This window comes from Exilispira thermophila, assembly GCF_055389015.1.
The window spans coordinates 2,191,514-2,306,856 of record NZ_AP042476.1 but is presented as its reverse complement, the minus strand read 5'-3'; the positions used below and the strand labels follow the sequence as shown (position 1 = coordinate 2,306,856).

The 115,343-nt window shown below is 23.8% G+C and carries 104 protein-coding genes, 1 tRNA gene and 1 pseudogene (2 of these 106 running past the window's edge); 71 read left to right on the top strand and 35 right to left on the bottom strand.

What is annotated here, in order from left to right:
* Window positions 1-273: the 5' portion of a carbohydrate kinase family protein gene (locus tag ACZ5EC_RS09795; RefSeq protein WP_464302300.1), read on the bottom strand. Its footprint begins 723 nt before the window's first position; 273 of the gene's 996 nt are visible here — the first part of the coding sequence; it begins with the start codon at window positions 271-273; its stop codon lies off the left edge, out of view.
* Window positions 270-1,568, bottom strand: coding sequence for a type III PLP-dependent enzyme (locus ACZ5EC_RS09790; RefSeq protein ID WP_464302299.1), 1,299 nt, complete (start codon window positions 1,566-1,568; stop codon window positions 270-272). The genes ACZ5EC_RS09795 and ACZ5EC_RS09790 overlap by 4 nt, the downstream gene beginning before the upstream one ends.
* Window positions 1,569-1,890: 322 nt before the next feature.
* Between ACZ5EC_RS09790 and ACZ5EC_RS09785 the strand changes: the two genes are divergently transcribed.
* Entirely contained in the window at window positions 1,891-2,700 is an 810-nt protein-coding gene (locus ACZ5EC_RS09785; protein ID WP_464302298.1) for a substrate-binding periplasmic protein, read from the top strand.
* A 94-nt stretch (window positions 2,701-2,794) separates the two neighbouring features.
* Window positions 2,795-5,455, top strand: a complete 2,661-nt coding sequence (locus tag ACZ5EC_RS09780; protein ID WP_464302297.1) for a PAS domain S-box protein — start codon at window positions 2,795-2,797, stop codon at window positions 5,453-5,455.
* Between the two features lie 41 nt (window positions 5,456-5,496).
* On the opposite strand, the gene ACZ5EC_RS09775 is transcribed toward ACZ5EC_RS09780, so the two are convergent.
* Entirely contained in the window at window positions 5,497-6,033 is a 537-nt protein-coding gene (locus ACZ5EC_RS09775) for a thymidine kinase (protein ID WP_464302296.1), read from the bottom strand.
* Between the two features lie 416 nt (window positions 6,034-6,449).
* Here ACZ5EC_RS09775 and ACZ5EC_RS09770 point away from each other — a divergent pair, with 416 nt between their 5' ends.
* The 8 genes from ACZ5EC_RS09770 (at window position 6,450) to ACZ5EC_RS09735 (ending at window position 15,618) form a co-directional block, all read left to right on the top strand.
* Window positions 6,450-7,166 (top strand): lipoate--protein ligase family protein, encoded by a 717-nt coding sequence (locus tag ACZ5EC_RS09770; protein ID WP_464302295.1) that lies wholly within the window; start codon window positions 6,450-6,452, stop codon window positions 7,164-7,166.
* A 23-nt stretch (window positions 7,167-7,189) separates the two neighbouring features.
* Window positions 7,190-9,040 (top strand): sigma-54 interaction domain-containing protein, encoded by a 1,851-nt coding sequence (locus ACZ5EC_RS09765; protein ID WP_464302294.1) that lies wholly within the window; start codon window positions 7,190-7,192, stop codon window positions 9,038-9,040.
* Window positions 9,041-9,328: 288 nt separating this feature from the next.
* Window positions 9,329-10,309: a thiamine pyrophosphate-dependent dehydrogenase E1 component subunit alpha gene (locus tag ACZ5EC_RS09760; RefSeq protein ID WP_464302293.1), complete on the top strand. Its 981-nt coding sequence runs from the start codon at window positions 9,329-9,331 to the stop codon at window positions 10,307-10,309.
* A 15-nt stretch (window positions 10,310-10,324) separates the two neighbouring features.
* Entirely contained in the window at window positions 10,325-11,296 is a 972-nt protein-coding gene (locus tag ACZ5EC_RS09755; RefSeq protein WP_464302292.1) for an alpha-ketoacid dehydrogenase subunit beta, read from the top strand.
* A gap of 44 nt (window positions 11,297-11,340) precedes the next feature.
* The gene (locus ACZ5EC_RS09750) at window positions 11,341-12,537 is read left to right on the top strand and encodes a dihydrolipoamide acetyltransferase family protein (RefSeq protein ID WP_464302291.1); all 1,197 of its coding nucleotides are present in this window, start codon (window positions 11,341-11,343) and stop codon (window positions 12,535-12,537) included.
* A 41-nt stretch (window positions 12,538-12,578) separates the two neighbouring features.
* Complete coding sequence (locus ACZ5EC_RS09745; protein ID WP_464302290.1) at window positions 12,579-13,667, top strand: DctP family TRAP transporter solute-binding subunit; 1,089 nt, start codon at window positions 12,579-12,581, stop codon at window positions 13,665-13,667.
* A 94-nt stretch (window positions 13,668-13,761) separates the two neighbouring features.
* Entirely contained in the window at window positions 13,762-14,250 is a 489-nt protein-coding gene (locus ACZ5EC_RS09740) for a TRAP transporter small permease (protein ID WP_464302289.1), read from the top strand.
* A gap of 72 nt (window positions 14,251-14,322) precedes the next feature.
* A complete protein-coding gene (locus tag ACZ5EC_RS09735; protein WP_464302288.1) occupies window positions 14,323-15,618 on the top strand; it encodes a TRAP transporter large permease in 1,296 nt (431 codons plus the stop codon).
* A 114-nt stretch (window positions 15,619-15,732) separates the two neighbouring features.
* On the opposite strand, the gene ACZ5EC_RS09730 is transcribed toward ACZ5EC_RS09735, so the two are convergent.
* The gene (locus ACZ5EC_RS09730; RefSeq protein ID WP_464302287.1) at window positions 15,733-17,400 is read right to left on the bottom strand and encodes an NFACT RNA binding domain-containing protein; all 1,668 of its coding nucleotides are present in this window, start codon (window positions 17,398-17,400) and stop codon (window positions 15,733-15,735) included.
* 329 nt (window positions 17,401-17,729) lie between these two features.
* Here ACZ5EC_RS09730 and fliS point away from each other — a divergent pair, with 329 nt between their 5' ends.
* On the top strand, window positions 17,730-18,173 hold the full coding sequence (gene fliS, locus ACZ5EC_RS09725; RefSeq protein ID WP_464302286.1) for a flagellar export chaperone FliS: 444 nt from the start codon (window positions 17,730-17,732) through the stop codon (window positions 18,171-18,173).
* 6 nt (window positions 18,174-18,179) lie between these two features.
* Here fliS and pyrE read toward each other — a convergent pair whose 3' ends face one another.
* Window positions 18,180-18,782 carry an orotate phosphoribosyltransferase gene (pyrE, locus tag ACZ5EC_RS09720; protein WP_464302285.1) on the bottom strand — a complete coding sequence of 201 codons (603 nt, stop codon included), beginning with the start codon at window positions 18,780-18,782 and terminating at the stop codon, window positions 18,180-18,182.
* A 16-nt stretch (window positions 18,783-18,798) separates the two neighbouring features.
* Complete coding sequence (locus ACZ5EC_RS09715) at window positions 18,799-20,073, bottom strand: hypothetical protein (protein ID WP_464302284.1); 1,275 nt, start codon at window positions 20,071-20,073, stop codon at window positions 18,799-18,801.
* A 382-nt stretch (window positions 20,074-20,455) separates the two neighbouring features.
* Here ACZ5EC_RS09715 and yajC point away from each other — a divergent pair, with 382 nt between their 5' ends.
* From yajC to ACZ5EC_RS09670, 9 genes are all read left to right on the top strand, one after another.
* Window positions 20,456-20,788 (top strand): preprotein translocase subunit YajC, encoded by a 333-nt coding sequence (gene yajC / locus ACZ5EC_RS09710; protein ID WP_464302283.1) that lies wholly within the window; start codon window positions 20,456-20,458, stop codon window positions 20,786-20,788.
* 114 nt (window positions 20,789-20,902) lie between these two features.
* A complete protein-coding gene (locus ACZ5EC_RS09705; protein WP_464302282.1) occupies window positions 20,903-21,277 on the top strand; it encodes a hypothetical protein in 375 nt (124 codons plus the stop codon).
* A gap of 20 nt (window positions 21,278-21,297) precedes the next feature.
* The gene (gene secD, locus ACZ5EC_RS09700) at window positions 21,298-22,779 is read left to right on the top strand and encodes a protein translocase subunit SecD (protein WP_464302281.1); all 1,482 of its coding nucleotides are present in this window, start codon (window positions 21,298-21,300) and stop codon (window positions 22,777-22,779) included.
* 11 nt (window positions 22,780-22,790) lie between these two features.
* Window positions 22,791-23,696: a protein translocase subunit SecF gene (secF, locus tag ACZ5EC_RS09695; RefSeq protein WP_464302280.1), complete on the top strand. Its 906-nt coding sequence runs from the start codon at window positions 22,791-22,793 to the stop codon at window positions 23,694-23,696.
* A gap of 173 nt (window positions 23,697-23,869) precedes the next feature.
* Window positions 23,870-24,241, top strand: coding sequence for a hypothetical protein (locus ACZ5EC_RS09690; RefSeq protein WP_464302279.1), 372 nt, complete (start codon window positions 23,870-23,872; stop codon window positions 24,239-24,241).
* 152 nt (window positions 24,242-24,393) lie between these two features.
* A tRNA-Asn gene (locus tag ACZ5EC_RS09685) sits at window positions 24,394-24,466 on the top strand.
* Window positions 24,467-24,806: 340 nt separating this feature from the next.
* Window positions 24,807-26,180, top strand: a complete 1,374-nt coding sequence (locus tag ACZ5EC_RS09680; RefSeq protein ID WP_464302278.1) for a hypothetical protein — start codon at window positions 24,807-24,809, stop codon at window positions 26,178-26,180.
* Between the two features lie 111 nt (window positions 26,181-26,291).
* Window positions 26,292-26,927: a class I SAM-dependent methyltransferase gene (locus tag ACZ5EC_RS09675; RefSeq protein ID WP_464302277.1), complete on the top strand. Its 636-nt coding sequence runs from the start codon at window positions 26,292-26,294 to the stop codon at window positions 26,925-26,927.
* Window positions 26,928-26,966: 39 nt separating this feature from the next.
* Window positions 26,967-27,824, top strand: a complete 858-nt coding sequence (locus tag ACZ5EC_RS09670) for a DMT family transporter (protein WP_464302276.1) — start codon at window positions 26,967-26,969, stop codon at window positions 27,822-27,824.
* Window positions 27,825-27,904: 80 nt separating this feature from the next.
* Here ACZ5EC_RS09670 and ACZ5EC_RS09665 read toward each other — a convergent pair whose 3' ends face one another.
* Window positions 27,905-29,974: a glutamine synthetase III domain-containing protein gene (locus ACZ5EC_RS09665; RefSeq protein WP_464302275.1), complete on the bottom strand. Its 2,070-nt coding sequence runs from the start codon at window positions 29,972-29,974 to the stop codon at window positions 27,905-27,907.
* Window positions 29,975-30,284: 310 nt separating this feature from the next.
* Here ACZ5EC_RS09665 and ACZ5EC_RS09660 point away from each other — a divergent pair, with 310 nt between their 5' ends.
* Window positions 30,285-30,752, top strand: a complete 468-nt coding sequence (locus tag ACZ5EC_RS09660) for a GNAT family N-acetyltransferase (RefSeq protein ID WP_464302274.1) — start codon at window positions 30,285-30,287, stop codon at window positions 30,750-30,752.
* Window positions 30,753-30,775: 23 nt separating this feature from the next.
* On the opposite strand, the gene ACZ5EC_RS09655 is transcribed toward ACZ5EC_RS09660, so the two are convergent.
* On the bottom strand, window positions 30,776-31,258 hold the full coding sequence (locus ACZ5EC_RS09655) for a hypothetical protein (RefSeq protein WP_464302273.1): 483 nt from the start codon (window positions 31,256-31,258) through the stop codon (window positions 30,776-30,778).
* Between the two features lie 309 nt (window positions 31,259-31,567).
* On the bottom strand, window positions 31,568-31,855 hold the full coding sequence (locus ACZ5EC_RS09650; RefSeq protein WP_464302272.1) for a hypothetical protein: 288 nt from the start codon (window positions 31,853-31,855) through the stop codon (window positions 31,568-31,570).
* Window positions 31,856-32,338: 483 nt separating this feature from the next.
* Here ACZ5EC_RS09650 and ACZ5EC_RS09645 point away from each other — a divergent pair, with 483 nt between their 5' ends.
* Both ACZ5EC_RS09645 and ACZ5EC_RS09640 read left to right on the top strand, forming a co-directional pair.
* A complete protein-coding gene (locus ACZ5EC_RS09645) occupies window positions 32,339-33,709 on the top strand; it encodes a phosphomannomutase/phosphoglucomutase (protein WP_464302271.1) in 1,371 nt (456 codons plus the stop codon).
* A 130-nt stretch (window positions 33,710-33,839) separates the two neighbouring features.
* The gene (locus tag ACZ5EC_RS09640; RefSeq protein WP_464302270.1) at window positions 33,840-34,577 is read left to right on the top strand and encodes a DUF434 domain-containing protein; all 738 of its coding nucleotides are present in this window, start codon (window positions 33,840-33,842) and stop codon (window positions 34,575-34,577) included.
* 50 nt (window positions 34,578-34,627) lie between these two features.
* Here ACZ5EC_RS09640 and ACZ5EC_RS09635 read toward each other — a convergent pair whose 3' ends face one another.
* Genes ACZ5EC_RS09635 through ACZ5EC_RS09625 form a run of 3 tightly spaced genes read right to left on the bottom strand, consistent with a single transcriptional unit; the run spans window position 34,628 to window position 37,072 of the window.
* Complete coding sequence (locus ACZ5EC_RS09635; RefSeq protein WP_464302269.1) at window positions 34,628-35,827, bottom strand: M20 metallopeptidase family protein; 1,200 nt, start codon at window positions 35,825-35,827, stop codon at window positions 34,628-34,630.
* A 1-nt stretch (window position 35,828) separates the two neighbouring features.
* Window positions 35,829-36,155, bottom strand: a complete 327-nt coding sequence (locus ACZ5EC_RS09630) for a hypothetical protein (RefSeq protein ID WP_464302268.1) — start codon at window positions 36,153-36,155, stop codon at window positions 35,829-35,831.
* Entirely contained in the window at window positions 36,140-37,072 is a 933-nt protein-coding gene (locus ACZ5EC_RS09625) for a hypothetical protein (RefSeq protein ID WP_464302267.1), read from the bottom strand. Before ACZ5EC_RS09625 ends, ACZ5EC_RS09630 begins: the two co-directional genes overlap by 16 nt.
* A gap of 129 nt (window positions 37,073-37,201) precedes the next feature.
* Here ACZ5EC_RS09625 and ACZ5EC_RS09620 point away from each other — a divergent pair, with 129 nt between their 5' ends.
* The 5 genes from ACZ5EC_RS09620 to ACZ5EC_RS09600 all read left to right on the top strand — a co-directional run bounded on the left by ACZ5EC_RS09620 (window position 37,202) and on the right by ACZ5EC_RS09600 (window position 41,979).
* Complete coding sequence (locus tag ACZ5EC_RS09620; RefSeq protein WP_464302266.1) at window positions 37,202-37,447, top strand: AraC family transcriptional regulator; 246 nt, start codon at window positions 37,202-37,204, stop codon at window positions 37,445-37,447.
* Window positions 37,448-37,744: 297 nt separating this feature from the next.
* Complete coding sequence (locus ACZ5EC_RS09615; RefSeq protein ID WP_464302265.1) at window positions 37,745-38,227, top strand: MarR family winged helix-turn-helix transcriptional regulator; 483 nt, start codon at window positions 37,745-37,747, stop codon at window positions 38,225-38,227.
* Between the two features lie 79 nt (window positions 38,228-38,306).
* Entirely contained in the window at window positions 38,307-39,686 is a 1,380-nt protein-coding gene (locus tag ACZ5EC_RS09610) for an MATE family efflux transporter (RefSeq protein WP_464302264.1), read from the top strand.
* 75 nt (window positions 39,687-39,761) lie between these two features.
* Entirely contained in the window at window positions 39,762-40,220 is a 459-nt protein-coding gene (locus ACZ5EC_RS09605; RefSeq protein WP_464302263.1) for a methyltransferase family protein, read from the top strand.
* A gap of 733 nt (window positions 40,221-40,953) precedes the next feature.
* Window positions 40,954-41,979 carry a hypothetical protein gene (locus tag ACZ5EC_RS09600; protein WP_464302262.1) on the top strand — a complete coding sequence of 342 codons (1,026 nt, stop codon included), beginning with the start codon at window positions 40,954-40,956 and terminating at the stop codon, window positions 41,977-41,979.
* A 10-nt stretch (window positions 41,980-41,989) separates the two neighbouring features.
* Here the strand turns inward: ACZ5EC_RS09600 and ACZ5EC_RS09595 are convergent, their stop codons facing one another.
* Complete coding sequence (locus tag ACZ5EC_RS09595) at window positions 41,990-42,091, bottom strand: YgaP family membrane protein (RefSeq protein ID WP_464302261.1); 102 nt, start codon at window positions 42,089-42,091, stop codon at window positions 41,990-41,992.
* Window positions 42,092-42,563: 472 nt separating this feature from the next.
* On the opposite strand from ACZ5EC_RS09595, the gene ACZ5EC_RS09590 reads away from it, so the two are divergent.
* From ACZ5EC_RS09590 to ACZ5EC_RS09500, 19 genes are all read left to right on the top strand, one after another.
* On the top strand, window positions 42,564-42,809 hold the full coding sequence (locus ACZ5EC_RS09590) for a sulfurtransferase TusA family protein (RefSeq protein ID WP_464302260.1): 246 nt from the start codon (window positions 42,564-42,566) through the stop codon (window positions 42,807-42,809).
* A 72-nt stretch (window positions 42,810-42,881) separates the two neighbouring features.
* The gene (tsuA, locus tag ACZ5EC_RS09585) at window positions 42,882-43,892 is read left to right on the top strand and encodes a thiosulfate transporter TsuA (RefSeq protein ID WP_464302259.1); all 1,011 of its coding nucleotides are present in this window, start codon (window positions 42,882-42,884) and stop codon (window positions 43,890-43,892) included.
* Entirely contained in the window at window positions 43,889-44,242 is a 354-nt protein-coding gene (locus tag ACZ5EC_RS09580) for a DsrE/DsrF/TusD sulfur relay family protein (protein WP_464302258.1), read from the top strand. The genes tsuA and ACZ5EC_RS09580 overlap by 4 nt, the downstream gene beginning before the upstream one ends.
* A gap of 29 nt (window positions 44,243-44,271) precedes the next feature.
* Window positions 44,272-44,628 (top strand): hypothetical protein, encoded by a 357-nt coding sequence (locus ACZ5EC_RS09575; RefSeq protein ID WP_464302257.1) that lies wholly within the window; start codon window positions 44,272-44,274, stop codon window positions 44,626-44,628.
* Window positions 44,629-44,658: 30 nt separating this feature from the next.
* Window positions 44,659-44,928, top strand: coding sequence for a DsrH/TusB family sulfur relay protein (locus ACZ5EC_RS09570; RefSeq protein ID WP_464302256.1), 270 nt, complete (start codon window positions 44,659-44,661; stop codon window positions 44,926-44,928).
* A gap of 26 nt (window positions 44,929-44,954) precedes the next feature.
* On the top strand, window positions 44,955-45,296 hold the full coding sequence (gene gcvH / locus ACZ5EC_RS09565; RefSeq protein WP_464302255.1) for a glycine cleavage system protein GcvH: 342 nt from the start codon (window positions 44,955-44,957) through the stop codon (window positions 45,294-45,296).
* A gap of 214 nt (window positions 45,297-45,510) precedes the next feature.
* On the top strand, window positions 45,511-46,332 hold the full coding sequence (locus ACZ5EC_RS09560) for a lipoate--protein ligase family protein (RefSeq protein WP_464302254.1): 822 nt from the start codon (window positions 45,511-45,513) through the stop codon (window positions 46,330-46,332).
* A 257-nt stretch (window positions 46,333-46,589) separates the two neighbouring features.
* On the top strand, window positions 46,590-48,080 hold the full coding sequence (lpdA, locus tag ACZ5EC_RS09555; protein WP_464302253.1) for a dihydrolipoyl dehydrogenase: 1,491 nt from the start codon (window positions 46,590-46,592) through the stop codon (window positions 48,078-48,080).
* A 432-nt stretch (window positions 48,081-48,512) separates the two neighbouring features.
* A complete protein-coding gene (locus tag ACZ5EC_RS09550; protein ID WP_464302252.1) occupies window positions 48,513-49,763 on the top strand; it encodes a hypothetical protein in 1,251 nt (416 codons plus the stop codon).
* A gap of 11 nt (window positions 49,764-49,774) precedes the next feature.
* Window positions 49,775-50,002, top strand: a complete 228-nt coding sequence (locus ACZ5EC_RS09545) for a hypothetical protein (RefSeq protein WP_464302251.1) — start codon at window positions 49,775-49,777, stop codon at window positions 50,000-50,002.
* Between the two features lie 191 nt (window positions 50,003-50,193).
* Window positions 50,194-50,421 (top strand): hypothetical protein, encoded by a 228-nt coding sequence (locus ACZ5EC_RS09540; RefSeq protein ID WP_464302250.1) that lies wholly within the window; start codon window positions 50,194-50,196, stop codon window positions 50,419-50,421.
* A 257-nt stretch (window positions 50,422-50,678) separates the two neighbouring features.
* The gene (locus ACZ5EC_RS09535) at window positions 50,679-51,221 is read left to right on the top strand and encodes a hypothetical protein (RefSeq protein ID WP_464302249.1); all 543 of its coding nucleotides are present in this window, start codon (window positions 50,679-50,681) and stop codon (window positions 51,219-51,221) included.
* Window positions 51,222-51,338: 117 nt separating this feature from the next.
* A complete protein-coding gene (locus ACZ5EC_RS09530; RefSeq protein ID WP_464302248.1) occupies window positions 51,339-52,262 on the top strand; it encodes a hypothetical protein in 924 nt (307 codons plus the stop codon).
* Between the two features lie 649 nt (window positions 52,263-52,911).
* Window positions 52,912-53,718, top strand: coding sequence for an ABC-three component system protein (locus ACZ5EC_RS09525; RefSeq protein WP_464302247.1), 807 nt, complete (start codon window positions 52,912-52,914; stop codon window positions 53,716-53,718).
* 2 nt (window positions 53,719-53,720) lie between these two features.
* Window positions 53,721-53,954, top strand: coding sequence for an ABC-three component system middle component 6 (locus ACZ5EC_RS09520; protein WP_464302246.1), 234 nt, complete (start codon window positions 53,721-53,723; stop codon window positions 53,952-53,954).
* Entirely contained in the window at window positions 53,945-55,645 is a 1,701-nt protein-coding gene (locus tag ACZ5EC_RS09515; protein WP_464302245.1) for a DUF2326 domain-containing protein, read from the top strand. The genes ACZ5EC_RS09520 and ACZ5EC_RS09515 overlap by 10 nt, the downstream gene beginning before the upstream one ends.
* A 779-nt stretch (window positions 55,646-56,424) precedes the next feature.
* Window positions 56,425-57,006, top strand: coding sequence for a tetratricopeptide repeat protein (locus ACZ5EC_RS09510; protein ID WP_464302244.1), 582 nt, complete (start codon window positions 56,425-56,427; stop codon window positions 57,004-57,006).
* A gap of 822 nt (window positions 57,007-57,828) precedes the next feature.
* Window positions 57,829-58,632, top strand: a complete 804-nt coding sequence (locus ACZ5EC_RS09505; protein WP_464302243.1) for a hypothetical protein — start codon at window positions 57,829-57,831, stop codon at window positions 58,630-58,632.
* A gap of 382 nt (window positions 58,633-59,014) precedes the next feature.
* A complete protein-coding gene (locus ACZ5EC_RS09500) occupies window positions 59,015-60,133 on the top strand; it encodes a methyltransferase domain-containing protein (protein ID WP_464302242.1) in 1,119 nt (372 codons plus the stop codon).
* Between the two features lie 367 nt (window positions 60,134-60,500).
* Here ACZ5EC_RS09500 and ACZ5EC_RS09495 read toward each other — a convergent pair whose 3' ends face one another.
* The gene (locus tag ACZ5EC_RS09495) at window positions 60,501-61,424 is read right to left on the bottom strand and encodes a hypothetical protein (protein WP_464302241.1); all 924 of its coding nucleotides are present in this window, start codon (window positions 61,422-61,424) and stop codon (window positions 60,501-60,503) included.
* A 186-nt stretch (window positions 61,425-61,610) separates the two neighbouring features.
* Between ACZ5EC_RS09495 and ACZ5EC_RS09490 the strand changes: the two genes are divergently transcribed.
* The 9 genes from ACZ5EC_RS09490 to ACZ5EC_RS09450 all read left to right on the top strand — a co-directional run bounded on the left by ACZ5EC_RS09490 (window position 61,611) and on the right by ACZ5EC_RS09450 (window position 72,882).
* A complete protein-coding gene (locus tag ACZ5EC_RS09490) occupies window positions 61,611-62,201 on the top strand; it encodes a hypothetical protein (RefSeq protein WP_464302240.1) in 591 nt (196 codons plus the stop codon).
* A gap of 26 nt (window positions 62,202-62,227) precedes the next feature.
* Window positions 62,228-62,824: a GNAT family N-acetyltransferase gene (locus tag ACZ5EC_RS09485; RefSeq protein ID WP_464302239.1), complete on the top strand. Its 597-nt coding sequence runs from the start codon at window positions 62,228-62,230 to the stop codon at window positions 62,822-62,824.
* A gap of 344 nt (window positions 62,825-63,168) precedes the next feature.
* Window positions 63,169-65,697, top strand: a complete 2,529-nt coding sequence (locus tag ACZ5EC_RS09480) for a DEAD/DEAH box helicase family protein (protein ID WP_464302238.1) — start codon at window positions 63,169-63,171, stop codon at window positions 65,695-65,697.
* Window positions 65,698-65,714: 17 nt separating this feature from the next.
* A complete protein-coding gene (locus ACZ5EC_RS09475; RefSeq protein ID WP_464302237.1) occupies window positions 65,715-66,791 on the top strand; it encodes a Fic family protein in 1,077 nt (358 codons plus the stop codon).
* Between the two features lie 202 nt (window positions 66,792-66,993).
* Window positions 66,994-69,528, top strand: coding sequence for an N-6 DNA methylase (locus ACZ5EC_RS09470; protein WP_464302236.1), 2,535 nt, complete (start codon window positions 66,994-66,996; stop codon window positions 69,526-69,528).
* Window positions 69,529-69,568: 40 nt separating this feature from the next.
* Window positions 69,569-71,119 carry a PIN domain-containing protein gene (locus ACZ5EC_RS09465; RefSeq protein ID WP_464302235.1) on the top strand — a complete coding sequence of 517 codons (1,551 nt, stop codon included), beginning with the start codon at window positions 69,569-69,571 and terminating at the stop codon, window positions 71,117-71,119.
* On the top strand, window positions 71,097-71,459 hold the full coding sequence (locus ACZ5EC_RS09460) for an ASCH domain-containing protein (protein WP_464302234.1): 363 nt from the start codon (window positions 71,097-71,099) through the stop codon (window positions 71,457-71,459). The genes ACZ5EC_RS09465 and ACZ5EC_RS09460 overlap by 23 nt, the downstream gene beginning before the upstream one ends.
* Window positions 71,460-71,602: 143 nt before the next feature.
* Window positions 71,603-71,839: a DUF2188 domain-containing protein gene (locus ACZ5EC_RS09455; protein WP_464302233.1), complete on the top strand. Its 237-nt coding sequence runs from the start codon at window positions 71,603-71,605 to the stop codon at window positions 71,837-71,839.
* Entirely contained in the window at window positions 71,836-72,882 is a 1,047-nt protein-coding gene (locus ACZ5EC_RS09450; protein WP_464302232.1) for a hypothetical protein, read from the top strand. Before ACZ5EC_RS09455 ends, ACZ5EC_RS09450 begins: the two co-directional genes overlap by 4 nt.
* Window positions 72,883-72,930: 48 nt before the next feature.
* On the opposite strand, the gene ACZ5EC_RS09445 is transcribed toward ACZ5EC_RS09450, so the two are convergent.
* From ACZ5EC_RS09445 to ACZ5EC_RS09410, 8 genes are all read right to left on the bottom strand, one after another.
* Complete coding sequence (locus ACZ5EC_RS09445) at window positions 72,931-73,818, bottom strand: MBL fold metallo-hydrolase (RefSeq protein WP_464302231.1); 888 nt, start codon at window positions 73,816-73,818, stop codon at window positions 72,931-72,933.
* Window positions 73,791-74,807, bottom strand: a complete 1,017-nt coding sequence (mazG, locus tag ACZ5EC_RS09440; protein ID WP_464302230.1) for a nucleoside triphosphate pyrophosphohydrolase — start codon at window positions 74,805-74,807, stop codon at window positions 73,791-73,793. Before mazG ends, ACZ5EC_RS09445 begins: the two co-directional genes overlap by 28 nt.
* Window positions 74,808-74,878: 71 nt before the next feature.
* Window positions 74,879-75,370, bottom strand: coding sequence for a hypothetical protein (locus tag ACZ5EC_RS09435; protein WP_464302229.1), 492 nt, complete (start codon window positions 75,368-75,370; stop codon window positions 74,879-74,881).
* 96 nt (window positions 75,371-75,466) lie between these two features.
* Window positions 75,467-76,030, bottom strand: coding sequence for a LemA family protein (locus ACZ5EC_RS09430; protein WP_464302228.1), 564 nt, complete (start codon window positions 76,028-76,030; stop codon window positions 75,467-75,469).
* A 118-nt stretch (window positions 76,031-76,148) separates the two neighbouring features.
* A complete protein-coding gene (locus tag ACZ5EC_RS09425; RefSeq protein WP_464302227.1) occupies window positions 76,149-76,868 on the bottom strand; it encodes a hypothetical protein in 720 nt (239 codons plus the stop codon).
* A gap of 264 nt (window positions 76,869-77,132) precedes the next feature.
* Entirely contained in the window at window positions 77,133-77,963 is an 831-nt protein-coding gene (locus tag ACZ5EC_RS09420) for a TPM domain-containing protein (RefSeq protein ID WP_464302226.1), read from the bottom strand.
* An 85-nt stretch (window positions 77,964-78,048) separates the two neighbouring features.
* A complete protein-coding gene (locus ACZ5EC_RS09415) occupies window positions 78,049-78,690 on the bottom strand; it encodes a lactate utilization protein (RefSeq protein ID WP_464302225.1) in 642 nt (213 codons plus the stop codon).
* Window positions 78,691-78,818: 128 nt separating this feature from the next.
* Window positions 78,819-82,160, bottom strand: a complete 3,342-nt coding sequence (locus ACZ5EC_RS09410) for a hybrid sensor histidine kinase/response regulator (RefSeq protein WP_464302224.1) — start codon at window positions 82,158-82,160, stop codon at window positions 78,819-78,821.
* A 380-nt stretch (window positions 82,161-82,540) separates the two neighbouring features.
* On the opposite strand from ACZ5EC_RS09410, the gene lnt reads away from it, so the two are divergent.
* Together lnt and ACZ5EC_RS09400 are read left to right on the top strand one after the other, a co-directional pair.
* A complete protein-coding gene (lnt, locus tag ACZ5EC_RS09405; RefSeq protein WP_464302223.1) occupies window positions 82,541-84,172 on the top strand; it encodes an apolipoprotein N-acyltransferase in 1,632 nt (543 codons plus the stop codon).
* A 521-nt stretch (window positions 84,173-84,693) separates the two neighbouring features.
* Window positions 84,694-86,433, top strand: coding sequence for a PEGA domain-containing protein (locus ACZ5EC_RS09400; protein ID WP_464302222.1), 1,740 nt, complete (start codon window positions 84,694-84,696; stop codon window positions 86,431-86,433).
* 429 nt (window positions 86,434-86,862) lie between these two features.
* Here the strand turns inward: ACZ5EC_RS09400 and ACZ5EC_RS09395 are convergent, their stop codons facing one another.
* The gene (locus tag ACZ5EC_RS09395) at window positions 86,863-87,789 is read right to left on the bottom strand and encodes a 3-phosphoglycerate dehydrogenase (RefSeq protein ID WP_464302221.1); all 927 of its coding nucleotides are present in this window, start codon (window positions 87,787-87,789) and stop codon (window positions 86,863-86,865) included.
* Window positions 87,790-87,940: 151 nt separating this feature from the next.
* Here ACZ5EC_RS09395 and ACZ5EC_RS09390 point away from each other — a divergent pair, with 151 nt between their 5' ends.
* The 5 genes from ACZ5EC_RS09390 to feoB all read left to right on the top strand — a co-directional run bounded on the left by ACZ5EC_RS09390 (window position 87,941) and on the right by feoB (window position 92,820).
* Window positions 87,941-89,089 (top strand): CD0519/CD1768 family membrane protein, encoded by a 1,149-nt coding sequence (locus tag ACZ5EC_RS09390; RefSeq protein WP_464302220.1) that lies wholly within the window; start codon window positions 87,941-87,943, stop codon window positions 89,087-89,089.
* 246 nt (window positions 89,090-89,335) lie between these two features.
* On the top strand, window positions 89,336-90,037 hold the full coding sequence (locus tag ACZ5EC_RS09385; RefSeq protein ID WP_464302219.1) for a metal-dependent transcriptional regulator: 702 nt from the start codon (window positions 89,336-89,338) through the stop codon (window positions 90,035-90,037).
* Window positions 90,018-90,239 carry a FeoA family protein gene (locus ACZ5EC_RS09380; RefSeq protein WP_464302218.1) on the top strand — a complete coding sequence of 74 codons (222 nt, stop codon included), beginning with the start codon at window positions 90,018-90,020 and terminating at the stop codon, window positions 90,237-90,239. The genes ACZ5EC_RS09385 and ACZ5EC_RS09380 overlap by 20 nt, the downstream gene beginning before the upstream one ends.
* Before the next feature lie 191 nt (window positions 90,240-90,430).
* On the top strand, window positions 90,431-90,673 hold the full coding sequence (locus ACZ5EC_RS09375) for a FeoA family protein (RefSeq protein WP_464302217.1): 243 nt from the start codon (window positions 90,431-90,433) through the stop codon (window positions 90,671-90,673).
* Window positions 90,670-92,820: a ferrous iron transport protein B gene (gene feoB, locus ACZ5EC_RS09370; RefSeq protein WP_464302216.1), complete on the top strand. Its 2,151-nt coding sequence runs from the start codon at window positions 90,670-90,672 to the stop codon at window positions 92,818-92,820. Before ACZ5EC_RS09375 ends, feoB begins: the two co-directional genes overlap by 4 nt.
* Window positions 92,821-93,136: 316 nt before the next feature.
* On the opposite strand, the gene ACZ5EC_RS09365 is transcribed toward feoB, so the two are convergent.
* Window positions 93,137-94,519, bottom strand: coding sequence for a nicotinamide-nucleotide amidohydrolase family protein (locus ACZ5EC_RS09365; RefSeq protein WP_464302215.1), 1,383 nt, complete (start codon window positions 94,517-94,519; stop codon window positions 93,137-93,139).
* Window positions 94,520-94,735: 216 nt separating this feature from the next.
* On the opposite strand from ACZ5EC_RS09365, the gene ACZ5EC_RS09360 reads away from it, so the two are divergent.
* Window positions 94,736-95,482, top strand: a complete 747-nt coding sequence (locus tag ACZ5EC_RS09360) for a Bax inhibitor-1/YccA family protein (RefSeq protein WP_464302214.1) — start codon at window positions 94,736-94,738, stop codon at window positions 95,480-95,482.
* A gap of 50 nt (window positions 95,483-95,532) precedes the next feature.
* Here the strand turns inward: ACZ5EC_RS09360 and ACZ5EC_RS09355 are convergent, their stop codons facing one another.
* The 4 genes from ACZ5EC_RS09355 to ACZ5EC_RS09340 all read right to left on the bottom strand — a co-directional run bounded on the left by ACZ5EC_RS09355 (window position 95,533) and on the right by ACZ5EC_RS09340 (window position 101,028).
* Window positions 95,533-96,564: a DHH family phosphoesterase gene (locus tag ACZ5EC_RS09355; protein ID WP_464302213.1), complete on the bottom strand. Its 1,032-nt coding sequence runs from the start codon at window positions 96,562-96,564 to the stop codon at window positions 95,533-95,535.
* Window positions 96,565-96,723: 159 nt separating this feature from the next.
* On the bottom strand, window positions 96,724-98,952 hold the full coding sequence (locus tag ACZ5EC_RS09350; RefSeq protein ID WP_464302212.1) for an efflux RND transporter permease subunit: 2,229 nt from the start codon (window positions 98,950-98,952) through the stop codon (window positions 96,724-96,726).
* Between the two features lie 15 nt (window positions 98,953-98,967).
* Entirely contained in the window at window positions 98,968-100,302 is a 1,335-nt protein-coding gene (locus ACZ5EC_RS09345) for an aminotransferase class V-fold PLP-dependent enzyme (RefSeq protein ID WP_464302211.1), read from the bottom strand.
* Window positions 100,303-100,392: 90 nt separating this feature from the next.
* Complete coding sequence (locus ACZ5EC_RS09340; RefSeq protein ID WP_464302210.1) at window positions 100,393-101,028, bottom strand: class I SAM-dependent methyltransferase; 636 nt, start codon at window positions 101,026-101,028, stop codon at window positions 100,393-100,395.
* Between the two features lie 766 nt (window positions 101,029-101,794).
* On the opposite strand from ACZ5EC_RS09340, the gene ACZ5EC_RS09335 reads away from it, so the two are divergent.
* On the top strand, window positions 101,795-102,784 hold the full coding sequence (locus tag ACZ5EC_RS09335; RefSeq protein WP_464302209.1) for an Rpn family recombination-promoting nuclease/putative transposase: 990 nt from the start codon (window positions 101,795-101,797) through the stop codon (window positions 102,782-102,784).
* 564 nt (window positions 102,785-103,348) lie between these two features.
* On the opposite strand, the gene ACZ5EC_RS09330 is transcribed toward ACZ5EC_RS09335, so the two are convergent.
* Both ACZ5EC_RS09330 and ACZ5EC_RS09325 read right to left on the bottom strand, forming a co-directional pair.
* Complete coding sequence (locus ACZ5EC_RS09330) at window positions 103,349-104,866, bottom strand: ATP-binding cassette domain-containing protein (RefSeq protein ID WP_464302208.1); 1,518 nt, start codon at window positions 104,864-104,866, stop codon at window positions 103,349-103,351.
* A gap of 230 nt (window positions 104,867-105,096) precedes the next feature.
* On the bottom strand, window positions 105,097-105,279 hold the full coding sequence (locus tag ACZ5EC_RS09325) for a hypothetical protein (protein ID WP_464302207.1): 183 nt from the start codon (window positions 105,277-105,279) through the stop codon (window positions 105,097-105,099).
* A 10-nt stretch (window positions 105,280-105,289) separates the two neighbouring features.
* Between ACZ5EC_RS09325 and ACZ5EC_RS09320 the strand changes: the two genes are divergently transcribed.
* Window positions 105,290-105,436, top strand: coding sequence for a hypothetical protein (locus ACZ5EC_RS09320; RefSeq protein ID WP_464302206.1), 147 nt, complete (start codon window positions 105,290-105,292; stop codon window positions 105,434-105,436).
* Here ACZ5EC_RS09320 and ACZ5EC_RS09315 read toward each other — a convergent pair.
* Window positions 105,391-105,627, bottom strand: a pseudogene (locus ACZ5EC_RS09315) (hypothetical protein); the annotation flags it as partial. The gene ACZ5EC_RS09320 and the pseudogene ACZ5EC_RS09315 overlap by 46 nt on opposite strands.
* Before the next feature lie 53 nt (window positions 105,628-105,680).
* Window positions 105,681-106,793 (bottom strand): ABC transporter ATP-binding protein, encoded by a 1,113-nt coding sequence (locus ACZ5EC_RS09310; protein ID WP_464302205.1) that lies wholly within the window; start codon window positions 106,791-106,793, stop codon window positions 105,681-105,683.
* A 207-nt stretch (window positions 106,794-107,000) separates the two neighbouring features.
* Here ACZ5EC_RS09310 and ACZ5EC_RS09305 point away from each other — a divergent pair, with 207 nt between their 5' ends.
* From ACZ5EC_RS09305 to ACZ5EC_RS09285, 5 genes are all read left to right on the top strand, one after another.
* Window positions 107,001-108,020 carry an ABC transporter ATP-binding protein gene (locus ACZ5EC_RS09305; protein ID WP_464302204.1) on the top strand — a complete coding sequence of 340 codons (1,020 nt, stop codon included), beginning with the start codon at window positions 107,001-107,003 and terminating at the stop codon, window positions 108,018-108,020.
* On the top strand, window positions 108,010-108,810 hold the full coding sequence (locus tag ACZ5EC_RS09300) for an ABC transporter permease (RefSeq protein WP_464302203.1): 801 nt from the start codon (window positions 108,010-108,012) through the stop codon (window positions 108,808-108,810). Before ACZ5EC_RS09305 ends, ACZ5EC_RS09300 begins: the two co-directional genes overlap by 11 nt.
* 3 nt (window positions 108,811-108,813) lie before the next feature.
* Complete coding sequence (locus ACZ5EC_RS09295; protein WP_464302202.1) at window positions 108,814-109,629, top strand: ABC transporter permease; 816 nt, start codon at window positions 108,814-108,816, stop codon at window positions 109,627-109,629.
* A gap of 217 nt (window positions 109,630-109,846) precedes the next feature.
* Window positions 109,847-110,422: a DUF134 domain-containing protein gene (locus ACZ5EC_RS09290; RefSeq protein WP_464302201.1), complete on the top strand. Its 576-nt coding sequence runs from the start codon at window positions 109,847-109,849 to the stop codon at window positions 110,420-110,422.
* Between the two features lie 112 nt (window positions 110,423-110,534).
* Entirely contained in the window at window positions 110,535-110,921 is a 387-nt protein-coding gene (locus tag ACZ5EC_RS09285; protein WP_464302200.1) for a DUF5320 domain-containing protein, read from the top strand.
* 144 nt (window positions 110,922-111,065) lie between these two features.
* On the opposite strand, the gene ACZ5EC_RS09280 is transcribed toward ACZ5EC_RS09285, so the two are convergent.
* The 3 genes from ACZ5EC_RS09280 to ACZ5EC_RS09270 form a co-directional block, all read right to left on the bottom strand.
* Window positions 111,066-112,736 carry a CheR family methyltransferase gene (locus tag ACZ5EC_RS09280; protein ID WP_464302199.1) on the bottom strand — a complete coding sequence of 557 codons (1,671 nt, stop codon included), beginning with the start codon at window positions 112,734-112,736 and terminating at the stop codon, window positions 111,066-111,068.
* Between the two features lie 39 nt (window positions 112,737-112,775).
* A complete protein-coding gene (locus ACZ5EC_RS09275) occupies window positions 112,776-113,282 on the bottom strand; it encodes a chemotaxis protein CheW (protein WP_464302198.1) in 507 nt (168 codons plus the stop codon).
* 169 nt (window positions 113,283-113,451) lie between these two features.
* Window positions 113,452-115,343, bottom strand: partial view of a methyl-accepting chemotaxis protein gene (locus tag ACZ5EC_RS09270; protein ID WP_464302197.1) — the 3' portion only. The gene runs 202 nt beyond the window's last position; the window shows 1,892 of its 2,094 coding nt (coding positions 203-2,094); the start codon falls outside the window, past its right edge — the gene reads right to left on this strand; the stop codon is at window positions 113,452-113,454.

Here is a 115,343-nt window from a genome sequence, read left to right as displayed (position 1 = left end):
TATATTATTGTTAAAGTTATTAAAACTATTTTGTTCAAATAAAAAAATATCATATTCATTATCTTTTTTTAAATCTTTTAATATCATTTTTCCAGGTATATCATTTCCAATGGTAGAAATAAAACACTTGTTTTTGGTATCTATATTTTTAAAGATATTAAATCCAACACCACCAGTAGAAATATTAAGATTTGCAATGTTAGATGTATGTTTAATGAATTTGTTTTTAGATACAATAATATCTATAGCTATACCACCAATAACATAAATCATTGAACTTCCTGCTCAGGTGAAATTTCATTTATATCAAAATCTATACCCATATGGATATTTTCAAGTTCATCATCTTTATTTAGATAAAGAACTTTAGCCAGTCTAAAACCATTAAATTTTGTAGCTGACATTATTGAATATGCTCCAATATCAGAGCTTAAAATATTATCTCCAATCTTGATATCTTCAGGAAGGTAAACTTCTCTTTGCATTATATCAACGGAATCACATGTTGGTCCTGCAATCACATAAGGAATAAGTTTATTTTTATAATCTTGAGTATGGTATCTTGGATTTAAAGGGATATAATTAAACAAAGCATGATCATACATAATTCCTGAATAGGAACCATATACCCCATCATCTAAAAATAACCACATTTTTCCTTCTCTTTTTGATTTTCCTATTACAGTTGTTACTAAGGTTCCAGATGGTCCACTTATTATTCTTCCAGGTTCAGCAAGAATGGTAAATTTAGAAAGATTGTATTTCTTGTAAATTTTTGAAAATTCAATAAAAAACTCTTCCAGATAGGTGGTTCCTGACCCATATATTGAATCTATTGGAAATCCTCCTCCTATATCTAAAACTTTAAGGTCCAGTCCTAAATCTTTTTTACATTTATTAATTACTTCAAGGGAAGATATTATCCCTTTTTCATAATTTTTAATATCGAAACTCTGTGTGCCAACATGAAAAGCTATACCAACAGGATTTAAGGAATGTTCTTTACAATATTTCAATAAAGGATATGCCTCTTCAATATCTGCTCCAAATTTTTCTGAAAGGTTTGTTTGGACATTTTCAGAATATGTTTTTATTCTTAAAATACTGGCAGGTATGAATTTGGTTTTTCTTTTTTTTAAATATGAAGAAATTTTTTCAATTTCATAAATATTATCAAAAGTATAAGCTTTAATTCTTTTTTGTATAGCTGTTTTAAGGCTTTCAAAATTTTTAACAGGATTAGCTAATATCATCCTATCACCATTAATTTTTAATTTTGAAAGTAACTTTATTTCTCCAGATGAAGCAACATCAAAAGAAATATTCAAATTGTTTAATAACTCTAAAATGTAGGTATCAGCATTTGCTTTTATAGCATAATGAATATCTATTTCTGGAAGATACTTTTTAAAAAGAGTTATACTATTTAAAATCTCTTTTTCCTGAATAATTAAAAATGGTGTTTTATGTTTTTTTATTAAATTATTTGCAATAAAAATTTTCTGCTTAATTCTATGGGTTTTATCTTTTTCAAAAACATTAAAATAATTAAAAATGTTTTTATTCATTAAGTTCTCCAGTATTTTTCTTTAAAAAAGTATAAATTAAAAATAACAAATTAAAATAAAAAAGTTTGGTATACTTGATAATTTTAAATTTAAATTTAAAATTAATATATAATATAAAAATAAAATTTTTTGTGAAACAAAAATTAATGGAATAAACATTTTCCAAAAATGGATAATATAAAGGTTGAAATAAAATTTATAGTTTTTTGTATTCTCTTTTTTATTTTCATATTAAAAATTAAATAATGATTATTTAATAATAAGTTGATAACAAAAATACAAAATAAATAACTATAAGCAGATAAATATAATAGGACTAAGAATGAAAATTAAAAAATTCAGCTTTATACTTTTATTATTAATTTTGATTTTTATAATTTCAAAAAGAGAAATAGCTAAAGGGATAGATAATAGGATTTTTACTATATATTATTTTGAAAGATTACCATATTATCATAAAAGTGATCAAAATAATGGTAACGAGCCTTCTAAACCAGAAGGATTTTTAATGGAGATTACAGAGAAAATATTTAATTTAGCTAACATTAAACATAAATATGTTTTAGAAACACCAAAAAGGATTTTACAGATAGTAAAGAAATATGAGACTGCTGTCTCAGTTGGTTGGTTTAAAACTAAAGAAAGAGAAAACAATTATAAATTTAGTATTCCGCTTTATCAGGACAAACCTTATGTAATTGTAGTAAATAGATATAAGAAAGAAAAATTACCATCAAATCCCACATTGGATAATATTTTAAAAAGTGATTTAATTTTAGGGGTAATTGATGGATTTTCTTATGGGGAATTAATTGATAAAAAGATTTTAGAATATAATCCAGAAAAGATAACTTTTCCCTATATTTATAAAAATATTTTAGAACTAATTTCAAGTTTTAGATGCGATTATACTTTTATGAATTATGAAGAAGCATACTGGATAATTAAAAATGATGATAATTTATCTTTAAAAATTGCAATTGTAAAAATTAATAATCTTCCTTTTTCAAATAAAAGATATTTAATATTTAATAAAAATGTTGACTTAAAAATTCTGGAAGATATCAATAATTCAATATTAAATTTCAAAAAAAGAAAAGAATATAAAACTATAATAGAAAAATATTTTTAGAAATATTTTATAGAAACTTATGTAAAAGTAAAATTTAACGAATTTTATTTTTATAAATATAAATTAAAGAAAAATAAAATTAGAGATAATAATTATGAATTTTAAAAATGTTATAAACTTAAAGCATAAAAATTATTCAGAAAAAGGTAAAACTTTTCAATCAATATTACAGAGAAAAATATTTAAAAATTTTTTAATTATAGTATTAATATTCATAATTTTATTGTATTTCCTTATATATGATTATGTTCAAAAACGAATTTATAATAGATTTGAAATAAGTATCAATATATTGGCTAAAAGCATAGTAAATCCACTTTATAATCTTGATTTTAAAACATTGAAAAATATTCTGGAAGCAGGTTTATTGAACCAGGAAATATACGAAATTATTGTAATTGATGAATTTAACAACAAAATTGATATTAAAAAAAATAAAAATAATAAAATAAAATTCAAAGAATATGAAATAGATATTTTAAAAGATAATTTTAAAATTGGAAAAATAATTGTTTATTATGATATTAAAACAATTATTAATAAATTGTTTTATACGAGCTTTTTACTTTTATTATTAATTACAATAAGTGCTATATTGTTTTACCATAATTTTAATAAATTTATTTTATTTTATTTAATTACCCCTTTTAATAAACTATTAAACACAATAGACTCTATTATAAAAAAGAATTATAATTCCAGGATTGATTATCAAAATTTTTCTCTTATTGAAACAAAAAAAATTGCTCAAAAATTTAATTTAATGGCTGATGAAATTGAAAAAACTATTTCTAAATTAAATGAAAAGCAAATTCAGTTGAATTATAGTTTAAAAAATTTTAAACTATTGGTAAATAGCATACCTGATGCAATATTTATTTATAACACTGACTATAAAATGATATATGCAAATGAAAGAGCTTGTGAATTGTATGGATATACAAAAGAAGAAATTGTTAATAAATCTATTCTTGAAAGAAGTTCATCAGATTTTAATTTAAATGACATAATTGAAAAGTTTAATTTTGTAAAAGAAAATAAAAAGGAACTTCAATTTGAATGGGTTGCAAAAAAAAAGACAGGAGAAACTTTTCCAATTATAGTAAGAATTAATTATATAAAGTATAATGGAGAGGATGCCTTACTATCAGTTGTAACTGATAAAACTGAACTATATAAAATTAAACAAACTTTAACAGAAATAGAATCAAGATATAGAAATTTATTTAATAATTTACCTGTAGGAGTATTTTATTTTGACAAATCTGGAAAAATTATTTTATATAATCCAGGTTTAGAAAATATTTTTTCTTTTTTAACAGATAAAACTAATGTTATGGAAATTCTTTATAAAGATAGAATAAAGAAAAAAATTGAAATGATTATAAATGGCAAAAATGACATTGTTGATGTTGAATTAAAATATAATGAAAATATGGTAGATAGATATTTGGGATTTAAAATTTCTTCATTAAAAGATAAAGATGGAAATGTGATTGGAGGTATAGGAATAGTTAATGATATTACAAGTGAAAAGAAACTAGAAAAAGAATATTTAAAAGCTTCCAAACTGGAATCTCTTGGTATTTTGGCAGGTGGAATTGCTCATGATTTTAATAATATATTTGCTGGAATTATTGGCAATATAACATTGGCGAAATATTTGATCCCAGAAGATCCTGAATTAAAAGAGGTTTTACAGGATATAGAAGATATTTCATTAAAAGCAAAAACATTAACAAATCAAATACTTACTTTTTCAAAAGGAAGTACACCTGTAAAAAAAGTATTTGATGTTAGTGAATTATTAAAAAAAATGATTTCTTTGCTATTTGCTGGAGAAAAGATAAAAATTATTAAGCATTTTCAAAAGGTTCTACTTAGTATCTATGCAGATCCTGATCAGACCTATAATGCATTATATAATATTCTTTGTAATGCAAAAGAGGCTGTAAATCCACAAAATGGTGAAATTAAAATTGAGGTAACAAATTTTATAAAAAATAATTCCAATAATGAAAAAATAGATTTGAATAAAAGAGAAAAATATAAATATAAAGATTATGAAAAAGATTTAGATAAAGGTAAATACATTAAGATTATAATTGAGGATAATGGTGAGGGTATAGAAAAAGAGTACATTCATAAGATATTTGACCCTTATTTTACAACTAAAAAATCAGGTAAAGGGATTGGATTAGCTGTATCTTACTCTATTATAAGAAAGCATAAGGGTTATATTTTTTGTGAATCTGAGATAAATAAAGGAACAAAATTTATAATTTATTTACCTGCATTTGATATATTTTCAGAAGAATTATATTCAGATCAGTCAAATCAATATAAAAAAGAAAACATAATTGAGAAAGAGTATAAGTTAAAAGGTAATGTTTTGGTTATGGATGATGAGATAGTTATAAGAAAAACTTTAGAAAAGATGTTTGATATATTTGGAGTTAAAACTTATACTGTTGAAGAAGGTAAAAAAGCTGTAAATCTATATAAAAAATTAAAGAAAGAGAAAAAGAAAATAGATCTTGTTATCCTTGATTTAACAGTTCCTGGTGGATTTGGGGGGAAAGAGGTTATAAAAGAATTAAAAGAGTTTGACCCGGAAGTTAAAGCTATAATATCAAGTGGATATTCGAATGATGATATAATGGGGAATTATAAAAACTATGGTTTTATTGATGTTATCCGAAAACCTTATACATTAGATGAATTATATAATGTTTGTAAAAGGTATTTAAAATAAAAATATTAGTTAAAAATTAAAAATATTTCTTAATATTTTAGTTAATTACTTTGGTTTTTGAATTTATTTAAACATTCTCTACAAATTGCATTATACAGGTCAGAGCCACCAACTATTACCTTTTCTTTTTTTGTTCCAGATTTAAAATGTGTAAAAGATCCATATTCTGAACCACAAAATGAACAAATTGCCGAAAGTTTGACAACCTCTTCTGAAAATGGGATACAATTAATAATTTCTTCAAAAGGTTCAAGTTCAGATGTTGCGTCAAGTCCTGCAATAATAACGTTTTTCCCTTTATTAGCTAAATCATTTGCACTTTTAGAAAGGTTTTTAAAAAATTGGCCTTCATCTATTCCTATAACATCAAAATCTAAAAAATCATCTGGGTTAATTTCAGTTAAAAATATTTCTTTTATCCCATTTGTTGTTAAATTGTCATGTGTTAATTTTCCTCTTGTATCTATTTTGGGTCTTAAAAGAATAACTTTTTTCCCTGCAATTTTGCTCCTGTTTAATCTTCTTAATAATTCTGTAGTTTTACCAGAAAACATAGGGCCAATAATTAAACTTATCATAAATTTCCCCTTAATTATATTTTATTAAAGTTAAAATATATAATAATGTTAATATATAAATTGTATAAATAATAACATATTTTTAAAAATCTTTCATATAAAGATTTATAGTTTAAAATACTTGCAAACAAATTAATTTATATTGGTAAAAAAACATGTGTTTATGCAACATGTTTTCAATAAAAGATTATAACAAAATTGTTTTAAATTAAAAGCAATTTTTAATTTAAAAAAAATATTATAATTAAAAAATTATTGATTATTATTAAATTTTGTAAAGTATAAAAAACATATTGATTTTTTTTCTTTTTAATTCATTATACTATAAAGAAGAATATTTACTGAATGAAAATATATTTTTTATTTTATTCAATTATTAATGTTCAGGTAAAATTTTGAAATGAGTTTAGATTGATATGGATTTGATTTTAATTGATATTAAAGAATTTAATCCTATTATGAATCAAAAAATTGAAAATCTTTTATTTAATTTAAAACCAGTTTTTAAAGATAGTATTGTTATTAGATTTTGGATAAATTCAAGTTCTTTATTTATAGGAAAATTTCAAATACCTGAATTAGAAATAAATTTAAATTTTGTAAAAAATAACAAAATACCATATATTAGAAGAGATAGTGGAGGTGGTACTGTTTATCATGATAAAGGTGTTTTAAATGTTTCAATATTAAAAAATAAAAATTATTTTTTTAAATCTCATATGATTTTAGAAGAAACTAAGTTTTTAACAAGTTTTATTGCAAAATCTATATTTGAAGACAATAAAATTAACTATAATATAGATGGTAGAAATGGAATTTTTATTAATTCAGAGAAAGTTGGTGGTTCCGCTGTTGCAATTAAGAATGGGTTATTTTTATATCATACATCATTATTAATAAAATGTAATCTGGAATTTTTAAAAAACTCTATTAAGTGGGATACTGATTATGAAAATTTCAGAAAAACAATTAGAAGTAAAAGAAGTAAGGTAACCAATCTTTCAAAAATTAATAAGAATTTTACTATTTCATTTATTAAAAATAAAATTGTAAATGAATTTAAAAAAAAATTTATTTTTAAAAATATTTATATAGTTAAAGATGAAACTAATTTAAAAAAGTATTTTCTATAATAATTAAAAATATAGGATTTGTTATGGATAAAACTTATAACATTTTTAAAATTGCAGAATTTATTAAAGATCATTTTAGTATAAATCAATTAATAAAAAAGGAATTTAATAATATTTTTAAATATATTAAAAATAAAGGATTAATAATTGTATTGGATAAAAATAACAAAATAATATTTTATGAAGGTGACAATGAAATAAAGAATGAATTATTCAATAAAAAGATTGATATTCGTAATTTAAATTATTTTATTGATGGAAAACTTAATGGTTCTTTATTTTATAGTGAAGATCAGTTAATTGGTATTAAAAGAATAAGAGAAATTATTTCAAAATTAAATATTTCTATAAAACATAAATCAATTTCAATTGATTTAAATAATAAGATAAATTTTTTTCTATTGTTTCCTTATAAAAATAATGATGTTACTATAATTTTTGATTTATTTGTTAAATCAATTGAAAGGGAGATTGATTATTGTTTATTAAATAAAAGATTAGGGTTTGCTCAAGATATTTTAGAAACTATTACAAGTTCAATTGATGATGGTTTTATATGGTTTAATAAAGATGCCAAAATTTTGTTTATGAATAAAATCGCAGGTGAAATGTTAAATATTGATTCTAAAAAATGTATTGGTAAAAATGTTAAAGAAATTGTAGATTTTGAACCAGTTATTTTATCTGTTTTTAAAAATCATATTGGATATATTGATAAAGAATTTAGAATACAAAGTCCTACACTTGGTGATATTCATTTTATTAAAAGTGCTATAGTATTAAAAGATGAAGATGATAGTTTTAATGGGGTTTTGGATTTTTTTAGAAAAATTGATAGGGTAAAAAAGTTTGTGACAAATTATATTGGTGCAAAAGCTAAATTTAAATTTAAAGATATTATTGGTGAATCTTCAAAGATTAAAGAAGCATTAAGAATAGCGAATATAGCTTCAAAATCAAAATCAAATATTTTAATATATGGTGAAACAGGAACTGGTAAAGAAATGTTCGCTCAAGCTATTCATTATGAAGGGAATAGAAGAAAATATCCTTTTATTGGAATTAACTGTGGAGCAATTCCAAGAGATTTAGCAGAATCAGAGTTTTTTGGTTATGAACCAGGAGCTTTTACTGGTGCATCAAAAAATGGCAGACCTGGGAAATTCGAACTTGCTGATCATGGTACAATTTTTTTAGATGAAATTGGAGAACTTCCAATTCTGGTACAGACTAAACTATTAAGAGTTATACAAACCATGAATGTATATAGAATTGGATCGCTAAAACCAATAAATATTGATGTAAGAATAATTTCAGCAACAAATAAAGATTTATACAAAGAGATTAACAATAATTCGTTTAGAAAAGATCTGTTTTATAGATTAAATGTTATAATGATCAAACTTCCTCCATTAAGAGAAAGATTAGAAGATCTTCCTATTTTGATAAATCATTTTATAGAAAAAATTTCTATTATTTTGAAGAGAAATGTTTTAAAATATGATAAAAGTTTTATAGAACCACTTTATAAATACGATTTCCCAGGTAATATTAGAGAGCTTGAGAATATAATTGAAAGAGCTATAAACATATCTAATAATAATGTTTTAACAGCAAAAGATTTACCTGAAGTTGTTTTGAATTATGGTTCAAAAAGTTCTTATAAGCAAGATAATTTAATAAATATTAATTATGGAACTTATAATAGAAATAAAGTTAAATATAACGATTTTGTAGATTTAAAAGAACTAAAAACGAATATTTTAAAAGATTATTTTTATAAAACTAATGGTAATATAAGTAAAATTGCTAGATTAATGAATATTTCAAGGCCAACAGTTTATAAAATGTTAAAAGAGCTAAATCTTAAATAGTTTATGTAAAATAAATTTACATGTTTTTAATCTATTCTAATTTACACTAACATTTTAATTTCTATTTTCAATAAACTTTTATGCTATCCAATATTCAACTTTTCATTCAAAAATAAAGCTATTGTAAAATTATTTTACAATAATTTACAATTAATTTTATGATGCTAATATAATAAATAAAAAATACTTAATTTTATAACATAATTATACTTAATTTGGATAAAATATTGATATATTAGATGGCATATTTGTTGCTAGTTAATAATGAATAATTTTCAGGAGGTTTTTATGAATTATTCCAGGGATTTTTTGCTATCCTTGTATAGGACTATGATAAAAATTAGAAAATTTGAACTTAAAGCCGAACAACTATTTCTTGAGGGTAAGTTACCTGGATTTATACATTTATATATTGGCGAAGAGTCAATAGCTACAGGAGCAATGAAAAATTTAAATAAAGATGATTATATTACAAGTACCCATAGAGGTCATGGCCATCTTATAGCAAAAGGTGGTGATATAAATAAAATGATGGCTGAGTTATATGGTAAAAGGACTGGATACTGTAAAGGAAAAGGTGGCTCAATGCATATTGCTGATTTTAGTATTGGTGTTTTAGGAGCAAATGGAGTTGTTGGAGGAGGGTTGCCTATTGCTGTTGGTGCTGGTTTAAGTATTAAATTTAGAAAAACTAAACAGGTTGTAATTGCTTTTTTTGGTGATGGAGCATCAAATACAGGTGCTTTTCATGAAAGTTTAAATTTTGCTTCTGTATATAAATTACCTGTAATATTTTTAAATGAAAATAATAAATTTGCTTCAACAGCAAGAACCAGTGAAACAACATCAATTGAAAATATTGCTGAAAGAGCTATAGGTTATGGAATTCCAGGTATTACTATAGATGGTAATGATGTTTTAAAGGTATATGAGGAAGTTAAAAAGGCTGTTGATAGAGCTAAAGCAGGAGAAGGTCCAACTTTAATAGAAGCAAAAACTTATAGAATAAAAGGCCATTTTGTAGGTGACCCAGAACAATATAGAGATAAAAAAGAAGTACAGGAATTCTTTAAAGTTGAACCAATAAAAAGATTTGAAGAATATTTGTTAAACAAAAAATTAATTAATCAAGAGTTTATTACAAAGACTGGTGAAGAAACAGAAAAAATTATTTTAGATGCTGTAAAATTTGCAGAAAATTCACCTTATCCTGAAGGTGTTGAAGCATTACAAGATTTATTTGTTGATGATACAAAGTATGATTATTGATAGGAGGTATTTTTTATGAGAGAAATTACTTTTTCTGAAGCGCTAGGTGAAGCAATGTATGAAGAAATGTCTAAAAATCCAAATATAATAACTTATGGTGAAGATATAGCAAAACAGGGTGGAATTTTTGGAGCTTATAAATCATTATTAGGAAAATTTAAAGATAGAGTATTTGATACTCCAATTTCTGAAGAAGTTATTTATGGTTCAGGTTTAGGAGCTGCATTAACTGGATTAAGGCCAGTAGTTGAGTTCCATTTTGCTGATTTTTTGTTTACTGGAATACAATCTATAACATTGCAAATAGCAAAAATAAGGTATATGGTTGGTGGGCAGGGTAAGATCCCTTTAATTCTGAGAGGACCTGATGGTATTAGTAAATCTGCAGCTGCGCAACATTCTGAATCTATTGAAACTATTTTTATGCATGTTCCAGGAATAAAAGTTGCTATACCATCTACCCCTTATGACATGAAAGGTTTAATGAAAACAGCTCTTAATCAAGATGATCCTGTAATATTTTTTGAACATAAAATGCTTTATGCTAAAAAAGGGGAAGTACCTGAGGAAGAATATTTTATCCCATTTGGGAAAGCAGATATTAAAAGAAAAGGAAAAGATTTGACAATAGTTTCAACTTCAAGAATGGTACATGAATCATTGAAAGCTGCTGATGTATTAATAAAAAATGGAATAGATGTAGAAGTAATTGATTTGAGAACACTTGTGCCATGGGATAAAGAAACAGTTATTAATTCTTTAAAAAAGACAAATCGTTTATTAATTGTTCATGAAACATGGAAAAGAGCTGGATGGGGTGCGGAAGTTGCAGTGACTATTCAGGAAGAAGCTTTTGATTATCTTGATGCTCCAATAATGAGAATTGGTGGTAAAAATATTCCTATGCCATTTAGTCCTCCGTTGCAAGACTTTGCTGTACCAGATTATAATGATATTGTTAAAACAGTGAATGAAATTTTTAATTAAAAATATGTTTTTATAAACTTTATATTTGAAAGATGGAGAAAATTATGTATGAAATAAAAATGCCAAAATTTGGTTTAAATATGGAAGAAGGAATTATTGAGCAATGGTTTAAACAGGAGGGAGATAATGTTAAAAAAGGGGAACCATTAATGGAAATTTCTTCTGACAAAATAATAAATCAGATTGAATCTCCTGTAAGTGGAAAAATTATTGAATTGATAGGTGAAGAAGGTGAAACCTATAAAGTAGGAGAAGTTATTGGAATTATAGAAGAAGAAAATGATTCATACGAAACTACTCAAAAAAAGAATTTAAATAAAAAACAGGATAAAACGAAAATTTCAAAAAGTTCTCCAAATAAAGAAAATGAAGGAAAAAAATCCATAAATATTGAAGAAAATGCTTTAAATAAGAAAACCCATATAACCCATATAAAAAGTAATAGGATAAAAATTTCTCCTATAGCTAGAAAAACAGCTCTTAAATACGGTATTGATATAACAAAAATTTCTGGTACTGGTCCTGGAGGAAGAATTATACTTAAAGATATTGAAAATTTTCTAAAAATTAGGAGTACAGAGGGTAATGAATTTGAAGAAATTAAATTAAGTGGAATTAGAAAAACAATAGCGAAAAAATTATCAGATGGGTTTCATTCTGCTGTTACAGTTACAAATGTAACTAAAATTGATTTTACTAATTTTTTGAAATGGGTTAAACATAATAATATTACTGTTACTTCCGGGATAATTTACTTTCTTAAAAAACCATTAACAACTTATAAAAAGTTTAATTCACATTTTGATGGAGAAAAGCTAAAAGTTTTCAAAAATATAAATATAGGAATAGCAGTAGATACGACAAATGGCTTAATTGTACCAGTAATTAAAAATGTAGAGCAAATGGATTTTAATTCAGTAAATTCTTATTTAAAAGAGATTTCTTTAAAAGCAAGAAATAATGAAATTACTCAAAACGATTTAATTGGTTCGACATTTTCAATTACAAATTTAGGAATGATGGATACTATTCTTTTTACTCCTGTAATTAATCCACCTGAGGTTGCTATTATGGGTATTGGTACCATTAATAAAGAGTTTAAAATATTTAATAATAATTCATTTTCAATTAGAGACATTGCATATATTTCTTTGTCTTATGATCATAGAATTATTGATGGTGCTGATGCAGCAAGATTTTTGATAGAATTTAAAAAAGAAATAGAAAATGTAAAAATATAACCATATAAAAGGTTATTTAATAAAAAAAACAAGGAGTTTTTATGAAAAAGTTATTTAAAGTTACCTTGGTAATTTTAATTACTCTAATTATGGTTTTTTCAATATTTGCGTGTTCAAAGAGTAAAACAGCATCTAAAAATTTTACTCCAAAACCTGAATACAAATTATCAGTAGTAGTAGGACCAACTTTTGGTTGGGGTATTGCTGCTCAAAGATTTGCTGATGAAGTAAAAGAAAAAACTAATGGAAAGATTAATATTAAAGTTTATTATGGTGGTCAATTATTTGCTGGTAAGCAAACAAATGAATTTCAGATATTAGCTACAGGTGCTGCTGATTTTGCTTTTGGTTCAACTATTAACTGGTCTCCAGTTGTTCCAGAACTTAATATTTTTTCATTACCATTTTTTATTAACAATTATACTAACCTTGATAAAATTGAAAACGGTAAAACTGGTAAAATGTTATTTGAAAGGTTATCAAAAAAGGGAGTTATTGGGTTAGCCTGGGCAGAAAATGGTTTTAGAGAAATTACTAATAGTAAAAGACCAATAAAAGAACCATCAGATTTAAAAGGATTAAAAATAAGAGTTGTTGGATCTCCTATCTTTTTAGATATTTATAAACAATTAGGAGCTGATCCAATTAATATGAACTGGGGGGATGCGGTAACAGCTTTCCAGCAAGGAGCAGTTGATGGCCAAGAAAATCCTGCTGATATACTTAAAGTTGTTAAAATATGGCAATATCATAAATATGCAACTTTCTGGAATTATCTGGTTGACCCTGTTATAGTAGGTGTTAATAAAAAATTATTTGAAAGTTTTCCAAAAGATATACAAAAGATCATAAAAGATGCAGCTGCTAATGCTGCAGAATTTGAAAAAGCATATGTAAGAGTTGGGCTGGATGATGGTTCTTCTTTGAAATTATTACAAACTAAATTTAATTATACACCTGATGTAAGTAATTTTGATAAATTTTTTAAAGAAAATGGACTTGAAGTTACATATTTAACAAGTGATCAATTAGCAATGTTTAAAGAAGCTACAGCATCAATATATGATAAATGGATTGAAAAAATTGGTAAAGATATTTATGAATCTGCAAAAGCAGATATGAATAAATAAGAATAAATTTGTTTTATTATTGTTGATTTAATTTTAAAGCAGGGGGATAAAAATCCCCTTGTTTTAAATAAATATAAATGGAGGCTTTATTAATATGGCTAAAGTAGAAAATAAAAAATCTAAATTTACTTTAGATGAATGGATAGGTGCTATCATTTTATCTATTATGGCTACTATTGCATTTATAAATGTATTAAGTAGATATTTGTTTCATTTTTCTTTATCATTTACTGAAGAGATAGAAATAAATCTATTTGTCTGGTTAACTGTTTTGGGAATAGGGATGGCATTTAAAAAAGGATCACATTTAGGTATGGTAACAGTATTTAATGCTTTACCAAAATGGCTAAAAGTAGTTGTTATAATTTTTACAGCAATAACATCATTTACTTTAATATTGATAGTTAATATATATGCATTAAAAGAAATTTATCAAGATTTAACATTATTTCATGCCACTTCTGAATCATTAGGAATACCAGTTTCGATTTATACATCTGGAATTCCGATTTTTTCTTTATTTGTATTTTATCAAATAATTAAAAAAACAATTATTGATGTAAAGCAATTATTAAAAAAATAATTAAGTATTTTAGTTAAAACAAAATTATTAAATTTAAATAAATAAAATATTTTTTCTTTCTAGGAGAATATAATGGGTGCATTAGTTATTTTTGGGTTATTTTTTATATTATTAGTTTTTGGAATTCCAATAGGTTCATCTATTGGTACTTCAGCAATTTTTGCTATATGGAAGTATAATTTAGGTTTAGATCTTATTTCAAGAAATTTTGCAGCTGGAATTGCTAAATTTCCTTTAATTGCAATACCTTTTTTTGTTTTAGCAGGAATTTTGATGGAAAAAGCAAAAATAGCAAAAAAAATTGCTGATTTAGCTACAATTATTGTAGGGAAATCTATTGGTGGATTGGCTGTTGCTGGAATTGTTACTGCAATGTTCTGGGGAGCTGTTTCAGGTTCTGGACCAGCTACTACAGCTGCAATAGGATTAATACTTATTATTCCAATGATTAATCAAGGATATGATAAATATTTTTCCGCTACTACTATAGCTGCAGCAAGTGGGTTGGCTATAATTATACCTCCAAGTATAGCTTATATAGTTTATGGAAATGTTACAGGTGTATCTGTTGGTGCTTTGTTTTTAGGAGGAATTATTCCTGGATTAATTATAGGATTAGCATTAATTTTTGCTGCTATTTATGTTTCTAAAAAAAGAAATTATAGAGGAGTTGAAAAAAGAGGTTCATTTAAAGAAATTGCAAAAGCAACAAAGGATGCTTTTTGGGCATTGTTAGCACCAATAATAATTTTAGGTGGAATTTATATGGGGATTGCAACTCCAACTGAAGCTGCTGTTATTGCTGTTTTTTATAGTTTATTTGTGGGTTTGTTTGTATACAAAACTTTAAGTTTTGATGATATTATGAAGGCTTTAATAGGAACAACAGTAACATCGTCAGTTGTAATGTTTGTAGTTACTTTTGCTGGTATTTTTTCACTTGCAGCAACTTCACTTGGTGTAATTGATCAAGTTACAAATTTTGTAGTTTCAATTTCTCATTCAAAATTAGTAATTTTATTTCTTGTAGAAATTATTGTTCTTATAGGGGGGATGTTTCTTGATGCAATTTCTTTAACTTATGTGTTAATGCCAATTTTAATGCCTGTTTTAGCTATATATCATGTTGATTTATTATATTTTGGAATCTTGTTTACTGTTGCATTAGCTATTGGGCAAATTACTCCTCCAGTTGCGGTTAATTTATATGTTGCAGCAAATTTAATAAATAGTAGTCTTGATAAATTATCAAAAGAGGTTTGGAAGTTTGTTTTTGCAGCTGTTTTAGGTCTTGTAATTTTAACTTTATTACCTAAATTATCTACTTTTTTACCTGTTTTATCAGGATTACATAAAGTTTTACCATAAAAAGTAATAATTTATAACATAAATAAAATTACTTAATTTTATTAGATAGTTATTGTTTGATTTTAAGTTGAAAACTCATATACTATGTTTTATTAATGTTATTATTTTAATTTATTAATTTTTCCCTTTTATAGAATTAATTAAATCTTGATCCAGTTCAACATAAAAATTTTTGTTTTTAGTATATATAACTTTGCCTTTACCGTTTTTAACAGGTTTAAGATATTTACATTTTGTATAAACAATATCAGCTTTTTTGTTATTTCGAGCTTTAGAAAAATAGATTGCAAGGTTTGAAGCTTCTTTTATATCAGTCTGGTTTAACTCTTTTGATTTAATTATTACATATGAACCTGGAAAATCCCTTGTATGAAACCAATAGTCTTCACCTCTTGCATGCTTTTTTAAAATCTCAAGATTATGTTTAGCTGATTTTCCAACAAGTGCTATTTTTCCTGAACTTAATGTAAAAATATAATATTTATCGGATTTTATATATTGGTTTTTATTTTTATTATAGGTTTTGTTATTTAAATCCTTTTTATTAGTTGATTTGTTTCCTGAAGATAGAAAATAAGTTTTATTAGAAAAAAGGATATTGTTTTTATTTATAATATTTAATGTATCATCGTTAAATATTAGTTTTATAACATCTTTGAAATAGGTAGAAATTTCATCAATAGATTTAAGATTATAAAATTTATTGGTTAAATTGCATAAAAAGGTTTCATTAATTTTATTAAATTTGTTTATTTTATTCTCAATTGAGCTAATCTGTTTAACAATTGTGTTTTTTCTTTTTTCAATTTCTTTAATTTTTCTCTTAAACTTTTTACTTAAAGTAAAATAATTATTTGCAAGTTGAATTGGGTTTGTTGTTTTATCTATTAAAAGGTTAATCTCTTTATTTGCTGTATAATCAAAAATTTTTATATTTTTAGAAGAAGTATTTTCCTTTTCTTTAATATTTATTTCATAATTTTTATTATTATCATTTTTATTTTTATTCTTCGATTTTTTACTTTGCTGATCTTTTAATTTTAATTTATTAACTTCTTCTAAAATATAGTTCTGATTTGTTAAAATTGCTTTACCTATGTTATTATAAGATTCATAATTTAAACTTTCAGTATATTCCTTTTCAAGACTATAAAGAAGTTTTTTTAACTTTTTTACTTTTTTTTCAAATTCTTTTATAAGTTGACTTAAAAAATTATTAATCTTTTTACAATTATAAAAACAATAAACAGAAATAAGTGGATTTAGATGATAACTGAATAATTCATCTCTTATTTCAAATTTGGTATTAATTTTTCTTATAGGTAACTCTTTATAAGTTTTACCTGGTAATTCTTCTCGTAATTTACTATTTCTTTTTTTTAAGCTGGAAATTATTCTGTTACTATCTTTTTCTATTAAAAAGATATTTCCATTTCTATCAATCATCTCAAAAATTAGTAATAAATTTTGAAATTCAATTGAAAATATTCTTTCATTGTTTTTAAAATTTATCTCAATGACCCTTTTCCCTTTTAAATATTTTCTTAAACTTGAAGTAAAATTATATGGATTTTTTGGTGCTTCTTCAATTGGTTTGCCATATGCAAAAAAAGAGTAACTTTGTTCAATATTAAAAATTGTATGAAAATTATCTTTTCTGGAATGAAAAACTATATACAATTGGTTATTGTTAATTTGTGTAATTTTTGATATGGAACTTCCGATAATATCATTCTTAAAAATATTTAATAATTTTGAGATCTCTTTATAATTTAAAGACATAATTAATTCCTGTTCCAATGTTAATTTTGAAAAAAATAAATTTAATATTATTTATATATAATAATAATTTATATGTGTAATCAATTCAAATTCTAGAATTATAACTAATTTACACATTTTTATTGACATAACCATTACAACTATTTTCATTGTTAACATAACACTTTTTTTAGCTTATAATTAGTTAAAATTTATATAAGAAATAATTTTAATCAATTAAATTGTCTATAATAATAATTAAAAAAAAGTGGTCAAAATAAAATTGTTTCTCCGATAATAGATATATACAATTTAAAATATAATGATTCTTTATAATTAAGGAGGGATTTTTGACTGATAAAAAGAGAGTAAACAATTATTTAGAAATGAAAATAAAAACAGCTTCTCCTATTCAATTAATTATAATGCTTTATGAAAAAGCAATTCAATCTTTAAATTATTCAATTGAACTTTTAGAAAGTGATAATATAAAATATGATGAAGTTAACAATAATATTTTACGTGCACAGGAAATAATTTCTGAATTAATGTTGTCACTCGACTTTGAAAAAGGTAAAGAAATTGCTCAAAATTTATATAAAATATATGATTATTTAATCAGGGAATGTATAGATGCAAATATAAAGAAAGATAAAGATAAATTAAAAAATATCGTTTCAATACTTGATGATTTAAAAGATGCCTGGGTTCAAATTTCCAATGATGAGAAAGTTAAGAAGATGAATACAAAAAATATAAATCAAAATGGTTCATCTTTTAATGTTTCTTTGTAGTAAAATTTAAACAGGCTTATCAGATGAACCAGGTTTTGTAATGGGGATCCCTTTTTTACATAAAGGGCAATTTTCAGGTTCCCATGTTTCAATTTCAATTTTTAAAAGTGAATTAAGTTCAAGGTTATCAATTTTAAATCCATTAGATCTATCCACAATTGCAAAAATCCCTTTTATATCAAATCCTTTTGCTTTTAGAAGGGTATAAACCTCATTTATAGAACCCCCTGTAGTTACTATATCTTCTATTATAATAGTTTTTGCCCCTTTTTTATACTGGAATCCATTCCTAATACTCATTTCACCATCTTTTCTCTGGGTAAAAATAAATTCTTTTTTAAGTTTTAATGCAGTTAAAAATCCAAAAGTAATAGCTCCAAATGCAGGAGATACAATGAAATCAAAATCAAGTTTTTTTTGCAAAATAAGTTTTACAAGTTCATTTGATATTTTATCAAGATTTTCAGGGTTTTGTACCAATCTTATTTTTTCGATATATTTGTTTGAATGTCTCCCTGAAGTAAGTTTAAAATGTCCGGTTAATATGCAATTTGCCTTTTCCAGAAGCTCAAGAATTTTCTTGTTGTTGAACGTTTTACTATTTTCCATTCAATAGCTCCTTTTTTTATTTTTTGATTTGATCTCTGATTAATCTATCTATACTAACAGGTTTATAATATTTTCCTTTTTCAAAATTATAAATAAAATTTTTTATTTTACTATTAAAATTATATAAGAGGTTACTTTTGTTTGCAATTTTGATTAAAGGTTCACTTATAAATTTATATTCTGTTTCATTTATATTTTTTAAGGATTGTAAGGTGGAATTTGGTGTGTCAGGTAATTTGTCAATAAATGTATAAAAATTATTTTTTTTAAAAAATGGGGTTAGAATTAATTTTTTTATAAAATAAAATCTATTTAGTTTAAATATAAATTTGTATAAGGTATATTTTATAATTGTAATTTTATTTTTTAATATATTTTTGTCTTTTATAATTTCAAAATTATTCTTAAATATAAATTTGTTTTTTAAAAAATTTAAAATTTGTTCTCCTATATTAATTAAATCTATTGGATCGAGTGCTGGTAATTTTAGAGTCTTTGTATTTGAAATTTTAAATAAGTTTTGTGTTTCTTTCAGGAATTTTATAAAATATTTAAGGTGAGTTTCATAATAAAATACCTGTTTTAAAGAAAAATTAATAACAGACAAGAATCCATTTGTAGTATTTAACCATAATTTTCTATAAACATAAGGAGTTATATCATCAACTTCAACAAAAATACTGGAAACATCATTGTTAATATAATTATTTTTTACATTGAAATATTCAGGGTATTTAAATAAAAAATTTTCAGGTATAATTATTTTCCCTTTAGTATTCCAGAAAATTGTATTTTTGAAAATATCTTTTGAAGCATTGAAAAGTATTATAAATCTATAATATTCAATTTTTTGCAATAATTTAGAGTAAGATGGTTTATCAGAATAATCTTGATTTTTTTTATCTAATTGTGATAAAAAGTATTGTGGTTCAAAACCAATCCCATTTTGTATAAAAAGTACTGGAGATTTTATTAAGTTGTTTTTTATAATAAAGTTATAAAATTTATTTATACCATTTAATTTAATACCACATAATATTAGATCTATTTTTTCTTTATTCCATAAATTTATGGGTATATTAAATTTTGAATCTTTATACCATTTTATTACAAGATTATAATTTATTTTAATATTTTTGAGATGTTCATTTTTAGATAAATATTTTGTTTTATTAAATAGATTATTTTCAAATTTGAAGCTATTTGTAACAAATAATTTATTATTTTTTTGAAATAAAGATGCAACTACTCCTGAAACAGACCCCAATCCATATATTAAAATGTTTTTCATATAATTTTTCCCATAGAATTTCAAAAAATAAGTTTCTTTATATTAGAATCTTTATATTGAAAAAATTTTCAATTAAAAAATTAATAAAATAACTTTTTTTGAAATTGATTTATATTAACTAAAATTTTTTTTATATATATATTCAATTTTATTTGTTTGAATATATAATTTAAATTCTTATTAAATATATAGAATAAATTTTAAAAAATTAAAACAAAATTATAGTAAATTTAAATCTTATTATTATTCAAATCAAACTGTTTTTTAAATTGTGCATTTTGTATAAATAAAGAGGAAAGGAATAAAGAAAAAAATAATAACAAATAATTGACTTTTAACTCCCTTTATGATAAAGAAATATAAAACTTAAATGGAGAGTAATATGGCTAACATATTTTATTTATTATCAACTGCAGGAGCAGCTTCTGGACAAGCGTCAGGTTCAAGTAGTTTTATGACAATGTTTTTACCTTTAATTATTATTTTTGTTCTTTTTTATTTTTTATTAATAATTCCACAAAAAAGACAACAGAAAAAGCATCAACAGATGTTAAATTCTATTGAAAAAGGCGATGAAATTGTAACAACTGGTGGTATTCATGGTAAAGTTGTATCAACCAAAGAAACTACAATTGTTGTAAAAGTTGATGATAATGCATCTATTGAATTTTCAAAAGGTGCTATTGCTAAAGTTATTAAAAAAAATGAAAAATAATTATTTATAAAATTTTATAAATTAATTTTTAAAAATTTAATTATAAATTTAAAATATATTTATAAATTAAGGTATCAATAAACTTAAATTATTTACAAAAAGTTTGTTCTAAAAATGAATATAAAGAAAAAAAAAATAATTTTAATTTTTCTTCTTTTTTTTTATTTAATTAGTGGTTTAATTGTGTTTGGACAAACTGGTGATAAAAAAAATGATGATTCTAATTCAATAATTATTGAAGAAGTAGAAACAAATACAAACAATGATAATAGTGAAGTTAAAAAAGACAGCAATAATATTAAAAAGCAAGATAAAAAAAATGAAAAAGGTGGTGTTAAGTTTTCAAATTCAACTGATTTGAAAATTGATGAATTAGGATTTTTAAAACCACAGATTAGTGTTTACTATTTTTTATATTTGATTTTAGGATTTTTATTTATATTTTTTATTTATATTTTTAAAAGAAAAGAAAAAATTAAATTTTATTAAAATGGAAGTTTGGAGGAATAATGAGTAATAGAACTAGATTCTGGATTACAGTTTTTCTAATTATTTTTTCAGCTTATTTACTTTATCCAACCTACCTCTGGTATTTTAAAGTTAGTAATGAAGATAAATATCTTCTCTCTTTAACTCCCGATGTTTGGGCGGATATGAAATTAAGTGATGAAAAGATTAAGAGTTTAGAAGATTTAAAAAAATTAAGAAGAAAAATAATTAATTTAGGTTTGGATCTTAAAGGTGGTGTATATATTGTTTTAAAAACTGATTTTGATAAAATGGGTTCAAATCTAACACAAGAAGACAAAGAAGATGCTATAAACAGAGTTTTAACTATTTTAAGAAACAGAATTGACCAGTTTGGGGTTAGTGAACCTCAAATTAAAAGAATGGGGAAAAATTATATAGCAATTGAATTACCGGGAGCAAAAGACCCTGAAAGAGTTCAAAATATAGTTATGGGTCAGGGTAAGCTAACATTTCAATTTGTTGATGATAAAACATTTGAAATACTTAAAAAAACTCCAGGTGCTTTTAATGAAAATGGGGATCTTATTAGAAAAGATCTTGTTCCTGCTGATGATGAAGTTGTTTACAAATATTATAAAGATAAATATGGAAATTATGTAAGAGGAAATCCTACAGTTTTAAAGAAAAAGGTCGAACTTGATGGGTCATATTTAACTAAAGTTAGTGTTGTACAGGGTCAATTTGGTCCAGAAGTTACATTTATTTTGAATTCTGAAGGTGCTACAAGGTTTGCAAAACTAACTTCAGAAAATGTAGGTAAATATCTTGCAATTGTTCTTGATGGTAAGGTTCAGGAAATTGCAAGAATAAAAGAAGCAATTCCTGGAGGAAGAGTTTCAATTTCTGGACAATTTACAGTTGAAGAAGCAAATGACCTTGCTTTGATTTTAAGAGCTGGTTCTTTACCTGTTCCTTTAGCAATAGTAGAAAAGTCTGAAATTGGTGCAACTTTGGGTAAAGATTCTATTGACCAGGGTATTAGAGCTGGAATTATCTCAGCTATAATTGTTTTACTATTTATGCTTTTTTACTATAAAATTTCTGGGTTTCTGGCTACTTTATTAATTGGATTAAACTTATTCTTTTTAGTAGCTTTTTTAGCTTCTTTTAGTTATACTTTAACTTTACCTGGAATTGCAGGTATTATTCTTAATATAGGTATGGGTGTAGATGCTTTTGTAATTATTTTTGAGCGTATAAAAGAGGAGCACAGAACAGGGAAATCAACAAGAATTGCTGTTGAGTCAGGTTTTAAAAAAGCTTTTCTTACAATTTTTGATGCAAACTTAACAACATTAATTGCAGCATTAGCATTAGCTCAATTAGGTGCTGGTCCTATAAGAGGTTTTGCTGTTACTCTTTCAATTGGTATTATTATGAATATGCTTGTTGCACTTGTTACAGGTAGATGGTTATTTTCAGCAGTATTTAATAAAGATGAGCAAAAGCTTTACATATAAGGGGGATTTTAGTGAGAAAAGATTTAAACTTTGTAAAATATAGATTTATTGCTATTGGAATATCAATTATTTTGATTCTGATTGGTTTTATTTCAATTTTTATGCATAAAGGGTTAAATTTAAGTATAGACTTTGCAGGTGGTGTTGTATTTCAAACAAAAATAGATACAAATACAAACCTTTCTGAAATTAGAGATATATTAAATAAAAATGGTTTTGGTAAAGATGTTCAACAGATTGGGAAACCGGATGATCACATATTTTTAATTAGAATAAAATCAGCTAAAGATGATGCAAAGAATAATGAGAATATTGAAATTGTAAAAAAAATTTATGAACAAAATTTTGGAAAAGATAAAGTTCACTGGAGATCTGTTAATTTGGTTGGACCTTCCATGTCCAAGCAGCTGGTTGGATCTTCGTGGGTTTTAATAACTGTAGTTTTTGGATTAATTTTAATTTATGTTTTAATCCGATTTAAGCAGTTTCAATTCTCCCTTGCAGCAATTATTGCTCTTATACATGATTCATTAATAACGATTGGAATATTTTCAATATTAAATAAAGAAATTTCAACTCAAATAGTTGCAGCCATATTAACACTAATTGGTTATTCACTTAACGATACGATAGTTGTATTTTCCAGAATTAGAGAAAATAGAAATCTTTATCCAAATATGTATTTCCCTGATCTAATAAATAAATCAATTAATGATACTCTATCCAGAACAATTGTTACTTCTTTAACTACATTTGTTGTTGTTTTATCAATTTATATATTTGGTAGTACTGTAACAAGAGATTTTGCTCTTGCATTAGCTATTGGTATATTTGTTGGTACTTATTCATCAATTTTTATAGCAGCTCCTATATTAATAGGAATGTCAAAAGAGAAAAATAAAAAAGCAGCCAGATAGGCTGCTTTTTTTTTATTAATATTTGGGTTAGTATAAATTGAAAAATTTAGATTTTATACTATAATATTAATATTAAAAAAATAAAAGATATGATAATTTTAACAATAATACTTTTAAATTAAAAAAGAAAGGAGTTTTATTTTAAAAATATACTTATTTTTTGAGGGGGAATTATGCAAGATCAAAAGTCTTTTGTTTATCTTGAACACGAATTTGAAAAAAAATTTAGGGATTATATGAATCAGGCTGAGGATTGGATTGATATTGAAAATTTTTTTAAAGATATAGTTATCCAATTTATTAATTCAATTTTAGAGGATTCAAAAATAACAATGGAAGATATTATTATTGATTATGAAAATAAAAAAATAAAATTTTCTAAAAATTTAAGAAATTATACTGAATTTATGGAGATTGTTGAAAATTCTGATCTCATTGACATTATAGATAGATTTGCAAAAGACCTTTTTAATAGAGTTAGACACAAAAGAGGAATGGATAAAAAAGTAGCTAATAATATTAATATTTCTTCAAAAAAAATGTAGAATAAATATATTATCTTATGATTAGAATATTATGTTTTTATTATTTGTTTTATTATTTCTAAATAATAAAATATAAAAAAATAAAAGTTAAAGTTGAGATATTTGCTTGACAAATTTATAAAATTTGTTATTTATTTCATCGCAAAGGTCATTCCAGCTTAGCTCAGTCGGTAGAGCAGCTGACTGTTAATCAGCGGGTCGCAGGTTCAAGTCCTGCAGCTGGAGATTTAAGGCTGTCCTGAAACTTAAGGGACAGCTTTTTTTTTATGTTTCTAAGCCATATTTTTAAATAAAAAGAAAGATATAACATAAGTTTTAAGATAGTTCTATATTTTATATATCATTGCTTTTACTAAACTTTTCTTTATAGCATAACCAATAGTTATATTTTTATTTAAACTTCACTATTATTTATAAAAAAAAATTTTTTATATAGTTTTGAATACATTTTCTTAATTATTTTTACAATTATTAATTTTATACCTGTTAATTTTATATTCATTAATTATTTATTCACTGATTTCATTTTCATCTGTTAAAATAGATAAAATAGATTAAAATATAAATGAAGGTGAAATTTATAGTTAATAAAACAATAGAAGAATTAATAAATTTTGTAAACAAAGATGAAAATATAAGAGTATTTTTGCTAAATGGTTCAAGGGTTAATAAATATAATATTAAAAAAGGAAATCAAATGTCTTTAAAAGTTATAAAAAATAAAAATCTTTATTATTGTAAAAACAGCTATTTAAATAAGTTTTTTAAAAAATCAAACATTTTCTTAATTTTAATAACTTTTTTAATTTTTTTTGCTATTTCAATTTTTGGTGAAGATGATAAATTAATAGATATATTTCTTTTTGATTATGATAAATCTACTTCATTTTACTCTACTGATATGAATGGACCTGATACTCCATTTAATTATAGCAAATATCCATCAATAAACCTTTTTGATGGTAATTTTAAAACCTGCTGGGTTGTTAATGGAAATGGGAAAAATGCTGAACTGTTTTTGAAATTACCTGATTTTAATATTGAAACAGATAAAAATTCAAATGAGGATAATGTTTCAACAACTAAGAGTGAAGATTACAATTATTCATTTATTTTAAATATTTTTTCTGGTTATAGTAAAAGTGAAGACCTATTTTTTAAAAATAGCAGGCCAAAAGTAATAGAATTAAGCTTTTACTATGGAGAAGGGTTTTACTCTGAAACAGGAATGGGTTTATATGCTTTAAAATTGAAACAAAAAGTTATTATAGATATAAAAGATATTTTTGATATTCAAAGTTTTAAAATTAATCTTGCCAATATTAATTTTAAACAATTGAAGGAAACTATGGATAAAGTTTATAAAAACAGTGAACCTGATATTGAAAATAGGGATATTCACACATTACTGGTGAAATTAAAAGTAATAGATGTCTATAAAGGTAGTAAATATGATGATATTTGTATTTCTGAAATTTTTTTAAATAATGTTTTTGAATACTTTGATAAAAGTGTAGAAAGTGTAAATAATAATCAAAATTCCAAACAAAATAATTTTAAAATAAATAAAAAAGAATTGAATAATATTAAAAATGTTTTTGTTGGTAAAAATAATCATGACCTGATAGTTGAATTTAATGATAAATATATTATAAGATATAAGTCTGAAAGTTCAATAATTCAACTTGTTGATATTTCTAAAGATAAAAGATGGATAATAATTATTGAGATACCAGAGGAAAATGTATCAGGACATGTTGAAACAAAATATAGTTTAATAGATTTGTTAACAGGTAAAAAGGTTAATTCTATTTTTAAAAAATATACCGGGATTGATATAACGATTGGACCTATCTATTTTGAAGATGAAGAAAGATTTAAAAATAAAGTTATCATTTATCTTAATTGTTGGGATTCATATAGATTAATTTTGAAATAAAGAAATTTTTGTTGAAATCCTTTTTTTAATAATTTTATTGGTTATAATTTATAATTAAAAATATTAAATAAAATTATAGTTTTTAAAAAAAGATTAATATAGGTTAGAATTTTGATTTATTTAATAATTGGTATTTTATTGTTTGCTGCAACTTTTGTTTTTTTTATATCTGATGGTAAATATTTTGGAAAGAAATTATTTTTTTATATTTATAATATATTTGGGATACATATTTTTTCTATAGATACAGAGAAAGATATCTGGCAAAGACTCTATTATGAACTGGATTTAAAGGGAAATGAAAAGATTCTTGATATAGGTACAGCAACAGGAAATTTACCGATTGCTATGGGTTTAATCAATTCATTTAAAGGGGAAATAACAGGTATTGATTGGTCTCCAAAGATGATAGATTATGCAAAAAAAAGAGCAAAAGCTATGAAATTAGATAGTAAAATAAATTTATTTGTAATGGATATAACTAAAGAAAAGTTTTCAAAAAATAATTTCTTTGATGTGATTTTTTGCTTTGGTTTAGTTGAAACTTATAAAAAGCCTGAATTACTTCTTAATAAAATAGTTTCTTTACTTTCAAAGAACGGTATAATTGTATTAAGTTTATACCGTTCAGGTGTAAAATTAACTGAAAAATATTACAAAGATTACTTTATTAAAAATGGATTTAATAATTTTAGAATAATATCAATTAGAAGAAGTATGGATTTTATAATTATTAAACACATGTAAAAAAATAATTTAAATAATAAGGTTAGGAATATAGATAGGATGGGGTTTGCATATTTTGCATTATTGGGAAGAATATTCTTACTTGGTTATGAAAAAATAATAGTTAAAAAATTAGGAGATAATTCTAATTCAGTTGCAGCTACTTTTTTATTTTTTTTAACTGCAACCTTATTTCTTTTGCCATTTATTTTTATAATAAAAAAACCTGAAAATTATAACTTTTTAATTTATATATTATTTAGTAGCTTTGTTTATTCTATAGCATTTGTATTATATGTAAAATCTTTATCTGAAGCTGATGCTTCTTTAGTTGGACCATTATATAACTTCAATGTATTTTTCCTTTTATTATTAACTGCTATATTTTTAAATGAAAAAATTACAATATATAAAATAATTGGTCTTATTTTACTTATATATGGGGCATCTTTTTTAAATAAACAGCAAAATTTTTATTATTCCTTAAAAATATTATTTAAAGAGAGAGCAACTTATTTAATGATAATAAGTTCATTTTTAATAGCAGCAGGTAGAACTATTGATGGGTTTGTTGTACAAAAAATTGCACCACTAAATTATGCATTTTACCTTTATCTTTTTATAACAATGTTTTTATTGATGTTTTTAATTGTTAAAAGAAATCTTTATTATGCAATTACATTATTTAAAGAAAAACCCAAAATTGCTTTTGTTTCAGGCTCAGTTAATGCTTTTTCATATTTTATGTTGTTAATAGCTTTTACAAAAATTGATGTAAGTGTAGCTGAACCCATGTCAATGTTAAGTATGATAGTTACAGTTATACTTGCACACTTTATATTTAAAGAAAATATAAAAAATAGAATAATAGGTGTATTTATAATGATAATAGGAGCATGGTTATTGTACTTAAGTTGATATAGAAAAAATACAATGTACAAAATAAAATAAGAGTTATGTCAATAATAATGTGTAAATAAAAAATTGTATAAATTCAATTAAATTTTAAAAAGCATATCTTTATATCTTGGGAATGGCCATAAGTTTTCAGAGGTATTTAGCTCAAGAAAGTTGCATATTTTTCTTATTTCAGACATCTTATCTTTTATAACAAATATTAGTTCTCCTTTTTTTGTATCATCTTGATTTGAAAATTGAAGAACTAGATTTTCTAAATCGTTTATACTAGATTCAAGTTTTACAATATTGTTAATATATTTTTTTACATTATCTGAACTTATCCCAATTATGCTTTCCATCTCTTTATATTCCTTTAACTGTTTAATTACAGAAGGTATAATTCCGGTTTTTACCATATCTGTTAAAGTCCTTGTTTCTATTAAGAGATTTTTAAAATAAATGTCTTTTTCAATTTCAAAATATGCATCAATATATCTTTTTGACAAAAGTTTAGTTTTTATAAAAAGTTGTTCAAAATCATTTTCATCGATTTCATTGAATAATTCAAAATATTTTGATGTGATGGATAGTCCTCTTTTTTTAGCTTCTTCTTTCCATTTATCACTATAACAATCACCATTATAAATAATATTTTTTGAATCAATAAACCCTTTTTTTATAGATTTCAAAACAGCTATATCAAAATCATCTTCTTTATCCATTTCATTTTTTAAATTGGTGTACATTTCTTTTAAGCCATGATAAATTATAGTATTTAAGGCAGTTAAAATTGTTGAGATTGCAAAAGAGCTACCAGGCATTCTATATTCAAATTTGTTTCCTGTAAATGCAAATGGAGAGGTTCTATTTCTATCTGTATAATCAATTTTAATGCTTGGTATTTTGGAAAGGCCAATTGATAGAAATTTCTGAGGCAATTCTGAAAGATCTTCAGTTTCAGCTATTTTGTTTAATAAGTTATATAAGGAATCCCCAATAAAAACTGAGATTATTGATGGGGGTGCTTCATTTCCTCCTAACCTTAATTCATTGGAGTATGAGAAAGTAAATAATTTCAAAATTTTTTCATATTTCTTTATACCCAGAATTATACCTGTTAAAAAAAATAGGAATTGTAATCTTTGTTTTTCAGATCTTCTACTTTTTAGTAAATTTTTACCATCAGAATCCATTAAACTCCAGTTAATATGTTTTCCTGAACCATTTATTCCTTCAAAAGGTTTTTCATGAAAAAGGATTGCAAGGTCCAATTTATTTGCTATTTTTCTCATTAATTCCATAGCTAAAATATTATGATCTGATGCAATGTTTGCATTTTCAAAAATTGGAGCAAATTCAAATTGATTTGGTGCAACTTCATTATGACGGGTTTTTACAGGAATACCTAATTTTAAAAATTCTTCTTCAAAAGTTTTCATGAATTCTAAAACTCTTTCTTTTATAGAACCAAAATAATGATCTTCTAATTGTTGATCTTTGGGGGAAGGAGCACCAATTAAAGTTCTTCCAGTAAACATAAGGTCAGGCCTTTTATCAAAATATTTTTTGTCTACTAAAAAATATTCTTGTTCGGCTCCAATTGTGCATTTAACATATTTGGCACTTCTATTTCCAAACAATTTAAGAATTTTATATGCCTGGTTTTCAACGAGGTCTAAAGATTTTAATAAAGGTGTTTTTTTATCAAGAATTTCACCATTATATGAGATAAAAATTGAAGGTATACATAATGTATCATCAATAATAAATGCAGGTGAAGTTGGATCCCATGCTGTATATCCTCTTGCTTCAAAAGTAGATCTAATTCCACCTGAAGGAAAAGATGATGCATCAGGTTCACCCTGTGTCAACTCTTTACCAGAAAACCTTTCAATAATATCAAATGAATTCATCTTTGATATAAAAGTATTATGCTTTTCAGCAGTTGTACCTCTTAATGGATGAAACCAATGTGTATAGTGGTTAGCTCCATTGGAAAGAGCCCACTCTTTTAATCCATGTGCCACAATTTGAGCAATCTCTTTATCTAAAGGTTCTCCTTCTTCAATAGTTTTTAAAAGTTTTTCACAAACATCTTTGGGAAGATGTTTTAACATTGCTTTCTGGTTGAAAGTTCTAATTCCAAAAATTTCAGAAATTTTTTCCATTTTTATCCCCTATTTTAAGCCTTTATAATTTAAAATCGGTAAATTGCATATTTTATTAATATATAAAAAACTAAATAATATGTGTAAAAAATAATATAAAAAATAATTTATGCAAGTATTATGATTAGAAAAATAAAAATAATATTAAATAAATATGCAAACAAGTATTAAAACTAATCAAAATGCAATAATACTATAAAATTAATAAAAATGATATTGAATATTAAAAATGGTTTGATTAAAAAATGAAATAAGTTATTTTGATTGTGTTATTTGTTAAAAATTAAAATGAAAAATAGGAGGAATAAAAATGAAAATGGATTCTATTACTTTAAATGATATTTATTATAAAAATGCTACTGATAAAGAGAGTGAAAAAATATTGGATTTCTGGAAAAATAATGATATAACAATCTCTACTTCTGATAATCCAGAAGAGATGGATATAGCAAAACATATATTTCCACAACTTTTTATTATTGCTTTAGAAAAGAAATCATCAAAGGGAAAAGAGGAGAAAATAGCAGGGACTGTATGGGGAAATTTTGATGGTAGAAGAGGTTTTGTTGTTCATCTGGCAACAAGGAAAGATATAAGAGGTATTGGATTGGGTAAAAAATTAATGGAACTTGTTGAATATGAATTTCATAAATTAAATTGTTATAAAGTGCATTTATTTGTTGAAACTCATAATATTAAAGTTATAGATTTTTATAAAAAACTGGGATATGTTGTAAGGGAAGATGTTATAACAATGTCTAAAACTTTAAGAAAATGAAATTTTGATCTTATTTTAAATACCTATTTTATTAATTTATTTATACCTTTGCCAATAATTTTGCCAATCCCTCTTCTAATTTTCTTTTTTACCTGATAATTGATTTCGTTTTTTACAACTTTTTTACCAAATTTTTTGAAAGCACCTAGAGGGTTTTTTAGAAAATCTTCTTCATTATTGTTCTGATTGTTTTGCTCTGGTTCTTGATTATTTTGTTCAAAAATTTCCCATGGATATTTTTCAGTAAAAGAGTAATCATTGTTAAAAAATTGAATAAAAAGTTCTTTTACTGAATTAAGATTGTTGATATAACATTCTTTCATCTCATCATTTAGATTAAATTGTACCAGATAGTTAGAGTCATTTTCAATAGCTACCTGGATAAAATTGTTATCCCCTAAAGTGGCAAATTCGCATGAAGATACATTTAAACTATCAAGTGCAGAATTAATTTCCTGTTCAGAGGATACATTTAAAATTTTTCCATTTGCAAGTTCTAAACGCATTTTTATCTCCTAAATAAAAGTTATTTGATAATAAATGTTTTTATAATGAATTTATAATATCTAGATTTTTTGATTAATTGTAATAAGAATCAGAAAAAATTTATGAAAAATTAAAATTTAGACTAATTCTTATAGAGATATATTAAATTAATCAAATTACAATATTTGATATATAAATATATTATGTTTAAATAATATATGTTAATTAATTTAATGCAATATTTTATTTTAAAATTGTATACAAATTTTGTTTAAATTAAAATAATATCTTGAAATAAAATATCTTAATTAAATCAGAAATAATAACATTTAATTTTTATTTAAAAAGTCTAAATCTGCTTTAAAACTATAATCATTATGGAAGAACTTTTTAAAAATTGATTTTATTTTTTCTTTTGAATCAATATTAAATTCTTTGAGTTCATTATCAATTTTGTATTGAATAATAAAGCCATTATTTGAAATAGCAACCTGAATAAAATTATCAGTACCTAAAAATACAAATTCATTACCATTTCCCAGTGAATCAATTGCTTTTTCAATAGATTTTTCATCTTTAACATTGTGAACTTCTCCATTTGCTTGAATAAGTCTCAAGATAACTTCTCCTATTTAATTAATTATATTTTATATAATTATAATGGAAAATTTGATTAATAAATATTATTTATAACTTATATTTGTTTTTTAAATTGTTATAAAGTAATTACTATTTTTTATTTATTATTTCTTTAACTTTCCATTGCATATTAGGAAACAAATCATCAGGCATATTTTTCATTCTATCATTGAAAAATGGACAGGTTTCTAAACAATCACAATCTGGCATAGTTTCGTTCCTTTAACTTTTTAGTTTTATAAAGTTAAATTATTGACAAAATAATACATAATAAAATATTAAAATCAATTATTTTATAAGCTTTTTTATAAATAATTAATTGAAAAATATAAAAGTAAAGTTATTATCTTTTTACATAAAACTAAAATTTATTAAAATTATATCATAAATATATATGCTAACAATTGTATATTTTTATAGTCAATTGTATTTTAATAAATTCTTAATAAATAGGAGGTAATATGGGAGTTTTTAAAGCATATGATATTAGAGGGATTTATAATAAAGATTGGGATAAAGAACTTGTATATAAAATAGGGTTTTTCTTACCTGAACTTTTAAAAACAGATAAATTTATTGTTGGTAGAGATGCAAGAGTTTCATCTGATGAGATATTTGAATATTTATCGAAGGGTTTAACAGATAATGGTGCTGATGTTTATGATATGGGATTATCAACAACACCAATGGTATATTTTGCTACATCTTTTTATGGATTTAAAGGTTCTGTTCAAATTACTGCTTCGCATAATCCAAAAGAGTATAATGGGTTAAAAGTTTCTAAAGAAAATTCTTTACCAGTAGGTTATGATGCAGGTTTAAATATTTTAGAAAAATGGGTTATGGACAATGATGTAGAAAATAGAATAAAATCAAAATTAGAAAAAAATAAAAAAGATGGAATTAAAGGGAAAATTTATAAAAAAGAGGTAAAAAAAGATTATATCAATTTTTTAAGCAAATATGTTTCTGATATTTCAAACTTAAAAATAGCAGTTGATTTTTCTAATGGGATGGCATCATTAATAGTTAAAGATCTATTAAAAGATTTTTCGAACAATATTACATATATTTATGATGAAATTGATGGTACTTTTCCTAATCATGAACCTAATCCTTTAATTGAAGCAAATGTGGAAGATTTAAAAAAATTAGTAAAAAAAGAGAATGCTGATATTGGTGTTATATATGATGGAGATGCTGATAGAGTTATGTTTGTTGATGATAAAGCAAGGTTTGTTTCTCCAGATTTTATGATAGGGATAATGGGGCATTATTTTTTAAAAAAAGAAAAAGGAAATGTACTTTTCGACATAAGAACTTCAAAAAGTGTTAGAAAATATATTGAAGATCTAGGTGGCATAACCCATATGTGGAAAGTAGGTCATGCTTATGCTAAAGTTAAATTAAGAGAGATAAATGGAATATATGGTGGAGAATTAGCTGGCCATTACTATTTTAGAGATTTCTTTTATTGTGATAGTGGAATACTGGCTTCTTTGATTGTTTTAAATGTAATTTCTGAATTTAAAAAGCAGGGGAAAAAGATATCTGATATTCTTGATTCTATGAAGCTTTATGCTAATTCCGGTGAAATAAATTTTAAAATAGAAAATAAACTTGAAACAATGGAAAAAGTTAGAAAGCATTTTGAAGAGAAAGAAAAGCCTACTGCTTTTTATGATTTTGATGGATATAGAATAGAATTTAAAGATTGGTGGTTTAATATTAGACCATCCAATACAGAACCATATTTAAGACTTATTATAGAAGCAAAAGATAAAAATCTATTGGAAAAAAAGATAGAAGAGATTAAAGGTTTAATTGGGTAAATAGGTTTATTTTTTTATGATTTTAAAATAGTGATTGAATTATAATTTTTAAATATACTTAGCAATAATTGTTTAATATATAAAAAGTAAAATTTAGTCTAATTTAAAAAATATAAATTTTCCAATTAAAATGAAAAATATTGATAAGAATAAATTATTTAAAGCTAAAAAGGATTATATTTTTTTATTGAATAAAAATTATCCTGAAAAGTCTACTTTAGAATTAGTTGGAAATAGGTATAAGTTAAATTCTTATGAGAGAGATATCCTAAAAAGAGGAGTGAAATCAAATTTAGAAAATAGAAAAAGGAAATTTAAAATTATAAAAACTAATTTCTATTTTAAATTTTTATGTATCAAAATATTTTTATTATCAATATTATCTATTTTTATAAAAAAGTTGAAGGAAAATAGTTTAGTAAAATACGCAATTTCAGTTGATGGGTGGAATGTAGTTATAACTTTGGATAATTATTACAAAGGGAAACCTGTTTTTATTTCTACAGATGGGGTTATCAGAGATATTTCAGAAACTGGTAGTTCTTATAAAATAACAAAATTGACTTATGAAATTGTTGAAAAAATTTTGAATTTGAAATTTTGCAAGAATAAATTGAGTATTATTATAAAATTTTATTTTGAAGATAATGTTTCAAAAAGTTTAGATTTTGTAAAAGAGATAGAAAACCGATTTAATTTTAAAAATATTATGTTAACAAAAAACAACGATCCAATTTTAGTACAACAAAAAGTTGTAGCTACTTCTGATTCACAAATAATTGATAATGTTAAATATTGTATTGATTTTGTTTCACTATATTTAAAAAAGTATCACAAAAACTATTTAAAAAAGATAATTAAACTATAGATAATTAAACCATAGAATAATTAAAATATTCTAAAATAGAAAAATACCTTTTATGATAAAAGATCAAGAATAAGTCTTACATGCATCTCAACACCTGTAGGAAGTGAATCTTCATCAATATTAAAATATGGATTATGATGAGGTTTATCGATCCCTTTTTCTTTATTCATTGCACCAACCCAATAGAATGCACCAGGTACTTTTTCCAGAAAATAGGACATATCTTCTCCACCCATGGAAACTGGGCATTCAAAAACATGGTCAGCACCTACAACTTTTTTAGCAATATTTATAACCCTTTCAGTTTCTTTTTCATTGTTAACTAATGGTGGATAACCAAAAGTATAGTTTAAGTTTGCACTCCCTCTATATGCTTTTGATATATTTTTTGCAATTCTTTCAATTCTTTCAGGCATAGTTTTTGCAATCTCTTTTTTTAAAGTTCTAACTGTTCCTATAATTTCAGCATATTCAGGAATTACATTAAAAACATCACCTGACAGTAGTTTACCAACTGTAATTACAGCAGAATCTAATGGATCTAATTCCCTTGAAACTATAGATTGTAACCCAATAACTACATGGGAAGCAATTACAACAGGATCAATAGCTGTATGTGGATAGGCTCCATGTCCCCCTTTTCCTTTAACAGTAATTGTAAATTCATCTGCTTCTGCTGTCATAATCCCTTTTTTAATCCCAATTGTGTTAATTGGAAAGATACTTGCTAAATGGATTCCAAATGCTTTGTTAACTTCTGGATTTTTTAAAACCCCTTCCTCTATCATTTTAATGGCACCACCAGGTGATTTTTCTTCAGAAGGTTGGAATAAAAATTTAACATTTCCATTTAATTGATTTTTATATTTTGAAAGCACTTTTGCAGCCACAAGCAACATTGCTGTATGCCCATCATGTCCACATGCATGCATAACACCATCTATTTTTGATTTATATGGTACATTGTTTAGTTCCTGTATTGGTAAAGCGTCCATATCAGCTCTTAAAAGAACTGTTTCACATTTATTGTTTTCATTGAATTTGTTTTCACCATTTCCCTTTAAAAGACCAACGACTCCAGTTTTAGCTATATTTGTTTTTACTTCCAGCCCTAGGTCTTTAAGATAATTTTCAACAATTTTTGCAGTTCTAACTTCCTGAAAATAAATTTCAGGATGTTGATGAAAATCTCTTCTCAACCTAATAACTTCATCTTTTAAGTTTAAAACTTCTTTTTTAATATCATCCATTTTAATCTCCATTATTTTTATCTTTTTTATAATTTTCATTAAAAAAACATATAGAAAAATAGTTTTCATTTTCAATAAGTTTATAAGTATATCTTGTTGGACGTACAAAAATAAAAGAAACAGGTTTATTCCATAAAATCCCAAAAATTATCCAGCTTGCAGTCATTAAATTAACATTAGATTTATTATGGTCAGTTGATAGAGAATTATTTGAATTATTGTTTATTTTATTTTTTAAATTGTTTTTTACAACAATTAATCCCCAATCATTATCTATAAGTTTAAGGATGTTATCCTTTAAAGATTTAATATCTATTTCTTTATGCATAAAATCTCCTTTTTAATAATTATATAGCTAAAAAAAACAATAAACAAAAAACTGGTTATAATTCCAGGATAAAATTTTTTGTTTATCATGTCTAATAGGCTGAATAAAGAAAAAACAAAATAACTTCCTATTCCCAAAACTACAATTCCAGGATAATAAAAATTGTTTTTAATTTTCAAATAAAGAAATATTAAAAATATTACATAAACAACAAAGTATAATACAATGCTATGGGCATTGGGTAAAAAAAACAAAAAGATAATAAAAATTCCAATCCCAAGCCCTGAAAAAAAAGATGAAATTTTAAATTGTAAATATGGCAAAAAATATGTTTTTTTAGTAAACAATTTTGATAAAAATATAAATATGATAATTAGAATATAAAATAGCAGGAAATAGATAAAATTTTTACTATGATTGAAAAATATATTAAAGAAGATAGAAAATATAATAGTAGCTATAGCCAGAATAATAAATGCTTTTTTTGAAATTAAACTTTTGTTAAAAGTATCTTTATAAAGATAATTAGTTATCATTAAAGGAAAAATAAAACTATGTAAAGAATGCCATGCACAAATAATGAAAAGCCATGGGAAGTTAATTCCTGAAAAATAACCAAAATTATCAAAAGTATTAACAGGAACACCAGTATTTCTAAGAATTGTTTGTGCAAGTATTGCTTCATTAAATAACCCATATGCAAATCCAATTAAAAACAATCCAATGATCCCTACTTCCAATTTGATAGCTATTTCTCTTAATAATAAAACAGGAATACTATAAACAAAAATCAATATTAGAAAATTTATTGGATTTATTAATTTTGTAATAGGTGTAGCATTAGTTAAAAGTTCAGTTAAAAGGATTGTAGCAATTATAATAAATATTATTGCTTTAGAATTTTCTTTTAATTTCATACTTTTAAATAGATACTTTATATATAAGCAAATGTCAAAAATCCTTAAAACGCAAAAAAAATAATTTTATATTGTCAAATAAAAATCTTTGAATTTTAAATAAAAAAACTTTGACAAAGGAAGAAAATGATGGTTTCAAAAAAAGAAAATAATATTTTGGCAATTAAATTATTTCACAAAATTTTTATCGCCAGGCAGATTATGAATAATAAGCAGGCAATTCAAAAGGCTCTTATTTTTATTAAAGAAAGTTATAACCATAAGCTTACTTTAAAGGAGGTTTCTGAAAAGGTTGGTCTTAGTCCCTATTATTTTAGCCATCTTTTCAAGGAAGAAGTTGGAGTGTCATTTATAACTTATTTAAATAAGCTGTGAATCGAGAAGGCCAAGGAGTTATTAAAAAGGAGCAATTTAAATATTGCTGAAATTTGTTATTAAGTTGGTTATAATGATCCCAATTATTTTATTCATTTTTTTTAGGGATATGAGAAGATGACTCCTGGTAAATTTAGAAAACATAAGTATGAATATATATATATATATATAACTTAATCGGGAATGATTTAGTTAAATAAAATTGTTAAGTAACTTGACAATAAAAATAATTTTATTATACTCTATATAAGCAAGTATAAATTTTTATTGAATTTTTATAATTTAGGAGAGAATACTATGGCTAATGAAAAGAAAACCAAAAATATTAAGAAATATCAAAAGCTTATAGAATCTTTTTTGCGGATAATAAATCATTATACAATTATAGAAAAAGAACCCAAAAAATACGGAACAGATGAATTTTTTCATAAATTAGAGATTCATACAATTCATGCCATAGGAGAAAACCTGGGTATAAATGTAACTAAACTGGCAAAATGGCATGGAATTACTAAAAGTGCTGTTTCTCAGGTGGTAAAGACACTTGAAGAAAGGGATTTAATTTATCGTTATCAAGCTCCTGATAATGCCAAAGAGGTACTTTTTAAATTAACTGAAAAAGGTAAAAAGGCTTATGAAGGACACAAACACTATCATGAGAAGCTAGATGCTTTCTTAATTGAGGAAATAGAGAAAATATCGGAAGATAAGTATCAGTTTCTTTTAGATTTTTTTAAGATGCTGGAAAAAAATCTGAAAAACCATTCTGAGAATAAATAAATTTTTATAGTTAAACTATTATAAAAAATTTTTTTAAAATAATAGTTAAGAAACTTAACAAAAAAAGGAGGACTCATTAATGGAAGTTAGTGAAAAAAGAGCAAGAATGATTGGAGAAGAAAGAATTCCAAAGGTAGTATTGAAATTTGCAATCCCAACTATAATAGCAATGCTTGTAAATGCAATTTATAATGCTGCAGATGCATTTTTTGTGGCAAAGCTGGGAGTAAGTGAAGTTGGAGCAATTTCAGTAGTATTTCCATTATTTATGTTAATATTGGGAATAGGATTAACTTTTGGCACGGGTGCTGCATCTTATGTTTCTAGACTTTTAGGAAAAGGTGATAAGGAACAGGCAAATAAAACAACTTCTACAGCTTTTTTTAGCACATTAATTTTTTCGGGGATATTTACTACTATGACACTAATATTTATTGAACCATTTTTAAGATTATTGGGAGCAACAGATACTATAATACCATATGCTGTAAAGTATTCTAAAATAATTCTTTTAGGTTGTATATTTCCTATTATAACCAGAACAATGAATAATATAGTAAGGGCTGAAGGAAATGTAATATACAGTACAATAGTGATGATTTTAGGAGCAGTGATAAACATCATAATAGACCCAATTTTCATATTTACATTTAATATGGGAGTAAAGGGTGCAGCTTTGGCGACAGTCTTATCACAAGCTATAACAACACTTTTATTTCTCATCTATTTCTTTACAGGCAAGAGTTATTGTAAAGTGTCATTTAAATACTTTAAACCTTCATCTGAAATATATTCACAGATAATAAAAATAGGTTTACCTGTATTTATGCTCCAGGTTTTATCTAGTTTAGCATTAGGAATGTTGAATAAAGGAGCAAGTCCTTATGGAGATGCAGCAGTAGCAGCATTAGGTATTTTAAATAGAGTTTTTGCAATAAGCATGTATGTAGTGTTTGCGTTTTCAAAAGGATTTCAACCAATTGCTGGATATAATTATGGTGCTGAAAAATTTGCTAGATTAAAAGAAGCTATTAATTATTCAGTAAGATGGACAACAACATTTTGTATTATTGTAACGATATTATCGGTAGTTTTTGCAAAACCTATTATAGGAATATTTAATGATAACCCTGCAGTTGTTGATATAGGAAGCAGAGGATTAATTGCAATAAATTTAATGTTTCCGTTTTTTGGATTTCAAATGATTTATGTGGCATTATTTTTAGCATTAGGAAAAGGTAAAGAAGGTGGTATATTATCTTTAGCTAGACAAGGTATATTTTTTATTCCAGCAATATTAATTCTTCCAAGAATATTTGGTCTTAATGGAGTGCTTTATACTCAAATAGTAGCAGACTTTTTTACAGTAATATTAACAACTATTTTTGCAAGAAAAGTAAGAAAAGAAATTGATGCTAAGTTATTGAATATTAAAATAAATACTTTAGAAAATTGTTAGGAAGGGTTTTAAGGCCTTGAATATATTGGATTTTTTTAGCCGAGAAGGCTCATATAAATAGGAGAGGAGGAAAAAATGAGTAGAACTAAAGAACATCATGGAGGAGTCTGGATTTTGGAGCTCTTAATTTTGATTGGTTTGCCAATACTGTTTCACTACTTATTTCCGTTAATGAATGTGGTTCCTAAACCGTATTCATATCTGGGGATTCTGATAATGTTTATTGGATTGGTTTTAATGACCTGGGCTGCAAGGGAATTTAATAAAGCAAATACAGGTTATCAGTTAAGAAATTCTTCTAAACTGGTAACTTCAGGACCTTTTCGATTTAGTCGTAATCCGATTTATCTAGGTATGGTGTTCTGGCTTATTGGTCTAGCTATTTTACTTGGTTCATTGATTACTTTTCTGTTTCCATTTTTTTTCTTTTTGATAGTAAATTTTACTATAATTCCCTCAGAAGAAACAAGTTTAGAAAAGTTATTTGGAACAAATTTCACCAAGTATAAACAGGATGTTCGACGTTGGCTATAAATTTTTTACTTATTTATCTGTTTTTTCTAATTTCATAATAAATATTTTTGAAAATCTTTTTCAAATGGGTACATGTATATTTGTTTTTTGTGACTTTAGAAATTCCAGTAAATAGGCAAAATATAATTAGCAGGAAATTAGATTACTTCTGTAAAAATTTTATAATTTATCAACTAAATATTTTAAAAAAAAAGTAATGCTCAAATAAATAATATTTTTAAACTTATTAAAGATTGTTTTTTCTATGCTCATTTAAATTCAAAACTAAAAGACGATATTTCAATATGTCTTAATTTTTTCAACAAGTTATTAAGTACAATTTTCAAGCTAAACAAGGATACAATAGATGCTATTAAATACATTCATGGCTCTAATGACCTTAAATTAGCCTTTGGAATAACTTTTGGTTTTTGTTATAAGTTTAAATTTATAAAATACAATTCTTATGATTGCATTGAGGAAAGGGGCTGTCTTAGAGCTTAAGGCAGTCCTTTTTTTAATAAAAGAATAAAAATATAAAAATTTAGCAATTAAAGGAAAAAATAAAAGAATTTTCAAAAGAATTATTTAATAAATATAAAAAATATGGCAAAGCTTTTCCTTTATTTAATTTAAACAACTTTCTAATATTGTGTGCTATACTTATTAATCCCCATTCTATTTTTACATTAAAAAAATATTTTGATAAGTTATTTTAATTTGAAAATATTTTTAAAAAGGTAATAATATTTTTATGAATATTTATGAATTGATAACCCTATTTCAAATTAATTTTGATGATAAATTTGAAGATATCAAAAAAAAATATAAAAAACTTATTTTTAAATATCATCCTGATCAATCTAAAAAAGATACAATTAATCAATTTATTTATATTAAAAAAGGTTTTAGTTATATAGAAAAAATGTTTATGGATATAGAACTTGATACAACATTTAGAGAAGCTCTTTTAAAGTACAAGAATGATAAAAAAATTTTTATTAATTCTGAAAATAATTTGATCAGAAATATATATTTAAATAACCATGATTTTAAAGAATTTATAATTTCTTTGTCAAGTCTACTTTACTTTTTAACTAAATACAAAAATAAATTCAGGTATTATTCAAGTATAAGTGAAGATTATTATAAAGAGAAATATAATAACTTTGAAAATAAATTAAATGAAATTTCGGATTATTATATAAGAAGTAGTTTAAATAAAAACACCGAGAATGAAAAAATTAACAAATCATTTGAAGTAAATAAAAATGTTTTTAATTTACAAAAAGAGATAAAAATACTTATACAACTATCAAAAGATATTTTTAAATTTTATATTAATAAAATGGAAAAGTTTAATTACACAAATCCTTATTTAAGAAGAGTTTTTATAGAGTATGGAAAAATTGAAGAAATGTTTTATGAATTGATAACAGAAATTTTCTTTATACAGATCCATTTTTATAAAGATAATGGTATAAATATATTAGATAAAAATATTATTCATGAAAGAATATATGAAACTTCTATAACATTAAATAAGTTTGAAGAAAATGTTGATAATTTTTTAAAAAATAATTTAAAACATAATAATTTTAATATATCAAATTTTGATATTAGTTATGATATAAAAAAAGATAAAAATTTTGTTAAGATTTTTAGTACTTTAAAAATAATGAAAAATATATTAATAAATCTAAAAAAAATTAAAGCAATGGGTATCCCTTTTCCTTTAGCAATAAAAGAAACTAAATTTTGGTTTGAAACAAATCTTTAATAATAACATTTTAATTATTTTTTTTAATTGTGTTGATTTTTAAAAGGGAATAGAGTCCACATCTTCCAGAAATACCTGTGAAAAATGGAATTATACCTATGTCAATGGGCAATTCATATTGCTATCCTTTTTTAAATTATTTATATATTTTTTATATATAAGATATTAAAAATCTCATACATAAAGAATAATTTAAATTTAATATTAAAAGCAAATTAATTTAATAACAATTAATTTGTACCCTTAAGATAATAATTATCATAATTTTTATCAAGGTTGTTTTGTTTTTTAATTAGAAAATATGAACAAATCATTAAAAATAAATATATTGGGGAAATCCTCCAATTAACTATATTGTCAATTTTTTATACAAAATTATCGATTATTGTAAATAATTATAGCTAGGTGAACAATAAAATGTCTTAAAAACTTTGTACAGTGGTATTAATAACCTAATAGATTAATTAATAAATTGTCAGAAATAATAATGTAAAAAAAATCACATAAAACTATTGACAAAAAAAATGGTTTGTATTATCTATTTATTGATATGTGTCAATATATAAAAGATTAGGAGGAAACTTATGGCTGATTACAAAATTACAAAAACAATTGATGAAAGAGGAGAGGTTTGTCCTGTACCTGATGTAGATTCAAAACGAGCTTTGAAAAAGATGAAACCTGGTGAAATTCTGGAAGTATTAATTGATTATCCACTTTCAAAAGAAAGGATACCTGCAAATTCAGAGAAAGAAGGGCATAAGGTTTTATTGATTGAAGAAACAGGTCCTAGTGAATGGAGAATATTAATTGAAGTTGGAGGAAAGTAATAATAACTAATTCTATTTGAAGATTCTTTTTAAAAATCAAAAAATTAATTTTAAAAAAAATTAGGAGGCATGATGAAAGCAATAATTTTAGGATTAATTACAGGTTTAGCTTTTGGAGCAATATTACAAAGAGGTAGGGTTTGTTTTAATTCTGCTTTTAGAGATTTATATTTAATGAAAGATAATTTTTTGTTTAAAGCTGTTATGTTTGCAATTGCACTTGAAATGCTTGCTTTCCCTTTAATGGCACAATTTGGATGGATACAATTAACTCCTAAACCATTAAACTGGTTAGGTAATATTATTGGTGGAATGATTTTTGGTATGGGAATGGTTCTTGCAGGTGGATGTGCTAGTGGTACAACTTATAGAGTTGGAGAAGGAAATACAACTTCCTGGCTTGCAGCATTAGCTTTCGGGTTAACTGCTGTTGCAACAAAACATGGTTCTTTTAATGGATTTATAAAATTAATAAGCAAATATACTATTAAAGTTACTCCTGACATTTCTACAAACCTATATGCATCAAAAGTTGGACCAACTTTAGCAACTGTTTTGCATATTAACCATTGGGTTGTTGCTATAATTGTTTCTGCTTTAATTTTAATTTATATATTTTTTACAAAGACAACAGACTGGCCACATGCAAAAATTAACTGGAAATGGATAGGAATTTTATTATTACCAGTAGCAATGTTTGGATATTGGTCAAGCTGGGTATCAGGCCGACATTATGGATTGGGTATTACTGGAGGTTGGATTAGTTTATTTGATGGTTTTTCTACAGGTAAATTAATCAACTGGGAAGGTGCTGAAATTATAGGTATAATTATTTCTGCTTTAATTTTGTCTTTATCATTTAAAGAATTCAAATTTAGAATTCCTAAAAATGGAAAAACTTATTTACAGGTAATAATTGGTGGAATGATGATGGGTTTTGGAGCAATAACAGCTATGGGTTGTAATATTGGTAACTTTTTTACAGGAATCCCTATGTTATCAATAGGTTCAATAATTGCTGGTATTTGTTTTATTTTAGGAAATTGGTTTATGTCATGGATTTTATATGGGAGGTCAAAATGAAAATAACTATACAAACAATGGTAACACCATATACACACCAGGATATGGATACCGTAATAAAAATTGCTGAAGCAGCTTTAAAAAGGGGACATGAAGTTAGAATTTTTCTTTTTGCTGATGCAATTGTAGCTGCTAATAAAAAAATAAAACCAATGAGGATAGATAGAAAAATACCTGAATTGCTGGAAAAACTAATTGAAAAAGGTGTTAGAATTGACATTTGTGGTTTGTGTATGGAATATAGAGGTTTAACAGAAGATTCTATTATAAAAGGAGCAAAACCTTCTGGATTACCTGAATTAGCAGAATTAATTTATACTTCAGATAGATTTGTTAATTTAATGGCTTGATTTTTATCTACATTAAGGAGGAAAACATAATGGTTAAAAAAGTTTTATTTGTGGTGTATCAATCTCCATGTGGAACAATATGGATTAATGAAACATTTCGTACAGCATTTGGAATGTATGGTGAAGATATTGAACCTGCTGTTTTATTTATTGGACAGGCAGTTATTGGATTATCATGCCAAACTGCACCTGAAAAATTAGGGTTATTACCAATTAAAATGGTTCAAAAATATCTTGATAAATATGAAACTGAAGTTTATGCAATAAAGGATGATATGTTAAAATACAAAGTTTGTGGATGTGAAGAAGGGTATAAAGCAAAAATAATTGAAAGAAATGATGTTAAAAAGTTTATTAAAAATTATGATTTTGTTATCTTTATGTGATCTTAATAGATCCAAAACTTAGGAGGTTTTATGGCTTTAATAATTGTAAAACATTCATATGAAAATGAAGCAGAAAGATTTAAAGTAGAATGTGCTGAAAAAGATGATTCTGTAGTTTTAATACAAAATGGGATTTTCTGGATGCTTGAAGACTTATCAAAATATAATGCAAAATTTTATGCTATTGTTGATGATGTTGTTAGTAGGGGTTACAATCCTGATAATTTTAAAGGAATTGAATTTATAAATTATGATAAATTTATAGAATTACTTGAAAAAGAACCTATAAATATTGGATAAATAGAGCATTATAAAAAGGAGAGTTTATGACAAAATATACTGAAAATCATGAATATGTTGATATAAATGACAACATAGCTACAATTGGGTTAACAGAAAAAGCACTCGAAGATATTGGTGATGTTATGGCTGTTAATTTACCGGAAATTAATAATACAATTAATAAAGGGGAAAAATTATTTTCTCTTGAATCTGCAAAAGCAGCAGTGGAAATAAAAGCCCCTATTAGTGGTGAAATAATTGAAATAAATGAAAATGTTGAAGATGAACCAGAATTGATAAATAATTCACCATATGAAGAAGGCTGGATTTGTAAAATTAAAATAACAAAACCAGAAGAAATTAATACTTTAAAGGATGCTGATTAAAAATTTACAAAATTATTCTTATTAGTTTAGAAATATATATTTGAACAAAAAAAAGAGGCTATCCATAAAACTTCAGGATAGCCCCTATTTATTAAAAATATTCCATTAATTAAAATTGTATTAAATTTAAATGAAAACTTAATTTTTATATAGATTTTAATCCTATTAATGTTTTAATTCAAAAAAAAATTATTGTTAAGCTAAAGGATATTAAATGGGAAAAGAATATTTAAGGGTTATTGATTCAGGGTTTAATGATAGTTTTATGAATATGGCAATTGATGAGGCTATTTCAATTGCAGTATCTGAAAATATAGTTCCTATAACTTTGAGATTTTATAGATGGGATCCTGCAACATTATCAATTGGGTATTTCCAAAAAGCATATGAAGAAGTTGATTTTGATGGACTTAAAAAGTATAATGTTGGTTTTGTGAGAAGAGCAACTGGGGGAAGGGCAGTTTTGCATGATGAGGAAATAACCTATTCTATTATTTTAAAAGAAGACTTTAAAAATATGCCAAAATCTGTAACTGAGTCTTACAGAATTTTATCTCAACCTTTATTGGAAGGGTTGATCAAAATGGGATTAAATGCTCAAATGACAAAACCATTAACAAAAAGGCTTGAACATACAACATCTGCATGTTTTGATGCACCTTCTTCTTATGAGATTATTGTTAATAATAAAAAGATTATTGGTTCTGCTCAAAAAAGATTTTATGGAGTCATTTTACAACATGGTTCCATCCCATATAAACTTGATGTTGATAAACTTTTTGATTGCTTAAAATTTGAAAATGAAAGAAAAAGACAAGTATTAAAAAAGTATTTTGAATTAAAAGCAACTTCAATTTTTAGTGAATTGGGAAAAACTTTAACATGGGAAGAGATGACTGATATTTTTAAAAAGGAATACTCAAAATGGTTTGAATTGAAAATTGTAGAGGAAGAACTTTCTGATTATGAAAAAGAATTATCTGAAAAACTATATAAAGAAAAGTATAGCACAGATGAGTGGAACTTTAAGTTTTAAAAATTTTAATTTTAAAAATTTTAAATAGAAAAAGTATAGGAAAAATTGCAATATTTAAACAATATTACAAGAAAAATGTTAATAAAAAAATATTAAATGATGAATAAAATATTTAAAAATAAAAAGATATTGATAAAAAAATGTATTATTAATAAAGAATGTATTATTAATAAAGAATAAAAAGATATTAATAAAAAAATGTACTATTAAGAAAAAATAAAAGTGTTAATGTAATAAATAAATTAAGGAGTGAAATTGTGAAAAAAATTGGAATTATTGGTGGTGGACCTGGAGGTTATGTTGCAGCAATTAGAGCTGCTCAACTTGGATTTGATGTAACTTTAATAGAAAAAGATTACCTTGGAGGTGTTTGTACAAATAAAGGGTGTATTCCAACAAAAACTTATGCTCATGCTGCTGAAATTGTTGAGAATATAGAAAAATCTGAAAATTATGGAATTTTCTCTAAACTTGAAAAGATAGATTTTTCAAAAACTGTTGAGATGAAAAATAATGTAGTTCAAAAGTTAAGAAAAGGGATAGAAATTCTTGTTAAAGGTAATAAAATTAACTACTATAATGATTATGCTGAACTTGTAGATAAAAATACTGTAAAACTCAAAAAAGAAAAAATAGATTTAAATTTTGATTTTATCATTATTGCAACTGGTTCAATTCCTGCAATTCCCCCTATTAAAAATGTTGACTATGGGATTGAAAAAGGATTAATTTTAACTTCTGATGAGATACTAGATATTAAAATGTTGCCTCAATCATTAACAATTATTGGTGGAGGAGTTATTGGACTTGAATTTGCATCAATTTTTAATTCTTTTGGAGTAGATGTTACAATTCTTGAGATGCTTCCAGAAATCGCAATTACTCAGGATTTTGAGATAAGCAAAAGGTTAAGAACATATTTAAAGAAAAAAGGGGTAAAGATTGAAACTTCATTTAAAGTAAATGGATTTGACTATATTTTAAATGAAAGGGAAAATAATCCAATACCTGTACTTGACGAAGCTATATCAGATGAACAATCTGAAAAGGTTGTTATTAGTGGTATTGATAAAAAAGGAAATGAACAGAAATATGAATCAGATTTTGTACTAATTGCAACAGGTAGAAGACCAAATTATAATATTAAAGAACTTGAAAAAATAGGAGTTGAATTTACTAAAAAGGGGATAACTGTTGATAAATATTACAAAACAACAATTGATAATATTTATGCTGTTGGTGATGTAATTGGTGGAATTATGCTTGCTCATGTTGCAGAGGAAGAAGGTAAATGTGCAGTTGAGAACATTTATGCTGAAGTTAAAAAAATAGAAAACAATGAGGAATCTTTAAAAAAGCATTCATTAAATTATGATGCTGTTCCTGCTGCAATTTTTACAAAACCTGAAGTTGCATCAGTTGGGAAAACAGAACAACAATGTAAAGAAGAAAATATCAATTATGGGGTATCAAAATTTCTGTTTACTGCTAATGGTAAAGCACTTGCAATGAATGAGACAGATGGGTTTGTTAAAATTATCTATAATAAAGATAATAACATTGTAATTGGAGCACATATTATAGGGCCTCATGCATCTGATCTAATTCAAGAATTAACATTAGCAATACATCATAAAAAAGAAGCTTCTTTTTTACATGAAACTACACATACTCACCCTACTTTACCAGAGGCAGTATTAGAAGCAGCTTTAGGTGTTGATGGTATTGCAATTCATAAATTGAATTAGAATAAATTATAGTTTGTATTTTATAATAATTTTGCTTTTTATTTTTTAAATTTTTTCAGTATTTATCTTATATATTTCATTTTCTTATTTATATCCATTTTATTTTTTTTCTTTTTTCTTGTGAGATCTCATACAATTTTGTTGTTTAATCATTAAAAATTATTGTAATAATATAAAGATTAACTTGACATATTTTTCACATTTAGTAAAAATTTTTAAAATCATTTTTAAGTAAATTAAATAATTAATTAAAATTAAAATATTACAATATTGGATTCAATTATGTTATTTTTTTATTTTGAATTATAAATATTATGTGGCATTTTTGCTTTTTTGTTGTTGAATAAAACAATTAAATTATTATTTATAATTTGATTATGGACTGTTTTTAAAAGTTAAAAAAAATAATTAATTTAAGAAAGGTTAAAAAAGATGAAAAAAATTATTTATTTTATAATTCTTTTTGTAATTCTGCCAATATTTTTATCTTTTACCAATGATGATTATGAAAATTATATAAAAAATAACTATAAACCTTTAAAAATATCTGAAAATAATGAAATTGATAATATTGTGGATTTTTCTTTATTAGATGAAGATATTGCAAAAAGTAAAATAATATTATCTGGAGAATATCATTTTATTAAATATAGTTATTTGTTGAAGTTCGAACTCCTAAAATATTTAAATAAAAAATTTAATGTAAGATATTTATGGGTTGACGAATCATTTTCTAAATGCGAGTTAATAAATATCTATTTGACAACTGGTAATGTAAATATTATTAATGATTTATTTGGCGATGATGATTTTTATAAAGAGGAAAAAATATTTTATAAAAAATTGTTTAATTATAATCAAAGTGTTTCTCAAAAAAATAAAATAAAAGTAATTGGGTTTAATTTAAATGATGAATACTCCACAATTTATTATCTAAATTATCTTCTTAAAAATAAAAAAATTCCTGATAAAATTATAACTATTTATAAAGAGCTTCAAAATTGGTATAATTATTATATTAATTGGGAAAAAATTGATAATAATTTTGATACACAAAATTATTATAATCTAATTTTTTCTATTGAGAAAAGTATTAATAATAATAAAACTTTATATAAAAATTTATTAAAAGATGATTTTGAAAATTTTGTTTTTGTTATAAAAAACCAAATTGCAAACTATGAAATATTAAAAAAATGTAATTTTAGCATTAGTGGTAGTAAATATAACCAATTAAGAGATAATATAGTTTATCAAAACTTTTTAAAATATTATAACAAAATTAATGGTGAAAAAATATTTGGTCAATTTAGATATTCTCACATAATACAAACTAAAATTGAATTTATTAATTTTACTCAATTATTAAATAAAAATAATTTATTTAAAAATAAAATATTATCAATAAGATATCTATATATAAATTGTTTAGAAGCATATGGCTATGGATCTTTTTTAATTACAGATGAGTTTGCTGGTTCAGAATTAGAGAATAATTTTGTTCAAACTTTATTAAAATATTCTAAAACGAATTTCACTTTATTTAAATTAACAGGGAAAAATTCACCTTTTTCAAAAAAAGGAAACCTTGTAATTTATTATCCAAAATATTTGCAAAAAGATGTTTCAACGACAGATTTTTATCAATATATAATTGTTGTTAAAAATTCACCTAAATATTAATATAAAGTTAAATGAAATTAACGCATTCTTCAATTGAAATGGCTTTTGTTTATCCTGTAGAATACAACTTAGATAATTTAATTGTTATGTTTTACTATAAAAATCTGGATACTAAAGAATATGGAGGAATTATTGTCATGAATTATTTCATTTATTATCAAATTACAAAGGTAAAAAGAAATTTATCCCTATCTGGCCATTTAATTCTGTCAAAAATCTTTCCCAATCAAATATTTTAAATGAAGCTTTAGCATATTTTTTTCAATACCTATATTATTTAAAAAATGAAAATTATAGCAATTTTACAAATAAAGAAAATACTGAAAATATTATAAATGAATTTAAAAATTTATTATACAATTTATCAGTTAGTGGTGATATCTTTTTTTATAATAAAACCCCTTTAAGAGATTTCAGGGAATTTTCAGATTTGGAAAATACAATCCTTAATTCATACAAATATAAATATATATATGATATAAAGTCAGTTATTGTTTTAGATTATTTTTTATTGTATCTGATTGAAAAATATGGATTCAATAAATTTTTTGAATTTTCATATAATTATGTTTTTAATGAAAAAGAAAATCTATTTACTAAAATATATAAAAAAGATGCTCTAACTTTATTAAAAGAATTTTATAATAATGGTGATTAGTAGGCTTGATAGTATTTTGTAAGGGATGGATAAAATATATTTACAATTGACTTATTAATGAAAAAATTTAAAATAATAAAGATATTTTAAAAAAAGGTTTGTTTGTTTTGTTAATTAGGATTAAAAAAGAAAATATTTACATTAAAGTTAATGTTTTAAAATATTGAAGCAAAAAGATGATTTATTTATATAAATGGATGCAAAGTTAAAGGATGTAGAGGTACATGAAATATCTTAAATCAAAGGAGGATACAACAATGAGTATAGATTCTGAAATTAAATTTAAATTAGTAGGAGGAACCAAACTCATATTTAATCAAGAAAATATAGAAAATATATTAAATAACTGGCGAAGTGAAAATGGTCCACCAGTACCTGTTGCTATAGATGAAAAGGTTTGGAATATTCTTGTTAATGCTGTTATTGGAACATCTGATCCAGCTAACAATCCAAGAGTTTTTCGTCTATATATGCAGCGACATAGACCTCGTCATGTAATAGAAACTTCTGAAATAGAAGATGTTTGGATGAATTTAGGAGTTATTAGATGGGAAGAAAGAGGGTTTCCTGCTAGAAATGAACCAATTAGAAAAGGGGGTAATTGTTTTATTCGTGGTGATGTAAAATTGAATTTAACTGATGCATGGTGGATGGGAAGAGAGTTAACTGATTTACGAATTTTAATGATGATAGAGGAAAATAAAAAAATTGTGCTTTCTGCATGGTGGAGTCGAGGAAATTTAGGTCCAAATGGGACTAATGGGAACCTATGGCCAGTAAAATTAATTATAAAAAAATGAAACATATTTATTTATCTAATAATAAAAAGATATATTTCTCTATATTTAAATTAAACAAAAGTAGTATTTGTATGTTAATTAAATGATATATGAAATTATAATTTGGGAGTTAACAAAATGGGTATGCATAAAATATATTTACCAGTTACTGAACAACAATTTTTATCACATTTTGCTAAAGTTAAAAAAAATGGTGATTGTAATAAGAATCCAAACCATCTCAATTATTATAAAAAGAGTATTAAAAATAATAAAGATTGTCCTAATAAAAAAGATAATAGGATAGGGAAGTCTTTAAAATATTTGAAGAAACCATGTCAAATAGAGAAAGATGAAAGATTCTGGATTGCTTCATGTATGATGACTATATACTATAGTCAAAATAGAACAAAAGAACTGATTCATTTATTAAGCAATGCTTATGGGATTTTACCTCCAATTAAAGAATTAAAATCTTGGGAAGAATGTTTAGATGGAGATCTACATTTATTTTTTGAAGTTAATTTACCTTCTCCAAAGCTATATAAAAATTGGTTATCAAATCATTTAACTGACAGACAATTAATCCCTTATGTTCTGGACAGTGCATATAATAAAATAAATCTTGAAGGTTCTACAAATGTTGATGCAGTTCTTTTAAATTCAAAAAATGGTTTTGCAATTATTATCGAAGCTAAAGTTTTATCAGATATATCTTATGAAATTACATATGATACCTTGCGTAATCAAATTGCAAGAAATATAGATGTTATGTTAGAAAAAAATGAAAGACTTTGTCCACCTTTAGATAAAAGAGATCCAGAAAAAACATTGTTTCTTTTAATTACCCTTAAACTTTTTAAAGATAACCTATCAAGTCGTTTATATGGCTATAAATTTCATGAATACAAAACTAAACCAGATTCTATATCAATTGATTTACCACATAGAAAAAATTATGATTGGAAAAGTATATCTGATCGATTAGGTTGGTTAACCTGGAAAGATTTTAGGAATGTAAATAAAAATTGTTGTAAATGGTTAAATCAATCTGGATTGTAAAAAATTAAAATATATTTTACAACAATAATGACAGGTGGAAAAGTTTAACTTCTTAGAAAATTAGAGAGAAAGTTTTAGTGAATAAAAATAACATGAATTAATTTTAGTATTGCTGAACAATGGAAATATATCAACATTGCATTATATCAAAATACTCAAATTTACCTTGTATTACTTATGTATGATGGATATTATACATTAATTAGAGCTATAAAAGAGAAACTTTTAAAAATGTGAAAAGAAAATTCCTTCTTAAAAATAATTACAAAACTAACAAAAACAGATATCCATATTGAAGTAATGTATACATATTTTTTCAAATAGAAAATCAAAACATTTTTTTTATTAGTTTAAAAAAGATTTAGAATTTACAGAACATTTAAACAAAGAACAATATGGAATTGTTTTAGATAAGGAAATTGATTTAAAAAACATTATTTAGACAAAATGATAGGTATAGAGTGAAGTAGGATGGATTCAAACAGTGTATATCATAAGGGTAAACTGTTTCTGGCTAAATATTATCATTAAACAAATTTTTCCTTTTGTTTGCAACTTTATATAACTAGCAAACTTTGTATCCGATTTAAAAAAGAAGAAAAATGATAGAAATAATTGACAATATTTATAATAAAGATAATTTTTTAATATGGGAAAAAAAGCAAGACAATATAAGCCATCAACAATAAAACGACTGTTTTTATTATCTTGTAATCAATGTGCGAATCCTGATTGCGATAACTCACTCGAAGCACGTGATGAAAAAACAATCATTGCAAAAATATGCCATATTGAAGCAGCGAGTTCTAAGGGGCCAAGATATAATACCAATATGACAGATGATGAAAGAAGAGATTATGATAATCTGATTTTATTATGTGATGAATGCCATAGTATTATTGATAACAAAGACAATGAAAATAAATATCCAGTAGATTTACTAAAACAATGGAAAAGAGATCACGAAAATAAATGTCGTCAAGAGAAATTAAAAAATACCTCCACTCTTTTGAATCAAGCGATAAATGCTATTGCATCTATTGAATTAGATGATAATTTTGATAGTGATTCATTAAATACCTTTAATATTGATAAAAAGATAGAATACAACTCAATAAAAGAATATAAATATATTATTGAAGAGTATAGCAAATATTATGGTAAGTTAAATTCATTATACGATGAATTGGAAAAACAAGGTTCGTTTAGGAAAGAAAAATTATTGAGAAATATTAGGAATCTATATTTAAAGATTAAAGGAGAGTTCGTAAAAGGACAAAAAAATGAATTGGAAATAATTCAGAATAATGCAGATAAGATTTTTAAATCAGTAGAAGAAAGACTTTGGCAATTACTTGATGAAAAACAATCAAACAAAGACGATATATATATTGCACTACCAATTGTTATGGTAGATGCGTTTATGAGATGTAAAATATTAGAAGAGCCGAAATAGTTATGATTTTAGGAAAAAACACAAATCCCAAAAAACAAATTTATTATATTAGTGCATTGGTTATTGATGAATTAAGAAGTATTAATAAACCCGAATTCGATTTTCTTGATGTTTTTAATTCTCTCAAAAAAAAAGAAAAAGATATAACGCTTAATTTATATGCATTGTCATTAGACTGGTTGTTTTTGCTTGGCGCAATTAAAAAAGATAAAGATAGGATATTAAAATGTTTCTAAAAGAATTATATATTCACAATGGTGATACATTGATAAGAGAAATCAAGTTTCATAAAGGGATTAATTTGATAATTGATGAAACAAAAACATCAGATAGAAAAAAATCGGGTAATAATGTTGGTAAAACAACAGTATTGCGATTAATCGATTTTTGTTTAGGCGGAAAGGGCGAAAATATTTATAAAGATCCTGAGTTCAAAGAAAAAGGAAGTAATACAACTATTGAAAAATTTTTAAAAAATAATAATATCATAATCACATTAATATTAAAAGAGGATTTAGAATTAGAAACATCAAACGAAATAAAAATTAGAAGAAACTTTTTGTCCCGTAAAAATAAAATACAAGAAATAAATGGAGAATATTTCAATAATGATAGTTTCCAAAAAAAATTAAAAGAATTGATTTTCAATTCAAAAAGTCCTAAACCAACTTTTCGCCAAATTATTGCTAAAAATATCAGAGATGAAAAATCAAGACTTATAAATACAATAAAAGTCTTACATTCTACTACTACTCGCGAGGAGTATGAAGCATTATATTTTTTCTGGCTGGGAATACCGCTAGATGAAGCAGAACGAAAACAACAATTACATTCATTAATTAAAATAGAAGAAGACCTACAAAGAAGATTAAGAAAAGAATATACACTTTCTAAAATTGAACAATCATTAATTATAATCAACCGGAATATCGAGCAATTAGAAAACAAAAAGACTCAATTTAATTTAAATGAAGATTACGAATCTGATTTAAAAAAACTAAACCAAATTAAATCAAACATTAACAGACTTTCTACACATATTAGTCAATTAGAACTGCGTAAAGAATTAATTCTTGAAAGCAAAGAAGAATTAGAGAAAGAAGTAGCCAATATAAATGTAGAGCAAATTAAATATTTATATAAGGAGGCAAAAATCTTAATCCCTGAATTGCAGAAGTCCTTCGAAGATACATTAAAATTTCATAATGAAATGTTAATTGAAAAAAAGAATTATATAACAAAAGAACTGCCTGATATTGAAAAGAAAATTAAAATTTTAAATCAAGAAATTAGAAATTTATTTTCAAAAGAGAAAGAGTTAAGTGAATTATTACAGAAATCTGATGCTTTGGAAGAATTAGAAAAAATTGTCTTAGAATTAAACAAATATTACGAGCAAAAAGGAAATCTTGGAGAACAAAAACGTCTCTGGAATCAGACGATTAGCAATATCGAGAAATACAAAAATGAATTGAATAGCATTGATAAAAACATTATTTCAAAAGAAGATTTGTTAAACGAAAGAATAACTATTTTCAATAAGTACTTTTCTTCAATTTCTCAAAATTTGTATGGTGAACAATTTGTATTAAGTTATGATAAGAATGAGAAAGGATTTGAATTAAACATATCAACTATTAGTGGTAACCCTGGAACTGGAAAGAAAAAGGGACAAATTGCAACTTTTGATTTGGCTTATATTCAATTTGCTGATGAATTAGGGATAAATTGTCTGCACTTTATATTACACGACCAGATTGAAAATGTTCACGACAATCAAATTACTAGTCTTTTAAATGAAATTGTTTCAGATATTAATTGCCAATATGTATTACCAGTATTAAGGGATAAATTGCCCAAAGATATTGATGTTGAAAAATTTAAAATATTATCTCTTTCACAAGAAGAAAAACTTTTTAAAATATAGAACAACTGACTACAACATTGTGTATAAGTGTAAATTTGGAATAAGTGTTTAATATTAATGATTTGACTATAAATGGAATTTAATTTAAAGTGAAAGAGATCTATTTCAAAAATTTGTAATAATCTTAGTTGAAATATTATATTCAATTTTAGCATTACATATAACAAAAAAAAGATAGATGTTTTTTATTAACAAAAATTTTACCTTTTACTTTGTAAAAGAATTTATTAGAAAGATTCTTTGATTAAAAATAAATCTAAATATAAAAATTTTTATATTATGCAATTATTATAAACTAAAACAATACTCTAATAGATAAAATATTATTTAAAACATATAAAGAGTAATATATAAAAAATTTTGTAAATTTGCAGAATAAGAATTAAAAAGAAAAAATATTGAAGTATAAATTATAATAATTAAATAACAAAAGTGAGCATAATTACATAAATTTATTTGGCAAATTGTAATTCAATAAATTTTTTGATTTTTCTTATAATTATGTTTTTAATGAAAAAGAAAATCTATTTAATAAAATATATAAAAAAGATGCTCTAACTATATTAAAAGAATTTTATAATAATGGTGATTAGTAGGGTTGATAGTAATTTATAAGGAATGGAGAAAATTTATTTGTAATTGACTTATTAATGAAAAAATTTAAAATAATAAAGATATTCTAAAAAAAAGATTTGTTTTGTTTTGTTTTAAAAAAGTCTTTGAATTATTTTAACAATTAATTGAAATTAAAAAAAATATTGTAAAAAAGGGTAAAAACTATGGAAAAAAGAAAAAGAGAATATGTGGACAAAAATCATAAAGTAGAAAACATTTATTATAATTTGTATCAGCAATATAATGGTAGAAATGCAAATTTTATAAAAAAACAATTGAAACAATTAATTGAAAAAGATCCATATTATTTTGAATCATACTTATTTCTTTATGAAATATTGCAAGATGAAGGTAATTTATTAGAAGCTGAAAAAGTATTAAACAAAGCTTATATAAAAACACTGGAATTGATAAAAGATAAAGATGGTAATTGGCCAGATTTGTTAGAATGGGGATGGATAGAAAATAGACATATTATAAAAGTAATTCTTAACAAAGCTATTTCATTATGGATAAATAAAAAAAATAACGATGCTTTAGATTTATTTAGAAAATTATTAAAAACAAATCCTAATGATAATATTGGAGTAAGATTTTATATATTAGCAATAAGAATGAATTTAGATTTTAAAAATTTTGAAAAACGTTTTAATAAAGGTGGTTTTTATAATATGGATTTATCTAATTGGTTTCATAAAAATTATAAAAAATTTCCAGATGAATTTGATTGGTGGGAAAAATCATAGAAAAATATATGTAATAACAAATTTAGCTTAAGATAAAATTGTCTTGCTATTTTTACTAACTTCCCTGGTATATTTTATATTTTGTCTATATTAATAAGTGAAATTTAAAATGTTTATCATACTTTATATCAAGAAGAAAAATAATTAGTATAAGTACTTTATTTTATTATTATTAATTATTCCAAAGTTTTTTATTGTTCTTAAAGGATGGGATATATCCATTTAACTTTAGTTAATTGCTTCTATATTTACAATTTTTCCAATTATTTTTGCATTAATTATAGATAAATTAGAAATTGAAAGCATTATTTATCCAGAAATAGAAGAAATCATTTTACAAAAAGCTAAGAATTTTGCTAAAAAATATGAATTATAAAAGGCCATTCCTTTCATTAATTTTTTCCCACAATTTATTGTTATTTTTATTAAAATTATAATTTTAATAAAAATATTTAGAAGTTGAATAATACCCAGAATAGATAGTGTTTATATTTGTAACCCTTCAAATAAAGAATTTAATGAAATTAAAAAAATTGATACTATAGTTGTATTAAAAGATTATGAAAACATTATTTTTGAAATCAATGATATTATGGATTTATTAAAAGATAAAGATCTAACAAAACCATTAATAAAAGAATGTCTAGAAGTAATACAATACATTTAAAAATATTATTTATTAAAATAAAAAATTGAAAGATTTTTTATAATTGGTATAAATAATATGGAGAAACAAAGTTTACATGAAAATTTGGGACCAGTAAACTATATATGGGTATATGCTTAATGCATAATTAAAATAAACATTAGAAGGAGAAAAACATGTTAAAGAAAACATTAATATTTTTAAGTTTTTTATTGTTATTTTTTAGTACCTCTTTTGCGAAATTTGATTATAATAATACTTTTATGCAATTTTATAATCATTTTAAGCGTGCTCTCGAAATCAAAGATGATAACGAAAAATTGGCAAGATTAGAAGAATTAGCACATCAGTATATGGATGTTTATGAGAAAAATGATTTATTTCATAAAATAATTGTTGTGGAAGATAGGGATCCATCAACAGTTGATCGTAGTAATGCTGATTATACAGATCATACAACAAAACAGGAACCAGAAAATCTTTTTAAGAATGTTAGTAAAACAGAATCTTCTGCAGCTGAATTCAACCCAAATAAAAATACTTGGAAATATAGTATAATTCAAAATAAACAAGGTGACCAAATTCTTTATCTAACTTTGCTAAATACTACATATTCTCCATTAAAAGGTTCTAAAGATTATGGTTTGTTTGTTATTAAAGTTAACGGAACAACTGGTGGTATATCTATATATATAATGTTCCCAAAATCAAAAGGAAAAGTAAGAGGATCTAAAGTAATTGTTGATTTTGGTGATGGTATTAAAAGATTATATCATATTTATCAATCTAAAGATAACAGAACACTATTTTTTAATAGTGGAGATATTCCAATTATTTTGACATTGATTAAGAAAAATAGTAAATTATCTGTTATGGTTCAAATGGAGGATAATAATACTTATCTATATAAATATGATATAAGAAACTTTTATACATTAAAACAATATATAAAACAAAAATATCCACAATTTAATTTTTAATTAGTAATTAAATTTTTTAATACAATTTTCTGGACCACATTAAATTGTACCCAAATAAATATATAGATATTGCTATTTGTTTTGACTCAAATTCCCTGATTTTTTTTAAAAAGATTTAAATAAATTTTATAATCATAACGAATTAAAATTCACCTCTTTAATTTCTTCCATAATTTATCATCCTTGCTCTTTTATTATTTAATAGTAAATTTTTTAAAAGAATGATTACAAAAAAAATCAATATTACTGAAAAAATTATATTACAATTCTTTATATCTATTTATATTTTGAGATCAATATTAAAAAAAATATTATATAATGAATAATATTTAAAAAAAGGATATATTAAAAAAGGGATATTATAAAACAAAGGATGAATTAAATGAAAAATGTTGAATATGGATATTGTGGAATAATTTGTTCTGATTGTAAAAATTACAAAAAAAATATGAACTGTCTTGGATGTCATCATGAAAAAGAACTTCTTGAAGATTGTCCAATAAGAAAATGTGCAATTTCAAAAAATTTAAATAGTTGTATGGATTGCAATATGTTTCCATGTGATACCTTTTCTGAATTTTATAATGATGGTAAATCTCTTCATAAGAAAGCTTATGAAAACTTAATCTCTCTTAAGAATAAGAAATATCAAAAATCAAATGAAGAGTTATGGGATATAAATACAAAATATCATTATGAATCAGATTTTTATAATGTTGAGGAATTTATAAAAGGGAAAACATCATTGCTACCTATTGAATTGAATGAACTACCTCTAGCAGTTGGAGATATGAAAGATAAAAAAATGCTTCATCTTCAATGTCATTTTGGATTAGATACCCTTTCCTGGGCAAGGCTTGGAGCTAATGTTACGGGTGTGGACTTTTCAAGTGCATCTATTGAATATGCTAAAAAATTAAGTAATAAAACAGGTCTAAATGCTAGATTTGTTTGCAGTAATATTTATGATTTACCAGATGTTCTAGATGAAAAAGAAAGTTTTGATATTGTATATACTTCTTATGGTGTTCTTGTTTGGTTAAATGATCTTTCAAAATGGGCAAATATCATATCTTATTATCTAAAAAAAGGTGGAATTTTTTATATAGCTGAAATTCACCCTTTTATAATGGTTTTTGAAAATGAAGACTATACTGAAGATTTAAGAGTGAAATATGATTATTTCCATAAAGATTTACCCTATGCTTTTAATATAAATGGAACATATGCAGATAAAAATGCTAATATCAAAAAAATTTCATATGAATGGTTTCACTCTTTAAGTGATATAATCAATAGTCTAATAAACTCTGGATTAAAAATTGAATTTTTTAATGAACATCCTTTTTGCTGTTATGATCACTTCCCTTTTATGAAAAAAAATGATGATGGTTTATGGGTTATTGATAAAAATAAAATAAAAACTAATGAGAATAATTTAAAAGATAAAATTATACCTGATCTTCCTTTGACTTTTTCCATTCTTGCAAGAAAATTATAGAAAGAAACTGATGCCAGTGCGTATTGTAATTTCTTCGGAATTTTTTTTCATGTTCTCTAAAATAAATAATAACAATTAGGTTCAATTTCAAAATGAGTGGATAAAAGGCAAAAAGTTATCAAACAAAGAAACTTTAAAGATAATATTAAAATGGTGGAGTATAGTATTATTAAGTGTATATAAATATTTAAAAGTTTTGCAAAGAAGATAAAAAGAGAGGATATGGTTAAAAAGATAATGATTATCTTAAATTAAAAATATTACAAATTTTATTAGAATTAGAATAAATATCCATACATTTTGAAAGAGAACCAACAATTATTTAAAATTATAAAATATTCGAATTTTACATTTCTTATCATTAATTCTAATCATTACAGATTTTTAATAGTTTATTAAATAATTTCAATTCTTTTATATATATTTTTATTGCCTTTTTATTTTCCAATTTGTTTATATTGCAATTTTTTAAATAAGCCATTGGATTTCCTGTAGATGGTAAATTAAATTTTCTAAATAATTTCCACTTTTGATTATAATATTGATATTTTTTATTAATATTATAAATTCTTTTTCTCACTGTAATCTCATTATTAAAATTGAAATAATAAAATTCATAAAATAAACTAATTAAATCATTATTTTTATTTAGATTAGCTATATTATAGTGAAATTTATTAAAATAATCTTCTATGCTATACTTTTTTATTATAAAATTAACAAATAACATACTAATTATTCTTGAAATAAACATATTAAAACATCTTGTATCATTGTAATATTCATAATTTGACCATATTTCATATAAAATCAAAGGGTTATTAATTTTCTTAACTATCAATATTTCTTGGAGAATATTATTCAAATTATTAATTTTAATCTTTTTTATATTATGAGATATTCCTTTTTCTTCATATTCATCAACATTGTAATATAGATTTTGCATGTAATTAGCTAAACCTTCATGAAAACTTATATTTTTAGAAGGAAAATAGCAATGTGTCAATTCATGTATTAAATAAGAAGGATTTATTCCCCATAATTTTATTATAATTCTATCTGGTTCAATTATTCTCATTCCTTGAGAATGGAATCCAAAAAATGGTTTATTTATTATGATATCTATAGATTTTTTTACTTCTATTGAAAATTTTTTGTATTTTTTGAAAATATTAATCCATTTAAGATATTCTTTTAATATTACTTTATTATACTTCTTAAAAACAATATTTGATTCATACTCTATATTTCTTATAAAATGATTTTCTAAAATGCTATTAAATTTATTCATAGTTTTTTATCGATAAAATAATAATTTTACTTTAGTTAACAAAAATTATGATTTATATTTTATATAAGGTCAATTATTATATCTGTTTTAACTTGTTTAATATAATATTTAAATTATATTTAATATGAAAATTCTTATAGATATTTTACAACCAGAAATTGATAAATTAAAATAGGAGAAAGTAAAATGATTGGTCGCTATGTGTATCATGCATCGAGTATAAAAGGATTGACTTTAATTAAACCATCTATCAGTACACATGGTGAAAGGTGGGTATATGCAACTAAAGATATTGTAATGGCTGCTTTATTTCTTTCAAATAAAGGGGGAGATTTAACATGTGCTGTTGGTAGAGAAGATGGGGTTCCATATATCTGTGAACGGTTTCATGGTGCTTTTGACTACCGCTATGCTAATGTTAGTGGTTCAATATACATACTACCATCACAAACCTTTATAGAAAACAAAACTCAATGGGAAGAGGAAGTAGTTTCGGAATCTGAAGTCACTCCCTTACAGGAGATAAAAATAAATGATGTTAAAACATATCTGATAGATCTCTCGAAAAATAGTAAACTCAAAATTTTTCTTTATCCAGATAGACCAGATGAGATACCTGATGATGATGAAGATCTGGTTTGCAGAGGAATAATCTGGACAAGAAAATGGGGAGATGGAGTTCTTAAAGATTTCAAAAAATATCATCCCAATTTAATTTTAAGAATCAAAAAAGGGTTAAAAGAAAATAAGTATTTGAATGATGAATATATACATTAAGTAAAATAATTTTAAAGGTAATATATATGATTAAAGAGAGAAAAGCCACAATTAATGACTATGTAGATTTTTCTGAACTTTTATTACTTTCTGCTCCTTATTTTCCAACTCTTTTTGGTGGAAAGATAAAGATTATACTACAGGATTTATTTCGTCATTCTTCTAATCTTTTTAGCTTTAAACATAGTCATATTGCTGAGATTGATGGAAAAATTGCTGGTATGATTTTAGGATATGATGGGAAGACAAAAAAGAGAGAGAATTTAAAAACAGGTTTATTATTTTTTAAAGAGATGGGAATTGGTATGATATTTAAACTTAAGTCTTTTTTAAAATTAAATGCTACTGTCGGAAGTTTAAACATAGATGAATATTATATTAGCAATGTAGCAGTATATCCCAGATATAGAGGAAAGGGAATAGGTAAAAAGTTGATGTCTATAGCTGAAGAGGAAGCTAAAATGGCAGATAAAAAAAGAATGGTATTGGATGTTGAAAAGGATAACACTGTTGCTATAGGTTTATATAAAAAATTAGGTTATAAAATTATAAAAGAATTTTCAATAACTTTACAAAATAATAAAAATTTATATTTTTATAGAATGATAAAAGAAGTGAAATGAAAACTTTGCAAATAATAAATAAATAAAACACAATTTGTTTTTACTTAACTATTAATAAAATTATTTAATAAAAAGCAAATCCTCCATTAAATTTTTAATAAAATAATTTTATTCATAAATTAGAGAAACTTTTTTTAAATAAATAATCTAATTTAAAAAAATGCCTTTTTAATAATAGTTGAAATTATTCCTGTTTAATTATATACTTGTTGTTGATGTTTATTCAGATAATTTTGAATAAATTGAATTGAGAAACAAATATTTTACATTTTCAATATTTTTACCATTCACAATAGGTTAAGAAAAATGTAATATGAATTAAAAATTAATGAGGAAACCTGACTATGGGAGAGAAAGAAGCAAAGGCAAGGATAAAAATAAATAAACTTCTTGAAGAAGCTGGATGGCGTTTCTTCGATAGTAAAGAGGGTAAAGCAAATATCCTTCTTGAAAATAATGTTAAAATCACCAGAGAAAAATTAAATGAATTTGGAGAAAATTTTGAAAAAACCACTAATGGTTTTGTTGATTTTTTGCTGCTAGATGAACAAGGTTTTCCGTTTATTGTCCTTGAAGCAAAAGCAGAAGATAAAAATCCTCTTTTTGGTAAAGAACAAGCCCGTCGTTATGCAATTTCACTAAACTGCCGTTTTATTATTCTTTCTAATGGAAATATTCACTATTTCTGGGATTTGGAAAGAGGAAATCCACATATAATAAGCAGATTCCCATCTACAGAAATGGTAAAAGGTTATTCTACCTTTAAACCTGATAGAGACAAGCTTGTTAATGAAATAATTAATGAAGATTACATTGTATTAACACAAAAACCAGATTATAAGAATGATCCTTCTTATTTGGATGAAAAAACAAGAAAGAATTCTATTGAACAAAATAAACTCAAATTTTTAAGAAAATATCAGATACGAGCTATCAAATCAATTCAAAATGCAGTAAAGCAAGGAAAAGACCGCTTTCTTTTTGAAATGGCTACAGGAACCGGGAAGACCCTTGTTGCTGCTGCAATAATAAAATTATTTTTACGAACTGGTAATGCTCGTAGAGTTTTATTTCTTGTAGATAGACTGGAACTTGAAAATCAAGCATATAAAGCATTTGTTACTTATCTTAAAAATGACTATCAGACTACTATTTATAAGGAAAATCCTGATGATTGGAGGAAAGCAGAAATTGTTGTTTCAACTGTTCAAACTTTTTTATCAAAAAATAGATATAAAAGAGTTTTTGCACCAGATGATTTTGACCTTGTAATTTCTGATGAAGCACATAGAAGTTTAGGAGTAAATAGTCGGGCTGTATTTGAATATTTTATCGGGTATAAACTGGGACTAACTGCAACTCCAAAAAATTACCTTAAAAATATTGATATATCTAAACTTGGTGAAAATGATCCACGCCAGCTTGAAAGAAGGCTCCTTTTAGATACATATAAAACTTTTGGTTGCGAAAATGGAGAACCAACTTTTAGATATTCTCTTGTTGATGGTGTGAAAGATGGTTATCTTGTAAATCCGGTTGTAATTGATGCACGAACAGAAATTACTACACAACTTCTTTCTGATGAAGGATATGCTGTTTTAACCCAAAATGAAGAAGGGGAAGAAATAGAAGAAATATATAAACATAAGGATTTTGAGAGAAAATTTTTTTCTGAAAATACAAATAGAGCATTTTGTAAGGCTTTTTTAGAAAATGCTTACCGGGATCCAATAAGTGGTGAAATTGGAAAAACTATTGTTTTTTGTGTTTCGCAAAATCATGCTGCTAAAATTACCCAGATTTTAAATGAATTTGCAGATAAAATGTTTCCTGATAAGTACAATTCTGATTTTGCAGTTCAGGTAACATCTAGTATACCGGATGCTCAGCAATTTACAATTAATTTCACCAATAACAATCTTTCTGGTTATGGTAACTTTATTCCAGAATATAGAACAAGCAAAACTCGTGTATGTGTTACCGTTGGTATGATGACTACAGGATATGATTGCCCGGATATTTTAAATTTATGCTTGATGAGACCCATCTTTTCTCCAACTGAATTTATTCAGATTAAAGGGAGAGGAACAAGAAGGCATAATTTTACTGAAAACTTAACTGATGAAAAATTAAAAGCAGAAATCGGTGAAAAGCAAAAAGAAAGATTTAAGCTTTTTGATTTTTTTGCTAACTGTGAATATTTTGAAGAGAAGTTTAATTATGATGAAGTTTTAAAACTTCCAGCTGGAGGTGAAGAATATTCAATTTTAAAGACACCTGAAATCAAATATAGTACAGATGAATACCATAGTACAAGAAATGACCAGATATTGTCGTTTGATCAGAAAGTAATCGGAACAGATGGAATGAAAATTGATAGAATGTATTTTGAAAAATTTGAAAAGAAAGTTATTGAAACTCCTTTTATAAAACAAAAAGCTGAAGAAGGGAAATGGGAAGAACTAATTGATTATATTGAAAAAAATATTATGGATAAACCAGAAGAATATTTCACTCTTGAAAAATTAAGAAAGGCAATTAACATAGATAGACGTATTACTCTAAAAGAGATCATTGAAAAAATATTAGGAATAATTCCTTATTTTAAAACAAAAGAAGAACTTCTTGAAGAGGAGTTTGATAAATTTGATAGTCGATATTTACCAAAAGAGGAATATTTTGAATATGCTAAAAAAGTATTTAAAGCGTATATCCTTGATGATGAATTTAGAAGGATTGTAGATAGTGGTAATTTTGCACTGCTCAATATTTCTCCTTATGGTGAAGCATTCAGGAAATTAACTCCTGAACTACGAAAAGCTATACCTGAGTATATCAAAGATTATGTACCATTAAATAAGTTTATTGCGTAAAAGGAGTGATTGATAAAATGAGTAGTTTAAATATGCTACCACCTGAATTTGATGTTGAAACAAAAGCGATTCTTAAGCAACTTTCTCAGGCATATCGATATCTTGCTGAATTAAAAGGAATTGCAAAAACAATTCCTAATGAGTCTATATTAATTAATACTTTACCTTTACTTGAAGCTAAAGATAGTTCTGCAATTGAAAACATTATAACAACTCATGATGAAATCTATAAAGAAAATCTTTTTGAAAGTTTTATATCAAATCCCAATGCTAAAGAAGTTCATCAGTATGCAAAAGCTTTGCAAATTGGTTATAATGCCTTGAAAAATAAACAATTATTAACTAATAGAATTATATTAGATATTCAAGGAATAATAGTTTCTAACAAGGCAGGATATAGAAGACTACCCGGTACAGAACTTAAAAATTCTAAAACAGGGGAAACTGTGTATAAACCACCACAGGATTATGATACAATTATCAGGCTGATGCAAAATCTTGAAGAATATATAAATAATGATGATCTTCATCCAGTTGACCCTTTAATTAAAATGGCAATTATTCATTATCAATTTGAATCAATTCATCCCTTCTATGATGGTAATGGGCGAACAGGCAGGATACTTAACATACTATATTTGGTTTTAAAAGGTTTGCTTGATTTACCCATACTTTATTTAAGTAGTTATATTATTAAAACAAAAGCAGACTATTATAGATTACTTAAAGAAGTCAGGGATAAAGGAAATTGGGAAAACTGGATCTTATATCTTTTGAAAGGGGTAGAATCTACATCTAAAGGAACAATTTATCTTATTAATGAGATATCAAAACTAATGATGAAATATAAACATTCTATAAGAAATAACTATAAATTTTATTCTCAAGATTTACTCAATAACCTTTTTAAACATCCTTATACAAAAATTGAGTATTTACAAAAAGATTTAAATATTCATAGACAAACAGCAGCAAATTATCTTGATGAATTAGTAAAAGGTGGATTTTTGAAGAAAGAAAAAATTGGGAGAAATAATTATTATATAAATGAACCTTTGTTTTTGTTATTCAAAAACTTTGATTTAATCTCATAAGAAAAATAACATGTCGAAAAAAATGATAAATTTCGACATGTTTAATTAATATGTTGAAAAAAATAGTAAATCTCGACATATTTTATTAATGAGTTGTAAGTAATATAAAGGGGAGAAGACCGTGCTGGATGCTGAAACAAAAAGAAGAATTGACACCGCCCGTGATATTCTAGTAGGAAAAGTTCCTGATCCAAAAAGCCAGGTGGAGCAAATAACAATTGCACTTATTTACAAGTTTATGGATGATATGGATAGAGAAGCAATTGAAATGGGGGGTAAACGAAGCTTTTTTACTGGTGATTATGAAAAATATAGCTGGAGCAATATATTTAACCCACGACTGGGTGGATATGAGATGCTTAATCTTTATGCTGAAGCAATAACAAAAATGAGTCTTAATCCAAATTTACCTGAGCTTTTTCGTAATATTTTCAAAAATGCTTATTTGCCTTATCGTGATCCTGAAACTCTCAAGCTTTTTTTAAAAACAATTAACGAGTTTATATACGATCATTCTGAGCGATTGGGTGATGCTTTTGAATATCTACTTTCTGTTCTGGGGAGTCAGGGGGATGCTGGCCAATTTCGTACTCCAAGACATATTATAGATTTTATGGTGAAAATAGTTGGTCCTAAGAAAAACGATATTATCCTGGATCCTGCATGTGGTACTGCTGGCTTTTTGATTTCAGCGTATAAATATATTTTATGTGAAAATACTTCAGAAAAATATAAATCTAAAAATGGTAGTTGTATGGGAGATCTACTTACTACTGATGAACGTAAAAAATTGTATTCAAATTTTAAAGGGTATGATATTTCACCAGATATGGTTCGCCTTTCTCTTGTAAATATGTATCTACATGGTTTTGTCAACCCTCAGATATATGAATATGATACACTTACAAGTGAAGACAAATGGAATGAATATGCTGATGTAATCCTTGCCAATCCCCCTTTTATGTCACCAAAAGGGGGAATAAAACCCCATAAAAGATTTAGTGTGCAGAGCAAAAGAAGTGAAGTTTTGTTTGTGGATTATATTGCTGAGCATTTAACACCTACAGGGAGATCTGCAGTAATCGTACCTGAAGGTATTATTTTTCAGAGTGCTAAAGCTTACAGGAAACTCAGGAAGATGCTTGTAGAAGATTATCTTTATGCTGTTGTTTCACTTCCTTCTGGTGTTTTTCAGCCATATTCAGGGGTAAAGACTTCTATTTTACTAATGGATAAGGTTATTGCTAAAAAGACTGATAGCATACTTTTCATAAAAATTGAAAATGATGGGTTTGATACAGGGGCTCAGCGCCGACCTATTGATAAAAACGACTTACCTGATGCTTTGAATGTGATAAAGGATTATATAACTGCTGTTAAGAACAAAAAACTAGAAACATTTAAAGTGGATGAAAAACCTTGTAGTGCATTGCTGGTAAAGAAGGAAAAACTTGCAGAAAATGGCGAATATAACCTTACTGCTGAAAGATACAGGATAGTGGAAAAAAGAAAACACGAGAAATGGTCAATGGTTCGGTTAGGAGAATTAGAACTACAAGGAAAAATTCAATTCTTGAGAGGACAAGGAATTTCTAAAAAAGATATTATTGAAGGTGGTAAAAATAAATGCATACATTATGGAGAAATTTATACATTATATCAAACAATAATAGAAAATGTTATCAGTAGAACAAATTTAAAAGGTAAAATATTATCAAAGAAGGGTGATGTTTTAATACCTTCAACAACAACAGCGGATGCTATGGGTATAGCTGTTGCAAGGTCATTAAATGAAGACAATGTTATTATAGGCGGGGATATCAATATAATAAGAACGGAAAATAAGTTCATTTTATCAAATTATTTAGCTTTTTTAATAAGTAATCCACCACTAAAAAACATCCTAGCAACTTACGCAAAAGGAGTAAATATTTTACATATTTCCAATTCTGATATTAAAAATTTAGAAATCCCCCTCCCACCTCTTGAAGTTCAGAAGGAGATTGTTTCAGAGATAGAAGGTTACCAGAAACTTATTGATGGTTGTAAGCAGGTTATAGAAGTCTGGAAACCTGATGTAGAAGGTTATCTTGAAGAGGAACTTAAAACATACATTATTAAACATCCTGAAAAGAAAGAAGAACTTGCTGAGGGGTGGCCGATTGTGAAGCTGGGGGATAAAAATTTATTTAAAGTTGAAAGTGGAGGAACTCCAGATTCTCAAAATAAAAATTATTGGGGTGGTTCTATCAATTGGGCTACATTAGTAGATTTACCACAAGAAGATTATATTACTATAATTACTAATACCAAGCGAAAAATAACTGAACTAGGGCTTAAAAATTCTTCAGCTAAAATTATACCAGCAAATTCAATTATTGTTTCCACTCGTGCAACTATAGGACGAGTTGGGATAAATAAAATAGATTTAGCAACTAATCAGGGATTTAAAAATATAATAATTAAAGATTTTAAAAAAATAAATAATATATATCTTGCCTTAGCTGTGAAAAAGCTTGCTAAGCAAATGGAACTTTTAGCATCTGGTGGTACATTTAAAGAAATTTCTAAAACAAACTTTTGTACTTTACAAATCCCCCTTCCTCCTCTTGAAGTCCAGCAGTGTATTGTAGATAAAATTGAAGCTGAACGCAAAGTCATAGATGGTTGTCGCAAGCTTATTAAAATATATGAGGAAAAGATTAAAAAGGTGATTGATAAAGTGTGGGGGGAGTGAGAAAATATAGTGATATTATAAAATAAGGAGGACAATTTCTATGAAAAACTTAAAGATACTTCTTGATACAAACATAATTATACATCGTGAAACGGAAATGATAATTAATCCTGACATAGGGAAGTTGTTTAAATGGCTTGAGAAAATAGATGCTAAGAAATATATTCACCCAATAACAAAATATGAAATCAATAAATTAAGAAATAAGAAGAAGAAGAAAACATTTAATGTTAAATTAGATGCTTATCATGAGCTAATAACAAGGAATGAACTTGAACTGATGGTTGAAAGCATATCAAAAATATATGATAAAAACGAAAATGATAAAAATGACACCTTACTTTTAAACGAAGTTTATAAGGGTACTGTTGATATTCTTATAACAGAAGATAAAAAAATACATGAAAAAGCAAAATATTTAAATATTTCGGATAAAGTTTTTACGATTGAAAGTTTTTTAGAACGAGTAAACATAGAATTTCCAGATTTTACAGATTATAAAGTGCTAAGTGTAGAAAAATCTTATTTTGGAAAAATTGATTTAAATGATGAATTTTTTAATTCATTTAAGGAAGATTATCCGAAATTTGAAAAATGGTTTAAGAAGAAATCAAATGAACCTGTTTATATCTCAATTGCAGACAGTAAAATATGTGCATTTTTATATCTTAAAATTGAAGATGAATACGAAAACTATAGTGATATTGAACCTTTTTTCCCAGAGAAACAAAAGAGACTAAAAATTGGAACTTTTAAGGTGACATTGAATGGATTTAGGTTAGGGGAAAGGTTTTTAAAAATTGTTTTTGACAATGCTATTAAACAGAAAGTAGATGAAATCTATGTTACTATATTTGATAAACGAGATGAACAAAAAAGATTAATTACTTTACTGGAAAATTGGGGATTTAATAAATGGGGTATCAAGAAAAGTACTGGTGAATTTGTTTATGTTAGAGATTTTACTCCAAATTTTAATATTAATAATCCTCGTAGTACATATCCTTTTGTATCACTTAACGAGAATAACAAAATTTTTATTGTACCAATATGGCCAGATTATCACACAGAATTATTGCCTGATTCCATTTTAAGAACTGAATCACCATTTAATTTTAAAGAAGATAAACCACATCGTAATGCTATATTAAAAACTTATATTTCTCGTTCTTTGAATAGAGAAATCAGTAGAGGAGATATTATCCTTTTTTATCGAACTGGAGAAAAAGACAAATCAGCTAAGTTCTCTGCACTAATAACTACAATAGGTGTTGTTGAAAATAAAATTGATAATATATCAAGTGAAACAGAATTTATTGAGAAAGCAAGAAAAAGATCTATTTTTAACGATGAAAAATTAAAAAATTGGTGGAATTATAATAAAAAAATAAAACCATTTTTAATAAATTTTCTCCATGTGTATTCATTAAAACCAAAACAAAGAAGTAAACTAATAAGAAAGAGACTTTTAGAACTTGGTATTTTAAATGGGGAAAATAATGAGTTAAGAGGTTTAAAAGAAATTACAAAAGAAAATTTTATCACTATAATTAAGGAGGCAAGAATAGATGAAAGTTTTATTATCTATTAAACCAGAATTTGTAGAAAAAATTATTATGGGGGAGAAGAAGTTTGAATATAGAAGGAAGATATTTAAAAGAGATGTTGAAAGTGTTCTGGTTTATGCAACTTCTCCCTGGAAAGTTGTTGTAGGTGAATTTTTAATTGAGGATATTATTAAAGATGAACTGAATATGTTATGGGAAAAAACTTACAAATATTCTGGAATAAATGAAGATTTTTTCTGGCAATATTTTAATGGAGTTAACTTAGGTTATGCTCTAAAAATAGGAAAATTTTACTTATATGAAAATTATTTAAAGATTGAGAGTTTAGGTGTTAAACCGCCTCAATCTTATGTATACTTATGATTATTGTTTCTATTATATTAAACTTATAATAGAAAATTTTTAGAGGAGTGTATATAATTACAAAAATATAAAAAATAAAAGCAGAAAAATATTAAAAAAAAATTATAAAATAAAAATAATTTTTGGAAAGGAGGTATTTATAAATGAGTAAAAAGAAAAATCAACATGTAATCCCTCATAAAGGAAAATGGGCTATTAAAGGTGAAGGGAACAAAAAAGTAACCAAAATAACTGATACAAAAAAACAAGCTATAGAAATAGCAAAGAAAATTGCTAAAAATAAAAATGTTGAAGTTGTTATTCACAATAAAAAAGGTGAAATAATAGACAAAGATAGTTATGGTAATGATTCTTGTCCACCTAAGGATAAAAAGCATTGAAGTATTTTAAAATAAGTACCAAAAAAGATTACGATGAAGATAATTTTATAATGAAAAAACTTGATAAAAAAATTGATGATACTAAATATGAAAAATTAGAAAAAATAATATATAAGAAAGATAAAAATAAATTTGACATATTTGGTGATTCAATATCTCCTAAAGAAATAGAAATTTATATTTTTGCTGATGAACGAAAAAAAATAAATAATCAGTGGGATTATATTGCTATTTTAATAATACCATCAGACAAAATAAGTAAAGCTTTAGAAATTTTGAAAGAACACAGACAGAAAATTGGATATAATAAGGAAATAAAATTTAGTAGTGTTAATAAAAAAGCAAAAGGGGAAAAATTTGAATTAGCTAAAAACTGGTTGCTTGAAATTATTAAAGATGGGCAAGAAAATAGGGGTATTTTTTATTTTAATATTCTTGGAATTGATAGAAACAATCTGGATTTTAGATTTTTTGGAAATGATAATACTCCAAAAGGAAAATATGCAAATATTTATAATAGATTTTTTAGAACAGTGTTTTTGAGTGGAGTTAAATCCTTTTTTCATGACTATGATAATATTATTGTTAAAAATATTTTTCATGATACTGAAGGCAATCTAGAATCTCATAAGTATTTCAATTGGCATTTGATTTGGAAAGTTACGAAAAATGAAGAAAAAATTAATTTTAATAATGATGAAATAATTTTCTTGAATTCTGATCCTGATAAAGAACAAAATTATAAAGAATTTTCTGATTTTATTCAGTTAATTGATATTATAGTTGGTTCTATATCTTATTGTTTAGACTATTCCAATCCAAATAATATGGGTCAAGAAAAATTAGGTAAAATAATTCTACCTTTAGTTGAAAGACTAATTTATAAAAGTTCTAATAAAAATAGTAAATATGGTTATTTTAATAAGTATAAATTATCTTTTTTCCCAAAAGTAAAGCTTAATTTCAATAATAATCTACAAAGTGAAATATATACAGTAAGAGAAATAGCTTTAAAGAATAAAAACCAGTTGTCACTTTTTTAATAGATCAAGCTAAAATGAAAACTTTGCAAATAATAAATAAATAAAACACTAAAAATTAAAATTATAAAAATACCATTGTTTTACAAAACCAGCAAAACCATCTTTTTCTGGGTCATAGTCATGGAATCTATCGCCATAATGCATTAAAAACATTTTTCTTTTTATGTTTTCTGGAAGTGTTTTTAATTCATCATATGCAGCGTGAACTCCACCTACAAAAAATTGACAATCGTGGAAATAATATTCAATCTTGTAATGTTTTTCAAGAAAGAATATTAAATCAGGATCAAATATTGTATCAGAAGTAAATACTATTTTTTTATCAATTAATAAACCGTAAGATAAGTGGTAAAATTTAAAATCAATATCTTCAGGTAAATCGGAAGGCATATGTTTTGTTTGAAATAGTATAATATCAATACCATCAATCTTTTTATGATAAAAGTTTCTATTATCAAGTTTATTTTTAAAATTCAAATTATCAAAATAGATTATATTAAAAAAGTCTTCAATTTCTAAATACTTTTTATCTTCTTTATATTCACTATATTTACATCCTCCAGCTAATGATTCATTCCATAAAATATTTTTATATCTTCTGGTAAGGTATAGGTTTGGTTTTTTATTAAAAAAATACCTATCCATTAATGCAATTTCTTCCACCCCTCCTATATGGTCAGCATGTGAATGGGTAATTATTAAATTATCAATATTGGAGACATTTAACCCAAGTCTATCTAAAACCAATGGGGCTTTTGTTCCAAAGTCAACAAAAATAGAAGTATCCCCTTTTATAATGATAATATTATTCTGGTATAATTTTTTTGAAAATGCAGAGCCTGAACCAAGGAAAAAAATAGATAAACATCCATCATTAACTAATGGAAGAACATTTTCGTCAAATCTAACTATTTTGAAAGTTTGCTTTGATTCCATAATTTATCCAATTCTTGAGCACTTAAACTATTTATATCTAATCCTTTTAAATCGATCTCTTTTTCTATATATTTAAATCTTTTAATAAATTTATTAACTGATCTTCTTAATGCAAAATCAGGATTAATTTTAACTTTTCTAGCAAGATTTATAACAGCAAAAATAAGATCTCCTATCTCTTCTTCTAAATCTTCATTAATTAAAACATCTGATTTGTTTTCTTCTTTTTTAAAATTATTAAAGTTTTTTCTGCCATTGATTATATCAGTTAAATTTATTTTATCAAGCTCTTTTTTAACTTCGTCAGTTTCTTCATAAATCTTGTTAAAAATATTTTCTAATTGTTTTGAAAAATCTTTATCTTTCCAATCAAAACCATAAGAAGATGCTTTTCTTTGAATCTTAATGGTATAAAGTAAAGCAGGTAAAGAGGAAGGAACACCATCTAATCTTGATTCTCTTTCTTTTTTTTCTTTCTTTTTCTCTTTATTCCATAATCTTAAAGCTTCATTTTCATCATTTGCTGATTTTTCTCCAAATACATGAGGATGCCTTCTTATCAGTTTTTCAACAATTCCTTCAAAAACTTCTTTAATTGTAAACTTTGATTGCTCTTCAGCAATTTGACTTATCATAAAAATCTGTGAAAGGATATCCCCAAGTTCTTCTTTAAGATGATTAAAGTCTTTATTTAATATAGCTTCATATGCTTCATGTGTTTCTTCAAGAATAAATTCAGCTAATGAATGAATACTCTGAGCATTGTCCCATGGACAGCCATCAGGTTGTCTTAAAATCTTTGAAATCGATTTTAGTTTTAAGGTTAATTCCGATAAAGTATTTTTAGTAATATCTTCTTTTACAAGTTCATCTTTACTGTATTCTTTATCATAATTAATATTATTTTTATTACTATTTTTATTATCATCATTCTCATTATTAATATAATTATTATCATAATTGGAATTGATATTACTATCTTTTTGCATTTAAATAATCCTTAGATTTAAATATGCCTTGTAATAATATTTATTTAAACTTTTTTTCATAGTAATAATATTTATTTAAACTTTTTTTCATACTCAGATTCTAATACTTTTAGTAAGTTTTCAAACTCTTTTTTATTTTTATCAGAAAAGTTGGATAATATTTTATGATTTTCTATTATCTCTTTAAGAATTTCTTTTTCATCTGGGTCATTAATTTCTATTGTTTCAATTAAAACTTTTTCAAAATTTTTTACTTCAGTATATATATCATAAACCCTGTCTATTCCATATTTAATAATAGTATCTTTTACATAATTATTACAATATATAATCCCTTTTAAAGAATTATGTTTTTGATTTGTGATCCCTATAAATAAAAGGGTACCAATAAATGTTGAATCAATAATTTGAACATTTTCAAAATAAAAAATAATGTTTGAATATTTATTAATTTTTTTAAAGTACTTTTTTAAAACAATTGCTTCTATAAACTTTGCCTGATTTTTAACATGGATAACCAGAGCTTGATTATAAAATCCATATTTTATTATCCCTTTATTCATAAAAATTCCTGTCGATAAAAATTTATAAAACTATTTTTTTAATTATATTCTTTATATTATAATTATAACAAAAATAAAAGAATAAAAATAAAAATATTAAAATTTAACTTTGGGTGCTTTTTTTGCTTCTTCTGAAATTTCATAGTATTCTTTTTGTTTAAATCCAAAAATACCTGCAAAAATGTTGTTAGGGAATTTTTGAATATAGGTATTAAATGATGCAACTGCATCATTATATCTTTTTCTTTCTACGGCTATTCTATTTTCTGTTCCTTCAAGTTCGACAATTAATGCTTTAAAATTTTCATTTGCTTTTAAATCAGGGTATTTTTCAACTACTACAAGGAGTCTTGAAATTGCAGAATCGAGTTGTTGATTGGCCTTGATTTTTTCATCTACTGTTTTTGCAGACCCAACAGATGCTCTGGCTTTTGTAACAGCAATTAAAGTATCTTTTTCAAAGTTAGCATATCCTTTTACTGTTTCTACAATATTAGGTATTAAATCATATCTTCTTTGTAACTGGTTTTCAACCTGAGCCCAATTTCTTTCAACTTCAATTTTCATTGATACCATCTTATTGTAAGATGATATTCCCCATAATATTAAAACTATTATTATAGAAATAATAATAATTGTTGTTCTTGAATTTTTCTTCATTCCAGCTCCTTTTCTTAACTTATTTTTGAACTTTTTTTATTATATAATGTTATAATGTTTGTTCTATGATCTAATTAATTTAATATTTCAGTTATTTATAATATTCTTGTTAATTTTTCTATATTTCAGTATTTTTTGAAAATAGTTTATCAACAAAAGTAGTAATTTTTTCAATTGTTTCATAAAAAATATTAATAAAATCAATATATCCCCACGATTGCAAGGATGAAATATCAGTTATAGATTTTATAATTCTTTCTCTATTATTGATATCTAAATGATCTAATAGAAATTTATAATTTTCAAGTGGATCAATTACAAATTCATTTGAGATAATGTATCTTAAAGTTGATAAAACAGGTTTTAAATCATTTAAGATTGATTTTATGAGTTTAGTTGATTCATTCATATTTTTTACAAAAGCTATTTGATTGGTAATTCTAAAAAGTTTATTTCTTAATTCCCTTTCGCAATTCAATCTTAAATATTTTTTATCAAGGTTTATTGATACGAAAGTATCTTTTCCAAAAACATTTTTTGAAAAATATTTTATAATAAATATATCTACAGGAAATGAATCCTGTGCATTTAAAATAAATTCTTCAGATAAAAATAGAGGATATCCATTAAAAGGTTGCCCTTTTTTATCAGGGTTATTTTTTTCTATTTTTTTGTTTTCTTTAAGAATTTTTTGATATTTTTTTAGATTTGTTTGAAATTTAATAACCTGAGAAGGATATTTGTTTTTTAATATTATAACAGGAAATTCCCCAATTCTAATTTCAAGTATATCATTACCAAAAATCTCTTTAAAAAAATTAATAATCTTTTCTTCCATCCAAATTCTCCTTATATTTAAAATTTGTGATTTCTTTTAGCTTTATTTACTCTTTAATATAGTTTTATCTTTTATATAATTTTAATTTTCTATATATTTTTTTATAATTTAATCTTTTATATAATATATTCTTTTATATATATATATATGATTTGTAATTTTTATTTATTTGATTTAAGCAACTTTATTTTCTCTTTTACACACTTTTATTTATAGCATGTTATTTATCTAAAATCTAATTTTTTAAATAATAAATATTATGTTTTAAAATGAACCTGTAGCTCCACCACCACCGGAAGAACCACCTCCAAATCCTCCGAAACCTCCAAAACCACTAAATCCACCAAAATCATTATTATTAAAACCACTTCTGTGTCTTCCACTATTTATTCCACCAAAAAACATAGCCCATAGTAATGGGTTTGAGGCTCTTCTTGAATAAAAATATCTTCTTCCAAATGCACCTGCTATTGGAAAAACAAAGAAAAAAAGGATAAAAAGTAGATTGAACAGAGAAGATATTGAAAAGCTGTTTTTACTTTTTATTTTAACTTTTGGTACATTTGCAGTTTCCAACCACTGATTAATATCTGCATTGTTAATTTTTGCAAATCGGTTAACAATTGCATAAGTTAAAGCATAAAATCCTTTTGAATAATCACCTTTTTTAAAGTAAGGGATTGCATAGTCTTCTAGATATTTATTGGCTAAAATATCCGGGAAATCGCCTTCAAGACCATATCCAACTTCTATTCTTACTTTTCTCTGTTTCAAGGCTAAAAGGATTAAAATTCCATTATCTTTCCCTTTTTCTCCAATACCCCACTTTTTAAATAGGTCAGCAGCATATTCTTCAATAGAATAGTTACCTATATTATCAATAGTTACAATAGCTATTTCACTACCAGTATTTTGTTTTACTATAACAGCAAGTTTTGTTAAATTTTGTTTTGTTTCACTATCTATAAGGTTTGCAAAGTCATTAACAAACCCTTCAGGTTTAGGAAAATTTTGAGCATATATTCTTTGATTAATAGAAAAGGTAAAAATAAATATAAATATTATGATTAATCCAATATAATTTTTTTTATGCATTTTATAGCCCTTTTTTTTATAAAAATAACTAAAATAAAAATAACTAAAAAATAGAAATAAAACAAATAATAAAAAGTAAATTTAATTAAAAACCTAATTCTTCTCCTATAAGGATAACAGTAATCCTTTTTTCAGGTTGACACCATTTAGTAATTACATAGCTTGCACAAATTCTTTCAGGTGATACACAATCATAGCAGATTCCACCTTTAGTACATGGAGCATTTATATTAAACCTTATAGCATTCATAACAGATGCTTTATTTATAGCTCTATTCATAGCATCATCATAATTTAGAGCTAATTTATTTATTCCTGCAAAAACATACACTTTTTTTGGTCCAAAACTAATAGCAGCAACACGATTACCATAAAGCCCAATATTGAATAAACATCCATCTTCTGAAATTGCATTTGAAGAAGTAATAAAAACATCAGCAAAAAATATTTCCCTTTGTATTTTTTCTTTTTCCTCTTTTGAAATACCAGGTTTATTTCTATCCATTAAATTATAACCATTATTTCTTAAATATTCTATTAATTTCATTTGTTCAAGAGTCCTTGATCCACCATAACCAATAGTGGTATTTTTATCTATTTTTGATAAAAAAAATTCTTTAGCTTTTTCTTTAGTATCAAAATATATTGCATCAAATTGTCTCTTTTTTAGATTGGAAATAGTGTTTTCAACCCTTATATCATAGTAAATCTTTTTCTCTTTTATCATTGTTCCTCCTATTTTATTTTAAATGTTATAAATTCCAAAATTATTTTTGAACAAAAATTATTTTGAACATCTGAGTTTTTTTATAAATAATACATAAAACCACAAATTCAATAATTTGTTTAAAATGTTTATTCATTAAATTTTTTTAAAGTATTGAGTAAATCAACCATTTTGTAAGGTTTAAATAAAATAGAACTTATATTGTATTGTTTTAGCATAGAATTAATGTCAATATCTTTTCCAAAACCTGTAGAAACAATTACTTTTGCATTTAATGGAATATTTTTAATATTTTCCATTACTTCCTGGCCATTCATATCTGGCATAACCAGATCAAGAATTATAAAATCAAGTTTATTTTTAGATAATCGTTTTATTTTTTTTATTGCTTCTTCTCCATTTTGAGCTTCAAAAACTTTAAATCCGACTTTTTGTAAAATATTTTTTATATTTATTCTAACAAGTTCTTCATCTTCAACAATTAAAACTTTTTTATTTTTAAAATTATAGTTTTTAATAAATTTCTCCAGATCGTTAATATTTAATTGCTGTTTTATTGATTTAAAATAATTATCCAGAATTTTTTTGTCATTAATTACTGGAAAATAAATTGAAAAAGTAGTTCCTTTATTAATTATTGATTTAACTTTTATATACCCATTAAAAGTTTTTACATTTTCTTTTACAATTGCAAGACCTAGACCTGTGCCTTTTGTTGTAGATTTTGTTGTAAAAAATGGTTCAAATATTTTATCAATTTTATCTTTTGAAATACCACTACCATTATCCTTTATACTTATTTTATAAAATGGTTTATCTAAATCCTTCTTATACAGGTCTTTAATATTTTCTTCAGCTAAATTTTCAATAACTTCAACTTTTATTTCAATTTTCCCCTTCTCTTTATTTTCTAAAGCATCCTTTGCATTTGATATGAGGTTTAAAAAAATATTTGATAATATGGTTTTATTCCCCAAAATAATTGGATATTCAATATTATTTCTTTTAAAAGTTAATTTAATATCATTACCCATACTTTTCTTGGATAGAAAAATAACATTTTTTAATATATCATTTATGTTTACTAATTCTTTGACAATACTTTCTTTAACTGTAAGAGATTTAAGGTTGTTAACTAATTCCTTCCCTTTTGATAAGTTGTCAAGTATCATGTTAATATATTCATTAACTTCCTGTTTTTTCCCCTTATCAAATTCTATAGTGGATAGATCAAATTTTAAAAGTTCTATACTTCCAGATATTCCTCCAATTAGATTATTAAAATCATGTAAAATCCCACCAACAAATTTTCCCAGTGTTTGAAATTTTTGGAACTGAAAGTATTTATCCTGTAATTCTTTTTCTTTTGAATTATCTCTTAAAATATAAATTGTTCCTATCAAATCTTTAAAATTGTTATAAATATGATTTTTAAGAAGTACAATAAATTTTTTATTATTTTTATTAGAAATAAGCTCAAAATTATAAAATCCTGTATTAATTTTTGTTATATCTATTTTTTCACTCTTTATAATTAAATTATTATTAATTTTATTATAATTTTGGTAATCATTAACGTTTTTAAGAAAAACTATTCTATTTATATTTTTGTTTAAAATATTTTTTTTATTTGCATCAAGAATTTCAAGAACTGATTTGTTTATTGTTGTAATAGTGTCTTTATTATCGGTTATTATAATTCCTTCACCTATTGAATTTAAAATTAAATCTAATTTATTTGAAGCTTCTTTTAGAGAGAAAAAAATGGTTAGTATATCTTTAAATAATTCTAATATTTTTATTGAAGATTCATTGAAACTATTTTTACTTTCTTCAGATATATCATAATTAAAAGATACTATTCCATATGATGTATAAAGTGGAAGTCTAATTGTTTGTTTAATTGGTTTAGAAGCTTTTTTTAATAATTCTAGTTTCTTTTTGCTCATCTTATTTACTGAAGGAGAAATGATATTATTTATTATTTTTATGTTATTATACATTTTTTTAAATTCATAATTTTTTATATTTAATTCATTTAACATTTTTAAATCATGTCCAATTGTATCAATATACTTTATTTTATCATTTCTTACTATAAATACAGAACCAAAATCAGCTTCATCTATTATTGAAAAAGTAGTTCTAAAAATTAATTTAAAAAATTCTATATCATCTATAAGGGTTTTTGAATACAATTTTTTAGTTACAGATATGATTTTTTCAATTTTTTTATTAAAAGATTTTTCTTTTTCTAAAAGGATAGAAAGAGTTTCTTTTTTTGATTTTAAATCTTCTGTAAGTTTTTTTATCTCTTCATGTTTTTCTTTTAAGACCTGGTAATTATTATTAATTTTTTTTAAAAGTTTATCGTATTTAAGAAAGATAATATCTATTTCATCAATATTTGTATAACTTTGTTTCCCGGAGAAAGGTTTATTTTCTTCAAATTTATCAAGCTTATTATATAGATTTAATATAGGTAAAGTAATTTTTTCACTGGTGGTTTTAATTTTTATAAATATGTATATCAGTAAAGTTAATATGACAAAAACACTAATTAAGGTATAAATAAAAAGATATAGCAAATTAGGGGATATAACTTTTATTTTTAAATAAAAATATCCAATATCTGAAAGAAAAGTATAGTAATAATATTTTTTGTTTAAACTAATATATCTATAATATATGTTTTTATCTTGTTGTGATTTCTTTAAAAATTCAATTTCTTTTTTGTTAAGATGAGGAATTTTACTATCATTAATTGGTCGTTCAAGATAGGTGATTATTAAAATATTTTCTATTTTTAAATTTTTGAAACAATATTCTTTTATTTTATTGTTAAAAAATTTTTTAATTCCTGAAAATTTTAAACCAATTTCAAAAAATGTATTATCTTTTAATTTTATATAACCAAATATTCTTGGGTTACCAGTTTTATATTCTCTTGATAATCTACTAATATATGGTTGGCCTTTTTTAATCCTGGACAATATGTTTCGCCATACTCCAAACTTTGCTAAATTAAAATTTAAATCTGGTTTATAATCTGTTTTATAAATAAAACCATTTTTATCAATAAAATAGTAGTTAATTTTATCTAAATATATGTTTTCTTCAAACTCTTTTTTTAAATTATAAAGAGCTATTTTTTCATTATAAAAAAAATCAAGAAATCTGTTTTTGTCCTGTAAAAAAAGATCCGAATTTTCATAGACTTTTTTTAAGAAATTTGATAATTCATTTTTATAGGTATTTTGTATATTTAAAGTTAGATATCCGAAATCTTTCAAAGTACTTTTTATTATTGTTTGGGTTAATTGATTTTCATTTTTTTCAATTGTTTTAAAACTAAAATAAAATAAAAATATTAAAATCAATAATAAAATTGAAAGTGTTATTATAATTTTTCGAAATAAATTTTTGTTTAAAAAATCTTTTAGCTTATATTTTTTGATATTTTTTCCCATTTTAATTTACTTATAACAGTTATTTTATAGAACTATTCAATATTAAATTGTGCTATATTTTTACTATATAAATTGCTCTATACAATAAATTATCACATAAATATGATAAGTCTGTCAAAATACTTATAATTTTTATAATTATTTATTATTTTAAACATTGAATTAATAACAAATTTTAAATTATAATCATTCTATAAATATTTATTTTAAATTAAAATTTATTTTAAAAAACTAATTCAAAACATCAATTATTGTTTTTGTAAAAAAAATTAATTACAAAATTATTATAATTGATAAAGTCTAAAAATCAAATTTAATTGATATTTTAAAAAACAGATTTATATTTGTTTTTGTTATAATAATGGAACATAATTAAAAAAATGAAAAAAATATTAAATTTTTTATTATTATTCATATCTTTTGTGCTTATTTCAATTTCTTTTTATTTTATTGGACTAAATTATTTAATATTTATAGCTTATATTCCACTTTTTCTATGGATGAATTCCCACAAATTTTGTAATGGGAAACTATACCTTTTTTTAATAGTATTATATGCAGCTTTATCCTTTTTTATAAATAAAGTATCTGTTGAAGTAAATGCTTCATTTTTAACCTATTTTGGATTATTTTTTGCACTCTCGTCTATACATATAATTATTTTTATTGGATTAAGATTATTTTTTAGAAATTTTTACAAACTATTTTTTAAAAAAATATATCACCAGATATTTAAAAATTACAAAGAAAATATCCCTTTAATATTTTTACTATCACAACTTTTATTTGAACTTGTAATGACTAAAGGGATTCTTGCATTTCCATGGTTTAATGTATCATTACCAGTTTCTTTATATAAATTTTTTATTTCAGATGCTGTGATTTTTGGTGGTACTTTTATTTCAATGAAAGTACTTTTAATAAACTATTTTTCTTATGAATTAATTAAATACTTTTCAAATTATAAATTTGCTATAACAGAAGGACAAAAAAAATATTTAAATTTGAATATAACAATTGCATTTATTGTTATAATCGTGATTTTTCTATTTTCTGTTGTTTTTTATAAATTTAATCCTTATGATAAAAAACTAATTAAATCTGATCTTATTGTTGCAGCTGCACAACCTGATATACCACTTAATTTTAAATATAAAGAAGAGTATTTTTATATTGCTATTCAAAGATTAACAAGTTTAACAATAGATGCAGCAGAAAAAAAAGTTGATTTAATTGTCTGGCCTGAGACAGCTTTTGCTGCTTATTTTAGATATGAAAATAAATATAGAAAACTATTGCAGGATATAGCTAAAGAATATAAAATTGGTATAGTATTAGGATTTCCTGATACTTTTGTAAAAAATGGTAAAAGATATCATTATAATAGTGCAACATATATTGATAAAAATGGTAATATCCATCAATTTTATAATAAGATCCAGTTAGTCCCTTTTGGAGAATATATCCCTTTATCTGATAAAATACATTTTCTAAAAAAAATAGCTCCTGAAGTTGGTATAAATCAAGACAGAGGCAAAATTAACAGCCCTTATGTTATAGAAAAAAATGGCGAAAAATATTATTTTTATCCAACAATTTGTTATGAAGCACTTTTTTCAGACCTTTTTAGAAAATTTAGAGATAATAAAGCCAAATTTTTTTTAAATCTTACAAATGATTCATGGTATGAAGGTACATATGAACAAAAGCAACATTTGTATTTAAATGTATTAAGAGCTGTTGAGTTTAAAACAACAATAGCAAGATCAGATACAACTGGAATTTCAGCTATAATTTATCCTGATGGTAGCATTGTTAATAAACTCAACTATAAAGAAAAAGGAATAGTCTATTCCAATGTTATTTTTTATAATAATGGAACATTTTATGAAAGATATGGATATATTTTATTATTAGTTTATAAATTGATTTTTTTAATTTTCTTTGTTGCAGGTTATTTATTAGAAGTTACTAGGATCATTTATACCAGGATTCATTCCAAAATTATATAATTTCTCTTTTTGTAGTTAATCTTTTTATTTAATTCCATCATCAGTTTTTTATTATTTTTATAGCTAAAATTATACCAACAAAATAATTAATATTAAAGTTTATTATATAGTTAATCCAGTAATTTAGATTATAATTGTATTATGTTAATAAAAGCACCTAAAAGAAATGGTTATTTTATAATAAACCTTCTAATCAGGCTTTTATTTATTTTTATAATTAACTTTATAAATAATTTCATAATTAAAGAATATTTATCAATTAGTATAAGCTGGATATATGAGTTTTTGATATATTTTATATAATAGTTTTTTGCTTCTGTTCAATGTATGTAATTTTTAATTTTTATAGTTTTTGGGAAATTTGTTAAAATATTTATTTGTTAATGTTTAGAATTTATTGTTTTTGATATTTACTAAAATATTTTTTTATCTATTTTTAATATGTATTGTTTTTAGTATTTGTAATTTATGATATATGTTTTTTAAATGACTTCTAATAAAAATTTTAGTTGAGAGAAAAAGTGAAAAAAAAATTAATAGTTATTGTATTTCTTCTATCTTTTTTATTTTTGTTTTATTCATGTTTTGTATCAACAGGAAAAACTTTTAAAAAAACTCTTAATGCAATCTCATCAGAAGAAAATCAAAATTCTTCTGAAACTGATGAATCAAAACCAGCAGTTATAATTAGTACCAATCCATCAGATGCAGCAATTTACATAGATTCAGTTTTTATAGGATATTCACCAGTTTCAATTGATAATATTACAGAGGGGTATCATAGTATTAAAATTATGAAGGAAAAATATTATGATATTTCTGAAACTTTTTATTTTGATGGTAAAAATAATCTTGAATTAAACTATGACCTTACCCCTATTCCTGGTTATTTAAAGATAAATTTAAATGTAAATTATTGTGATATTTACATTGATAATGAATTAATTGGAATAAATGATTATTATGAAAAAGATGTTATTTCAGTTATTATTGGAAGTCATGAGGTTTTAGTAAAAAAATTTGGCTATGAAGATATGTATATTAAAGTTGAAATAAAAGAGAACCAAATAACTGAAGTTGATATTAATTTAAAAGAAGCAAAATTTATTGCTAAAGATTTCAAAATAAATACTGATATTTTAAATCCTTATGTAGGAGATTTATTAGGATTAAAAGATAAAAATAGTTTTATTGAAGTTAATTTTTATGTCACAGCACAGGGATATGGAGTTTTTGAAGTTTATGACAAATTAGATAAGTTGGTTTTTAGAAAAAAAATACCAGTTTTTAAAACATGGGATCAAAAAGTTTTGTGGGATGGGAAAGGGCTTGATGGAAAAATTTTAAAAGATGGGCAATATAAAATAATTGTAAAAGTTAAAGGAATTTTAGTTAATACTAAAGATGTTGATGAGAAAAATAGTAGTAAAAATGAAATTAATAATAATAACGATGATAATTACACTATAAATGGTAAAAATGAATTTCCATTTGTTTTTATTAAAAATGTTTATATAAAAAGCACATATTTTATGAATTTTTCTGAAACTTTATCAGGGGATTCAGGATTACTTTTTACATCAGATCCTTTTATTATTGAACCTTTACACAAGCAGTATTTTTTAGCACTTAATTCTCATATTGAAGATCAAGATAATAACCTTTCAATTCTAAATTTTTCAATAAGATATGGACTGCTGGATAAAACAGAAATGTGTTTTGGTTTTTCCAGTTTTTTAGGGTTTAACAGTGGGAAATTTTTTTATCCTTTACCGTATTATTTAACTTCAAGTTTGAAATATAATCTTTTTTTGTCAAATTATTTTGCTTCTTCATTTCAATTGAAATTTACAATCTCAAATCAATTTAACCAGGATATATTATCAAATTATCCAGGTTTTTCTTTTTCTCTACCGTTTGTATTTATATTAAAACCTTTTAATATTTATTTTAATATTGAGGGGAAATACCCTTTAAATTTGGGAGAACAAAATTTAGGGATATCTAATACTAATTTTATTCTATATTTAAGAAATGGGATTCTTTTAAAAAATAAAAACTTTAATATTGCTATTTCCAATGTTTTAAGATTTGATTTAGTTAATAATAATTTTGTTTTATATAAACCATTTTTAGCAGGTATTGGAATATATACATCCATTTTTTCAAATTTTTATTTAAAATTTAATATCATAGGTGTGATTGAAGATTGGAATAATTATTTTATAATGACTGGAGTTAGTGCTGGTATCCTATTTTGATATTTATTTAATTTTAATTATCAATATTGTTGTTAATGATTTGTTTGTTAATTCGATTAAGCTTAATTATATTTTTTATTAATTTTCTTTTTAGTAATTTTATTCTGGTTTATCTCTAACTAAAAAAGTGACCATCATAAAGTAATGGTCACTTTGGGAAACTATTATATTATTATATATTTAGTTTGTTATTTACATTTCATTGAATAATTTCTAAATCTAATTTTTATTCATTTGTGTCATTCATTTAATTGCTATATATTAAAACTATCTATTGTTATATATTGATCTAATTTTTTATATTATTATTATCAATATTATATCTTTAATTTCATTTATTTTTAGTTATTTAACTTTATTTATTTAATACTAACTTGTTAATACTAAAATTATTTAATACTGGTTGTTTGAAATGCAATTAATTTAGTCTTATTTATTAACCTGGAAAGTAGTATCCCCTTTTTCAAAGTAATTAATTATCTGTTTTGTAGCAGCAACTGCAGCATTTATATTGGCTTCAAGAGTTTGAGCCCCCATTTTTTTTGGAGTAAAAAATACTCTATCTTCATATTTTGATAAAAATTCATCTTTTTTAACTGGGGCAATGTCTGAAAGATATTTAAATTCATCTTTTTCTTCCATAATTTTAAGTAAATCATCTTCATTTATAATTTCTTTTCGTGCAGTATTAACAAGTGTAGCATTATTTTTCATTAATGAAAGGAGTTTGTAATTAATAAACTCTTTTGTTTGCTCTATTAGAGGCAAATGTAAAGAAATATAGTCAGCATCTTTATACATTTTTTCAAGGTCAGAATATGGTTGTACACCATCTTTTTCTATCAATTTTTGATCAATAAATGGATCATATGCAATGACTTCCATTCCAAAACCTTTTGCAATTTTTGCAACATATCTTCCAACATGTCCATATGCATGGATTCCTAAAGTTTTTCCTTTTAATTCTCTTCCAGCTTTTGGATTAAATTTATTTCTAGCTATGAAAACCATCATCCCTAAAGCAAGTTCTGCAACAGCATTTGAATTTTGACCCGGAGTATTCATAACAACAATATTTTTCTCTTTAGCATATTGAATATCAATATTGTCGTATCCTGCACCACCTCTAACAATGATTTTTAAGTTAGAAGCAGCATCGATTACTTCTTTTGTAATCTTATCTGATCTTACAATTAATGCATCAACATCTTTAACAGCATTTAAAAGTTCTTCTTTTGATTCATATTTTTCTAATAACACAAGTTCATAACCTGTTTGTTTACAAATTTCTTTAATCCGGGAAACAGCTTGTTTAGCAAAAGGTTTTACAGTAGCTACAAGGATTTTTTTACTCATCTTTTATCTCCTTTAATAAAAATTTTAAAAACAAAAAATTTTAAAACATTTGATAATGAAAACTAATTTTTGGTAAAAAATAAAACATTTTCTTGCTTAATTATAATTTTTGTTATTTTTTTTTCAATATAAATTTAAAAGGGGATTATTGATGAGTGTCAAAAAAGTTAAAGCTTATTCATATAAAACATTTATATTAATCCTTTTTCTTATTTCTTTATTTGCATTTTATGGTTATAAAATGGGTGTTGCAAATTTTGTTTCAACATTGATGAATACAGCACATTCTTTACTATTGGATACTGTATTTTTTATTTTAGCATTATCAGTTTTATCAGGAGCATTTGGTAGTTTTTTAGCAGAATTTGGAGTAATTGCTTTATTAAATAAATTGTTTGCACCTATAATCAGATTTTTATGGAAACTACCAGGAGCTGCTGCAATAGGAGCGATTTCAACCTATCTTTCAGATAATCCTGCAATTATTGCATTAGCAAAAGATAAAAGCTTTATTGAATATTTTGATGAATATCAAAAACCTGCTTTAACCAATTTTGGAACTTCATTTGGTATGGGATTGGTTATAACTGCTTTTATGTTTTCAAAAGGTTTTTTTAAAGAAGCTTTAATTGGAAATTTTGGAGCAATAATTGGTTCAATAATTTCAACACGACTTATGATAAAATTTACTAAAAAAGAGTTTTCCGAACATCCTGAAATGTTGCATAAAAATAATGAAGAGAAAAATCCAAAAGAACTTTTAAATTACAGATATATAAGAGAAGGTACACTATTTCAAAGATTTTTTGATAGTATTTTAGATGGAGGAAAAAATGGTGTTGAAATGGGGATGCAAATTATACCTGGGGTTTTAATTATATGTACTGGTGTTTTAATGATGACCTTTGGTGCGGGAAACGGATATGATGGATCAGCATATCAAGGTGTACCTATTTTGCCATTTTTAGGTAAATTTATATTAAAACCATTAAACTGGTTATTTGGGTTTAAATCTGCAGAAGCAATTGCATTTCCAATAACTTCTCTTGGTGCTGTTGGAGCAGCTTTAGGATTGATTCCTGAATTTTTAAAATCAGGATTAATAACTGGAAATGATATTGCAGTTTTTACCTCTATCGGGATGACCTGGTCAGGGTACCTGTCAACACATGTAGGTATGATGGATGCTCTGGGATACAGAAAACTTGCTTCAAAAGCTATTCTTTCTCATACAATTGGTGGTTTTTTAGCAGGTATTTTTTCCCATTTTTTATATTTATTTGTAATATGGTTAGCATAACGAAAAATATATTTTGGCTGAATTATTTTATCTTTTTTATAGTTTTTATGATTATTATAATAAAAAGATAATACTTTTATAATTAAAACAATGTAGAAAATGATTAATTAAAAATTTTATTTTTAAATTTATAATTTAGTATAAAGGTTTATATTTTTAAAATTATTCTTGACAAGTTAAAATAATGTTCTAAAAGTTAGACAGGACTAACTAATATAGTATCAACTTAATGTAGGAGTATATATTATGGATATTGTTTTAACTCCTTCCAGTGAAGACTATTTAAAGGCTATTTATGAAATTGCAAAACAAAAAAAAATAGTAAGAATAAAGGACTTAACTAATAAACTTAAAGTAAAGGCTTCTTCAGTAATAAGTGCAATAAAAATTCTTGCAAATAAAAATTTAGTTATTCATGAACATTATGGATATATTGAACTAACTGAACAGGGAATTAAAGTTGGAAGAGAATTATATGAAAGGCATTTAATACTTTATAGGTTTTTAAATCAAGTATTACAAATTGATTCGGAAATAGCAAGAAAAGATTCTTGTTCTATAGAACATTATTTGCATCAAGAAACTGTTGAAAAAATTGTTAAGTTACTTGAATTTATTTCAACAGCTCCAAACAGTGAACCAAAATGGATTGTTAAGTTTAAAAATTTTTTAGATACTGGAATTAATGAATGTAAATATGCAAAAACACTTGATAAACTTGATATAGGTAAAACTGCAGTTATTAAATCAATAAATTTTAAAAGTGGTTTAAAAAAGAGACTTATGGATATGGGGATAGTTAAAGGTGAAAAAATAACTGCTATAAAAAGAGCTCCTTTAGGAGATCCAATTGAGTTTACAATTAAAGGATACAATATTTCTTTAAGAAAATCTGAAGCACAAAAAATAGACATTGAGGAGGATTCTGATGCCACTATCAATGGCTAATAAAAATAAATGTTGCAGAATTATAAATATAATTGGAGGTAGAGGAATAAAACAAAGACTTTCTTCATTGGGTATATATCCAAGTAATTTTGTTAAAATAATTAAAAATGATTTTGTTGGGCCATTAATCATAGAAATAAATAATTCAAAATTAGCTATTGGAAGAGGGATGGCTCATAAAATAATAGTTAAAGAATGTTAGTTTTTTTAATTATTAGTTGTTGATAATGACAGGTATTAATAATAATATTTATTATAAATAATATTTATTATAAATAATATTTAAAATAATGCTATCTTTGTGTATATTACGCTTAAAAAATGCAAAAATAATTTAACTATATTTTTTTTTAAAATAAAAGTTAGTTAAAACTAACATTGTAAGGAGGAACTATGAGGCTATCAGAACTGAAAATAGGTGAAAAGTCAAAAATTATAAAAATTGATAGCAGATTAAAAATATTAAAGAAAAGGTTATCTGCTATGGGATTTATTAGAAATGAAGAGGTTCAAGTTATAAGAATTGCTCCTCTTGGTGATCCAATTGAAATTGCTATTAAAGGTTATAGTTTGTCTATTAGGAAAAAAGATGCTGAAAAAATTGAAGTAGAAAAATTAATGGGAGGTAAAAAATGAATATAGCATTTGCAGGAAATCCAAATGTTGGGAAAACAGCACTTATTAATGCTCTAGCAGGTACTAAATTAAAAATTGGCAATTGGCCAGGTGTTACTGTAGAAAAAAAAGAAGCTGAATTTGAATATCAAGGAGAAATATTTCGTTTTGTTGATTTACCAGGAGTTTATTCACTTAGTCCATTTACTATTGAAGAGAGAATCTCAAGAGATTTTATTTTAAACAATGATATTGATTGTATAGTTAATGTTATAGATTCTACAAATCTTGAAAGAAATTTATATTTAACACTCTTATTAATGGAAATGGAAAAGCCGATTGTTATATCTTTAAATATTTTTGATGAATTTGAAAAAAAAGGTTATAAAATTGATATTGATAAATTCGAACAATATCTTGGAATTAATATTATTCCTACAATTGCAACTAAGAATAAAGGAATTAATGAACTTATTTATAAAGTTTATAATGTTATAAAACTTAAAAAACAACCTAAAAAAGTTAAATATAATCTTTTATTTGATAGGTTTATAGAAAATGAAATAGATAGTCTTATTAAAAAATTAAAAAATGAAAATTTGCCAGAAAAATATCCAATTAGATGGGTGGCAATTAAACTTTTAGAAAAAGATGAATATATAATTCAGGATTTAAAAAAAGAAATAGGCAAGGACCTTTCTCCACTTGCAAAAGATCATATTATTGCAATTGAGGAAAGATTTAATGATGATACTGAAACTTTATTTACAGAAGCAAGATATGGAATAATACATGGTATTTTAAAAAGTATACTTACAAAACCTAAAAGAAATGGTATATCTTTTACTGAAAAAATAGATAAAATAGTAACAAATAAATATCTTGGATTACCAATATTTTTTATTCTTATGTATATAGTTTTCAAATTAACATTTGATGGTAGTGGACCATTTATAGATTGGGTGGATAGTTTTATAAATGGATATATTGGGAAATATATATCATTTGCTTTAAATGGAGCACCAGAATGGATTAATTCTTTTATCATAAATGGTATAATTGGAGGAGTAGGTACTGTTTTAACTTTTGTTCCACTTATGTTATTTATATATTTTTTTCTGGCTCTACTTGAAGAAAGTGGATATATGGCACGTGCAGCATTTGTTCTTGATAAAATAATGCATGGTATAGGTTTAAATGGTAAATCTTTTATACCTATGATGTTAGGATTTGGTTGCAATGTTCCAGCAATATATGCAACAAGAGCACTTGAAAATGAAAAAGATAGAAAATTAACTGCTGTTCTGGTACCTTTCATGTCCTGTGGTGCAAGACTACCTATTTATGCGCTTTTTACAGGAGTATTTTTCGCTAAATATCAAGCTTTTGTTGTATTATCTATGTATATTATTGGAATATTTATAGCAATTATTTTGGGAATTATTTTGAAAAACACAAAATCATTCAAAACAACTAAAACTCCGTTATTATTAGAATTACCACCATATAGATTACCAGCAGCAAAAATAGTATTTAGTTCTATGTGGATTAGAACAAGATCTTTTTTAAAAAAAGCAGGAACTATTATATTGGTTGCCATGATTTTCCTATGGGGCGTTATTAATCTTCCTGTAGACTCAACACCTGAGAATTCATATCTTGGAAAAACATCTAAACTTATAACTCCAATTTTTATACCAACAGGTTTTGGTAGCTGGCAGGCTGTTTCGAGTATTTTACCTGGAATTATTGCAAAAGAGGCCGTAGTTGGTGCTTTAAGTCAAACATTAGAAGTAACAAAAGAAGAAGAGGAAGAAAATAGTTTCAAATTTATTCAAGATACAAAAGATCAAATTATAAGATTTGGGAATGCTATTTTGGATTCTTTAAAAAATATGTTTGGTAGTCTAATTCCAGGTGCTTTTCAAATGGAATCAAATGAATCTTCAAATTTTTCAAAAAAAATAAAAGATATATTTACACCACTTTCTGCTTTTTCGTTTATGGTTTTTATGCTTCTTTTTATTCCATGTATTGTAACATTAGCTGCAATAAAACAGGAATTTGGATGGAGATTAATGTTATTTGAAATTGTCTTGTTGATGGTTGTTCCTTATATTTTTTCAGTTATTATTTATCAAGTTGGAAGATTATTTGGTTTTTATTAAAAATAAGTTTTTTAATATATTCATTGTTTTCAAAATAATTTTTTTTATAGATGATATAATAGTTTGAAAAAATAAAAAAGATTAATTTTTTTATAAAACTATTAATAAAATAGGGGAAGTAAGTTGATTTATAATTCATATTAAAAACTTTCCCTATTTTTTTAAAAATATTATAAACACATTTAGGTTATTTAAATAATAATGTGTAAATTAGTTATAATTCTAGAATTATAACTAATTTGACCTCCAGATTAAAATGTAAAATATTTTATAAGACTTTATCCTTTTATCCATATAAGGTGAAATAATTAGATATCTAAAATTTGCAAATATATTTGTATATTTCTAAAAATACATAGAGAATTGTTTTATTTATTATTCTTTCTCTATTCCCATTAAAAATTTGTTTTTTTATAAAAAAGATATTATCAAATAAAAACCCAAAATAAACAAGACCAATTGGTTTTTCTTTTGAACCTCCAGTTGGTCCAGCAATTCCTGTAACAGATACATTTATATCAGCACCTATTTGTTTTTTTAACCCCTTTACCATCTCTTCAGCAACTTCAGAAGATACAGCACCTTTTTGTTCAATTGATTTTACAAACAAAAGTTTTTCTTTTACTTTATTGCTATATGATACAATTCCTCCAAGAAGTGAGTTTGATGCTCCTGGAATATCTACTAATGTTTTAGCTAACCCCCCACCAGTAATTGACTCTGCAAATGCAATTGTTTTATTAAGAGAAATTAATTTTTCAAGAACTAAAAGCTGTATATCTTTATTTTCTGTAAAATCTATTTTATTTTTGATAAGTTCATCAAGATACAGGTTAACTTTTTTATTAAATTGATTAATTATTTCATTTTCATTAGGTTGATCTATGTTATTAATATCATTTTTATTATTTAAAGAGCCATTCATTTTATTTTTATTTTCTTTATCATTATCAATATTTTTAACTATTTTGTTATCTTTATATTTAAAAATTATTTCGATGTATCCTTTTCTATTAAAGTAAGAATCAATTTCTATAAAATCTGAAAGATATCCTTTCCCATGCAGGATTTCATTTTTTGTTTCACATTGTCTAAAAATGTCAAACAAAGCACTTTCACCACTATTATATACCCTTATCTCTTTTTTTAATTTATTCATCTTCTCAATTTGTTGTTTATTTATTAAATTGTTTTTAAAAAGCAGTGGTAAAACAAAATTTTTAAACATTGGTCTGTTTTCTTTTGGAGGTCCTGGAAGCAAAATATAGGCTTTGTTATCCATATAAAAAATTCCAGGTGCTGTTCCATGTTCATTTTTTAAAGGTATTGCACCATTAAATGAATAAGTCTGCTTTTTATTTGATTCATAAACAGGATATCCTCTTTTGATAAAAAATGATTCTATTTCTTTCCACAATATTTCATTAAAATATAATTTTTTGTTTAAAAATAAAGCTAATGATTCTAATGTAATATCATCATCTGTAGGACCTAATCCACCAGTAAGAACAATTATATCACTATTAGAAGTACATATTTTTAAAGCTTGAATAATATCTTTTTTTGAATCATTAACATTAATTCTAAAATTTACAGATAATCCAAGATCTGTAAATTGTTTTGAAAGGTAAGTGGAATTTGTATCATCAATTTTCCCGTTTAAAAGTTCTGTTCCTATACCAATAATTGAAACTTGCATTTTATTTCCTCGTAATTTTAATTATTATTATACTCTTTTAATATATTTAATTTAACAACTATTTTGATATATTTTAATTTTATTGTATTTATAATTTATCATTATTTTACTTTAATTTCAATAGATGCTTAAATTATTTGACTTTTAAAAGAAAAATTATCATAATTGTTATTGAAGAGATATTAATGTAAAATTTATAAAAATGAGGGGAAAAGTATGAGAACATCAAATCCAGTACTGAGCAAAAGAGCTTTTGAAAAAGTTGGATACTTTGAATTAACTGATAATGATTTAATGAGTGTTAATGGAACAATAAATAAAGCATTATTAATGTTACTTTTTGTGTTAGCTGGTGCAGGTTTAACATGGAATTTCTTTTTTAATCCTGCAAAAGTACAACTAGTTGTACCTTTAATGATTGGAGGTGCAATATTAGGTTTTATTACAGCTATAATTATTTCGCTTAAACCAACTTTAGCAAAATCCTTATCATTATTTTATGCTCTTTTTGAAGGTGCATTTATAGGGGGACTTTCTGCATTTCTTGAAAATTTATACCCTGGTATTGTAATTCAAGCTGTTGCTTTAACATTTGGTGTTGTTCTTGGAATGTTAATATTGTATAGAAGTGGAATTATAAAAGTAACAAACAAATTTAGAATGGGTGTTTTTGCTGCAACAGGAGGAATAGCTTTATATTATCTATTTACTATAGTTTTAGGTTTTTTTGGATTCAGAGGTTCATTAGTTTATTCAACATCTACTTTTGGTATAATCTTTAGTCTTTTTGTTGTAGGAATTGCAGCTTTAAATTTAGTTCTTGATTTTGATTTTATTGTTCAGGCTTCAGCAAACGGTGCTCCTAAATTTATGGAATGGTATGCAGCATTTGGATTAATGGTAACTTTAATATGGTTATATATTGAGATTTTAAGACTTTTATCAAAATTTAGTAGAAAATAGTTCTTTTATATAAAAATTTATAATAATTTAATTTGCAATAATTAAATTTATCAATTTATCTCAAAATTTTTTATTTCTGTTTTTATGATTTTAATTGCAACAGGAAGAGTCCCTTTTATTTTAAAACCAGCAGCATTTTTATGGCCACCACCTTTGAAAATATTTGCAAATTTAGCTGCCTGGCCAGATGAAGATCTGACAGAACCTTTAACAAAACCTTCATGTTCTCTTAAAAATATAACAAGATCACTATTTTTTAATGAAGTTAAATGATTTATAAATCCTTCAGTAACCATTGAATAAGAAGGTGAATTAATTGGATTTTCTTTTATAATTTTTTTGTAATCTTTATGATCTAGATAAGCTAATACTATTTTTCCTTTATTAAATAATTCAATATTATTTAAAATGGAACCCCAGATCTTATATATAACTGGATCTTTTTGTTTGAAAAGTATTTCTTTTATTTTGTGAAGTTCTCCACCCAGTTCAATTATTTGAGCAACATTTTTGAAGGTTATGGCATTTGTATTTTCAGTATTAAAATAATATGTATCATATAAAATACCAAGTAAAATTGAATTTAATAAATCTTTATTAAAAATATTTTTAGTTTCATTTTTATCAATGTTAAAGTTATTTACAAAACATTTTAGAAGTTCAAAAATAATTTCAGCTGTAGAAGGAGCCTCAGGATAAACAAGATTGTATTTGCCAAAGTTGTTATTATCCTGATGGTGATCAATGTTTGCAATAATTGGTGTAGTTTCCAGTTCTTTTATAAATGGCCTTTGAGCATTTGAACAATCTACAACAATAATATTTGTTTCTTTAATCTTTTTAACATTATCAATTAAATTAATTTTAAAGGGTGCTATCATATAATTTTCTGGTGGTAAATTTTTAAGATAAATAGAAAAATCTTTTTTCAGGTATTTTAAAATATATGCAATAGCATAAATAGATGCGATAGCATCTCCATCAGGGTCTTCATGTGCTGTTATAGCAAAATTGTTTTTATTTTTAATTGATTTAAAAAAACTAATGCATTTTTCTTTAGATATGTTTAAATAATTTTCCATAAACTTTTCCTTTGTTTTTTTATAAAATTTTCCTTTTTTGTTTTTCAAAAAATTTTTTTAATAACTTATTGAATTTACATTATTTTAAAATTGCATTTGTATCAATAGATATGAGATAAAATATATTATTATATTTTTCAATATTTTATTCTTTTAAATCTATTTCAATTTTTTAAATATAAATGATAAAAATCCTAATGTGAAAATAGAAGAAGTTGTCATTCCTATCCACATGATTTCTGTTAAGTATACATGTATAATAAATGGAGATAAACTCATTGCAGTTAATCCAATAGCAAGCCCCAAAGCATTTGCAACTATAGGTGTTGAAGTATAATCAAAAGCATTATTTGATGCAATTTCTGAAGTTTCACCTGAATTTTTGTAATGCATATAAACAGAGGTAAAATGGATAGCATAATCAATGCCAACACCTATTGTAATTCCCATCATTATAGAAGTTATAATACTTAAAGGTATAGATGCATATCCCATAAATCCAAATACTGCTATAACAGACATTAAAACTGGTATAGTTGAAAGAAATGCTGGTAAAAATTTTTTAAAATAAATTAATAAAATTATAAATATAAATAGTGTTATTAATATTACCGATTTTAATTGATTTGTTTTAATATTATCATTTAAATCTTTCATTAAATATTGTATTGATGTAACATAACTTTGAAACTCTTTTGTCCTATAATTTGATACCAGATCTTTAATTTCTGATAATGATTCATTATTAAAATTTTTGGGAAAAATGAATATTCTTGCAACATTTTGTTCTTCATTTACAAGTGAATTTAATTGTTTCTCTGAAAAAGATTTTTTTATAAAATTTTTAATAAATGTAATTTGAAATGGGAGAGTTGGATAATTTGATTCATAATTAAATTTACTGTTTTTAGAAATAATGTTATCAAGAGTTTTTTCAGGGTTTAGAAGGAATGATATTCCTCCAAGTGAATTATAAAGAGATATAATATTATAAATAGAAATAGATTTGGTAATTAACTCCTTGTTTTTCAAATCTTGTTCCATTTTAAAAACTTTTTTAGCTATATTCATGGAATATATATCTTTGTCAGTTTTAATAAGAATTTCAAAAGGCATTGCCCCATTGTTAACTTTTTGAATAATTTCCAGTCCTTTATATGGTTCTGTTGATTTTTTAAACAATGAAAGTTCATTAAAATCTGTTTTTATAAATTTTATTCCTGGTAAAAATCCAACAAAAAGAATAATTGCAATTATTATAATAGGTGCACCACTTAATTTTTTTATAAAATTTATATAGAAATTTTTTTTCTTTTTCCTGTTTATTTTTAAATCATTTGTAGTAATTGATGGAAGGATTGTCCATGTAGCAAATCCTGCTAAAATAATACCTATACTTGCACTTATAGCAAGCTGGGTTATAGATTTTGTTTTAAAAACAAGCAAAGACAAAAAACCTGCTGCTGAAGTAACTGTTGTTAAAATCATAGGAATTCCAACCATTTTTAATGTGCTGGAAACAGAATCAACAGGAGTTTTTCCTTCTTCAATTCTATCAAGATAGTGAGACATATAATGCAAGCCATCAGCACTACCAATTACAATTGTAAAAATTGGAGCAAGTAAAGTTATTATAGATAATTCTCTATACATTAATGTTAATAACCCCAGTGTCCATAATGCAGCAATACCTGCAGGTAAAACAGAAAGCAAAGTCGCTTTTTTTGCACCTATCTGAATACTGAATACCAAAAAGATTAAAATTATTGCAAATGGAGGAATTGTTAGAATAATTCTAATAATATAATCTATAAGTTTATATTGTAAATAATCATCGCCAGTTATATGAAAAGTTAAATTTTTATCCTTAAAGTATTTTTCAATTATTTTATAATCAATTTTTCTATTAATTTGTGGGATAAGAGTAAAAATTGCATAATAATCATTATTGTATTTTTTTAAAGGAGATAAATCCCCCATAAATTGGATAAATTTTTCATAAAGGGAAATATTTATTTTATCAATATTATTTTTATTAAAAATAGGGTTTGATTCGTTTTCTAGAATAGTAGTAGCTCCATTAACTTCCGATGCTTTAGAATTATTTTGAAGAAATTCCTGAACATTTACAAGCTCTTTTATAAGATTTTTATCAATTTTACTCTGTTTTGTATTAATAACAATTATACTCTGTCCTTCATCTTTAAAGTATTTTCTAACTTCATCATAAATCTTCTTTGATGGTGATTTATCTGGCATAAAAAGTTTAAAATCTGTATTTAATTTTAAAAAAAAGAGTGAGAATATACTTAAAAGATTAAAAATAATCACAATTCCAAGTATTTTTTTTCGATTTTTAGCTACAAAATTTGCAAATTTATTATACATATCCTTTACCTAATATTAATTATATGTTTCATTTAATAAAGCTTCTAATAAATATTCATAATCATTCAAAGAATTATATATATGAGCACTTAATCTTATAAATCTATTTCCTTCTATACTTACAAACATAGTTTCTATACCATATTTCTCTAAAAGTTTCAATTGTAATGTGTCTATATGGTATTTGTTATTAAATTCAGATTTTGAAAATAAAGGTACTATCGCCATACTCCCAAGCATGTTATCTGAAGGTAAAAATGAAATTGTATCTTCAAAATTATTATTATTATTATTTCTATTAATATTTTTATTATTGTTTTTGTCATTGTTTTTATTATTGTTTATATTATTGTTTGTATTATTGTTTGTATTATTGTTTGTATTATTGTTTGTATTATAAATTTTTTTTGAAAATTCTTTTAATAAAAGGTTTTTTGCTTGAATTAAAAGGTCATGATTTTTTTTCATTATTTCATTTATTCCATCAGAAAGAAGATTTTCTAAAAATTTTAAAGAATCTTTTATGGCAATATAGGGAGTATAATCATCAGTTCCATGCCATTCAAATGAATTTTTGAATTTCTCTTTTAAAGAATTACCCTGTTGGAAGTAATTACTTATCACTAATGGAGTGAAATTTTCTAAATTGTTATCTGATACATATAGAAAAGCTGAACCTTTGGGAGCACATAACCATTTATGAGCATTTCCAGTATAAAAGTCACAATTAATTTTTTCTAAATCCACTTTAATCATACCTGGAGCATGTGCTCCATCAATAAATATTTTTATATTGTTTTCTTTTGCTAAAGCAGAAATTTTTTCTACTGGAAATATAAATGCTGTTTCTGAAGTTACATGATCAACAAATATAAGTTTTGTTTTTTCTGATATTTTTTGTTTAAACGCATTAATAATTTCATCATCATTTTGAGGTAAAAATGGGAGATCAACAAAAACCAATTTAATATTTTTTTTCTGTTCTATATGTTTTAGTAAATTAAAACATGATTGATAAATAAATTTTGTTGTTAATATTTCATCACCATTACTAAATTGTAAATTGTTGAGTACTGTGTTTGCAGCTGTTGTTGCATTGGTAATAAAAGTAAGATTTTCAGGATCGCAATTAAGAAATTTAGAAAGATTTTCTTTTGATTCCAGAAGAAGTTCTCTCAGTTTAAATACAAAAAATCTTGTTGTTAAAGATTCCATTTCTTTAATATATTCTTGTTGTTTTTTTAATACAACTAAAGGAGTTGCTCCAAAAGAGCCATGATTTAATGGAATTTTTCCTTTTTCAAAACCCCATAGTTTTCTATATTTATTGAACTGTAAAGGTGTTTTCATTTTTATTCCTGAAATTTATTGTTTTAATATATAGTTTAAATTAAATATTTTTTTAATGAAATTTTTATACATGTTGATTATAACAAACTGCTATAATTTGATAGCACTTATGCCAACAAAACTTCCTTTACCATAACCTGTTTCAGGTTTTTCAACTTCGTAATCTTCTGATGGTAAAGAGAAAATTGTTTGATAAATTTTATCAATTGTAAAACCTGTTTTTTTTAACATCTCTGATATTTCATCAGTAGAAAAAAAAGTTGCTGGTTTATAAAATTTAGATTTTTCTTTATTTTTTTCATATATTTTTCCCAAAGGTGAATTTCTATCAATAAAACCAACTATAACTTTTCCATTACTTTTTAATACTCTATAAATTTCAGAAAAAGTTTTAACAGGATCATCAACAAAACATATAGCAACAACAATTAATACCCAATCAAATAAATTATTTTCAAAAGGAAGTTTTTCTGCAACACCGATTTTAGTTTTAATTCCCCAATTTTTTCTAGCTAGTTCAAGCATTTTTGAAGAAGGGTCAATTCCAATAGATATTTTAAAAGGACCACCAAATTTTCCAGTACCTACACCTACTTCCAGACTATATCCATTTTGTGGTATAATTTTTTCCATTAATAATAATTCTGATTTATATACATTCTTGTTTTTTATAAACCACTCCTCATATTCCTTAGTAAATTTTTCAAAAGGTTCGATTTTAGGCATAGAATTATCCTTTTTTTGTTTAGTTAAATATGTAAATTTAAAAATCAATTTAAAATTATCATAAATTGTTAAAAGGTTAAACAAATATTTTGTTAATAATAAAATTAAAATTATTGGGATGGTTAAAAAATAAGAGAAATTATATCATAATTGAAATTTTTCTCCTTAGTGTAGTTATGTAATTCTATTATATAACCTTTTAATGCATTAAGTCTAAAATAAAGTTTAATCTTTTTTGTCTTTGACAACTACAATCCAGTCGAAAAATTTCAATTATGATATATATAGTTTTTTTATTTATTAAATCAACAATAATAATTTCGAATTTTATTATTAACTTCACCTGCCACGAAGTCATTATTTTTTCTTTAGCCTTTGGCAACTGTAATCCAGTCGAGAAATTTTAATTAGTATATATATATTGTTTACATTTATAAAAAAACAACAACAATTACTAATTTTATTATTAACTGTACCAACCTCGAAGTCTTTATATATGTTTAGTCTTTGACAACTAACAATTGCTCTAAAAATTTCAATTATGATAAATATATTGTTTATATTTATTAAATCAAAAATAATAATTTCAAATTTTATTATTATTGGTGCTAACCACAGAAAAATAAATTATCTTTATTCTTTTTTAACTTCTACAGACTCAAATTTTTTCTAATAATTATGAAACTTTTTTGAATATTTTTTTGTCTATAAATTATAAAAGACAAATAAAAATAATATTCAGGAATAATAAAAGGAGATATATTTTATGAAAGAATTATATCTTAACTTTATTAAACACCCTCATGATACTTTCTTTAAAATCGTTTTTAAAAATATTAATAATGCTAAAGATTTTATTAATATCATATTACCTGATAATATCAAAAAATATATTAACATCAATAACCTAAAAATTGTTAACTCTTCTTACATTACAAAAGAATTTAAAAATAGATTTGCTGACCTTGTTTTTGAAACCAATCTAATTAACTCTAAACATAATATTAACATATACTTCCTTTTTGAACATAAATCATATAAAGATAATGCTATCTTTATTCAACTTTTAAGATATATGTTAGTTAAATGGGAAAAAGATTTTCAAAATAATAAAGATTTATCTTTAATAATACCTGTTGTTTTTTATCATGGTAAAAGTAAATGGGATATTAATACAGAATTTATAAATAATTTTAAAATAGATAAAGAGATTAAGAATAATTTTAAAAACTATTTACTAAATTTTAAATATCTATTTTTTAATGATAGTAAGAATAAATTAAGTTATAAAGTAATGAATTATAATAGATACTTGAAATTAGCCCTTGATGTATTAAAATATAAAGCAGAAGAAGATATGAAATTAATATCCAGGATACTTGAAGCATTAGCTAAAGAGATAGAAAATAGAGAGATAAAAAATGTATTTTATGTATATATATTGTCAATATTGAAAAGTGAAGATAGAGAAATTGTATTAAAAAAACTTGAAGAGAAGGAGAGCAAGATGCCATCAATTTTAGAATCATTGATAAAAGAAGGTATTGAAAAAGGAAAAACAGAAGGAAAACTTGAAGGTCAAATACTTGAAAAGCAGCAGGATTTGATAAAATTAATAGAATTAAAATTTGGAATAAGTGATGATGAAAAGCAGGTTATATTAAATTGTTTTGATAGGGATAAGCTTGAGAAAGGGATAGAAAAAATCCTATTTGTTAATAATAAAATTGAAATTATTGAGATATTTAAAAAATAAGAAGTGATTCTATACTAATTGAAATTTTTTTCATTAGTTCAGTTATGTAATCTATTATTACTATCTATTTATCATTAAAACAAAACTAAAATTTATAACCTATAAGTCTTTGACAACTGAAATCCATTCAAAAAATTTCAATTAGTATAGATATCAAACTTAATTTTATTTAATTAAATGCAATAATTTCAATTTTTATTATTAACTACACCAACCACGTAAATAATTTATTTTCTTTAGCCTTTGGCAACTGACATCCACTCGAAAAATTATAATAAGGATAGACTTATAAATTAAGCTTATTAAATCAAATATAACAATTTCAATTTTATTATTATCTGCACCAGCCACGAATAAATGTATATTCTTTTTAGTCTTTGACAACTGAAATCCATTAAAAAATTTCAATTAGTATAGATATCAAACTTAAATTTATTTAATCAAATATAATAATTTCAATTTTATTATTAACGGCACCTGCCAAAAAAAAATATATACTGATTAGTCTTTAGAAAATTAAAATCAATCAAAAAATATTAATTTAATACTTTTTCTTTAGATTTTCTAAAGTTTTTTCATAAATAATTTTATAAATTGAGGGCTATTCATGATTTTATCTCTATTGTCAAATAATATTTCTTTATTGTTCATATCCAGAAAAATAATTTTATCAAACCTTGATATTGTTGATAACCTATGTGAAACTGCTATGATAGTTTTTTCTTTAAATTTTTTAAATAGTTCATTTATAACTTTTTTTTCAGTCTTAGAATCAATATTTTTTGTAAATTCGTCTAAAAATATAATGTCAATTTTATCTTTATTTAAAATTGCTCTACCAAGTGCAATTCGCAATTTTTCTCCATCAGAAATAGTCATTGAATTTTTTTCAATAATAGAATTTATATTAGAAGGTAGTGAATTACAAAATTTGGTTAGATTTAAATTATCTAAAATTTTAAATATTATGTCTTCTTCTATATTATTATCAAAACAAATGTTCTCTTTTAAAGAAATATTAAAAATATAAGGATTACTACCTACAAAATTTATTTTAAGGTTAGTTTTGCTAAATGGGTCAAAATCCAATATAGCTTTATTATATTGAACTTTCCCATTGTCAAATTTCAGGATATTTGCTAATAATTTTAATAAGGTTGTCTTTCCAGATCCATTTTCCCCAACAATTACTATTTTATCTCCCCTATGTATTGTAAGATTTAAGTTTTTAATTAAATTTAATCTTATTTTTTCATTTATCTTTCCATTTATTTTTTTATTATTTTCTTTTGCTTTATATGAAAATGAACCGTTTATTATTTTTATTATTTCAGAATTAATAATTTTATTGTCTAAATATTCTATATTTGTATTTATTATTTTACTATTTTCAATAATATTATAAAAATTTATTAATAGTTCCTTTCCCTTTTTTATGTCAATAATAGAACTTATCATTCTGGAAAAATTATCTAAAAAAATATTAATTAAAAAAACTGAAAATATTATTTCAACAATATTTAATTTTTTATCTATATTTGTAAAAAATATCATTAATAAAAAAATTATTTCAAAAATATAACTTTTAGCTTTAATAAAAATGCTTAATAAATGGTTGTTTAATTTATTATTACAAAAAGAATTTGATAAATTTAAAGCAGGTTCTTTTACTTTATCCTGACAATATTTTTCTAATGAATATATTTTAACATGCCATATAGCTGAAAAAATATTTAAAATATTATTTTGTAATATTTTTGTTTTAACTGAAACTTCTTTCCAATTTTGGGTAATTTTTCTATAAAAAGTTTTAAGAAAAATTTCAGCAAAGATAGATAAAACAAATATAACTAAAAATGGAATAGGCATTGAATTAAAAAGAATGTAAGCAACAATTAAAATATTCATGATAGAGGAAATAATATAAACAAAAGATGGAAAATTAAGCATTATAAATTGAGGAACTTCAAAAATGTAGTATAAATAATTATTGGGATTATTTGAACAAAATTCAGAGTAATCTTTTTTAAGTATAGATTCAAAAGATTTGAAAAACATATCTGATAAGGGTTTAAAACACATATATCTTACATCAATAAAATTAGAAATAAAGTTCAGGAAAAAGTATATAACAATGAAAAAGGAATAATAAATTAATATACAAATATTAATAATATCTTTATTTAAATAATTTTGATAATTCTTATTAATATAAATCAAACAAAGAAGAGCGAAAAAATTAAATATTAAGTATAGAATAACAAACTTAATTTTAGGTTTATAAAAATTATTAAAATGTTTGACAAAAATATTCATAAAATTTCCTTTTCATTTTGTATGATTTGATCTTTGAAAAGTTGCTTGATATGTTTTGATTTAAAAATATCTTTGCTATCAATATCTTCCGTAATTTTAGCAGAATCAATGTAAATAATCCTGTCAAAATATTTTAAAACAGAGTAATTGTGAGAGATTGCAATAACAGTAATATTCATATCTTTTATTATGGATAAAATTTTTTCTTCTAATTTTGAATCAAGTAAATCAGTTGCTTCATCAAGAAATAGAATCTTGGGTTTTCTAATTAATGCGTGTAAAAAGCTAATTACAATTTTTTCACCTGCTGATAATTTTTCATTTGATATAATTTGATAAAGATTATTAAACCTATTAAAAAAATGAGAAAGATTTAGCTGAACAATTAGATTTTTAACTTCATTATAAGATGAAGTTTGATCCAGAACAATATTTTTATAAATAGAGTCTTCAAAAATAATTGGATTTGAATTGATATATGAAATACTTTTTCTATAATTTTCTATGTTAATATTTGAAATAGGGATATTACCTATAAATATTTCACCTTTTTTGCTGTAAAAATTGCCAATAAGTGAATTTAAAATACAGATTTTCCTTCACCAGATTTACCAACTATTAATAGTTTTTGTGCATATGGAATTTTTAAATTAATTTGTTTTAAAATTATATTGTTTCTAAGTTTGATCCATAAATTTTTTATTACAATATCATATTGAGAAGTAATTAAAAAGCCTTTATCTTCATTCTTTTTTTCAAATACATTATTTATTGTTTCCCATCTGTTTTCAACTTTTTCTATTTCTAATTTTAGTCCAACTAAAGGGGATAAGTCCGGGAAAATTAGAAATAAAAAATATAAAGTAAAAAAAGTTGTTATATTTTTATTATTAATATTAAATAGATAAATTATAAATAGTAACAATACAGGAACTATTTTATTTAAAAAATTCTTAATAAAAACTTCAAGGACAAACAATTCATCAACACGAGAAAGAATGTTCATTGTTAAATTTTTAATTGATTTTTTAATTTTATTTAAAAAATATTTAAAAAGATTATTTGCATAAATATCAAATTCTCCTTCAAGGCAATCATAAGCTTCATCGTAAACCTTCATAAATTCACTACTTTGTTTCTTTAAAATGGATAGTTTTTTTCTTTCTATAATATTAATTAAAAGCATTAAAGTGGTATTAAATATTATTATAAAAAAAGAATATAAAGGATTTATTGTTAATACAAATAAAAGATAAATGATTGTTTTAATTATAATTGTAAATTTTTTAACCAATTCATAAAATGATTGTAAAGCTAAATTTAAGTTTCCAGCAATATTTCTAAAAATTGCAGCAGGGCCATTATTATAGTAAAAATCAATTGGTAAATCAAGATATTTGTTTATAAGCAATTGTCTTATATTTTTTGATGGGTTTAAAAACATATGTTTTGTAAGTATTCTTTCTGTAAAAATATCTAAAAATAATAGGATAAGATAAACTGATAAAAGAAGAAAACTTAAAATACAAAACTTTTTTAAATCTTTTGTTATAAAACCATATTTGTAAATGTTATTGATAATTAATGGGATTATTAATAATAATAGTCCCTGTAATAAAATAATGAGAATAGTAAATAAAATAGATTTGTTATTTTTTTGATAATAATTTGTAAATATGGAATTTAATTTCATTTTTTTTCCTTTACAATGAAAATATAAAAACTTTTTTATAAAAGTAAATTTAAAGCATATAAAAACATAATTCAAAATTCATATCAATTGAAGTAAGTTTGTGTATATTTTAATTAATATCGTTAAAAAATTAATATTTACTTGATAATTTAAAATTAAAGTGATTATTTATAAAAATATTTTAAAAGTGATTATAGTGAGGGAGATATGCAAATAGTTACTGTAAATAACATATCTAAATCATATTTTGTTAATGAAAACAAAAATTTCAAATCATATATATCAGGTCTTTTTGGAAAAAATAAATTAAAAGAAATTAAAGCATTAAAAGGTATTTCATTTAATGTGGATATTGGAGAATCAATTGGATTTATTGGAAGAAATGGGGCAGGTAAATCAACAACAATTAAAATTTTAACAGGAATTTTAAAACCTACAGGTGGATCAATTCAGGTGCTTGGAAGAGAGCCTTTTAACAATAGGCAAGTCAATAACTACTATATAGGTGCTGTTTTTGGCCAACGTTGTCAGTTACGCTGGGATATTTCTGCTTATGAATCATTTAAATTACTTAAAAGTATTTATAGGGTAAGTGATAAGGATTTTAAAAAAAGATTGGATGAATTTTGTGAAATTCTTGAATTAGATAAGTTTTTGTATCAGCCTGTTCGAACATTGAGTTTAGGTCAAAAAATGCGTGCAGAGCTTTCAAGTGCCTTTTTGCACAATCCAAAAATAGTTTTTTTAGATGAACCTACAATCGGGTTGGATATTTTTAGCAAAACTGCTATTATAAATTTTCTTAAAAAAATAAAGAATAAGGGGAATACAACTATTTTTTTAACAACTCATGATACTTCTGATATAGAAGAAATATGTGAAAGAACAATTATCATTGAAGAAGGTAATATTTTATATGATGGATTAACTTCAAGTATTAAAACAAAAATAAATATTGGACATCGTGTAGTTTTTATATTGGAAAATAAAAAGCCCAATCTACCATACAATATAAAAGATAAAAAATATGGTAATATTGAATTTACCAATAATAAGATAATAGTAGATAATTTAACAGAAAAAAAATTACCCCTGTTATTAAATGAAGTTTTAAATAATAATAAAGTCATGGAGATAAATATAAAAAGTCCCGATTTTAAACAAGTTTTAAAAAAGTTTTATGAATATAATAAAATCATTATTGAAGAGGGGGAGAATGTTAAATAATTTTAAATTAAAAACAAATATTATTTTAATTAAAATAGGGTTGATTAAATCGCAAATATATAGAAAAGCCACATGGTTTAATATTATATCATCAATATTTTTGATTTGTGTTCAATACTATTTCTGGAAAGCAATATATGAATCAACTGTTATTCCTGAGTATAATTTTATGCAGATGTTTTTTTATTTATGTACAGGTCAAATCATTCATATTTTATTTCCTAAGGTAAGTTCTAAATTGAGCCAGTTAGTTAAAACAGGAGATATTGTCCATTGGCTTTTAAAACCAATTTCGATTTTTAGACAATTTTTCTTTGTATCAATTGGTCAAAGTATATATAGGTTAATATTTATAGCATTACCTATACTACTTATTATTATTTTAATATTTAATATTTTTCCTGATTTTATTTTATTTAATATTTTTAAATTTATTTTAGTTTTTGTATTATCATATCTCTTTGTATTTATTTTTGATCTGTTTATTGGAATTTTTTCGTTTCACACTTACAATATAAGGGGAGTACAGAGTTTTAAATATGCAGCTATTACTTTATTATCAGGAAGATTTCTTCCCCTGTCTTTATATCCTGATTGGATAAGAAAAATAATAGAATATATCCCTTTTAAAATTATGTATTACTATCCCCTTATGGTTTTATTTAATAAAACTGAACAAACATTAATCAATATTGTTATTTACCAGATAATCTGGATAATTATTTTAGGATTTTTTACATATATCTTTTACAAAAGTTCAATTAAAAAAATCTTGATTCAGGGAGGATAAAAATTGAGATTGATAAAAAAACATCTTAAATCAATAGACAGATATTTTAGGTTATATTTAGAATTTTTAAAAATTAATATTAAAGGTATAGTAATATATGATTTAGATTTTATAATTGGGATTGCAGGTTTATTATTAAATAATTTTATGAGTTTCTGTATTTTATTATTTATATTTAACTTTATAGATAAATTGAAAGGATGGAGTTTCGATCAGATTTTATTCATTTTTGGCTTTTCAGCAACGAGTTTTGCTTTATGGCATTGCTTTTTTGTAAATACTATTTCACTTACATATTATATTCGTTATGGTTTTCTTGATCGTTTTTTGCTACGTCCAATTAATCCCATTTTTCAGATTATGACAGATGGTTTTGATGAGGATGGCTGGAGTGATCTTATTTTTGGCATAAGTATTTTAGTTATTGCAATTATTAGATTAAAATTACTTTCATTCTATTTGTTACTACTTCCTTTATTGATAATTGGAGCATCATTGATATATGTGTCAATATCTTTATTATTTTCTATTTCCTCATTTATTACTATTGGAAATACAAATATTTCTAATTTAATTTATGATTTTAAAGAATTTACTAAATATCCTTTACCTATCTATAATCAGGTATTAAGAATTATTTTTACCTCAATAATTCCAGTTGGATTTGCAAGTTTCTATCCAAGTTTATTTTTTATTTCAAATTATAAAAATGGCTTATTAATTGGGTTGTTATCCCCTTTTATTTCATTATTATTTTTTTTGATAACAACTAAAATCTGGATGTTTTCTCTAAAATTTTACAAAAGTTCAGGGACTTAATAATATATTACTATTTCTCCTCTTTTATTCCTCTAAACTTCAACAAAATAATAAAGTTTTTTCTAAAATATTATTATAATATAAAATTTATCCTTTTTATTTTTCAAGCATAAAAAATTTAAAAAAATACTTGACAAATGAACAATAGTTCATTATATTTCTTATGAACATAAGTTCATAAGAAATATGAAATTAGTAAAAATATCAGGGAGATAAAATGCCAAGAAGAAAAAGAGGGAGATGGATGTGGGAACCCCCATTGGTAAGAGGTTTTAAACCATTTGGTATCCCTTTTATGAACAGTGAACCAGTTGTATTGTTATTAGAAGAATATGAAGCTATAAAACTTGCTGATTATGAAAATTTAACACATGACCAAGCCTGTACAAGGATGGGAGTTTCAAGACCGACTTTTACAAGAATTTATGATGCAGCAAGGAAAAAGATTGCAAAAGCTTTTGTAGAAGGAATTCCAATTGTGGTTCATGGAGGGAATGTAGAATTTAAAGAAAAATGGTATAGATGTCTGGATTGTAATAGAATTTTTAAATTTAATGAGATTTTACAAAGTAAAATAAATAATAAAGAAGGTAATGTTAATAAAAACAGTTTTGATGAAGATCAAAAAATGAATAAAAATATTGAACAACAGAAAAATGATGACAAAAATAATGATAATAAAAGTAATAAAATAAATAACTTTGAAATTAAATGCCCTTTCTGTGGTTCATCAAATGTAATTGAAATTGAGGAACTTCATAGAAGATCTTTTAATAGAGGAAGATGGTTTTAAAATTTGAAAAGAAATTGGAAAAACAGAAATTTGAGAATGTGTTGAAAAAGAAACATATTTTAAAATTACTTTGGTTAATAAAAATAAAAATTTTAAATAAAAGGAGGTGCTTATGCCTTGGGGTGATGGAACAGGTCCATGGGGACAGGGTCCAAGAACAGGTTTAGGCCTTGGATATTGCAATGGTTATGATAGACCTGGATATGCTAATCCACTTAATCGAGGAGGTGGAAGAGGTTATGGTTATGGTTTAGGAAGAGGTTGGGGAAGAGGATATGGTGCAGGATTTAGAGGAAGAGGCTGGGCAAGAGGATATTATTCCCCTTATTATCCAGCAAACTATTCTGCTCCTGCTTATAATCAAACTTCCCCATATAGTGCAGAAGATGAGAAAGAGTATCTGAAGAACTATCTTAAAAATATGGAGCAAGAACAGGAATATATTAAAAAAAGATTGGATGAACTGGAAAAAAAAGATCAGGAAAATGAAAAAGAATAAAAAAGCAAGATGTTTAATGTTAAAGCTGTCCCACAAAAAGGGGCAGCTTTTTTATATGTATTGGATATTGTTTTATATAATTAGAATATTGAAAGAATAATAATGAAATAAATATAAAAACAACAAAATTGAGGTATTGGAAAGTTATTCAAATTTTTCAAATGAAGAAGATATTCTGTCAACTTTTTTCATAAATTGTAAACTTGAATCTTCTTCATATTTTAATATATCTTTTTCATCAATATCTCTTTTAATTCTCACAAGGTAAACTTTACCAGTATCTGTTAAAAAATATATTCTTCTAGCATAATTTTCTCCTATATCTTGAGCAACTATTGGGATATTTTCATTATTTAGATACGTTGTTGCAAATTCAATATTCGCTTTTCCTATAAGTTTGCTTGATTGGGTTTTTGAAATGTTTGCACCTCCAAAAAGTTTAGCAATAATATTTTTTTTATTTGCACCTGATTTTAACATTTCATTAAGCATAAACTCCATTGCCCAGAATCCATATTTTTCAAATTCATATTTTTTATAAGGATCAGCAAGATTTCCAGTGTATGGTAACATAAAGTGATTCATAGCTCCAATTTTTGAATATTCGTCGAAAAGACAAACAGAAACACAACTTCCTAATACTGTTGAAATACATATAGGTTCAGTACTAACATAATATTCTCCCAGGTTTAAAAATTGTTTAGTATAATTTTTTAATATTAAATTTAATTTATTTTGTTTATCAGGTAAATTTATATTATGTTTTGTACCAGTTATTTTAGTTTCTAAACTCTTTTTATTTAAAAAATTTACTTCTTTATAATTATTATATTTATAATCATCTTTTTTATTAAAAAGTTCATATGAATAAGTTGAAGTGGAATTTAATTTCCTTTTTGATATTTTATCAATATTATTATAACTAGTTTTTTGTATCCTCTTCTGGTATATATGATTTTTAACAGGATATATGTTAAAATTATTTTTAAAAATATTTTCAGATGTACCTAAAATTAAATAACCATTATCTTTAATTATTTTTGAAATATTGTTAACAACTCCAAGTTTAATTTCAAAAGGAAAATAGATTAATACATTCTTTAAAAATACAAAATCAAACTTTTTTTTAAATTTAAAGTTTTCAACTAAATTTATTTTAGCAAATGTTATAAGATCTTTAATTTCAGGGTTAATGAAATAACCATTTTTGTTTTTTAATCTCCCTTTGTAAAAATATTTTTCAATTAAATAATTATCCAGATTTTTCATTTCTTCTTTTGTATAAAAACCTTCTTTTGCCTGTTTTAAAAGTTCAATATTAATATCAGAAGCTAAAATTTTTATTGGAATTGTTTTTAATTCACTTTCAAATAACTCCATTAAAATAATTGCAATTGTGTAAGGTTCATATCCTTTTGAACAGGCTGCTGACCATATATGAATATAACCATAGTTATTTTCTAAATAATTGCTTGATTGAATTTTTGTTCCATTTTTCTGAATAAAAGAATTTATATATTTTTTAAAAAGCTCTTTTATAATATTCCATTGTTCAAAATCCCTAAAAAAAGATGATTCTCCAGTTGTTAATGTAACAAGGGCATTTATTAGTTCTGTTTCATCATTTTTTATAAATTCAAAATATTCATTGTAATTATTAATATGTAACTTTTTTAATCTTTTTACCAGTCTATTTTTTATAAAATTAACTTTTGAATTATCAATTTTAATTCCATATTTTTCAAAAAGGTTATTTTGAAGAAAAGAAAATAATTCTTCAGAAAAATCAGATTTAATTAAATTAAACATCTCCATTTTTTAATAATCCATAACAATCAATTTATAAATTGTTTTTTAATATTTTTGCTCTTTAAAATCAAGTAATTTTTCAATATTTAAAACTAATATTATCTCTTTGTTGAAATTATAAACTGCTTTAATAATCTTTTTTTCAACTTTTGTAATAAGATTTATATCTTTATTGAATTTATTTTCTTCAAAGTTAGCAATATCAATAATATTATCTGATAAAATACCATAAAGTTTATTATTAAAATTAATAATTATTATTACAGAATATTTTCCATAATCGTTTTTAGAAGTTTCAGATATCTTTTTTTTTAAATCTACAACAGGAATAGTTTCCCCTCTATAATTTATAACTCCAGCAATAAATTCAAAGCTATCAGGTAATGAGGTGATTTTTCTATATTCAATAAATTCTTTAATATAGTTTATTGATATTGCAAAAAGTTTATCTGAAATCTGAAAAATAGCATATTGGCTAATATTTGGTTCATAATTTAAGTTTTTAAGTAATTTTTTTTTAAAATCTTCTTTATTTTCAAAATAATTATTCATGTAAAACCCCTGAAATTTTAAAAACAAACAAAAAATAAAGATGTTTCACAAATTATAAAATAAAACAAAGTTAAAAAACTTTTTAATTAAAATCTTTTTTTTAATTAAAACATTTTTAATAAAATTGATTTGATTATTATAAAATTCAATCTTTTTAAATTTATAAAATTTAGAATTCTTCATAATTACTAAATTCTTCTTTATCTTTACTGTTATTGTAAAATTTATTAATATTGGCTGAATTTAAATTTTTTAAATTTTTATGTTTCTCATTTATTTTCTCATTGTTTATTTTAGTAGTTTTATCCTTTTTTGAAATTGGGTCTTTGGTTAATTTATTTGAAATATTATCATTTTTTGAATTAATTTTATTTGTATTAATTTTATCTATTTTGAAGAAAGATATAATATATTTAAGGTTTTCAAAACTAGCATAAAGATTTTCTGCTGTAGATGAAAATTCTTCAGCAAATGATGCATTGTCTTGAGTTATTTCATTTAAATTTATAATTGTATTTGTAATTTGTTCTACAATATTAAATTGTTCATTAAAAGAGTTTGAAACAATATGAATTGAGTTTATTGTATTATTAATTTTTTCAGTTAATATTTGAAAACTTTTATCAACTTCTTTAGAACTGAGATCAGTTAAATTAATTTCCTTATTTATATTTGTAATTAATTCTGTAATTTCCTTTGCAGATTTTGCAGATTTTTGTGCTAAATTTCTAATTTCTGCAGCTACAACTGCAAATCCTTTTCCAGCTTCTCCAGCTCTTGCAGCTTCTACAGCAGCATTTAAAGAAAGTAAATTTGTTTGAAAAGTAAGTTCATTAATAAAATCACTAATTTCATTGATTTTTGATGCCATTTTAACTACATTGCTTATACTATTTAGGGCACTTTCAATCTTTTTTTTACCTTCTTTTGATAGATCTTTTATTAATTCAGAATTTTTATTTATATCATTTAAATTTTCTATATTTCTCTTTATTGAACCTGTTGCTTCTTCCAACATAGCAGTAGTTTCTTCTAAAGAACTTGCAGATGATTCAGTTCTATTTGATAACTCTATAGAAGCATTTGATATATCTGATGCAGTTTCAGATAATCTTTCAACCAATTCATGACTTTCAAATATTATCTCTTTTAATTTTGTATATGATTTATTAAAACTATTATTCATTATTCCAATTTCATTATTTAATTTTATTTTTATCAGTTTTATATCAGAGAGATTGCCAGAAGCCATAAATTGAAGATTTTTATTTATTAAGTTAATAAGTTTAAAAATAATTAGAATGATAACTAAAATTATTAAATATACTACTAAGAAAGCAATTAAATTTTCATTAAATAGTTTTGTTTTAAATTCTTTATCAATGAGAGTGTCTAATTTATTTAGATGGATAATTAAAAATTCTTGATCTAAAAACTTTGTTATACTGGAAAAAGCAATAAATTTTTCCTGGTTTTTATCACTCTGGTTATTGTTTATTGATAATATTTCAAATAAATTTGATTCTTTTTTTAAAGCTATATCATTTGTAATTTTTTTTAAATCATTAAAATTTATGTTGTTATTATTATCTGAATTATTTTGATTATAAATAATTGTATTTTTGTTTTTATTAAATATATATGTAATTTGATTTTTGTTATTGTCTTTATACAGATCTAACAATATTTGTTGGCTTTTAAATTTAAAAATAAAAATAAATTTATTATTATTAATAGAAAATGGGAAAAAATAGTAATTATAATAAATTCCACTTTTTGGATCTTTTTCAAATAACAAAGTGATAATTTTAGTTATATTGTTAATTCTGGTATCTAATTTTAAGTTTGCAAAAATATCATTGTAAAAAGATGTTGAATTTAATATTTTATTTGAAAATACTATATTTCCTTTATTATCAATAATATAACCTGAATCAAGGTTAAAATAACTAACATAAGTTAAAAATAATTTTGTAAAATGTTCATTATAATTTTGAGAAATCAAATCATTTGCTATATCATGATTTGAAGTTATAAAATCAATAATAGTAGAGGATAACT

Coding starts and splice junctions, on each gene's coding strand:
- ACZ5EC_RS09790 (WP_464302299.1), bottom strand. CDS start 1,568: ATGAATAAAAACATTTTTAATTATTTTAATGTTTTTGAAAAAGATAAA.
- ACZ5EC_RS09785 (WP_464302298.1), top strand. CDS start 1,891: ATGAAAATTAAAAAATTCAGCTTTATACTTTTATTATTAATTTTGATT.
- ACZ5EC_RS09780 (WP_464302297.1), top strand. CDS start 2,795: ATGAATTTTAAAAATGTTATAAACTTAAAGCATAAAAATTATTCAGAA.
- ACZ5EC_RS09775 (WP_464302296.1), bottom strand. CDS start 6,033: ATGATAAGTTTAATTATTGGCCCTATGTTTTCTGGTAAAACTACAGAA.
- ACZ5EC_RS09770 (WP_464302295.1), top strand. CDS start 6,450: ATGGATTTGATTTTAATTGATATTAAAGAATTTAATCCTATTATGAAT.
- ACZ5EC_RS09765 (WP_464302294.1), top strand. CDS start 7,190: ATGGATAAAACTTATAACATTTTTAAAATTGCAGAATTTATTAAAGAT.
- ACZ5EC_RS09760 (WP_464302293.1), top strand. CDS start 9,329: ATGAATTATTCCAGGGATTTTTTGCTATCCTTGTATAGGACTATGATA.
- ACZ5EC_RS09755 (WP_464302292.1), top strand. CDS start 10,325: ATGAGAGAAATTACTTTTTCTGAAGCGCTAGGTGAAGCAATGTATGAA.
- ACZ5EC_RS09750 (WP_464302291.1), top strand. CDS start 11,341: ATGTATGAAATAAAAATGCCAAAATTTGGTTTAAATATGGAAGAAGGA.
- ACZ5EC_RS09745 (WP_464302290.1), top strand. CDS start 12,579: ATGAAAAAGTTATTTAAAGTTACCTTGGTAATTTTAATTACTCTAATT.
- ACZ5EC_RS09740 (WP_464302289.1), top strand. CDS start 13,762: ATGGCTAAAGTAGAAAATAAAAAATCTAAATTTACTTTAGATGAATGG.
- ACZ5EC_RS09735 (WP_464302288.1), top strand. CDS start 14,323: ATGGGTGCATTAGTTATTTTTGGGTTATTTTTTATATTATTAGTTTTT.
- ACZ5EC_RS09730 (WP_464302287.1), bottom strand. CDS start 17,400: ATGTCTTTAAATTATAAAGAGATCTCAAAATTATTAAATATTTTTAAG.
- pyrE (WP_464302285.1), bottom strand. CDS start 18,782: ATGGAAAATAGTAAAACGTTCAACAACAAGAAAATTCTTGAGCTTCTG.
- ACZ5EC_RS09715 (WP_464302284.1), bottom strand. CDS start 20,073: ATGAAAAACATTTTAATATATGGATTGGGGTCTGTTTCAGGAGTAGTT.
- yajC (WP_464302283.1), top strand. CDS start 20,456: ATGGCTAACATATTTTATTTATTATCAACTGCAGGAGCAGCTTCTGGA.
- ACZ5EC_RS09705 (WP_464302282.1), top strand. CDS start 20,903: ATGAATATAAAGAAAAAAAAAATAATTTTAATTTTTCTTCTTTTTTTT.
- secD (WP_464302281.1), top strand. CDS start 21,298: ATGAGTAATAGAACTAGATTCTGGATTACAGTTTTTCTAATTATTTTT.
- ACZ5EC_RS09690 (WP_464302279.1), top strand. CDS start 23,870: ATGCAAGATCAAAAGTCTTTTGTTTATCTTGAACACGAATTTGAAAAA.
- ACZ5EC_RS09680 (WP_464302278.1), top strand. CDS start 24,807: ATGAAGGTGAAATTTATAGTTAATAAAACAATAGAAGAATTAATAAAT.
- ACZ5EC_RS09670 (WP_464302276.1), top strand. CDS start 26,967: ATGGGGTTTGCATATTTTGCATTATTGGGAAGAATATTCTTACTTGGT.
- ACZ5EC_RS09665 (WP_464302275.1), bottom strand. CDS start 29,974: ATGGAAAAAATTTCTGAAATTTTTGGAATTAGAACTTTCAACCAGAAA.
- ACZ5EC_RS09660 (WP_464302274.1), top strand. CDS start 30,285: ATGAAAATGGATTCTATTACTTTAAATGATATTTATTATAAAAATGCT.
- ACZ5EC_RS09655 (WP_464302273.1), bottom strand. CDS start 31,258: ATGCGTTTAGAACTTGCAAATGGAAAAATTTTAAATGTATCCTCTGAA.
- ACZ5EC_RS09645 (WP_464302271.1), top strand. CDS start 32,339: ATGGGAGTTTTTAAAGCATATGATATTAGAGGGATTTATAATAAAGAT.
- ACZ5EC_RS09640 (WP_464302270.1), top strand. CDS start 33,840: ATGAAAAATATTGATAAGAATAAATTATTTAAAGCTAAAAAGGATTAT.
- ACZ5EC_RS09635 (WP_464302269.1), bottom strand. CDS start 35,827: ATGGATGATATTAAAAAAGAAGTTTTAAACTTAAAAGATGAAGTTATT.
- ACZ5EC_RS09630 (WP_464302268.1), bottom strand. CDS start 36,155: ATGCATAAAGAAATAGATATTAAATCTTTAAAGGATAACATCCTTAAA.
- ACZ5EC_RS09625 (WP_464302267.1), bottom strand. CDS start 37,072: ATGAAATTAAAAGAAAATTCTAAAGCAATAATATTTATTATAATTGCT.
- ACZ5EC_RS09620 (WP_464302266.1), top strand. CDS start 37,202: ATGGTTTCAAAAAAAGAAAATAATATTTTGGCAATTAAATTATTTCAC.
- ACZ5EC_RS09615 (WP_464302265.1), top strand. CDS start 37,745: ATGGCTAATGAAAAGAAAACCAAAAATATTAAGAAATATCAAAAGCTT.
- ACZ5EC_RS09610 (WP_464302264.1), top strand. CDS start 38,307: ATGGAAGTTAGTGAAAAAAGAGCAAGAATGATTGGAGAAGAAAGAATT.
- ACZ5EC_RS09605 (WP_464302263.1), top strand. CDS start 39,762: ATGAGTAGAACTAAAGAACATCATGGAGGAGTCTGGATTTTGGAGCTC.
- ACZ5EC_RS09600 (WP_464302262.1), top strand. CDS start 40,954: ATGAATATTTATGAATTGATAACCCTATTTCAAATTAATTTTGATGAT.
- ACZ5EC_RS09590 (WP_464302260.1), top strand. CDS start 42,564: ATGGCTGATTACAAAATTACAAAAACAATTGATGAAAGAGGAGAGGTT.
- tsuA (WP_464302259.1), top strand. CDS start 42,882: ATGAAAGCAATAATTTTAGGATTAATTACAGGTTTAGCTTTTGGAGCA.
- ACZ5EC_RS09580 (WP_464302258.1), top strand. CDS start 43,889: ATGAAAATAACTATACAAACAATGGTAACACCATATACACACCAGGAT.
- ACZ5EC_RS09575 (WP_464302257.1), top strand. CDS start 44,272: ATGGTTAAAAAAGTTTTATTTGTGGTGTATCAATCTCCATGTGGAACA.
- ACZ5EC_RS09570 (WP_464302256.1), top strand. CDS start 44,659: ATGGCTTTAATAATTGTAAAACATTCATATGAAAATGAAGCAGAAAGA.
- gcvH (WP_464302255.1), top strand. CDS start 44,955: ATGACAAAATATACTGAAAATCATGAATATGTTGATATAAATGACAAC.
- ACZ5EC_RS09560 (WP_464302254.1), top strand. CDS start 45,511: ATGGGAAAAGAATATTTAAGGGTTATTGATTCAGGGTTTAATGATAGT.
- ACZ5EC_RS09550 (WP_464302252.1), top strand. CDS start 48,513: ATGAAAAAAATTATTTATTTTATAATTCTTTTTGTAATTCTGCCAATA.
- ACZ5EC_RS09545 (WP_464302251.1), top strand. CDS start 49,775: ATGAAATTAACGCATTCTTCAATTGAAATGGCTTTTGTTTATCCTGTA.
- ACZ5EC_RS09535 (WP_464302249.1), top strand. CDS start 50,679: ATGAGTATAGATTCTGAAATTAAATTTAAATTAGTAGGAGGAACCAAA.
- ACZ5EC_RS09530 (WP_464302248.1), top strand. CDS start 51,339: ATGGGTATGCATAAAATATATTTACCAGTTACTGAACAACAATTTTTA.
- ACZ5EC_RS09525 (WP_464302247.1), top strand. CDS start 52,912: ATGGGAAAAAAAGCAAGACAATATAAGCCATCAACAATAAAACGACTG.
- ACZ5EC_RS09520 (WP_464302246.1), top strand. CDS start 53,721: ATGATTTTAGGAAAAAACACAAATCCCAAAAAACAAATTTATTATATT.
- ACZ5EC_RS09515 (WP_464302245.1), top strand. CDS start 53,945: ATGTTTCTAAAAGAATTATATATTCACAATGGTGATACATTGATAAGA.
- ACZ5EC_RS09510 (WP_464302244.1), top strand. CDS start 56,425: ATGGAAAAAAGAAAAAGAGAATATGTGGACAAAAATCATAAAGTAGAA.
- ACZ5EC_RS09505 (WP_464302243.1), top strand. CDS start 57,829: ATGTTAAAGAAAACATTAATATTTTTAAGTTTTTTATTGTTATTTTTT.
- ACZ5EC_RS09500 (WP_464302242.1), top strand. CDS start 59,015: ATGAAAAATGTTGAATATGGATATTGTGGAATAATTTGTTCTGATTGT.
- ACZ5EC_RS09495 (WP_464302241.1), bottom strand. CDS start 61,424: ATGAATAAATTTAATAGCATTTTAGAAAATCATTTTATAAGAAATATA.
- ACZ5EC_RS09490 (WP_464302240.1), top strand. CDS start 61,611: ATGATTGGTCGCTATGTGTATCATGCATCGAGTATAAAAGGATTGACT.
- ACZ5EC_RS09485 (WP_464302239.1), top strand. CDS start 62,228: ATGATTAAAGAGAGAAAAGCCACAATTAATGACTATGTAGATTTTTCT.
- ACZ5EC_RS09480 (WP_464302238.1), top strand. CDS start 63,169: ATGGGAGAGAAAGAAGCAAAGGCAAGGATAAAAATAAATAAACTTCTT.
- ACZ5EC_RS09475 (WP_464302237.1), top strand. CDS start 65,715: ATGAGTAGTTTAAATATGCTACCACCTGAATTTGATGTTGAAACAAAA.
- ACZ5EC_RS09465 (WP_464302235.1), top strand. CDS start 69,569: ATGAAAAACTTAAAGATACTTCTTGATACAAACATAATTATACATCGT.
- ACZ5EC_RS09460 (WP_464302234.1), top strand. CDS start 71,097: ATGAAAGTTTTATTATCTATTAAACCAGAATTTGTAGAAAAAATTATT.
- ACZ5EC_RS09455 (WP_464302233.1), top strand. CDS start 71,603: ATGAGTAAAAAGAAAAATCAACATGTAATCCCTCATAAAGGAAAATGG.
- ACZ5EC_RS09445 (WP_464302231.1), bottom strand. CDS start 73,818: ATGGAATCAAAGCAAACTTTCAAAATAGTTAGATTTGACGAAAATGTT.
- mazG (WP_464302230.1), bottom strand. CDS start 74,807: ATGCAAAAAGATAGTAATATCAATTCCAATTATGATAATAATTATATT.
- ACZ5EC_RS09435 (WP_464302229.1), bottom strand. CDS start 75,370: ATGAATAAAGGGATAATAAAATATGGATTTTATAATCAAGCTCTGGTT.
- ACZ5EC_RS09430 (WP_464302228.1), bottom strand. CDS start 76,030: ATGAAGAAAAATTCAAGAACAACAATTATTATTATTTCTATAATAATA.
- ACZ5EC_RS09425 (WP_464302227.1), bottom strand. CDS start 76,868: ATGGAAGAAAAGATTATTAATTTTTTTAAAGAGATTTTTGGTAATGAT.
- ACZ5EC_RS09420 (WP_464302226.1), bottom strand. CDS start 77,963: ATGCATAAAAAAAATTATATTGGATTAATCATAATATTTATATTTATT.
- ACZ5EC_RS09415 (WP_464302225.1), bottom strand. CDS start 78,690: ATGATAAAAGAGAAAAAGATTTACTATGATATAAGGGTTGAAAACACT.
- ACZ5EC_RS09410 (WP_464302224.1), bottom strand. CDS start 82,160: ATGGGAAAAAATATCAAAAAATATAAGCTAAAAGATTTTTTAAACAAA.
- lnt (WP_464302223.1), top strand. CDS start 82,541: ATGAAAAAAATATTAAATTTTTTATTATTATTCATATCTTTTGTGCTT.
- ACZ5EC_RS09395 (WP_464302221.1), bottom strand. CDS start 87,789: ATGAGTAAAAAAATCCTTGTAGCTACTGTAAAACCTTTTGCTAAACAA.
- ACZ5EC_RS09390 (WP_464302220.1), top strand. CDS start 87,941: ATGAGTGTCAAAAAAGTTAAAGCTTATTCATATAAAACATTTATATTA.
- ACZ5EC_RS09385 (WP_464302219.1), top strand. CDS start 89,336: ATGGATATTGTTTTAACTCCTTCCAGTGAAGACTATTTAAAGGCTATT.
- ACZ5EC_RS09380 (WP_464302218.1), top strand. CDS start 90,018: ATGCCACTATCAATGGCTAATAAAAATAAATGTTGCAGAATTATAAAT.
- ACZ5EC_RS09375 (WP_464302217.1), top strand. CDS start 90,431: ATGAGGCTATCAGAACTGAAAATAGGTGAAAAGTCAAAAATTATAAAA.
- feoB (WP_464302216.1), top strand. CDS start 90,670: ATGAATATAGCATTTGCAGGAAATCCAAATGTTGGGAAAACAGCACTT.
- ACZ5EC_RS09365 (WP_464302215.1), bottom strand. CDS start 94,519: ATGCAAGTTTCAATTATTGGTATAGGAACAGAACTTTTAAACGGGAAA.
- ACZ5EC_RS09360 (WP_464302214.1), top strand. CDS start 94,736: ATGAGAACATCAAATCCAGTACTGAGCAAAAGAGCTTTTGAAAAAGTT.
- ACZ5EC_RS09355 (WP_464302213.1), bottom strand. CDS start 96,564: ATGGAAAATTATTTAAACATATCTAAAGAAAAATGCATTAGTTTTTTT.
- ACZ5EC_RS09350 (WP_464302212.1), bottom strand. CDS start 98,952: ATGTATAATAAATTTGCAAATTTTGTAGCTAAAAATCGAAAAAAAATA.
- ACZ5EC_RS09345 (WP_464302211.1), bottom strand. CDS start 100,302: ATGAAAACACCTTTACAGTTCAATAAATATAGAAAACTATGGGGTTTT.
- ACZ5EC_RS09340 (WP_464302210.1), bottom strand. CDS start 101,028: ATGCCTAAAATCGAACCTTTTGAAAAATTTACTAAGGAATATGAGGAG.
- ACZ5EC_RS09335 (WP_464302209.1), top strand. CDS start 101,795: ATGAAAGAATTATATCTTAACTTTATTAAACACCCTCATGATACTTTC.
- ACZ5EC_RS09330 (WP_464302208.1), bottom strand. CDS start 104,866: ATGTGTTTTAAACCCTTATCAGATATGTTTTTCAAATCTTTTGAATCT.
- ACZ5EC_RS09325 (WP_464302207.1), bottom strand. CDS start 105,279: ATGAATATTACTGTTATTGCAATCTCTCACAATTACTCTGTTTTAAAA.
- ACZ5EC_RS09320 (WP_464302206.1), top strand. CDS start 105,290: ATGGATAAAATTTTTTCTTCTAATTTTGAATCAAGTAAATCAGTTGCT.
- ACZ5EC_RS09310 (WP_464302205.1), bottom strand. CDS start 106,793: ATGAAATTAAATTCCATATTTACAAATTATTATCAAAAAAATAACAAA.
- ACZ5EC_RS09305 (WP_464302204.1), top strand. CDS start 107,001: ATGCAAATAGTTACTGTAAATAACATATCTAAATCATATTTTGTTAAT.
- ACZ5EC_RS09300 (WP_464302203.1), top strand. CDS start 108,010: ATGTTAAATAATTTTAAATTAAAAACAAATATTATTTTAATTAAAATA.
- ACZ5EC_RS09290 (WP_464302201.1), top strand. CDS start 109,847: ATGCCAAGAAGAAAAAGAGGGAGATGGATGTGGGAACCCCCATTGGTA.
- ACZ5EC_RS09285 (WP_464302200.1), top strand. CDS start 110,535: ATGCCTTGGGGTGATGGAACAGGTCCATGGGGACAGGGTCCAAGAACA.
- ACZ5EC_RS09280 (WP_464302199.1), bottom strand. CDS start 112,736: ATGGAGATGTTTAATTTAATTAAATCTGATTTTTCTGAAGAATTATTT.
- ACZ5EC_RS09275 (WP_464302198.1), bottom strand. CDS start 113,282: ATGAATAATTATTTTGAAAATAAAGAAGATTTTAAAAAAAAATTACTT.